Below are 89629 nucleotides of genomic sequence, written 5' to 3' on the forward strand. Positions count from 1 at the left end.
CTGCCGGCGCGCTTCAGTCCCGACGGGACGCCGCAGCCCCGTTATATGCCGAGCGCCGGCAACATCTATCAGAACCTGTACGGTTCGCACGGCACGCCGGCGACACGCTATACGCTTTCACTGTCGACACCTCCTCTGCCTGCCGGGGCGGTGGCTTTCAGTGCTGAAGTGAGAATCCAGTACAAGTCCAAGGCTGCCAAGGTCGCTCCTTCAATCGCCAAGGATGAAACAGCGACGCTGACCTTCGATCGAGCCGATGGACAGAATGAAACGCTGACGGTCCCGGCCTGGCTTGCTCATGCCTTAGAAACCTCGCGTGACGGCGCGGCGACAGCCATTCCGAAGGGTGGCAAGGCCTCCCTGGAGCAGTTCCTCGGCCAACTGGAAAAGAAGGCGAGACCCGACCAGCGCGCGGCGATAGAGCAATTCCGGACGGAATTCGGCCCGTCGATCGTCGATGGCGGCTTCATGCGCCCGAACGTTGCCGACGGCGTGCTGACGTTCCTCTCCTCGCAGGTGGGCAGCCGCCGAAGCGGACCGATCCAGATAAGGGACGAGAACGGGCAGTCCCTGACGGCAACCCGTTACGGACCGCTGCCAAAGAGTCCGGAGAATGTGTATGTGCCGCCGGCTGATGCTCCGACAGCACGGGGCGACGAACCGGAGTTGATGCACAAGTCACATATTCTGTTCCGGGATCGGGAAACCGGAGAGCCCTATGTTCTACCCTGGATACGTGGTACTTCCGACGACCATGTGCCGGGCAGTCCGGGACAGCCGGAGGGAGAAGCCGTGCCTCCGGAGGCAACGCCAGCCAGGAAGGCGATCGAAGCTGCCCCGCCAACCACCTACTCGCTTCAACAGGTCCGCAACATGCGGCAGCCTGAAAAGTGGAAAGCCGGCGAGATCTACACGCGCGAACTCAATGGTTCGACCGGCGAAGCCCATTTCCCAGTCGCTGCCGATCCCACGGGTGTTCACCCCGTCCTTGGCGAAGGTGGGCGATACGTGGATGCGCCGGTGTTCAAGAGCCAGGACGAGATCGAGGCGATTGAGGTCAAGACCTACCATCGCTGGACGACGATCAACGGCGTTGCCCAGATGCGCGAAGTACCGCTCACGTCGAAATTGCAGGAGCAGATCAACAAGGATGTGGCGCTGCGAAATGAAAACCCGGGCTACCAACCGCGCTGGGTTTTCCTCGATGCCCCGCCTTCTGCGGAATTGCAGCGGGCGCTCGACGATGCGGGAATTGTCGGCAACATTTTTGGACACAACAAGCCAGCCACGGCAACACCGCAACCTCAGGCGACATCAAACGAGGTCGCTCCGGGTCGAACCTTGCGTCTCCAGGACAAGAACGGCGAGGTGATCGTCGCAGCAATGCTGGGCACCGAACCGAGGAGTCCGGAACAGGTGTATGTGCCGCCTTCCGACGGACCGCGCGCGCCGGCCGATGCGCCGGAGGTGGCGGACAAGACGCACATACTGGTGTACGACCCCAATACGGGCGAAGCCGTTGTCCTGCCCTGGACTCGCGGTGCTTCCGACGGCCATGCGCCGGGGAGCCTTGGGCAACCGGAGGAAGGCAATCGGCCTGTCGCCGCGGAACCAGGATATGCAGAACCGGTGCGGGCGCCGACGGGGCCGGAGGTCAGGGCGCTTTCAGCCGATCAGATTTCCGAACTGACCGGCACGCAATTGCACGCCATCAAGCCGGAGCACATCGCCAAGCTGGCGCCTGAGCAGGTTGCTGCACTGAGCCCCGAGCAGATCGGGCAGCTGACGTTTGATCAACTTGCGGCGCTTCGGCCGAAGCAGTTGCGGGCGCTTAGTGCCGAACAGCTCCAGGCGGTCAGGCCAAGCAGATTTCAGGCCGTTGCCCCTGGGCGTATCAGCGGCCTGCGACCGGATCAGGTCGCTGCCTTTTCACCCCAGCAGCTCGCTGCCTTGACCGTCGAGCAAGTGCGCAAGCTGACGCCCGACCAGATCACCAAGCTCAGCGATGAGCAGCGCAATGCCCTTACGTCGGAACACGTCGCCGCCATGAGACCTGCCCAATTCGGCCATCTCGATGCGACCCAGTTCGCGGCGTTGAACCCTGATCTCGTCGCAGCACGCGATCCCGTGGCAACGGCAAAGCTGTCGCCGGACCACATCTCGGCGCTTACGCGGGAGCAGCTTGGCGCTCTGACCATTCATCAGATCGAGGCGCTGACGAAGCAACAGATAGCGGCTCTGACACCGAAGCAGCTTGGCGAGTTAAGCCCCGGCCAGTTGCGCAAGTTCACGCCTAAGCAGTTTGCCTGGATGTCGACGGAGCAAACGAACGCGTTTTCCGTGCTGCAACTGACGACCTATCGGGCGACCCATAAAAGGGCGATGACGCCGGATCAGGCCACCAGCGTCGATCTGGCCCTCAGCCATGCCAGGATGCCGGAAAACGCTCAGGCGCTCGCCACCTTTGGCGGCATGTCGACCACCTCCTACATGTTGTGGAGTTCGTTGCCGCCAACCTGGACCGCCACCGCCGGATCGGTGGCATTTGGCGTGCGAGGCATCGTTTTCGGCGCGCAGGCGCTCTTCCCCAACACAACCGCAAATCACAAGCCGTTCGGGCGATTCCTCAACGCGCTCGGCGGAGCCACATTCATTGCCGCAGCGCCAGGTGCCGCGACCGGGATGATCCAGGGCAAGGATCTTATCGTCAACAGCACGTTCACGCTCGGCAACGTCGTCTACGGCACGAAATCGATGCTGCAGTCGTTCACCGGCAGGCCGGTGATCCGAAACCTGGCCGAATATCTGGCTGGACCGGGCTATGTGCTTGGCTGCGCTGTCTATACGGTGCACTCCTGGCCGGCGCTGATCGCCACAGTCGCCGGCACCATGTTCACCTTCGGCTGCGCGGAATTCTGGGCTTCGGCCATAAGGACGGACCGGATGAATCGCCGTTCAGTGCCGCGAACCGATGCCGATATCGCGGCGGCGGAAAAGTCCGACAAGAGATGGGCTGCATGGGATCGGTGGACTCTCGGCATCACCTTCGGCGTTGGAATGCTTCTCTTTTCGCTGGACGCCCTGCTCGGGGAACCTTGGGAGGGCGCGAAGACGCCCCCTCCACCCGATCCGAAAAAACCGGATGGCGATGCCTCGTCCCAGCAACCCGATGATCCTTCGGATGGTCCAGGTGGGCCGCAGATCCCGGGGGAGGATTTCCCGCAACTTGTCGTGGTCGCCGATGACGGCCTGAATTTGCGGATCCAGCCTGACGGGGAGTCGACCGTGGGAACGGTTCTGCAACCCGGCACATTCGTCGAACAGACCGCGAAGCCATCGACCGATCCGTCAGGGGAGACCTGGATACCTGTCGAAGGTTTCGGACCGGATGGCGAAATGCATAGCGGCTGGGTTTCCGGCGACTATGTCGAGGCTCATGCCGAGGGCAGCAGCAATCCTGAGGGCCGCACGAACCCAACGCTGGAGAAAGACGGTTATCAGTGGGTCGAGGTCAGGGATGGCGACAGCATTCGCCTGATAGCCAAGACCCATTCTGCGGATGTGGCGGACACGGTTGTGCTCAACATGGATCATATTCTGAGACCGGACGTGATCTTCTCAGGCGACCGCGTCTATCTGCCGATCACCTCGATCGGCTGAGAAACCGCGGGCCGAGCCTATCGTCCATTGACTCCTGCGCCTTGTCGGTTCTCGCGGCATACGCGTTTGCGACACTGGCGGCGAGTTTTGCCGCCCGCTCAGCTGCCGGATTGGACGGTTCGGAGGAGTAGGAGGCGGTAAACTGCAGATCTGACGGATGCCATTCGCAGTCGACAATGCGCAGTTTACCGCTTGCGGTATAGTCCTGGACGACTTCCTCAGGGAGAGAGGCGATGCCGATACCATTGAGTGTCATTTTGATGGAAGCGGCCAGCGAATTAGCGGGAAAGATACGCGGCGTCTCTTCCAGTTCGCCGGTCAGCTTGCGGTAAAGTTCGCTGTAGGGTCTGGTGGTCCGCGCATAGCTGATGATTGGGAATTGCATCAGATCAGTCAGCGTCAGCTTGCGCCGCGGAGGCAGTTTCAGGTGCGGCGAGCAGACCCACACGAGGGGAAAGGACGGCATCTCGATGTTCTCGATGCTGTGTTCCAGAATTGGGCCCATCAGCACCGCAAGATCGAGTCGGTGCGACATGAGTTCGTTGCGAAGGGTGGTCGTCGCATCAACGACGATATCGGTATCGACAAGCGGATAGTTTGCTTGCAGCTCCCGGAGGAAATCCGGTAGCCAGGTGTGAACGATCGTTTCGGCAACCCCGAGCCTAAGCACCCCTGCCGTCTCGGAAAGCGAGCTGGCCGTCAGTTGCAGCCGTTCCGCTACCCGCACGACCCGTTGAGCAGACGGCAGAAGCCGTTGTCCCTGGGCTGTCAGCCTGACATTGCCGCTCTGCCGCTCGAACAGCTTGGCACCTAGCGCTTCTTCCAGCCCGGCAATTCGGTTGGATACTGCGGGCTGCGTGGTGTTCAGGCGTTCGGCAGCCTTTCGAAAGCTTCCGAAAGTCGCCACCAGTAGAAAGGTTTCGAGCTGCTTGATGTTGAAAGGGATCACAATTCAATGCCGGACAATAATCTGAGCGCCGACCTTTACGCGGTCATACAGGTCAATGACGTCTTCATTGGTCATGCGAATGCAACCAGAGGAGTTGGCTTGTCCGACGGTCCACGGCTGATTGGTGCCGTGGACGCGATAAAGCGTGTTTCCGATATACAGTGCCCGTGCGCCCAAAGGGTTGTTCGGGCCTCCGGCCACGTGCGCAGGCAAGATACGGCCTTTTGATGCTTCTCTGGATCGCATTTCGGCCGGTGGCCGCCAATCTGGCCAGTCCTTCTTTTTCGAAATCGTGTCGCGACCGGACCACTCCAGCCCCTCCTTGCCGACCCCCACCGCGTATCGTAGCGCTTTGCCGCCCCCCAGCATGTAATAGAGACGCCGCTCCGTGGTGTTGATCACAATCGACCCCTTCGGCTGAGCCTCGCTGAATGTCACGACCTGCCTAGGAATCTCTGACTCCTCGGGCGTGAATTCTCCGCCCGCCGTCAGGCCGGAAGCGCTAGGCGAGACCAGTACATTTCTTCCCCGATCGTATGTCCAACTTCTAGGGTCATAACCGCTGTTCGATTGGGCCTGCGCCGACGCGATTGCGGCAATCGACGCCACCGCGACCAGAACCGATGCACTCAATGCCTCGATGAGACGCGTTGCCGCAAACCTCTTGCCTCGAGCAACGCCTGCGGGCACGTCCAACTTCGCGAGCAGGCTGTTGGTTGCCGTCACCGAGACCACTCCTTTCCACATTGAACCAATGACCCCGAACCCGGTGGTAACCGATTCCTACGCCGCACTGTATCGTCTTGCGGTTCCTTCGCAACATTTGGCACAGGTCGTCGATATGCAATCCAATTGGACTTCCCATTTTCGAGTGTCCACGATAGAATGACATCGGCGGACAAGCTATGAAGCAAGCGAGGCGGGGCATTACTCGTGGGTCGCTTTCGATAGGACCAATGTGACGGGACCCAGTATCAACCATGCTGATCGGTTATCTCGAGGCAGAGCTGCCCTTGTGGCCTGCCGGCTTGCCGTCGTCCTGGCGCTCGGCTTTGGCTCCCAGCCTGCGTTTGCTGCCGAACCGCGCTGGCCCCCTGGCCCTTACAAATACATCACGATCGATCAGTCGGTGACAGACGCGCTGGTTGAGCTCGGCCGCAACATGCGGGTGCCGATGCGTGTCAGCAAGCTGGTAAAGGGGCGCCTGAGCGCCGGCATGCCGGTTGAAACAGCCCGCGAGTTCCTCGAAGAGATATGCAATCGATACGGATTGATCTGGCATTTCGACGGCATCGTCATGAACGTCGCGACCGAAGCCGAAGTCCAGACGGAAATGATTCCGCTTGATGCCAATATGGCTGCTGGCGCGGAAGACAGGCTTTCACGGCTGGGCGTCAGTGACCCGCGGTTTCCAATAAAGGTCTCCAAGCAAGACGATGTCATCTCGGTATCGGGTCCGCCATCCTACATCGAGCTCGTCAGGAAAACCCTCGGGGTGCCTGCCACGCCGAGCGCCAAGCAGGAGACCGGCAAAGCTGTGTCGGTTCGCGTTTTCCGCGGAAAGCAGGCGGAGGCGCAGATTGTCCCCTCCGTCAAACCGAACTAGGACAGGAGGGCAGATTCTTGCAAATCGCACCGATCGGAGCCCTAGAGGCTACGCTTGCAAACTTAACTACCAGCATAAGTTCGCAGCAGCAAATCACCGTCGGCGCGTCAGCCCAGCCCGGCAACCGAATGGTGGGCGCCAAGCAAGAAAAGCACGCGAAGGTCAATACACCTGAGCGCAGTGATGTCGCCACGCGGGCAGGTCAGCAGGTGGCGCAGACGCCCGGCGCCAATCCGGCAATAGGCGGCCAGGCTTTCAAGCCGGAGAAGACCGAGCCAATCCTCGAGCACAAACTCTTCGACTACATGGCCGAGACGGAGAAGGCTGCAGGTGGGGTGTTCACGGATCCATCGGCCCTTTTCGGTTCTGCCGTCAAGTCGCTGGAAGGAACCATGCAGCAGGTACAGAAGGCTCTTGGCCAGGCTAACGCCCCCGAAAGTGCTGAAACGGCCGCCGCGCAGGATCGCGCCGACAAGATGGCTCTGTCCGGCAAGGAAGGCGAAGACTCCCGAGCCAAGAATGCAGAGCAACTCCTGGAACGATCGATTTCGGTGATGTGGGCGGCCGCCAATCTCGAGGTGGTTACGAGCAGCGTGACGGCTGTCACGTCGTCCACCAGCACGCTGATCAAGCAACAGTAAGCGCCGCGGAGTGTTCGCGCCCATGCCAACCTCGCTGCGGCGTTTAACGCGATTGGATCGATGCGGCGCCAGGTTTCGCGTTGCGCTCGTTGTCATGGGTATGCTTGTGCTCCAGGGGTGTTCGGTGGAGTTGTATAGCAACCTCAACCAGCGGCAGGCCAACGAGATCGTGGCCACGCTCATGCGTCACGGGATTCCAGCCCAACGCGAGGCAGGCAAGGACGGCAAGATGACGGTTTCCGTACAGAAGGGCCGCTTCGCCGAAGCTATGGCAATTCTCGACGAGAGCGGCTTGCCCAAACAGGAATTCCAGACGCTCGGCGAGGTGTTCAAGCGGGATGGGCTTGTATCCTCGCCGGTGGAAGAGCGGGCAACGATGATCTACGGCTTGAGCCAGGAGCTGTCGCAGACGATCTCGGACATCGACGGCGTGCTTTCGGCTCGCGTTCATCTCGTCCTGCCCGAAAACGATCCACTGAGGCAGCAACTGCTACCGTCGTCTGCCTCCGTGTTCATCCGGCATCGCGCATCCGTTCCGATGAATGAGCTCATCCCGCAGGTCAAGATGCTGGTGGCCAAGGGCATCGCCGGACTGACCTATGACAACGTTTCGGTCACCCTCATTCCGGTTGCAGCGACGGCTCCCAACCAGGAAACCGGCGAGGCCGGTCTCACCACCTTCCTCGGCCTGTGGCTGCATCCAGACAGCGTCGCCGCCGCGATGTCACTGTTTTATGGCATGGCGGCGGCCATATTCGTGCTGGCTGGTCGGTTGGCCTACATGCAGTGGTATCGACGGCCCGGCGTCTACGCGCTCGATGCTGCCGCAATGCCGGTGAAGAAAACATGACCCAGCCCGGCTCGGAGCAAACTGCCAGCCCGGAATGGCAGGCATTCATCTCCAAACCCGCGTCCTATGTGGATGCGGCTTGGCTCGCGGAGTGCCTTGACGGCGCGATCGGCGAGGCTGCCTGCGAGCGCATGCTGCGCTCGCAACGCTTGCAGGAGCGACTGTCGAAGCTTCTGCTCGATCGGCATAGGCTCTCTCCAGTGGTCGAAGAGCCGGCCGATGAGGTGGATCGAGCGATCGCCTTGTCGTCTGGCGAAGAGCTGGAGGAACTTGTACTTCGCTCGGGCGCGATCTACTGGGCTGGGAGTCTGGCCGCTGTCATTGTTGGGCGCGAAGCGGCCGCATTGCAGGCGGCGCTTGGGGCTGATCTGTGCGCTTTCGCCCTCGCCAACCGCGATCTGGCCGGCCCGATTGAGCGATTGGGGCCGCTGGAGGACATTTCCGGTCGCGTCTACGGCGACGGCCTGAGCTGCCTTGGCGCCTGGTGTCAGATCATGCCGGGCGATACGAGCATGCGGGTGCGTCTCAAGCTGGTGCCGCAAGAGCTCATCCACCAGCCGTCAGCCGAACAATTTGCCGAGGTCGGCCCCGCGATTGTTCGACGAGCGATGAGCTAGACGAGATGATCGAATCGGGCAAAGCGTCGGAAGCTCTGAGGCGTCCCTACGCTCGGATCCTGCGGGCCGCCGAGGTACGCGCTCTGCAGGATGGGCATGCGTTTCTCGATGAAGCAAGGCGTGATGCGCAGCAGTTGCGCGACGCCGCTCGGCGAGCCTATGCGGCCGAATATGCGCAGGGCTATGACGACGGCAAGACGCAAGGCGATGCCGAGGCCACGCGGCTAGTCAGCGAGACGGCGGTCAAGGTGGATCGCTATTTTGGTGGGCTGGAATCCGAAGTCGTTGGCCTTGCCATCGATATCGCCACGCGAATTCTGGGAGAATTCGACGTCGGCGCGCTTGTCGCCAAAGCCGCAAGACAGGCGGTGACTGAAATCCACCGCGCCAAGTACCTGAAAGTCCGAGTTCATTCCGCGTCCATCGAAAGGGTTCGTGATGAGCTGGACGCAGTCTTGCGCGAGAGTGATCTGGCGATGACGGTTGAGATCGACGCGGATGACGCGCTGGCTCCGGACGCCTGCATCGTTTCGACCGACTTTGCCGTCGTCGACGCGAGCATCGACGCGCAGCTCAAAGCCATAGCTGCCGCGATTGCGCCGAAGACGGAGGTCCGATGACCGCGCCCGCCGCTGATATCGAAAGCCGTCTGGCCTCCATCATTCCGAATTTGCGTTCGGGCCTGCGCGACGATACCGGCCGGCCCAGGAAGGGGCGTGTACGGCGTGTCGCCGGCACCGTCATTCATGCGACTGTGGAGGAGGCCCGTATCGGCGAGATATGCGAACTCGTCGACCCTAGGACCGGAAGGGTGACCAAGGCGGAAGTCGTCGGCCTCATGGACGAAATGGCGATCCTTGTTCCGCTGGGCGATTTGGCCGGTCTTTCAAACCTGACTGAGGTCGTGGCGACCGGAAGAGACCAGCAGGTGCCCGTCGGCCCCAGCCTTCTTGGTCGCGTGATCAGCGCGCTTGGCGAGCCATTGGACGGCAAGCCGCTTTCGCCGGACGGCATCACCGGCAGCTATCCGGTCAATGCCTATCCGCCATCTCCGCTGGAGCGCGGCTTGATTTCCCAGCCGATCCAACTCGGAATACGCGCGCTCGATGCGCTGCTCACCTGCGCGCGCGGCCAGCGCGTCGGAATCTTTGGCGAACCGGGCGTGGGAAAGTCGATCCTGCTTTCCGATATCGTCAGCGGCACCGATGCCGATGTCGCGGTGGTCGCCCTTGTTGGAGAGCGCGGACGTGAGGTACGCGAATTCCTCGAACAACAGCTCGGGCCCGAGGGCAGGGCGAGGGCCATTGTCGTTGTTGCGACCTCCGACCGTCCCGCCATTGAGCGTGTCAAGGCTGCCTATGTGGCGACCAGCATTGCCGAATATTTTCGCGACCAGGGCAAACATGTGTTGCTTGCAATGGACAACCTAACCCGGTTTGCCCGTGCGCACCGAGAGATTGGCCTGGCCGCGGGCGAGCCGCCGACGCGTCGCGGCTTTCCGTCTTCGCTGTTTGCGGTCTTGCCCCGTCTGCTCGAGCGGTCAGGCACGGGTCGCGTCGGATCCATCACCAGCCTCTACAGCGTTCTTCTTGAAGGCGACGGTACGCTGGACCCTGTCGCCGAGGAAGTTCAGGCCCTCCTTGATGGCCACGTCTTCTTGTCGAGCGAGCTTGCGCAGCGCAACCATTTCCCGGCCATTGATGTCCTGCGCAGCCGAAGCCGCCTCATGGATGCGGTTGTGGCGCCGGAACATCGGTCCGACGCCGGCCACCTGCGTGAACTGCTTGCCCGCTACGCTGACATCGAGCTTCTCCTGCGCGTCGGTGAATACGAAAAAGGCAGCGATCCCGTGGCGGACGAGGCAGTGGCGAAGATCGATGTCATCAACGCCTTTCTGCGTCAGGCGTCCGCCACTCATGAGAGCCTGGAGAGGACACGCCAACTCATGCGGGAGATCGTCGGTGAAAGATCGTGAGATGATCACTCGATTACGCGAGCTCAGACGCCGCCGTGAGGACCGTGCAAGGGAAGAGGTGATCAAACGGCACGCCGCTTTGGACCGGGCCGCGAGGGAGGGTCGGCAGGCGGCCAGTGCGGTCACGGAGCACCTGCAGCGCACGGTCGATGCCGAAGATGCAGCGTTCGGCTCGCTTATTGGGCATCCGATAAAAGCTGCCAGCCTTCACCAGCTACAGGGCCGGTTTGAAATCGCCGCCAGAAAAACCGAGCAATTGCGTGAAAACGAGAAGATGGCCGGCGTCGCCGAGCAGCAACGGCAAGCGGAACTGTCGGCAGCTCGCAATGATCATCGTGAGGCCATGAAAGCTCTGACGAAGCTGGACGGGGTATTGGAGCATCTGATCAACCGCACCGCACGACGTTGCCTGGCGCTTGCCGAGCTTTCCGAGGAGGAAGAGCGCGGTCCAACGCGCCTGCCCACATAGCCCATTTTGTGATCGTGAATATGGATGTGATGCCCCAAGCCTTTGCGTCGGGAAAAACGAGAGCGCAGGTAAAGTCGGCAAAACGCAAGGCCTCACGGTCGAGCGTTGGCGAGCGGCTGGTGCTGAACTCTGTTGCGTCTGTCGACGTTGAGGCATTGAACGCCTTCTACCGCCGGCGCGCGCACGCGGAAATCACGATCGCGGGCAGGACGGTGCCGATTGCCGCCGTCTGGCCGGCGCCGAATCCTGCGGACCAGCGGTGGTACACCATTGCGTTCTCCGTCGGAGACACGATGGGCAAATTGCGCCTGCCGCTTTCCGTGGTCGAAAGAGGCTTCGCCAGGGCAGACGAACTGGTCGACATGAAGCGGCTGGCCCCCGCCCACGCCGCACTGCTGCTGGAATCCGCGTTTGAAGAGGATCTCGAATGGATTGAGGCCAAGCTGGGCGACAGTATCGCGCTCACCTCGGTCACACAAACAGAAGCAGTTTCGGTTTCGGGCGAGACCCCGTTGGCTTTTGTCCTGACCGACAGCCAGGAGACGATTGACTGCGTCTTGAACACGAGTGACGTCAGCCTGGCGGTTCGGATCGGCCGTCTTTTTGACGAGATCGCCAAGGCCAGACCGCCGATCCCGGCCGAATTTCCTTTGCCGATCTGCCTTCGGCGTGGCGCACTCAAAGTAACCCTTGGCGAGCTGAAAAGCCTCCAGGCTGGCGACGTGGTGCTTTTCAGGAATGAGGCGGAAGAACGCAACGCGGCACTCATCATTGCCGAGCACCTTTATGCATCGGTCGCCCTGACTACCGCCGGGCCGCAATTGCTTGCCGCGCCGACCCTCGTCGCCGGATCCAATTGGGAGTGGACCATGAATCAGAACTCGCCGCCGTCAGTTGGCCAGACCTTGGAAGAGTCAACTCTGGACGAGTTGCCGGTTGTACTCGTTTTCGAAATCGGCCGCACGGCAATGCCTCTCGGAGAGGTGAGGCAGCTTGCGCCCGGCGCCATCGTTCCGCTCGCCGATGTAACGGAGGCGATTGTCGACATCATCGCCAGCGGTAAACGAGTTGGCAGTGGCGAGATCGTGCGGATTGGGGGAAGCCTGGGCGTGCGGATCCTTCGTATGTTCGATAATGCTTGAGAATTCGCCCAATCTCCTTGGTATTCTGATCGCCGTCGGCTTCGTCGGGTTGCTGCCTCTGGCGGTGGTCACGATGACGGGGTTCCTGAAGATTTCGGTCGTGCTGTTTCTCATCCGCAATGCACTCGGCGTCCAGCAGATGCCGCCCAATCTGGTGCTGTACGGCATAGCGCTTGTGCTCACCGTCTATGTCACGACACCGTTGCTGAGCGAGATGTCTGGCCGACTTCAGGAAGGGCAAGTTCAGTTCCAGACGACCGATGACCTCGCCAGGGCAGCGCAACTGGTCAGGGAACCACTGCAGCGACACCTTATGAAATTCACTCAGCCGCAGGAGCGGCAGTTTTTTCTCGATGGAACGAGCCGCCTTTGGCCGGAACAGGCGCGGCAGAACCTGAAGGACGACGATCTCTCGATCCTTGTTCCGGCCTTTGTTGCGTCCGAGCTTACCCGAGCCTTCGAGATCGGTTTCCTGCTTTACCTTCCTTTCCTCATCATCGACATCGTTGTCGCCAATATCCTGATGACGCTCGGCATGATCATGGTCTCGCCGGTCCTTATTTCGATTCCCCTGAAACTGTTCCTTTTCGTCGCCATAGATGGCTGGTCGCGCCTGATGCATGGCCTGATCCTGAGTTACGGCTGACGACATGGCGGGTACGCATGAACAATGACTTCATCCTGGCGAAGGTCCAAAGCGCGCTTTTGACGGTGCTGTTCGCGTCCAGCCCAGCGATCATTGCGGCACTGGCGGTCGGCATCCTCGTCGGCCTTGCCCAGGCGCTGACACAGATTCAGGACCAGTCGCTGCCGCAGACGATCAAGCTTGTCGTGATCCTGCTGGTCATCATCGTCTTAGGTCCTGTGCTTGGCCAGCAGATCGCGCAGCAGGCATCGACGGCTCTGGACGAATTCCCCGTCGTCACACGTTGAGGCACGCAGGTGCCGGTCGAACCACTCTTCGCATCTGTCAAAGACCTTCAGGTCTATCTCCTGGCAGGCGCTTTCGCGCTCGCACGCGTGGGTGGTTTCATGCTTCTGATGCCGCTGTTTTCGCGTGTGCCGCTATCAGGGCTTCTGCGCAATGGCGTGGCATTGGCGCTGGCAGTTCCAATCTTTCCAATGGTCGTGAGCAAGCTGACGAACAGCGACATCACGACCACGATGATCGCAGCCTACATTCTCAAGGAGGTTGTGGTCGGTGTAACGCTCGGGCTGTGTATGGGGATACCGTTCTGGGCAGCAGAGGCTGCCGGTGACATCCTCGACCTGCAGCGGGGCTCCACGATGGGGACGCTGATCGACCCTATGATGACGCACGAGACGAGTGCTACCGGCACCTTGCTCGCGGTCATCATGGTCACAATCTACCTGGCTGCCGGCGGCCTGCAGCTTTCCCTGACCAGTCTCTACGAGAGCTACGGCCTGTGGCCGATCGACAGTCTTCTGCCTGTATTCAGCAAGGATGCTGCGGGAATATTCCTGCGTCTGCTGAATCGCATCATGGCGATGGCGCTGACCCTCGTTTTCCCACTCATCATCAGCATGCTCCTGTCCGACATTGTGCTGGCTTTCCTGGCGCGGGCCTCTCCGCACCTGAATGTTTTTGCACTGTCGCTGGTCGTGAAGACGCTGGTGTTCAGTCTCGTCTTTGTACTCTATGCGGCTTTCCTGCTCTTCTACATGAACCGCGATCTTGGTTTCCTGCATGAGGCAAGCCGACAGATAGAAGCGATCGGCTGCCGCGAGTGTCAATGAGAATAAATATGAGCAAAAGCTAATAAAAAGCGCCATCCTTCGCCGGCCAATAAATACGATTTATCAATGAGGAAAGATTCTGATGATTTGACAAGCGGCAGACCCGCCGATGATCTTACGCGCTCTCGACGTGTCGTTGAAACGCGCATCCGTTGGAAGCCATGGCTCGCCCGATCACTTTACCGATCTACGAGGATTTGCGAATGGTCGATGCGGGCAGATTGCGCAGACTCGTCAGGATGGGTGCCTATGAAGGGCATACAGGAGGGCTTGCGCGCGGCAAGCTCCAGGCCAACGTCGTGATTGTACCGCGCAGCTTTGCCGCCGATTTCTATCAGTTTTGTGTCCGCAATCCGAAACCCTGCCCTTTGGTCGGTGTGAGCCGTGCGGGCAGCCCATTTCTGCCTGCGCTGGGCGACATCGATATCCGGACCGATGCACCACAGTACAGCATCTATCACTTCGGCGAGATGATCCGCCAGACCACAGACATCATCGACCTGTGGCGAGATGACTTTGCGGCCTTCGCGCTCGGCAGTTCGCTCACCGTCGAGGCCGCGCTTGACGAACGAGGCGTGAAACTCCGGCGTATCGGCCGTGGAAAAACCGCCCCCAAGTTCCGCACCAAGATCGAGACGTCCCAAGTCGGACCGTTCGGTGGCGAAATGGTCGTCTCCATGCGTCCGATACGGCATAGCGAAATCGACAAGGTTCGCGTGCTCACCGCGCGCTTTCCGCATGCGCACGGGTCTCCCATCCATGTCGGAGAGCCCACGACGGTCGGCATCCGAAATTTGATGGCTCCCGACTGGGGTGATGCCGTCGAAGTCTTGGACGGGGAGATCCCTGTATTCTGGGCGAGCAGCCTGACCGCCCAAGACGCTCTTGCTCGTGCCGAACTCGCGATCTCCATCACAGCCTCGCCGGGCCATATGCTGATCACCGACGTGGATGCACGAGCGCTGTCTTGGCCTAATTTCGAACTTGGCGCGAGCTTGCAATGATCGTGCTCAAGTCGGAGCTTGCCTGATCCAACGGCTCCGAATCACTTCGACTGCAGGGCGGACGCAAGGATAGGCACCCTTTGCCGCCGTTCGGTTTTCTGAGAGCGTGACTCGGGTACGCGCAATCCGGGAGCCGATATTCCATGCCGACAAGAACCGATGCCAGTGAAGCGCGCCGATGGTTTGCCGAAGACCTGCGTGTCGCGTCACCGGTCTTACACAACCCTGCGGTCATCGAGGCCTTCGCAAAGGTTCCGCGCGAACACTACCTTGGCAACGGGCCATGGCGCATCCATTCGAGATTACATCATTGCGTCCGAAATTTCCCCGATCCGGGCGCGCGGATCGCAACCGCGGTCCTGGCCGGCTGCAGCGCAGGCTTTCTCTTGGCTTCGAGAATGCTTGGCTGATGACCGACACATGCTGGATTCGAAAGCCTGGCGATCGATATCAATCTCGCGTGTCGCCGTCGTAGGGTGTGGCACGCATTGAAGGGCGTTCCACGAAGGATCTATACCATTGTGCCAGTCGTGGCCTTCCCTGCAGGAAGTCGGGCACTCCGCGGAATTCCAGCCAGCTTAGACAAGTGGCTAGCGCGATGTGGCCGGGGAGATAGTGATGCAGCACCTCGCCAAGGTTTCGCTTGTCGAACGTCTGGCCACAAACGGGCAGAACTCGAAAAACCCTGCTTCGTCGTTGGCCGGCGACCCGTGGCGCTTGGCCCCGGTGCCGGGTGCGGGGTTGTTGGATCGATCTCGTCTCACGTTGGTCGCCACCGCGCGTAACTTTGATGGGGACGGGCCGACAGCCGATCGGGGTGACCAGTGGGCCGCCGGACCTAACCGGCTGCCAATGGCGCTGCCGGCTACGAGCGAATTATAGCCCGTTTCATGCGTCATTAGTAATTCAATAAAATGATAGTGTTCCGTTCCTCTAGCTCGTCTAGCCGCCAGACCGGGCGCGTTCATTGCCCCTATGATGCGGACTCTGGTGGACAATCTGCCCTAAGGGGGGACGGATGGACACTCGAGGTCAAGTTCGACTTCGTGATCGATGACGCCGATATTCGCATTCTCACTCGCCGCGTTGTCGATTGGACGACGAAGTAGCGACACCTTTCGGGGCCGCCAAGAGACTCAACGTGCAAAGCGCTATCATCGATGGCGAGATCATCGTGCTCAACCAGGCTGGCGCTTATGACGCCTAACTACTGATATCGCTAAAAGAAAACTTGGTAGAGGGAAGGCGCTACCACCTTTCGCCACACTCATCGAACTGCCAATTCAAGCTTCGTTGCTGCGGCCGAGTAAAGTGAGCCCATCAACCTACGAATCTAGTGTCAGGAGTTCTAAAGTAAGGTAGACGACGTCCGAACACGCCTCCGAGTCCGGATGATCGTACCGCCGGCGTCCTTGAAGATGGCTTTATAGACGACCGCATCATCTAGATATAGATGTCAGGGAAGCGTCCCGCTGCGTGTGCCGTTGGGCGACGGGTGTAGCCGAGCTCGAGCTTGCGTTTGTGGCCTTCGTGCGCCAGCCGAGGCCTACATCCTTCACACTCGAGGGCGATTATAGCGATGATTCTGTACCTCGCATCCGTCGCGACCTCGCCCGACTGAAAATACTCATTAGGAGGTCAATGTTGTCGGGCGACCCGTCCTAAATTAGAAGATCTGGTAGCAGGAGCGCGCTGCCGCCTTTGCCATACTCACCGGAGTACCAGTTCCGGCTTCGCTGCTGCGGCTGAACGAACGGAGCCTATTCCGGACCTTCGCGCGCCGATTTTTTACTAGCTTCCCGCCAACGACAACCCACTGGCGCGCTCGCATAGCAGGGCGAGCAATTCGCTGCGCCGCGTTTCCGGCGTGTCGACGGGCAACACGAAACAAAGCGTCTTGTTGATGGCCCCGTTGCCGTCGCGGATGGGCGCGGCCATGCACCAGGTGAAGCGGTCGGCCAGTGCGGCGGTCTCGCTGAAACCTTGCTGGCGCGCCAGAGCGACATCGCCGAAGAACTCGGCTGGCGCAATGACGCGGCCGTCGGGAAGCGTGTAGTCGCCAGGCGGAATGAAGTCCCGTATTTCGTGCTCGCTCATATGGCCGAGCAGCAGCCTTCCGGACGCCGTCCACGGTATCGGCACCTCGACTCCGACATCGCTTGAAATCCGGAACGGGCCAGGCGAGTCCCGGCAATCAAGGACGACATATTTGGTCCCGCGCAGGCCGCACAGTTGGACGGTCTCGCCCGTCTCCGCGCCTAGTCTGTCCAGGGTTTCGATGATGCGCCGGTAATGGGCATTATGATGTGAGTAGGCCCAGCCGAACAGATGCATCGCCTTTCCGAAATAGACATAGCCTTCCGTTCCGACGTTCTCGAGCATTTCGGCTTCCAGCAGGCTGTTGACGATTTCATAAGTGGTTGAACGCGGCGCGCCGATCATCTTGGCGATGTCGCCGACGCGCATCGGCGCGCGGTGCCGCAGAAGGGCCTCGAGTAGCATGATGACGCGGTCGATCCCGCGACGCCGTTCGCCATTGCGCGGCTCGGCGCCGGCTTCCGTTTCAATTAGACCAGTGACGCCATCGCTCATGTAGGCCGCACCCGCGCAAAAATCATTTCGGCCCTCGTCTCAAGACGCTTGAAAGATGTCAAGGCTCAGTCTAGCATCCATTTGTCCGATATACAGGCCTAACGTCTGAAATATCGGACAATAACGAGCCGGGCGCAGAAAGTCCTGACGAGAAAACAGGCGGTTTCCGAGATGCGGCAACCGGCGGGTTTTCTCGTCCCGACCCCGCACGCCCAGGCCATAACCTCAGAAGGGAACAATCATGACGAAATCATCGTTTTTCGCATCCGCCAGTGCCCTTTGCCTCGGCCTTCTCCTCAGCCTCGGCGCCGGTTCGCAAGCCAACGCCGCCGCTAAATGCATCAAGGGCGATCGCAAAGCACCATATACGATCGGCTGGGCCAATATCTATTCAGTGCCGACCTGGATGAAGCAGACACAGGGCACGATAGAAGCCGAAGTCGAGACTTTGAAAAAGCAAGGCTTGGTGGACAAGCTCGTCGTGACCGATGCCCAGGGCGACGCCAACGTCCAGATTCAGCAGATCCAGTCGATGATCGATTCCGATGTCGATGCCATCATCTTGATCGCTGGTTCGTCGACCGCGCCGGCGCGTGTGCTGGCGGACGCCTGCGCCAAGGGCATCGCCATCATCAACTTCGACAGCCTCGTCGATACCGACCAGGTGACCGCCAAGGTCAACACCGATTCCTCACAGTGGGGCGACCAGGCGGCCAAGTTCCTGATCGACGCCATCGGTGGCAAGGGCAAGATCCTCATCCTCAATGGCCCAGCCGGCGTTTCGGTCAGCGACGACCGGCGCAAAGGCGCCGATGCCGAGCTTAAGGCCCATCCCGATGTGAAGGTGCTTGCCGAGACGAACACGCCTTACAATGTCGCGCCCGCCCAAGAGGCCGTGACCAGCCTACTTTTCGCCAACCCCGAAATCGACGGCATCCTGTCGCTGGGCGGCGCGTTGTCGGCGGGCGCCGTGCTCGCGCTCGACAAGCAGGGCCGCGACCAGGTGCCGATCACCGGCGAGAATGCGCGCCAGTTTCTCGAACTGTGGAAGGAAAAGGGCCTGAAGAGCTGGGCGACGATGCAGCCGAACTGGCTCGGCGCCTTCGCCACCTACACCGCCGTCCAGGCACTGGAGGGCGAGGATGTGCCGGCTTTCGTCAAGATCCCGTTGCCGGTGATCGACAATTCCAACATCGACGAATACCTCGCCCGGGCGAAGGATTTCCCGGCTGACGGTTATATCTATTCGCCGTACGATGAGAATCTATTTAAGAAGCTGCTGGCCCAGAAATAAGCCTGAAGGGTTGTAGCATTGACAACCACGGCTCCGCTTCTCGCCGCGCGGGGGGTGTCGAAGTCCTTCTTCGGCAACCCCGTTCTGCGCAACGTTTCCATCGCTCTCCAGCCGGGCCGCGTGCATGCGCTGCTGGGCGAGAACGGCGCAGGTAAGTCGACACTGATCAACCTTTTGTCCGGCGCCTTGCGCCCGGACGGCGGGGCGATCGAGGTCGATGGGCGCCCGGTCTCGCGCATGACCCCCGCTAATGCGCGACAGGCCGGGATCGCTGTTGTCCAGCAGGAACTGAGCCTGACGGCCAGCTTGTCCATTGCCGAAAACATCGGGCTCGGTGCCTATCCCAAACGGTTCGGCTTGATCGACTACAACGAGCTTGCCGTCCGGGCCAAAGCCGCATGCGATCTTGTCGGGCTTTACGAACCGCTGTCTACGCCGGTGGGGCACCTGTCCCTCGGCCGCCGGCAGATGGTGGAGATCGCCAAGGCGCTTTACCGCCGGCCGCGCGTGCTCATTCTCGACGAACCCACCTCATCGCTATCGGCAACTGAGACAAAAATCCTCACCGACCTGCTGGAGAGGCTTCGGGGCGAGGGCATCGCTATTCTCTACATCTCACACCGACTGAACGAGGTGATGACGCTGTGCGAGCATGTCACCGTGCTGAAGGACGGGACCTGCACGGCGGACTGCTCGCTGGAAGGAACCGATGCCGCCGGACTGGTACGGCTGATGGTCGGCCGCGACCCCGGCGATCTCTTTCCACGATGGCGGCCTTCGCCATCGCCGGCCGACGCCATCTCGGTTCGTAAATTTTCGGCCGGCCTGATGCGCGACGTCGATCTCGACATCAGGACGGGCGAGGTGCTTGGCATTGGCGGCCTGGTCGGGCAGGGGCAGGAAGATCTGCTGCTTGGCCTCTACGGCGCAATCCCCGCCAGGACGGTATCCGCGACGGTGAACGGTGTTTCGGGTTTGCCTGGCGGCGTGCCGAACGCCAATGCGCTCGGCCTCGCTTATGTCCCGGCTGACCGCAAACGCGAAGGCCTGCACCTGATCCATCCCATCATCACCAATATGATGCTGCCCGCCTTCGCAAGGCTGCCGGCGCTGAAGCTGCGCAGCCGGCGTGCCGAGCGCGATATGGCAAGGGGTCTCGCCGCCCAGCTTGCCATCAAGGGCGACCTCGACCGCCCGGCGCAGGCACTCTCAGGTGGCAACCAGCAGAAGGTCGCGCTGGCGAAATGGATGCCACACGAGCCGCTTGTGCTTCTCCTCAACGACCCGACGCGCGGCGTCGATGTCGAGACCAAGCGCGAGATCTACATGATGCTTCGCAAACTCGCCGCTGCCGGCAAGGCGATCGTGCTGCTCAGTTCCGACACACCCGAACTGGTGCACCTTTGCGACCGCGTCGGCGTGGTCCGCGAAGGCCGCATCGTGGCCATGCTCGAGCGCGAGGCACTGGGCGAGGAAGCCATCGTTTCCGCCGCAATGGGCGCCGAACAGCAGAAAGTTGCGGCATGAGCGCGGTTGCATCCTCAAGCCAAGCCGGCGCGCTCTACTGGCCGGTTCAGCTGCGCCGCAATGTCGGCGTGCGCAGCCTGTTCGCTGTGGTCCTGGCGTTCGTCATTGCCTACGGTTCCCTGTTTCCCGGCCTCTTGACAGCGTCCGGTTTCGCCAAATTCACCCAGAGCTGGTTTCCGCTGGCGCTGGTCGCCATGGCCCAGGCGATCCTCATGCTCACCGGCGGCATAAGCCTGGCCATCGGCGCCATGGTCAGCCTGGGCGCGGTGATCGCTGCGACGACGATGACTGGGCCGCTGGGCGTAGCCGGCGGTGCCGCTGCGGTGGCGCTGACCGGTCTCGGCATCGGTGCCGTGATCGGGTTCATCGTCGTGAAACTTCGGTTGCCGGCGATCGTGGTGACGCTCGCTGGCTCCTTCATTATCGGCGGCGCTGCGCTGCTCATCCTGCCGAGGCCGGGCGGCGCCATACCCGAGTGGCTGTCGGACCTGCTTGCCGGCAACACGCCGGCGGCATTCGTGCTGCTGGTACTCATCGTGCTTTTGTGGAAACTCTATCTCGCCACGCCGCTTGGTTTGAGCATCTATGCTGCAGGCGAAAATCCCGTCGGCGCCTACCGCTCCAGCGTGCCGGTCGACGGTGCCCGGATCGCCGCCTACGCGATTAGCGGCCTGCTTTGCACAGGCGCCGGCCTGTTCATCGCCGCGCAAACGGGTTCGGGCGATCCAGTCATCGGCACGGCGTTCACGCTGAATTCCATTGCCGCCGCAGTGCTCGGCGGCATCGGTTTCCTCGGCGGCCAGGGTACCATGCGCGGCGCTCTTGCGGGCAGCCTGCTGCTCAGCCTGATGATCAGTGTCATGTTCTTCCTCGGCTTCACGCCGGTCGCCCAATATGTCGCCCAGGGCCTCATCATCATCGGGGCGGTCGCCATCCCGCAATTCCGCAAGGTGCAGCAATGACAGCACGGAAAGACAGCGTGAGCGGCAGGCGCGCCCTGACGATTCTGCACAGCCGGCCCTTCCTTACGATCGCTATAGTTGCGGCGGTATGGATCGCGGCGAGCTTCGCTTCACGTGGCTTCGGCGCTTATGGGCATTTGCGCTATTTGGTTGAATTGGGCGCGGTGATCGGCCTGGTCGCGGCGGGCCAAACTTTCGTGGTGATTGCCGGCGGCATCGACCTTTCCGTCGCGGCGATCGTCACGGTTAGCGCTGTCAGCCTGCCGCTGCTTTCATGGCAGGCGGATCCGACAGGGCTCACCGCCGTTCTTGCAGTTCTCACGTTGACGAGCGCAATCGGTCTGGTGAACGGGCTGGGCGTGGCGCTGTTGCGCGTTCATCCAATGATCATGACACTGGCGATGGCGACATTCCTGCAAGGTCTGCTGATCATCATCGCCGGCGGCAGTGCCGTGACCGCCGAGAACCCGCTGGTCCGCTGGCTCGGCAATGCGCGGCCGGTCGGTATTCCGGCGGGCGTGCTTTTGTGGGTGGTCATTTCAGTGATCGTTCTGACCACGATGCATGCGACATCCCTTGGCGCCCGGATATTCGCGATGGGCGCCAATCCGCTCGCCGCGGCGCTGTCCGGGGTTCCCGTCGCCTCGACCACGCTGGCGGTCTACGGCATCAGCGGCTTCTGTGCGGGACTTGCCGGTGTGTTGGTCCTTGGCATGAACGGACAAGGCTATGTCGGTATCGGCGATCCTTATCTGCTCGCCTCGATTGCCGCCGTGGTGCTTGGCGGCACCTCGATCCTCGGCGGGCTCGGCACCTATGCCGGCACCATCCCCGGCGCCATCCTGCTGGTTACGATCACGGCGCTGATCACCGTGGTCAACGCATCGCCCGGCTGGCGCAGTATCCTGTTCGGGTCGCTGATCCTGGGGCTGCTGCTTCTCTCAGGCAGAGAGCAGGCCCGCCGATGACATATCGTCCAGCCGATAAATGCGCCGTGCATTGCCGTAGAACAGTGCCGTCTGCTCGTCCGCGGAAAGCTCTCCTGCAATGGCCTTGAAGCTGTCATACACCGCATCGAACGATGCATGCAGGCCGGCGACCGGAAAGTCGCTGCCGAACATCGCGCGCCGCGTACCGAAACAGTCGATGCAATGCATGACAACCGACCTTAGGCTGTCGAGCGTCCAATCATGATCGTAGGCGACCAGATCCGATATCTTGATGGCGACGTTCTCGCGCTCCGACAAAAGCCGCAGCCCTTCGCGCCACACCCGCATCCCGTCCGCATCGCGATCGATCGGGCTGCCGCAATGGTTGAGAACAAAGAGCTGGTCCGGAAAGGCCGCTGCGAGGCGCGCCGCGCCGGTGAGCTGGCGCGGAAACACCATCAGGTCGAAAACCAGCCGGCGGCGCCCAAGCAGGGACAGGCCGGCACGCCAGGCCGGATCGTCCATGATGCCGTCGCGGGCGGCAAAACGACGGGCGGGATTCGGATCCCAGCTCAGTATGTCGCGTACGCCGACGACACGGTCGAATGCCGCCTGCGCCTGGACCAGCGCCGGCGCTTGGCGGTTCGCCAGAGGTACGTGAACGACGTAACGGGCGGCCACGCCGCGCGACTTGTCGAGGGTTTCAAGCCACCGCGTTTCACCGACGCAGTCATGCCCGGCCCAACCGGCTTCAACATGGACGGTGGCGACGACACTGTGCTGGCCGGCGTCGCGCAAATAATCTTCAGGAAGGTAGTTTCGCCGCAAGGGGCCAAGCTCGCCCAGACCGCCGCGTTCGCCAGCCGTGGGCGTGAGCCAGGGATGGCGGCCGAGGCCGAGATCCCAAAGGTGATGGTGGGCATCGATGATCGGTCCGCAGTAACGCTTTGGCACGTATCTCTCTCATGGTGTGGCCGGCATCGGAAATCGATCCGGACTTCATCCTGCGAAAGCGAAAGGACTAGCATCGGATGACCGAAAACTCACCCGTACTGTCGCTCGCGACCCGTGAAAATTTCCTGCTCGACGATCGTATCCGCGGCGTGCCGCCTGGCACCCTCAGGCTGGACAGCAGCTTTGTCGCATCTGAGCGCTGGCATCCAGCGCATGGACGTATGTCGTTGCCGGTGTTGACCCTCGACGAGGAGGCCTTCATCGCCAATCGTGACCTGTTCCTGGGGTATGCGCGAGAACAGGGCGCCGTGATCGCCCCGCATGCCAAGACCCCGATGGCGCCTGACCTTGCCCGGTCGCTGATCGAGGCCGGAGCATGGGGCACGACCGTCGCCGACATAAGGCAGGCCACAGTGATGCTCAGAGCCGGGCTCTCTCGGCTGATCATCGCCAATGAGGTCGGCGGACCAGGTGGTGCGAACCGACTTGCTGTCCTTGTCGGCGCCTGGCCAAGCGCCGAGTTCTACGTTTTTGCCGACTCTTTCGACGCAGTGAATGCGCTTGCTGAAGCTTGGCGCGCCAATGCGACGCTGCCGCCATTGCGCGTGCTCGTCGAACTTGGTGTGGGGAGGGCAGGCGCCCGGACCACCGGCGAAGCCGAGGCGATCGCCGACGCGGTTGTAGCAGCCGGAGGGCGGCTGCTGATCGCCGGCGTCGCAGCCTACGAAGGTGCCGCGGCGCAAGCCGATCCTGGCCGCACCGATGAGGCGATATCCGCCCTGTTGGCAATGACAGCCGATATGTTCCTGCGGCTCCGCGCCCGCCTCGGCGGCGACACCGCGCTGATCGTCACCGCCGGCGGCTCGGTGTACTTCGACAAGGTGGTCGCAGCGCTTTCGCCCCTCGTCTCCAGGGACGGCAATGCCACGTTGGTGCTGCGCAGCGGCGCCATCTTCTTTCACGACCATGGCGCCTACGACAGGTCGCTCGGCGCACTCGATGCCCGCGACGGTTTTGCGATCGGCGGCGTCAGTGCTTCCGCACGAAATTCCTTCCATCCGGCTTTGCGCCTGTGGGCCGAGGTACTGTCGCGGCCGGAGCCCGGCCTTGCTATCTGCGGTATGGGCATGCGCGACGTGTCGTTCGACCAGGGCTTTCCGAAGGTCGTGACCATCTTTCGTGCCGGCAAGCAGCTGCCGAAAGCGCGTGCCGAGGTGTTCAAGCTCAACGACCAGCACGCCTTCCTGACAATTGCGTCGGGCGACGATATTGCCGTTGGTGACGTCGTTGAATTCGGCATCTCGCACCCCTGCACCTGCCTCGATCGCTATCGCGTGATCTTCGGCGCCGACGCGGCCGGGTATGTCCGCCACGCCTTTCCTACCTATTTCGGCTGACCAGATATCGCGGCCACTTCCAAAAAAAGAGAACCTCGAAAGGATCTGATATGATCAAGTACTTCCAGTCCGGCTCCCGCATGTCCCAGGCGGTCGTCTATGGCGGCCTCGTGCACATCGCAGGCCAGGTGGCAGACGACCGCAAGGCCGGCATCGAGGGTCAGACGAGCGACGTGCTCTCCAAGGTCGAGGCGCTCCTCGTCGAGGCCGGCAGCAGCAAGTCGAGGCTAGTGGCGATCAACATCTTCCTGCCGCAGATCGCCGACTTCGATGCCATGAACAGCATCTACGATGCCTGGGTGGATCCTGCGCGCCTGCCGGCGCGCGCCTGTGTCGAGGCGCGTCTCGCCGATCCCGACCTCCGCATAGAGGTCACTGCGATCGCAGCTGTCTGAGCCGCCGCCATGCACACCGGCCTCAGCCATACGCTCGACTTCGACCGGGACGGCAAGACACTCGGCCATCTCAGCATTCCGTTTTCGATCGACCGTTCGCCCTATTTCCAGGTCAAGGTCCCGATCTGCCTTGTCCGCAACGGCGAGGGCCCGTCGGTGCTTCTGATGGCCGGCAATCACGGCGACGAATATGAAGGCGAGCTGTCGCTGGCAAAGCTGGTGCGCCGGCTCGATCCCAAGCGGATCAAGGGTCGCGTCACCATCCTGCCGATGGCGAACGTGCCGGCGGTGATCGCCGCAAAGCGCTGCTCGCCACTCGACGGCGGCAATCTCAACCGCGCCTTTCCGGGCGACCCGTCAGGCACGCCAACAAGCCGGCTTGCCAATTTCCTGGAGATGGAACTGTTTCCCCGCCACGACGTCATCTTCGACATTCATTCTGGCGGCACCTCGATGGAGCATCTGCCGACCGCGCTTGTCGAGCACAATACCGATCCCGACCGGCACCGGCGCGGTGTAGAGCTAATGCGGACGCTCAGCATGCCATATGGGTTCGTGGCCGACAACGGCCAGGCCTCACCGACCTCCATGGGTGCGGCGCGCCGGGCCGGCGCCATCGGCGTCAGCGGAGAGTTCGGCGGCGGTGGCACTGTCACGGTCGATACGATGGAGATTACCGCCCGCGCACTCGACGCCCTGATGGCCGCCTTGGGAGTGGTTGAGGCGCCGGTTCTTGCACCGGCAACCGGGCCTTCGGCGCCGACGCGGCTCCTTTCGTTGTCTCGGCACAGTCAGGGCCTTTATGCCACAAGCCGTGGTTGGTTCGAGCCGGCAGTCAGGCTGGGCGACAGCGTGACTTCAGGCCAACTGGCGGGCTGGTACCACGACCTCGAACGGCTCGACCTCGCCGAGCAAGCCCTGCACTTTGTCGAAAGCGGCATTGTGCTTTCGCGGCGGCTGCACACGATGTGCGAGGCGGGAGACTGCCTCATGCAGGTCGCCGAGCCGGTCGACTGATAAGAAGCCCTCCCGACCTTACGCCCATATCGGGATCAAGACTGAGGATAACCGGATGCAACTGTCCATGTGGACCTATCCTTGGGATGTCCAGGATCTGGGCTTGGAGACGGTCGAGCGCGATCTTGTCGAGCGTGCCGGGCTCAACATGATCAGTCTGGCGACTTCCTATCACGCTGGCCGGTTCCTGCAGCCGCGCAGCCCGCGCCGGAAAGCCTATTTTCCGGAAGACGGAACCATCTATTTTAAGCCAGATGCGGCACACTGGGCCGACCTTGCCATCCAGCCCAAGGTGGCGGACGTGATCATGGAAGGCGGCGATGTGCTTGGCGACCTTGTCCGCCGGCGCGAGGTGGGCGGGCTCGGCGTTTCGTGCTGGACGGTCTGCTTGCACAACACCCGGCTCGGCATGCTTCATCCGCAGGCCGTAACCCGCAACGCCTTCGGCGATGCCAACTACTACAATCTCTGCCCATCACATCCGGAAGCGCGCGCTTATGTCCGCGCGCTGATCGCCGATATCTCGCACAGCTACAGGCCGGACCGGATCGAGCTTGAAAGCCCGTCCTTCATGGGCTTCGCCCACGAATACCATCATGAGAAAGATGGTGTCGGGCTGACGCCGGAAGACGATTTTCTGTTCTCGATCTGTTTCTGTCCGTCCTGCCTTGCGCGCGCGGCCGAGGCCGGCGTTGACGGCGAAGTAGCGCGCAAGCTCGTCGGGCAATGGATCGTCGAGACCTGCGAGCGCGCCGTGCCCGAACGACGCTTTCCAGACTTTCCGAGGAGCGGCCCCGACACTTTTTTGCCATGGCCGGAACTCCATGGCTACCTGCTGTGGCGGTTCGAACCGGTGACCAGCCTGGTCGCCGAACTGCGCGATGTGGCCAATCCGGCGACCCGCGTTGTAATCATCGATTTGAAAGACGGTTGGCTTGGCGGCTGCGATCTCGCGGCGCTCGGCAAGGTCTGTGACGGGGCGATCCTGTGTGCCTACGACATGCAGCCCGGCGATGTCGCCAGCCTGATGGCGGCCGGACGCGCAGCCCTTGGCGTGGAAAAGTTCCTCGGCGCCGGCTACCGGCTGTTCTATCCGGAAATGGCAAGCCCCGACATCCTCACCGCCAAGGTGAAAGCTGCGACGGCGCCGGATGTCGACGGCATCAATTTTTACAATTATGGCCTTGTCCCTGCCGCACGACTCGATTGGGTGAGTGCCGCAACATCCGTTTGAAAAACCGATCCGTTGCCGCAGTCTGCTAGGACTGACCTCACTTTGCCTTGGAGCTTTATGAGCATGCCGACTATTCGCTTCGGTCACATTGGCCGGCGGCGGCCGGACAAGCTGAAAGCATGGCCATGACGGTCCATGCGGATCGAAGATCATACGCCCGACCATATTTGCTGCTTATACGCTTCCGAGTATACAGAGTTTGATACGGAAAAGCGTATATTGAAATTTATCTGCGCGAGCGTATAATTCCATGGCCAGAGAGGTACGCTGTGGACCAAATCGCCCGAACACCCAAGCAAATTGGAGATGCCGTCCGCCGGCAGCGTCGCAAGCTCCGCCTGAACCAGACCAATGTCGGGGACCAAACGATGCTGCGTCAGGCGACCATCTCGGCCGTCGAGAGTGGCGCGCCTGGGACCCAGCTCGGAACGCTTTGCGACATTCTCGCAGCGCTCGACCTCGAATTCGTCGTCCGCCCTCGGACCAAGGCAAAGCCGGCCGAGATCGAGGACATCTTCTGATGGCTCGTCCGCGGCGGCACATCCCGCTAAATATCTTCTTGAACAGCCGTCTCGTCGGGCGGCTGAATAGACAATCCAGCGGCGCGATCGATTTTCAGTACGATCCGTCTTGGCTTGCTTGGGAGCACGCGCTGCCCGTCTCGCTATCACTGCCTCTGCGTGAAGATCGTTATATCGGTGCGCCCGTCATCGCCGTCTTCGACAATCTCCTGCCCGACAACGTCCCCATTCGCCGCCGTATGGCGGAGCGTGTTCATGCTCAAGGAATAGACGCCTACGACCTGCTTGCCGCTGTCGGACGCGATTGTGTCGGCGCATTGCAATTCCTGCCGGATGGTGTCGAGCCAGGCCCCGCCGGTATTGTCAACGGCAAACCCGTTGACGATACCGAGATTGCTCATCTTCTCCGCGATCTGGCATCGGCTCCCCTTGGGCTTGGCGAGGACGAGGACTTCCGGATCTCGATCGCTGGCGCTCAGGAAAAGACTGCGCTCTTGTTCTGGAAAGGACGTTGGTACAAGCCGCTGGCGACGACTGCCACGACGCACATCCTCAAACCACAGATTGGACGGTTGCCAAATGGCATCGACCTTTCCTTCAGTGTCGAGAACGAATTTTTCTGCCTCAAGCTGACAAGCGCCCTAGGACTCCCGAGCGCCGTCGTCGCAATCGAGGAGTTCGAAGGCAATCGCGTGCTCGCGGTCGAGCGGTTCGATCGCCGATGGACCAGTGACAATCGTCTCCTGCGTTTGCCCCAGGAAGACTGCTGCCAGGCCCTTTCTGTGCCGCCGTCACTGAAATACGAATCCGACGGCGGGCCTGGCGTTCCGGCTATCCTCAATTTGATGAAGGGAAGCGACCAACCGGAGGTAGACCAAACTGCGGTTTTAAAAGCCGTGGTTGCCTTTTGGCTTCTCGGCGCCACAGATGGGCACGCCAAGAATTTTAGCGTCTTTCTTTCTCCCGGCGGCCGGTTCCGCATAACGCCGCTCTATGATGTGATTTCAGCGCAGCCCAGCCTTGATGCGGGACAGATCAAGCGCAACAAAATGAAACTGGCGATGGCTATTGGTGACACACGCCACTACCTCGTCGACAGCGTCATGCCACGCCATTTTATCCAGACCGCCGCCAAAGCAGGGATCGGTCCGAAACCCGTCAAGGCGATCTTTGATGAGCTGCGCCAACAGGCGCTAGCGGCGGTCGAACTGGTTTCTGCATCGCTCCCAAAGGATTTTCCTGCGGAAGTCGCTGATGCCATCGGCAATGGGGTCAGGGCTCGTGTACGCAGACTGGAAGAGGCGTGATGCTGAAAATCGAGACGCAACCAGACTGATGTCGCCATTGCGACAACGTTCAAATGGTCTTCTTCAGCAGCAGCAGCATCCCGGCGGCCACGGCCGCCGCTGCGTCGTCCAGCATGATGCCGAACCCACCCCTTACCTTCTCATGCGCGATAGGATGGGCCAAGGTTTGACCACGTCAAAAAAACCGGAAAGCAAGGAATCTGCCGATTACCAGAGCGGCTCGAGCGGCAGCATGGAAAGTGTGACGCGGCGGTACCCGATCCTAGCCAGTGGCTTTCCGGGATACGATCAACTCACGGATTTGCCAGCCTGTAACTTTCTGACCAGGCCGACCAGCTGATCCAGATCCGCGCGTGTAAGCGCAAGCATCTCGGCAGGGGGCTTGTGATATTCCCTTGTCAATTCCTCAATGGTTGCAGCCCCCTTGGCCGTAAGCTTGACAAGTTTGACACGGCGATCGCTTGGCGACGGAACACGTGCGGCGAGCCCCGCCTGCTCCAACCGATCGGTCAGCCAGGTTGCCGTCGAAGGGTCGCAGTGCCATTGAGCGGCCAATGCGCCGATCGGCTTGCCCGCACAGCGCGCCAATTCCGCCGAGGCCGCGCGTTTCTTGTGGGGGATGCCGCACATGTGATGCCCCCAACAGGCGCTTTCGGTGGCAATTCAGGTATCCACGACGCCCATAACCTTGCCTGGAAGCTTGCGATGGTAGCACGCGGGCATGCCGATCCCTCGTTGCTGGATAGCTATGACATGGAGCGCGGGCCGGTCATCGAGGCTACGTTGGCGCAAGCGCTCGCCCGCCTACAGAAATGGTTCGACGATCCGTCGAAGCGGTTGCCTCCTCCTGTTGCGATCGTCGAGGATTACGACGTGGTATTTGGCCAACGCTACACTGCAGGCATCGTGGCTCGGGAATCCACACCGGACGATCACCCGTTCCAAAAATCCGCCGAGCTGTCGGGTCGCCCTGGCACGCGTTTACCGCATTTCGCGGTCGGGCGCGCCGGCCAGCGGATTTCGAGTCTCGATTTGTGCGATCGCGATCTTCTTCTCCTCTGCGCCGACGAAGCATGGTGTCAGGCCGCTGACGCCGTAAGCCAACGCCTCCGTATGCCGCTGACCTGCCACGCCTTGGGTGCCAATGGGGATCTGATTGACTTGGACCATCGGTGGCCTTCCGCGCTCGGGGTTGAAAGCGGCGGTGCTGTCTTGGTCAGGCCGGACGGCTTTGTCGCGTGGCGGTCATCGCACGGTGTGCCTGATCGCGTACAGGTGCTGATCGAAACACTTGACGGGTTTGGTTTCCGTACGCAAGCACACGAACACCATCGGTGAGCGGTGCGGATGCCTCCTGCGTTCTGGCACGCCGATGTCGTCGCCGGGAATGCGGGCGATGCCAGGGCGCAGACGGCCAGCGCACGAAGCCCGGCCGCTACGACTTCCTTGCCGATCCCATCGCCTGGAATGGCCGCGATCCTGTGGCTTCGCATCGGTCCGGTCTCCCCTTGTGGCGCTAAACTCCGATGGACCACCGTGGCCTTGGCAGACCGAATGTCGCCGTTACCGCAAATGGTCAATCAAACCGTTCAGCAGGAGCAGCAACGCCCCAGCGACGACAGCCGCGGCCGCGTCGTCCAGCATAATGCCGGCCCCACCCCTTACCTTGTCATGCATGATACGGATGGGCCAAGGCTTGACGACGTCGAAAAACCGGAAAGCAAGGAAGCCTGCTGCCCACCAGAGTGGGTCGATCGGAAGCATGGAAAGTGTCGCGGCGGCGCCGAAGGTCTCATCGATGACGACGATCTGCGGATCCTCCGTCCCGGTACGGGAGATAACATGCGATGACGCCCATACGCCAACGGCGAATAGGGCCGCATAGGCAAGCACGGTCAGCCAAGGCGATGCAGGTATCAGAGCTGCGGCAACAGCCACTCCAACCATTGCGCCGGCCGTGCCCGGCCATATTGGAGATAATCCCGCGCCGACAGAGGTCGCGAGCAGGTAGGCAAACTTGGGTGGAAATTCATGCATCGATTCTCGGCCGGCTTCCCACGGATCGCAAGCGATCATAATCACATCGTTCGGGTGCTGCCGCCAGACTGCCGTTCGATTCACACAACCGTCACAAGGGCATCGCCCAAACCGTGAAAATGCTGTCGGGCAGCTGTCGCTGCGACCGGAAGTTCTGTTTCGCCGTCAGCTTGGCGAGCACCTTAATTCGCCGGCCGCATTCGCCAAACGAGATCGTTTTTGCGGCAAATTGAGAACGTTGCTGAGCCCGGTCTCGGCCCGCATTGGCCAACCGAAACGGTGGCGACGGTGGAACAAACCCGCAAATTGCTGGTAAAGCTCCGTCAACCGACATCATCAGAGGAGCCGCCATGATCGCCGGTCTCATGAAAAGTCGCATCGACCCACTATGGGAGCAGGCCGCCTCTCCGCTGATCGGGATCGGCATGACGCCGAACCAGGTTACGGCCAGCGGGCTGGTGCTCGTCGCTTTGTCCTCGGCGGCCTACGTCTATCACCATTCAAGCCTTGCCTTTGGCCTTTGCCTGGCGTTTGCCTTCAGCTTCGATGCGCTGGACGGTGCGGTCGCCCGCCGGACAAATATGAGCACCAAGGCCGGTGGCTATTTCGACGCCGTCGTCGACCGTTATCAAGAATTGGCCGTCTTTGCGGCTATCGGCTGGGTCGCCGATCTGTGGGCGATCGCAATGTTCGCATTTGCGGGCGGGATCCTGACCAGTTACGCCAAGGCGCGGACGGCGCTGGAAATCCCTGTGGAAAACTATGGTTGGCCGGATTTCTTCGAGCGGATGGAACGTCTGGTTTTCATTTGTGTGCTGCTCGCCACGGACGGAGTCGCGACGGCCATGGGCGCGGCTTCGCCCTGGATTCTGGCCGGTGGGTTCGCGCTGTACGCAGTGCTGGCCAACGCCACAGCGCTGCAACGGATCAGTCGCGCATTTGCGATGCTGGAGCGAGCCGACGGGAAGCAGCCGTGAGACGGCAAGAACGCTTGCATTCAGCCTCATGTGAGGCTATATACTGCTTCATATGAATGGGAAGCAGAGATGTTAGCATTTGGAAATATAGCCGACGTGCTGGGGCTGTCGCCCAAGGAAACGGCTGCACGGTCGCCATTCGGGCTGATGGCTCGAATTGAAGGCGGATTGCCCATCGGCGCGCTCGAACGCGTCTCACAATTGCTGGCACCGGCCGATGCCCAATTCAAATACCGCCTCGTTCCAAAGGCAACCTATGAACGTCGCAAGAGGGGCGCTCTTCGACTGTCTTCGGAGGAGGGCATGCGGGTGGCACGGGTGGCTCGTGCATGGGACTTGGCCCTCGACGTCTGGAAGATCGAAGATGAGGCTCGTGACTTTCTATTTCGACCTCATCCCATGCTGGAAGACCGACGCCCGATCGAAATGGTCATCCAAAACGAGATCGGCGCCGAGCTGGTGATCGATATCCTTGCAGGCCTGAAATACGGCACTGCCGCTTGACGGCGCAGATACTCGATCGGACGCTGCCGTGCTTCAGGATCGGCGATCCTGCCGGCATCTATCCGATCTTTGACGCGACGGGCTCGACGATCGCGCCCGGCCGCTGGAACACGCCTGGCAGCCCAGTGATTTACACCAGCGAGCACTATTCGACAGCGTTGCTGGAAAAGCTGGTGCACGGCAGCGGCAGACTGCCGCCCAACCAGCACTACGTCCAGATCATGGTTCCGCGCGGGCTAAGCTACGAGATATTTTCGCAGCCGTCGCTGCCGGGGTGGGATATGATGCCGGCAAAGGTGAGCAAGGAATTCGGCGAGACGTGGTATGTCAAGCGCCGCAGCGCGATCTTGATCGTGCCAAGCGTCGTGGCTCGCCTCGACAACAACGTGTTGATCAATCCGACCCATCCGGAGTTTGCCTTGATCACAGCCAGCCTGCATCAACCCGTATATTGGGACAGTCGCCTGTTCGGCTCCTGAGCAGGTCAGGAGGGGCAGGTTCCTGCCTGCGGCGTCGATTGTTCAAACTCGTCAGTGCCAGCCCAAGCCAGGGGCGACATGGGTCAGGATCGCCTCGATGACATGGGCATTGTAGTCGACGCCGAGCTGGTTGGGGACGGTAAGCAGCAGCGTATCGGCCTCCGCGATGGCTTCGTCGCCCTTTAACTGCTCGATGAGGATGTCCGGCTCGGCGGCATAGGAGCGGCCGAACACCGCGCGTCTGTCTGCCTCGATGTTACCGAAATGATCTCCGCTCTGGTTGCCGCCGAAATAGGCCCGGTCGCGATCGTCGACCAGCGCAAAAACGCTCCGGCTCACCGACACCCGCGGCTCGCGCGTGTGTCCGGCCGTCTTCCAGGCCTCACGAAAAGCCCGGATCTGTTCGGCCTGCTGGATGTGAAACGGCTTTCCGCCTTCATCGAATTTGAGCGTGGAGCTTTGCAGGTTCATCCCCAGTTTCGCCGCCCATTCGGCGGTGGCGTTTGTGGCGGCGCCCCACCAGATGCGCTCGCGCAGGCCCTCCGAGTGCGGCTCGACGCGAAGCAGGCCGGGCGGGTTGGGAAACATCGGCCGCGGGTTGGGCTGCGCAAAGCCTTTGCCCAGCAACACTTCGAGCAGCACTCCGGTGTGTCTGCGTGCCATGTCGGCATCGCTCTCGCCCTCTTGCGGGGCGTAGCCGAAGTAGCGCCATCCCTCGATCACCTGCTCCGGCGAGCCGCGGCTGATGCCCAGCTGCAGACGCCCTCCGGCGATTAGGTCGGCGGCGCCGGCGTTCTCGGCCATGTAGAGCGGGTTCTCATAGCGCATGTCGATCACCGCCGTGCCGATCTCGATTCGGCTGGTCTTCGCCCCAACCGCTGCCAGCAGCGGGAAGGGCGAGGCGAGCTGGCGCGCGAAGTGATGCACGCGGAAATACGCGCCGTCCGCACCCAGCTCCTCGGCCGCGACGGCCAGGTCGACGGACTGCAAAAGCGCGTCGGATGCCGTCCGCGTCTGCGATTGCGGCGAGGGCGTCCAATGCCCGAACGAGAGGAAACCAATCTTCTTCATGAGAACCAGCCTAAAGGGGAGCCAGGTGCAGACTATGCTGCGGCGCGCAGCAAAGCATCGCAAAATCGGTGCCGATGATCGCCTGCCTTGACGCGCAAAGCTTGAATCGGCGGTTGTTGATCAACGATGCCGACCGTGCCGAGCTGCCGTCGGACGCGAGTCTAGGAAGGTGCCGCGAACGCGAGCAATATCGCGATGAGGATCAACAGCGGTCCCATCCATTTGAAGCGAGTCCCAAAGTTGGTCCACCATGCTTGCTGCTGGCCGGGGCGAGCTTGGAACGGGTCCGCGAGAAATCCGAAGCCGACGCCAGCCATCCACAACCCGGCGCAGAACATGATGAACTCGTCGATGTATTCCGCGACCATGCTTCGAAGCTTTCGAATTTATGCCGCCGCTACATGCGCCGAATTCGAGCCGATATAGTTACGGATCGTTTCGATGATCCGGTCCTGGTCAGCCTCGCTCAGATAGGGATGCATCGGCAGGCACAGGATGCGCTTCGGCAGCTCTTCCGAAACGGCAAGGCCGGTCGGCGTGCGCGGATAATCGCGATAGGCAATCTGGCTGTGCAGCGGTTTCACATAGTAGATGACCGACGGAATGCCCTTTTCACCGAGATGTGCCTTGAGCCCGTCGCGTTTCGGCGTTTCGATGGCGTATTGCGCCCAGGCCGAGCGGCCGCCGCCCAGATTGCGCGCGGCCTTGACGATATCGCCGAGACCTTCGGCATAGCGATTGGCGACCGCTTGCCGCGCCACCATCTCGTCCTCGAGGATGGCCAGCTTCTCTATCAGGATCGCCGCCTGAAGGGTGTCGAGCCGTGAATTGATGCCGACGCGGACATTGTCGTATTGCGTTTCGCCCTTTCCGTGAAAGGCGAACGAGCGCAGCTGTTCGGCCAGCGCATCGTCATTGGTGAACATCGCACCGCCGTCGCCATAGCAGCCGAGCGGCTTTGCCGGATAGAAGCTGGTCGAGCCGACGGTGCCGAACGAGCCGCACATCTTGCCGTGAGCCGAGCCGCCGGTCGCCTGCGCCGCATCCTCGATGACCATCAGGCCTTCCCGATCGGCGATGGCCATGATCGCCTCGTAATCGGCGGCGAGGCCGAACAGGTCGACGGGAATGATCGCCTTCGGCCTCAGCCGGCCCTCCGCCTTGATCATGGCGATTGCCGCCTCGAGGCTGGCGATGTCGATATTGTAGCTGTCGGCATCGACATCGACGAACACCGGTTCGGCCTTGGTCAGCGCCACCACTTCGGCCGTGGCGGCGAAGGTGAAGCTCGGCACGAACACCGCGTCGCCCGGGCTGATGCCGGCGGCAAACAGCGGCAGCAGCAGCGCATCGGTGCCGTTGGCGCAAGCGACCACATGCTTGGTGCCGATATAGGCGGCGAGCTTGTTTTCGAATTCGGTGACCTGAGGTCCGAGAATATAGCGGCCTTCGTCGACAACCCGGTCGATTGCCGCTTTCAGCCTGTCGCGGATGCGTTCGCGCTGCGCGCCAAGATCGATGAACTGCATGTCGGCCTCAAACGGTTTTAGCCAGATAACCGGCCGCTGGTAGCAGACTTGGCACGGCCGAGAAAGCCGCAGGGCAAAACCCTGAATTGCTCAAGTGTCGCAGCCTGTTACCTCTGGTTTCCGATCTGCCCTCTTAAACGCGAGGAAATCCGGGCTTCGGCATGCTTGATGTGGCCTTTGCATCCCGCCCCACTGGCTGGGCGAAACATAAAGTGATCGCCGGCAAGCGGTCCGCGAGGCTGTTGCCAGCCGGTCAGGCGATTTCATGCCGCCATGGCGGGTTGGCGCCGGCCCGCGATACCGTCACCGCCGCGGCTTTGGCGCCGAGCGTCAGCGCCTTGTGGATGGCTTCTTCCGGCAAGCTGGCGATTGCCGTCTTCGACAGCAGGCCCTGCTCGTGCAAGGAGGCGAGGATGCCGGCATTGAACGTGTCGCCGGCGCCGACCGTATCGACCACCTCGACCTTATCCGGCACGACGGTGACCCGGTGCTGGCTGCTGTAACCGACCGCGCCCTCGCTGCCGTGGGTGACGACGATCAGCTTCGGGCCGCGATCCAGCCAGTTGCGGACGACGTCCTCATGCGAGCCGGCTTCGCCGAACCAGTTCAGATCCTCGTCCGACAATTTGACGATGTCGGCCATCGCCATCATGCCGCGGATGCGCCTGAGGTGCTTGGCTTTGTCGGGAATGAAGTTTGGCCGGATGTTGGGGTCGAGCATCATCACGCGGCGCTCATGCTCGCGCCGCATGAACTCCTCATAGGCCGATCCGGCCGGCTCCGAGATCAGGCTGATGGCGCCGAACAGCATGGCCTCGATCTCGCTGCCGAGTTCCGGCAGGTCCTCGATGGTCAGCATGCGTCCGGCGGTGTTCTCGTCATAGAATGTATAGGTCGCTTGGCCGTTGGTGAGCCGCACGAAGGCGAGCGTGGTCGGGCGCGGCGAGGTATGCGCATAGGTGGAACTGACCTTGCTGGCCCCCAGCGCCTCCCTGAACTGCCCGCCGAACAGATCCGAGGACAGGCCGGAGAAAAAGGCAGCGGGCGCGCCGAGCCGGCCAAGCGCAATTGCCGAGTTGAAGACGGCACCGCCGACATAGGGCGCAAAGGCCGGTTCGCCCTCCGTCGTGGTGCGCGGCAGCATATCGATCAGGGCTTCGCCACAGCAGAGGATCATGAAATCTTGCTTTCCGGCGGATAGATCACGCCCTTGCGAATGATGATGTTGGCATAAAGCCGCGGCTCGCTCGTCGCGACGATCGCGTGCGCGGCCTTGACCCGTGCATAGAAGTCGGCACCGGCAAGCGCAACCACCTTGCGGCCCGGCGCACGCCTGGCGCAGATCGCTTCCATCTCATGGTGAACCGGATCGGCGAGCAGGGGATCGCCTTTGGCCGAGGCGCGAAACAGCGCCTGCGGCACGGCGTCGTCGACAGGCAATACGCTCAATACCGCATCGAGCACCGGGACGAGATGATGACCATCGGCGCGGATCAGCCGCTGTGCCTGCTGTTCGGCCGGGTAGTTGCCGTCGACCAGCGCGATCTCGTCGCCATGTCCCATGGCGCGCAACATCGCCAGAAGCTCGGGGCCGAGCAGCGCCGGGATGCCTATCAACATGCTCAGAAGCTCCGGGAAATCGTGGTCGAGCCGATGAGGAAGCGCTCCGACAGCGGCAGGCTGGCGCCACCCAGCGCCCGCGCATGGATGCCGACGGTTCCCTCGCGAACGGCCGGCAGCCTCAGGCCTTCGCCGTCGATCCGGCTGATGGCTTGGATAACGGCATCGACAAGCCGCCTGCGCACGGCAAGCGGCATCCATCCGTCGATCACCGCGGCTTCGAAGTCAATGACGGAGGAGGCCGAAACGATGGCATAGGCAAGCGCCTGCGAGGCGCTGGCGATCCAGTCGTCAAGCTCGGCGCCGATCTCGCCCCAGTCCCCCGGTGATGTCCACAGATGCGAGGCCTCGATGCCGCGCGCGTTGAGCGCCTTTTCCAGCATGGCGATCGACGCCACGTCGATCAACTGCGTCGGCTTGCCGTCCGGCCCTGGCACCGGCATCGAGCCCAGCGCGCCGGCATTGCCGGTTGGGCCGCCAAACAACCGGCCGTTCAGCACGATGCCGCCGCCGGCAAAGGCGCCGATATAGAAATAGACGAAATCGCGTGCCGCACCCGCCGCCTGGCCGAACACGAGCTCGGCGCCGCAGGCCGAGGTGGCGTCGTTCTGCAGATAGACTGGAAATTCGCATTGCGCCTGGATATCGGCGCGGATGTCGCGATGGCGCCATTCGTCCATGATTTCACGCGGCGCGCCGGCGGTGTCGGCCCAGTTCCACAATTCGAACGGCATGGCGATGCCAAGCCCGGCGATGCGTTTGTCCTGCGCCGGGGTGAGTTCGCTGCGCATCTTCTTCATGCCGCTCGTGACGAATTCCACCGTCTCGCGCGGCGCCGGATAGCGGTATGAATGCTGCAGCATCGAGCGTACGTTGCCGAGGAAATCGATCAGCACCAGCTCGGCGCTGCGGCGGCCGATCTTCAGGCCGATGAAATAGGCGCCGTCGGGATTGAGCGCCATGGGTATCGAGGGCTGGCCGATCTTGCCGCGCAACGGCGCCTGGCGGACGAGCAGGTCGTCCTCCTCCAGCTCGCGCATGATAACGGACACTGTCTGCGCCGAAAGGCCCGTCATGCGCGCAATATCGGATTTGGCCAGGCTGCCGTGCTGACGCACCAGCGACAGCACCAGCCGCTCATTGTGGTCCCGCATGCCGCTTTGATTGGTGCCGCGGTGCAGGCGGCTTTCGGCCGCATCGGGCGAACCGTGCCTCGTAACGCCGGTCTCCACCCCTGTTCCTCCCGTCGTTTCCCCTCAATGCTTTTGGTCTAGAGTGGGTGAACAATCCTGCGATGTCAATAATAAATAAGAGTGATTTAATTATTGACAGTGCTGGCGGACTGGTGTCTCTTGAGAACGGCGTCGACACTGGGAGATTTCGTCGGACGCGCTGCAGATGCCGGTTGGCCGGCATCCTAAATGGTTCCATGGGAGGAAAATCGTGACCACGTCAAAACTGTTGAAATCCACCGTGTTTGCCGCGGCCGGACTGAGCTTGATGGCGTTTGCATCGACGGCATCGGCCGCCGGGGTCGGCGCCTGCTTGATCACCAAGACCGACACCAATCCCTTCTTCGTCAAGATGAAGGAAGGTGCCGCCGCGAAAGCCAAGGAAATTGGTGTCGATCTGAAGGCCTACGCCGGCAAGGCGGAAGGCGACAATGAGGGCCAGGTTGCGGCGATCGAATCCTGCATCGCCGACGGCGCCAAGGGCATTTTGATCACCGCCACCGACACTGCGGCCATCGTGCCGGCGGTGAAGAAGGCGCGTGATGCAGGGGTGCTGGTGATCGCTCTGGACACCCAGCTCGAGCCTGCCGACGCCGCGGATGCGACGTTTGCGACCGACAATTTCAAGGCCGGCGAGCTTATCGGCTCCTGGGCAAAGGCCACCTTGGGCGACAAGGCCAAGGACGCGCACATCGCCTACATGGATCTTATCGCCAGCCAGCCCTCCGTCGACGTGCAGCGTGATCAGGGCTTCATGAAGGGCTTCGGCATCGACCTCGGCGATCCCAACAAGATCGGCGACGAAACCGACGCACGCAATGTCTGTCACGATCTGTCGAGTGGCAATGAGGATGGCGGGCACACTGCCATGGAGAATTGCCTGCAGAAGGATCCGGATATCAACGTCGTCTACACCATCAACGAACCCGCGGCCGCGGGCGCCTACCAGGCGCTTAAGGCCGTCGGCAAGGAGAAGGACGTCCTGATTGTCTCGGTCGATGGCGGCTGCCCGGGTGTCAAGAACGTTGCCGAGGGCGTGATCGGCGCCACTTCACAGCAATATCCACTGCTCATGGCCTCGCTCGGTATCGAGGCGATCAAGACCTTTGCCGACAGCGGCAAGAAGCCTGAGCCGTCGCCCGGTCTGAACTTCTACAACACCGGCGTGACGCTGATCACCGACAAGCCTGCCGCCGGCATCGAATCCATTGACACGAAGCAAGGCCTCAGCAAGTGCTGGGGTTGATTTGATCCCCTGATCGGCTCAACTTCAAAAGTAATAGAGAATGTGGAGCGGTTTCGGCCGCTCCACATCACAGGCGGGGAGGCCGACTTGAGCGTCGAAACAACCAGGAGCAAGGGACCGCAGGAATTCGAGACGGTCCTGGCCACTAGCGACACCAGCGTCGCTTCATTCGAGACGCATTCCCGCTCGACGCTCGAGAGCATCCAGCACCGCTTGCACAAGAGCCCTGCCATGGTGCCGCTGATCATCCTGATCATCTCGGTGGGTCTGTTCGCAGTGGTCGTCGGCGGACGCTTCTTTTCTCCTTTCACCCTCACCCTGATCCTCCAGCAGGTGGCGATAACCGGCATGGTCGGCATCGCGCAGACACTGGTGGTGCTCACCGCCGGCATCGACCTGTCCGTCGGTGCCATCATGGTGCTGAGCTCGGTCGTCATGGGCCAGTTTGCCATGCACTACGGTGTCCCAGCGCCGGTGGCCGTTGCCGTCGGGCTGCTTGTCGGCGCGATTTGCGGCTTGATCAACGGCATTCTCATCGCCTGGGTGAAACTGCCGCCCTTCATCGTGACGCTCGGCACCTGGTCGATCTACGCTGCCATCAACTTCATCTATTCCGGTAACGAGACCATCCGCAGCCAGGATCTCGAGACGACGGCGCCGCTGCTGCAGTTTTTCGGCGGATCGTTCAGGATCGGGGGCGCCGTCTTCACCTATGGCGTGCTGTTGGTGCTGATCATGGCGGCAATTGCCTGGTACGTGCTCAATCACACCGCGTGGGGCCGGCACGTCTATGCGGTGGGCGACGACCCGGAGGCCGCGGAACTGTCGGGAGTGCGCGTCAGCCGGATGCTGGTCGCGGTCTACACGCTGACTGGTATCATTTGCGCCATCGCCGGCTGGGCCCTGATCGGACGCATCGGATCGGTCTCGCCGCAGGCCGGGCAGTTCGAGAACATCAATTCGATTACCGCCGTGGTGATCGGCGGCACTTCGCTGTTCGGCGGCCGCGGCTCCATCCTCGGGACCATCTTCGGTGCGCTGATCGTCGGCGTGTTCGCGCTCGGTCTCAGGCTTTGGGGGACAGATCCGCAATGGACGCAATTGTCCGTCGGCGCCCTTATCATCATCGCTGTTGGTATCGACCAGTGGATCAGGAAGATCTCGGCATGAACCAGACTCACGAACCGATCCTTACCGCGCGCAGCCTGGTCAAGCGCTACGGCCGCGTCACCGCTCTCGACAGCGCAGACTTCGACCTCTATCCGGGCGAAATCCTTGCTGTCATTGGCGACAACGGCGCCGGCAAGTCGTCGCTTATCAAAGCCATTTCCGGAGCGGTCACCCCGGACGAAGGTGAGATACGGCTTGAAGGCAAGCCTATTGCCTTCAAATCGCCGATGGAGGCGCGCGAGGCCGGCATCGAGACCGTCTACCAGAACCTGGCTCTGTCGCCGGCGCTGTCTATCGCCGACAACATGTTCCTCGGCCGCGAGATCCGCAAGCCCGGGTTCCTCGGCGAATGGCTGCGCATGCTCGACCGTCCGGCGATGGAAAAGCGTGCCCGCGACAAGCTCACCGAACTTGGCCTGATGACGATCCAGAACATCAGCCAGGCGGTGGAAACGCTCTCCGGCGGCCAGCGCCAAGGCGTGGCGGTGGCCCGCGCCGCCGCCTTCGGCTCGAAGATGGTCATCATGGATGAGCCGACGGCCGCGCTCGGCGTCAAGGAGAGCCGCCGCGTGCTCGAACTCATACTCGACGTCAAACGCCGAGGCCTGCCGATCGTGTTGATTTCACACAATATGCCGCATGTCTTCGAGGTGGCCGACCGCATCCACATTCATCGGCTCGGCCGTCGCCTGTGTGTCATCGATCCGAAGCAGTATACGATGTCCGACGCCGTCGCCTTCATGACTGGCGCCAAGGTGCCGCCGGAAGCGGCGCTGGCGGCTTGAGCAAGAACTTGAGGCCCATCGCCGAGGGGCCCAAACGCGATGTTTCCAAATGCCAAATTGCCGCAGGGCAACCCGGCTTGCGATCACCCGAATCGATTGAACATCCGGTGGGATGCACTAGCATTGGCAGAGATGGTGAAAGCCGCATGATCCTGGCAACGTCACGAGAGGCAGCATGACGCGCGCGATGACAACCGAAGCTCCTCTGCCCACGCTCAAAAACCCGGATCCCAAGACGCTCGCCGAGGAAGTCTTGCAAGCCCTCAAATACAGGGTCGGCAAGGGCACCAACGTTGCAACCCAGTACGATTGGCTCACCGCCTCGATCAAGGTTGTACGCGACCGCATAGTCGATCACTGGATGCAGGCGACCCAAGAGGCCTACGCCCAGCAGGAAAAGCGCGTCTACTACCTGTCACTGGAATTCCTCATCGGCCGCCTGATGCGCGATGCCTTCTCCAATCTCGGCCTGATGGACAATATGCGCGAGGCGCTGTCGTCGCTTGGCGTCGACCTCGACATCATTGCTGCGCTCGAACCGGACGCTGCCCTTGGCAATGGCGGTCTTGGCCGGCTCGCCGCCTGCTTCATGGAAAGCATGGCGACCGTCAATATCCCCGCGCATGGCTACGGCATCCGCTACGCCAACGGGATGTTTCGGCAGGAGATCCATGACGGCTGGCAGGTGGAGCTGCCCGAGACGTGGCTCGATCACGGCAATCCCTGGGAGTTCGAGCGCCGCGAACGCTCCTTCGAGGTCGGCTTCGGCGGCTCGGTAGAATCGGTCACGTCGAAGGACGGCCGGCTCGAGCGCCACGTCTGGAAGCCGACCGAACATGTTCTGGCAGTCGCCTATGATACGCCGGTTGTCGGCTGGCGGGCCAACCGCGTCAACACGCTGCGTCTGTGGTCCGGCATGCCGGTCGACCCGATCCTGCTCGACAAGTTCAACGCCGGCGATCACATCGGCGCGCTCGCCGAAAGCAACAAGGCCGATGCGTTGTCGCGCGTCCTTTACCCGGCCGATTCCCACAAGGCGGGCCAGGAGTTGCGGCTCAGGCAGGAGTATTTCTTCTCCACCGCCTCGCTGCAGGACATCGTCCAGCGTCATCTCAGCCAGTATGGCGACCTGCAATCGCTGCCCGACAAGGCGGCGATCCATCTCAACGACACCCATCCGGCGATCGCCGTAGCCGAGCTGATGCGCCTGTTGATGGATGTCCACGGCATGGATTTCGACCAGGCCTGGAGCATCACCAAGCGCACCTTCGGCTACACCAACCACACGCTCCTTCCCGAAGCGCTGGAAAGCTGGCCCGTGCCGCTGTTCGAGCGGCTGTTGCCGCGCCACATGCAGATCGTCTACGCCATCAACGCCGAGGTGCTGCTCGAGGCGCGCGCCTCCGACCAGTTCTCGGACGAGCAGATCAGCCGCATCTCGCTGATCCAGGAAAATGGCGATCGCCGCGTGCGTATGGGCAATCTGGCCTTTGTCGGCTCGCACTCGATCAACGGCGTGTCGGCACTGCATACAGAATTGATGAAGGAGACGGTGTTTGCCGACCTCCACAGGCTCTACCCGGATCGCATCAACAACAAGACCAACGGGATCACACCGCGGCGCTGGCTGATACAGTGCAATCCCGGCCTCACTGCACTCACCCGAGAGGCGATTGGCGACGGCTTCCTCGACGACATCGACGAGATAAAGCGGCTTGATCCTTTCGCTGAGGACGCAGCCTTCCGCGACAAGTTCGCCGCCGTCAAACGGGCGAACAAGACGAGGCTTGCCAAGCTCGTTGCCGACCGGCTCGGCATCAAGGTCGACCCATCGGCGCTGTTCGACATCCAGGTCAAGCGCATCCACGAATACAAGCGCCAGCTCTTGAACATTCTCGAAGCGGTCGCGCTTTACGACCAGATCCGCTCGCATCCGGAGCGCGACTGGATGCCTCGCGTCAAATTCTTCGGCGGCAAGGCGGCGCCCAGCTATCACAACGCCAAGCTGATCATCAAACTTGCCAATGACGTCGCCCGGGTCATCAACCGCGACCCGGCGGTGCGCGGCTTGCTGAAAGTGGTATTCGTGCCGAACTACAATGTCAGCCTGGCCGAGATCATGATGCCGGCCGCCGATCTTTCGGAGCAGATATCGACCGCCGGCATGGAAGCGTCCGGCACCGGCAACATGAAGTTCGCACTGAACGGCGCGCTGACCATCGGCACGCTCGACGGCGCCAATGTCGAGATCAAGGAATGCGTGGGCGACGACAATATCTTCATCTTCGGCCTGACCACCGATGAGGTCGCCGAGCGACGCAACAATGGTTACGATCCGCGCGCTGTGATCGAGGGATCGCCTGAATTGGCGCAGGCGCTGGCCGCGGTTTCATCCGGAGTCTTTTCACCTGACGATCCGGACCGTTATCGCGACCTGATCAACGGTCTTTACCAGAGCGACTGGTTCATGGTCGCCGCGGATTTCGATGCCTACGCCGCCACCCAGCGCGACGTCGATGCCGTCTGGCGCAACAGCCCGGACTGGTACGCCAGAGCCATCCGCAATGTCGCGCGCGTCGGCTGGTTCTCGTCCGATCGAACGATCCGCCAATATGCGAAAGACATATGGCACGTGCCCGCCTGATATGATTGCATGTGGCCACGAACAATGTGGTCCTAGTGGAGTGGATTTGACCCTCGCATCCCTTGGAGGGTAAGGCGGCATGCGAATGTCGAATTCAAAACTCCACTAGAAACATACACTTGGTGCCCGGGGAGGGTCACTGCCTGATGAGCAAGCCGCGCGCGACCGTTGCGACAAGCGGGCCGGACGGACTGGCGCCAGCCGGCGATGTCGCGGCGATTGTCGCCGGCACGCACGGCGATCCGTTTGCCGTGCTTGGCGTGCATGAGGCGGGAAAGGGCTTTGTCGCCCGCTGCTTCGTCCCTCATGCCGAGTTCGTCACCGCCTATACGCTGACCGGCAAGAAGGCCGGCGAGCTGTCGAGACGCGACGACCGCGGTTTCTTCGAAGGCAAACTGTCGCTGCGCAAACGCCAGCCGCTGCGCTATCACGCCAGGAATTCCGGCGGTGACTGGTGGCTGACCGATCCATATTCCTTCGGTCCCGTGCTCGGCCCGATGGACGATTATTACATCGCCGAAGGGTCGCATCTCAGGCTGTTCGACAAGCTCGGCGCCCATCTCATCGACCATGAAGGTGCATCGGGTGTGCATTTTGCGGTGTGGGCGCCCAATGCAAGGCGCGTCTCGGTGGTCGGCGACTTCAACGAGTGGGACGGCCGCAGGCATACCATGCGCGTCCGCCGCGACACCGGCATCTGGGAGCTGTTCATTCCCGACATCGGCGCTGGCCGCCCGTATAAGTATGAAATCATCGGGCCGGATGGCGTGAGATTGCCGCTCAAAGCCGATCCGTTCGCCTTCAAGTCCGAACTGCGCCCGGCCACCGCCTCGGTGACGGCACTGCCGCCGGCGCATGAATGGGGTGACGAGGCGCACCGGAACTACTGGCGCAATGCCGACCACAGGCGCGAAGCCGTATCGATCTACGAGGTTCATGCCGGGTCATGGCGGCTTCACGACGACGGCACCTTCCTGTCGTGGGATGAGCTCGCCGACAGGCTGATCCCTTACGTGGTCGAGACCGGTTTTACCCACATCGAATTCATGCCGATCTCCGAACACCCTTATGACCCGTCCTGGGGCTACCAGACGACGGGTCTTTATGCGCCGACTGCCCGCTTTGGCGATCCGGACGGTTTTGCCCGCTTCGTCGACGGCGCCCACCGTGCAGGCATCGGCGTCATCCTCGACTGGGTGCCGGCGCATTTCCCGGTTGACGAACACGGTCTGGCAAAGTTCGATGGTACCGCGCTCTACGAACATGCCGATCCGCGCAAGGGCTTCCATCCCGACTGGAACACCGCGATCTATAATTTTGGGCGCCGCGAAGTGATTTCGTTCCTGGTCAACAATGCGCTGTTCTGGGCCGAGAAATATCACGTCGACGGACTGCGCGTCGATGCGGTCGCCTCGATGCTTTATCTCGATTATTCGCGCAAGGCCGGTGAATGGATTCCCAACGAGAAGGGCGGGCGGGAGAACCTCGAAGCGGTCAGCTTCCTGCAGCGTATGAACAAGGAGGTCTACGGCCACCATCCAGGTGTGATGACCATCGCCGAGGAATCGACCTCGTGGCCGAAAGTCTCGCAGCCGGTGCATGAAGGCGGACTGGGCTTCGGTTTTAAATGGAACATGGGCTTCATGCATGACACTTTGGAGTATTTCTCCAAGGAGCCGATCTTCCGCAAGCATCACCACAACGACATCACCTTCGGTCTGGTCTACGCCTTCAGCGAGAATTTCGTGCTGCCGCTGTCCCATGACGAAGTGGTGCACGGCAAGGGCACGCTGCTCAACAAGATGGCCGGCGACGACTGGCAGAAATTCGCGACGCTGCGCGCCTATTACGCGTTCATGTGGGGTTATCCCGGCAAGAAGCTGTTGTTCATGGGCCAGGAGTTCGCACAGCGCCGCGAGTGGAGCGAGGGGCGCGCGCTCGACTGGAACCTGCTCGATTTCCGGCTCCACCGCGGCGTCTGGCAGACGGTGCGCGATCTCAACTATCTCTACCGCTCGCGCCCCGCGCTGCATGCCCGCGACTGCGAGCCGGAGGGCTTTTCCTGGCTGATCGTCGACGACAGCGCGAACTCAGTATTTGCTTGGCTGCGCAGCGCGCCGGGCGGCAACCCGGTCGCCGTCATTTCCAACTTCACGCCGGTCCCGCGCGACAATTACCGCGTGCCGTTGCCGCACGCCGGAAAATGGCGCGAGATCATCAACACCGATGCCACGGATTATGGCGGTTCCGGCAAGGGCAATAGCGGCGTCGTCGAGGCTCGGTCGGAAGGAGGAGGCATTTCGGCGACGATGCTTTTGCCGCCGCTGTCAACGATCATGCTCGAATTCGTCCCGGACTGAGCTATGTCTGGAGCATCTAACCTGGGAGGATAGGAATGGCTGAAACAAAACGAACACAGCCGCTGGCACGCGACGCCATGGCTTATGTGCTGGCCGGCGGCCGTGGCAGCCGGCTCAAGGAACTGACCGACCGCCGCGCCAAACCGGCGGTCTATTTCGGCGGCAAGACCCGCATCATCGATTTCGCGCTCTCCAATGCGCTCAATTCCGGTATCCGCCGCCTCGGCGTCGCCACCCAGTACAAGGCGCATTCGCTGATCCGCCATCTGCAGCGCGGCTGGAACTTCCTGCGGCCCGAGCGCAACGAGAGTTTCGACATTTTGCCGGCCAGCCAGCGTGTGTCGGAAACGCAATGGTATGAGGGCACCGCCGACGCCGTGTACCAGAACATCGACATCATCGAGGCCTACGGGCCGGAATACATGGTCATCCTGGCCGGCGACCACATCTACAAGATGGACTACGAAATGATGCTGCGCCAGCATGTCGAGGCCGGCGCCGATGTCACCGTCGGCTGCCTCGAAGTGCCGCGCATGGAAGCCACCGGCTTCGGCGTCATGCATGTCGATCCCAAGGACACCATCATCTCCTTCATCGAAAAGCCCGCCGATCCGCCCGGCATTCCCGACAAACCGGATTACGCGCTGGCCTCGATGGGCATCTATGTGTTCAAGACCAAGTTCCTGATGGAGCAATTGCGTCGCGATGCGGCGGAGCCCGGCTCGAGCCGCGACTTCGGCAAGGACATCATCCCCTACATCGTCGAGCACGGAAAGGCGATCGCCCATCGCTTCGCCAAATCCTGCGTGCGCTCGACCGCCGAGAACGAGGCCTATTGGCGCGACGTCGGAACGGTCGACGCCTATTGGGAGGCCAATATCGACCTGACCGACATCACGCCGGAACTCGACCTTTACGACCGCGACTGGCCGATCTGGACTTATGCCGAGTTGAAGCCGCCGGCAAAGTTCGTGCATGACGAGGATGGCCGCCGCGGGTCGGCCGTGTCGTCTCTCGTGTCGGGCGATTGCATCGTTTCGGGCGCTTCGCTGAAGCGAAGCCTGATCTTCACCGGCGCGCGCATCAATTCCTATTCGACGCTGGAGGAGGTCGTCATGCTGCCGGACGTCCATGTCGGCCGCAACGCCAGGCTGAAGCGCGTGGTCATCGATCACGGCGTCAGGATCCCGGAGGGGCTGGTGGTCGGCGAGGATCCTGTCCTCGACGCCAAGCGTTTCCGCGTTTCGGAAAAAGGCATCTGCCTCGTCACGCAGGACATGATCAACAGGCTGGGATCGTAGTGCATGCAGGTTCTGTCGGTGGCGCCCGAGATCTTTCCGCTGGTCAAGACCGGCGGGCTCGCCGACGTAACCGGCGCCTTGCCCGTGGCATTGGCCGGCAAGGGCGTCACCATGCGCACGCTCGTCCCCGGCTATCCCCAGGTGATGGGAGCCTTCAGGAAAAAAAAGCCGGTTCAGCAATATCCGTTGCTGCAGGGCGGCAAGGCCTCGGTGCATGCCGTCCAGATCGCCGGGCTCGACCTGTTCGTGCTTGACGCGCCGCATCTTTTCGACCGTCCCGGCGGCCCATACGGCAACGCGACAGGCGCCGACTGGCCGGACAATTGGCGGCGGTTCGCGGCCTTGAGCCAGGTAGGCGGTGATATTGCCGGCGGCGCGATATCGGGCTACCTGCCCGATATCGTCCATGCCCATGACTGGCAGTCGGCAATGACGCTTGCCTACATGCGCTACGGCAAGGCGGTCGGCACGCCGTCGATGATCACCGTGCACAACCTCGCCTTCCAGGGCCAGTTCGGCGCCGGCATCTTTGGCGAGCTTGGCCTGCCGGCGGCGGCGATGGCGCTCGACGGCATCGAATATTACGGCGGCGTCGGCTTCCTCAAGGCCGGCCTGCAGGCCGCCTGGGCGATCACCACGGTCAGCCCGACCTATGCGCAGGAAATCCGCTTGCCCGAATACGGCATGGGCCTCGACGGCCTGATCAACATGCGCTCCGTCGATCTCCATGGCATCGTCAACGGCATCGATACCGAGATCTGGAACCCGGAAACCGACAAGCATCTAGCCTCCAACTACACCGCAAAGACGCTCAAGGCGCGAATGCCCAACAAGGCCGCGGTCGAGGACCGTTTCAGCCTCGATCGCGATGACAGCCCGATCGTCTGCGTCGTCAGCCGGCTGACCTGGCAAAAGGGCATGGACATACTGGCTGCGGCCGTCGACGGCATCGTCGCGGCAGGTGCACGGCTGGCAATCCTTGGGTCTGGCGACGCTGGGCTGGAAGGCGCGTTGCTTGCCGCCGCAGCCCGCCATCGCGGCCGCATCGGCGTTGTCGTCGGCTATGACGAGGGACTCTCCCACACCATGCAGGGCGGCTGCGACGCAATCATTATCCCATCGCGCTTCGAACCTTGCGGGCTGACACAGCTTTACGGCCTGCGCTATGGCTGCGTGCCGGTGGTCGCGCGCACCGGCGGCCTTGCCGACACGATCATCGATGCCAACGAGGCCGCCATCTCTGCCGGCGTGGCGACCGGTTTCCAGTTTGCGCCCGCCAATGCCGGCGCCTTGCTGCACGCCGTCCGCCGCCTTGTCGAGGCGCATGCCAATCCCGCAGTGTGGACGTCGATGCAGCGGCAAGGCATGAAGGCCGACGTTTCGTGGGACAAAAGCGCCGAAAAATATGTCCAACACTATCGCTTGCTGCTTTCGAAAAGGGCTGCCTGACTGATGATCCGCACCGTCGCCACCAAACCCTATCCCGACCAGAAACCCGGCACCTCCGGGCTGCGCAAGAAAGTCCCGGTGTTCCAGCAGGAGCACTATGCCGAGAACTTTATCCAGTCGATCTTCGATGCGCTGGACGGGTTCGAGGGCAAAACCCTGGTGATCGGCGGCGACGGCCGCTTCTACAACCGCGAGGTCATCCAGAAGGCCATCGCCATGGCCGCGGCAAACGGCTTCGGCAAGGTGATGGTCGGGCAGGGCGGCATCTTGTCGACGCCGGCCGCTTCGCATGTCATCCGCAAATACAAGACCTTTGGCGGCATCATCCTGTCGGCCAGCCACAATCCGGGTGGTCCGCATGAGGATTTCGGCATCAAGTACAATGCCGGCAATGGCGGCCCGGCGCCGGAAAAGCTGACCGACGCGATCTTCGAAAAAACCAAGGCGATTTCAAGCTTCAAGATCGCCGATATCGGGCAGGTCGACATCGACACGATCGGCACGGTCAAGACGGGGGACATGACCGTCGAAATCATCGATCCTGTCGCCGACTATGCCGAACTGATGGAAAGCCTGTTCGATTTCGACGCATTGCGGGCGCTGTTCAAGTCGGGCTTCCGCATGCGCTTCGACGCCATGCATGCGGTGACCGGCCCCTACGCCAAGGAGATCCTCGAAAACCGGCTCGGCGCGCCCAACGGCACCGCCCGCAATTTCATTCCGCTGCCGGATTTCGGCGGCCATCATCCCGATCCCAATCTGGTGCACGCAAAACACCTCTGCGACGAGATGATGGGGCCGGATGCGCCAGACTTTGGCGCCGCCTCGGATGGCGACGGCGACCGCAACCTGATTATCGGCAAGGGAATTTTCATCACCCCGTCTGATTCGGTGGCGATGCTCGCCGCCAACGCCCATCTGGCGCCGGGCTACAAGGCCGGGCTGAAAGGCATCGCCCGCTCGATGCCGACCAGCGGTGCTGCCGACCGGGTCGCCGAAAAGCTCGGCATCGGCATCTACGAGACGCCGACCGGCTGGAAATTTTTCGGCAATCTGCTCGATGCCGGCATGGCAACGATCTGCGGCGAGGAGAGTGCGGGGACCGGCTCCAACCATGTCCGCGAAAAGGACGGCCTGTGGGCTGTGCTTTTATGGCTCAACATCCTTGCCGTGCGCGGCGAAAGCGCCAAGCAGATCGTCACCCGGCATTGGGCGGCATATGGCCGTAATTACTATTCGCGCCACGACTACGAGGAGGTCGAGACCGACCGTGCCAACGCGCTTGTCGACGAGCTGCGGGCCAAGCTCGGCTCGCTGCCTGGCACCAGCGTGCGCGGCATGACGATCGCCAGCGCCGATGATTTCGCCTATCACGATCCGGTCGACGGCTCGGTCAGCAAGAACCAGGGCATCAGGGTGTTGTTCGAAGGCGGCTCACGCGTCGTCTTCCGCCTGTCCGGCACCGGCACCTCGGGCGCGACGCTGCGGCTTTATGTCGAGCGCTACGAGCCGGACAAGAACCGCCACGATCTCGACACCCAGGAGGCGCTTGCCGATCTGATCGCGGCGGCCGACGACATTGCCGGGATTCGCAGCCATACCGGCCGCGCCAAGCCGAGCGTCATCACCTGATGTCGTCGGGACTATCCGCCGGCTATCGTCCGCGATTTGGCGGGCTTGCCGGGGAGGGCGGCATCCGCTTCGCCGCATGGTCCTCGTCGGCTCGGCGCATCTGGGTCTCGATCTTCGACGCGCGCGGCAACCGCGAAATCGACCGGCTGGAACTCCAGTCGGAAGGCGAGGGCGTCCACGCACTTTTTGTTGCCGGTCTCGCCGCCGGCACCCGATACGGGTTCCGTGCCGATGGCGACTACGCGCCGGAACACGGTTTCTGGTTCGATCCCGACAAGCTGCTGGCCGATCCCTATGCCGTCGAGATCGACAGGCCCTATGCCTATGACGGCCGGCTAGCCGCGCGCCGGGGCGAGGGGGCCGACACGGCGCCGCTGATGCCGAAAGCCATCGCCGGCGCCTTGCCGGAACCCTTGCCTGCCTTGCCGCCTCTGTTTCGGTCCGGCGGCCTCATCTACGAGGTGCCGGTACGCGCGTTCACAAAGCTGCATAAGGACATTCCCGAGAAGCAACGCGGCACCATTGGAGCGCTCGCTCACCCCCTCGTTGTCGAGCATCTGCAAAAACTCGGCGTGGCAGCCATTGAGTTGATGCCGGTGACTGCATCGATCGACGAACGGCATTTACCGCCGCTCGGTCTGCGCAACGCCTGGGGTTATAATCCCGTGACCTTCATGGCGCTCGATCCGCGACTGGCGCCCGGCGGTCTGGCCGAGTTGCGCGGAACGGTCGCCGCGCTGCGCGAGGCCGGCATCGGCACCATTCTCGACCTGGTGTTCAACCACACCGGCGAAAGCGACCGGCTCGGCCCGACATTGTCGCTGCGCGGCCTCGACAGCCGCGCCTATTATCGGCACGAGCCGGACGGCGCTCTGGTAAATGACACCGGAACCGGCAATACGGTTGCGTGCGATCATCCGGTCGTCCGGGAAATGGTCCTCGACGCGCTTCGCCACTTTGTCCAGCGCGCCGGTGTCGACGGTTTCCGCTTCGACCTGGCGCCGATCCTCGGCCGCGTCGACGGCGTTTTCGACGCCGATGCGCCGCTGCTGAACGCCATTCGCAAAGATCCTGTTCTTGGCGACCGGGTGCTGATCGCCGAGCCTTGGGATATCGGACCGGATGGCTATCAGCTCGGCAATTTTCCGCCGCCCTTCCTCGAATGGAACGACAAATGCCGTGACGATATCCGCCGTTTCTGGCGCGGCGAGGGCGGCATTATCGGTGCCTTGGCGACGCGGCTTGCCGGTTCGTCCGATGTCTTTGCCAAACCAGGCCAGACAACGAGCCGCAGCATCAACTTCATCGCCGCGCATGACGGCATGACGCTGGCCGATATCGTTGCCTATGAGCACAAGCACAACGAGGCCAATGGCGAACAGAACCGCGATGGCCACGACGACAACCTGTCCTGGAACAATGGCCTCGAGGGCGAGACCGGCGACCGTTCAATCGTTACGGCCCGTTTCGATGACCAGTGCGCGCTGCTGGCGACGCTCTTTGCCTCGCGCGGCACGACCATGCTGACGGCCGGCGACGAGTTCGGCCGCACGCAGCGCGGCAACAACAACGCCTACGCGCAGGACAATGACATCACCTGGCTCGACTGGGCCGGGCGCGACCTGGCGCTCGAGCACCATACGGCTCTGCTCGCCAAGATGCGTCGTGCCGTGCCGGCGCTCTTGGACACAACATTCCTGACCGGAGAACAGCCTGCGGGCTCGGAAATACCAGACGTAGCCTGGCTGACGGAAACCGGCATGCCGTTCGACGAGGCAGCCTGGCACGATGCCAGGCGGCGCCGGCTGGTCATGGTTCTCGGTAGCGGTGAGAACAGTCGCCTTGCGGTGGTCATCAATGGCGACCGCCGGGCCTGCATGTTCACGCTGCCGGAACGGGCCGGTTTTCATTGGCGCCCTGCCATCGAAACGGATACTGGCGACATCTCACGGCCGGTGCCTGGGCGAACGGTCATGTTCATGATCGAACGCAGGGCCGCGCGGGCGGGCGCAGGGGAGAGCCAGGATGGCTGACAATGCCGAATGGTGGCGCGGCTGCGTCATCTACCAGATCTACCCGCGCTCCTTCCAGGACACGACAGGCGACGGCAGCGGCGATCTCAGCGGCGTCACCTCGAGGCTGGCCCATGTCGCATCGCTGGGTGTCGACGCCGTCTGGCTGTCGCCTTTCTTCAAGTCGCCAATGGCCGATATGGGTTACGACGTTTCGGATTACTGCGCCGTCGATCCGATGTTCGGCACATCAGAGGATTTCGACGCACTGATTGCCGAGGCACACCGGCTCGGCCTGAAGGTGATCATCGATCAGGTCTTGTCGCATTCGTCGGATCGGCACGAATGGTTCGTCGAAAGCCGCACGAGCCGCGACAACCCCAAGGCCGACTGGTACGTCTGGGCCGATGCGAAGCCCGACGGCACCGCCCCCAACAACTGGCTGTCGCTTTTCGGCGGCCCGGCCTGGGAATGGGACGCAACGCGCAGGCAATATTACCTGCACAATTTCCTCGCCTCGCAGCCGGACCTGAATTTCCACAACCCGCAGGAGCAGGACGCCTTGCTGGAAACGGTGCGGTTCTGGCTCGAGCGCGGCGTCGACGGTTTCCGGCTGGATACGGTCAACTATTACGTCCACGACCGCTGGCTGCGCAGCAACCCGCCTTTGGCGGAAAGCGTGGCCGACACCAATGCGGCAACCAGCCCCTATCTCTATCAGGAGCATCTGTTCGACAAGAGCCAGCCGGAAAACCTTGCTTTCCTCAGGCGCTTCCGGGCCTTGCTTGACGAATATGAAGGCCGCGCCGCTGTGGGCGAGATTGGCGACGAAACGCGTTCCTTGCAAACACTCGCCGCCTATACCGGCGGTGGCGACAAGCTCCAAATGTCCTACACGTTCGACCTGCTCGGCCCGCAATTCTCGGCGTCGCATGTGCGTGGCTGTGTCGAGGCCTTCGAGAGTAAGGTGTTCGACGGCTGGGTTTGCTGGGCGTTCTCCAACCACGATGTCGTGCGCCATGTCAGTCGATGGACAAGGCCGGGCGGCGATCCGGACAGGGTGGCGAAATTCTCGATCGTGCTGCTTTCCTGCCTGCGCGGATCGATCTGCCTCTACCAGGGCGAAGAACTCGGGCTGGAGGAGGCCGAACTGGCGTTCGAGGATTTGCGCGATCCTTTCGGCATCCGCTTCTGGCCGGGGATCAAGGGGCGGGATGGGTGCCGAACGCCGATGGTCTGGGAGGCTGGCGCCGACAATGCCGGCTTTTCGACGGGCAAGTCGTGGCTTCCGGTCCCGGCAAGCCATCGCGACCGGGCGGTCGACGTCCAGGACGGCGAGCAAACGTCCGTCCTGGCGAGCTACCGGGCGATGCTGGCCTTGCGCAAGCAGCATCCGGCGCTGGTTCGAGGCTCGATCCGGTTCCTCGATGCCGAAGGCGACGTCCTTGCTTTCATTCGCGAAGGCGGTGACGAAAAGCTGCTGTGTGTCTTCAATTTCGCCGACGAGCCGGCCGGCTGGCAATTGCCACCGGATCTGGAAGCGATAGAGCTGATAGACCTTGGCGGTGCTGCCGGCGTCTTGCAGGAAAGAACTCTGTCGCTGCCGCCGCTGGGCTGCTTCCTCGGCCGGATCGGCTGAGCTCTATTTCATCATCTCATTGAACAAGCACGGAGCGCCCGCAAGTCGCGCCGACAACCCGCACATCGGCCTCGCCGACATGCACGCCGACAGCTGCAAGCACGTTATAGACCAGTTCGTCGACCGGCGCAGTCACGCCGTTCAGAACCGTTACCACTGCCGGCTTAACCGTTCCGAGCAGGGCCGTCACGTCCAGCCCGAGGCCCAGTGCATTGACCGAGAGCGAGAGGCCGCTGACCAGCGATGTCGTGAGTGATTGCGTCAGGTTTTTTGTGGCGACAGTTTTTATCGTCTTGCTGGCGATATCGGTGCTGTCGAACGTCAATGTGGTCGGATCGTTGTTGGTGATGGCAAGTGATGACGAACCCTTCACATCGAGCAGATTGAGGGTGAGCAGCAGAAGCTTTACGCTTACCTGTGCAATCGTGGCATCGGAGAACGATTGCGGATTGCTGAAATCGGCGAAGGCCGATGGGTTGTTGTCGGCGTCGCTGGTGGCAAGGTGCAGCGAGGCCACGCCTGGCTGCGCGGCGATCGAGACCTTGATGCTATCCGGCCGGCCCGTCGGGCAGCTGATGTCGGTCAGCTTGGCTTCCGCATAGGCGACGTCGACATGCAGAGGCAGGTTGACCGACAGCAGACTGATGCCGCCGCCCAGATTGGAATTGCCGATGCCCACTGTGGTGACCAGCTTGATTCGTGTCTGCGCGGTGCGCACCACGGTGCCTTTTTCCCCGACGGCCAGCCAGGGTGAATATTGCATTGGCTCACCGATGGCGATGGCGAGCGTGGTGGAGGTAAGTCCCGGAATAGTGGCGCCGAGATCGACCTGGACTTGGTTTGAGCCATTGGCCAGCGAGGCGGCGGCACCCAGCATGCCCATCGCGCTTGCGTCGACGGAAAAGCCGGGAGACTTTTGTCCGAGGCCGAGCCTACCGATCGAGCCAAGGTCGATAAGATGACTGAGGGGTATCTTGACCGTGTTGGTGGCCCTCGACGCGATCGTCTGCAGCACAAGTTTGCTGGCGCTGCCCGACCCGGACGCATTGGCCATGGCGGTCGCGATCTGGCCTACCGTCGCTTTTGAAGCCAGAACGTCGGAATAGCTGACACCTGTCAGTTGCAACTGTACGGCAAGGGCATCGACGAACGAAAGCACGTTGACATCGGCCGAGATCAGCGCGTTGTAGTCCATGACGCTGAGCGAAATGTTGGCGCCCAGCAACTTGCTGAGAAGCGCGTTGAGGATGCCGCCATTGACGCTGAGGAGCCTGGACCCGACCGAGAACATCGCTTGTGGGGTCACGCTGGCAATGGCTTCCGTGCCGACGACCGGAGTAGGGATGAGCGAACTGGCAAAATACCGGGCGGGGATTTTTTGCAGAGTGACGCGAACGGCGTTGTAAGGCGCTTTACCGGCTTCGAAGCGCTTGTCGACGCCAATGGAGGACGCCGCTGAGTATCGGCCGCCGGTCACCGACACGACGGTTTTGCCAACCGTGGGAACGATTGTCTGACCTGGCTTTTGAACAATGATGCCGGGCATTCGGTTGTCACTGAGCGTGGTTACCGCCGCGGCTTCCATATCTTTGATGTTCGACGCCGCGGTGATCGCCGCCAGGTCGGTCATCGCCTGGGCCTCCCTGCGCTCCGTGTAGATCGAACCTTCGTCGACAGCGAAGGCCGCCAGCCCCAGCGCGAATGGCGCTATCAGCGCCGTCATGACGGCAAAGTTCGCCTTCTTGTCGCCAACCATCGAGCGAGCGATCCGCCCGATGCTCCTCAGCAAGAACTGCGACATTTCAAATGCCTCCAATCCTGATGGTAGATCTGCGCGAGATCGTGGTTTGCGGCATCGCAAGGCTTGGTAACAGGTTCCAGATCGGCAGGTTGCTGGCATCGTACTGGATTGACACGACAAACTGATTTCCGTCGGCCGTGCTGTCCGTCGCCTGGTAGGTCAGCTTGCCGGAATCGACGAACGGGTATCCAGTGGCATTGTTTTTGACGAAACTCGCCACCAGCGCCTGGCGCTCGGTTTGATTCAATCCGGCAATCGCAGTTCGCGCGGCATCGGCGGCGATTTGCTGCAAGGAGTTGCTTGCACCAAAATAGATACCATATGCAACCATTCCGAGCACGAGCAGGATAAAGATCGGCGAAAGCAGGGCAAATTCGACCGCGGAAGTTCCGGACTCATCTCCAATTTTGCGTAGATTCGCCCGTATTTGGCGCAATATTTTACGCTTTAATGCGACAGTGTTACTGTCTATCTTGTTCATTGCCCTTGCCCGTTGGAACTCAAGGTCGATGTGCCGATCCCATTGAAATTTGTAACCCTTGGTTGCCTAAGAACCAATTAATACATTCCGGTAAACTGAAATGATCGGCCAGATTATTTCTCAGATCGGCGTTCTGGCCAGGAAACCCAGTCAAACTCATGGCTTTGACCATTGATTGGCCGCTCGCAAGGCGACTGTCCCGGCCCCTTACTTTGCGTGACCCCGAGAGTCTGTTGAAATAAAAAATCTCCACGTTACTGTTTGGCCACCAGCTGCCGGAAAGGGAACCGGCTGCGCGCTCGAAAGGAACCAACCAATCGGTTTCGGGGGCGTCAACACTTAGAGACGTGGCCGAAGGGCGACGTCATTAGGGAGAACTCCATGCTGAAACATGTGCTGAAGGCGACGGTACTCGCCACGACCATGGTCTTGGCCGCCGGTACGTTCTACACGCCGGCTTTCGCCGAGACCGTCTACAACCGCGGAGCCGCCGCCGAAGCGGAGACGCTCGACCCGCACAAGACCTCGACGGTCTACGAAGCCGATATCATACGCGACCTGTTCCAGGGCCTCGTCATGCATGACCAGAAGACGAATCTCATTCCGGGCGCCGCCGAAAGCTGGACGGTGTCCGACGACGGCACTGTCTACACCTTCAAGCTGCGCAAGGACGGCCTCTGGTCGGATGGCAGCCCGGTGACGGCGGACGACTTCGTTTATTCGTTCCGTCGGCTGGAAGATCCGGCCACCGCTGCCGAATACGCTTCCATGCTCTATCCAGTGAAGGGTGCCGAGGAAGTCAACACCAAGAAGGGCAAGCCGGAGGATATGGGGGTCAAGGCGATTGACGCAAATACCCTGGAAGTCACGCTCAAGGCGCCAACGCCTTACTTCCTGGAGATGCTGACCCATCAGGCGACCTATCCGGTTAACAAGGCGTCGATCGAAAAGCTTGGCGCCGACTGGATCAAGGCAGGCAAGCTGGTCTCCAACGGGGCCTTTACAGCGGCAGAGTGGGTTCCCAACGACCATCTGAAGCTGGTCAAGAATCCGAAATTCTGGGATGCCGCGAGCGTCAAGTTCGACGTGGTCAACTACATCCCGACCGAGGATCGTTCGTCGGCGATGAAGCGCTTCGAGGCTGGCGAACTCGACAGCTACGGTGACCTGCCGACGGAACAGCTCGGCGACCTCAAGGCCAAATTCGGCGACCAGGTCCGTGTCGGGCCATATCTCGGCACCTACTATTATGCGATCAAGACCGATAAGGCGCCGTGGGACAATGTCGAACTGCGCAACGCCATCTCGATGGCGATCGATCGCGACTTCCTTGCCGAAAAAGTCTGGCAGAATTCGATGCTGCCCGGCTATTCGATGGTGCCTCCGGGGATCGAGGGCTACACGCCGGCACTGGCCAAATACGCCGACATGCCGCAGATCGACCGGGAGGATGAAGCCAAGAAAATACTGGAGAAGCTCGGCTATACGCCCGAGCATCCGTTGAAGATGGAAATCCGCTACAACACCTCGGAAAACCACAAAAACACCGCTGTCGCCATCCAGGAACAGCTGAAGCCGCTTGGCGTCGAGATCACGTTGCTCAACACCGATACCAAGACCCACTACTCTTTCCTCGAGCAGAAGGGCGACTATGACGTCGCGCGTGCCGCCTGGATTGCGGATTACAAGGATCCGGAAACTTTCCTTGGCATCTCCCGCAAGGCTAGTGGCAATAATTACTCGAACTACAACAGCCCGAAATACGAAGAGGCCATGGACAAGGCCGCCGCCGCCGGCGGCAAGCCCGAAGAGCGCATGAAGGAGCTCGCCAAGGCCGAACGCATCCTCGTCGATGAGGTCGGCAACATTCCGATCCTCTACTATAGCTACCACGACATCGTTTCCTCGAAGCTGCATGGCTTCGACGACAATGTGATGGACATCCATCCGTCCCGCTTCATCAGCAAGGACTGATCCCTTAGCCAGGCCGCCGCGCAACTCAATGCGCGGCGGCGCTGGTTTGCCATCGCATCGGCCCGGGAACCGGATTCGATTTTCGACAATGTCGGTGCGAAGATTTGAAGGCTAGAGCGCAATCGTCCAGCCGGACGCGCTGCTCTGGATCAAGCGGGGCATCGATGCTGCGTTACGTATTCCGGCGGCTACTGACCGCCATCCCGACGCTGTTCGTCATCGTGACCATGGCGTTCTTCCTGATACGCGTCGCACCGGGCGGACCGTTCAACCAGGAGCGGGGCCTGAGCCCCGAGATCAGAGCCAATCTCGAAGCCCAGTTCGGCCTCAACGACCCGCTCTGGCTGCAGTACCTCCATTATCTAGGCAATCTTCTGCGCGGCAATTTCGGTCCCAGCTACAACATGCCGGATTTCACCGTCGGCGAGCTGTTCAGGGAAGGCCTGCCGATCTCGATCCAACTCGGCGCTTCGGCGCTCGTTCTGGCGCTGCTCCTGGGCACCGTGCTCGGCACTGTTGCCGCGCTCAACCAGAACAAGCTTGCCGACTATTCGGTGATCGCGCTGGCGACCGCCGGCAGCACCATACCGACCTTTGTCATCGCCCCGGTAATCCAGCTTGTATTCGGATTGACCTGGAAGCTGCTGCCGATCGGTGGCTGGGGCGATGGAGCCCTCATCAACAAGGTCGGCCCGGTGCTGACGCTCGCTCTGCCGCAGATCGCCATCGTTGCCCGCCTGATGCGCGGCTCGATGATCGAATCGCTGCACTCGCATCACATCCGCACCGCGCGCGCCCTCGGCCTGTCCGACTGGTCAGTCGTCGTCAAGCATGCACTGCGCGGCGCCATCCTGCCGATCGTCTCCTTCACCGGTCCGGCAGCTGCAGCCCTTCTCACCGGCTCGATCATCGTCGAGACCATCTTCTCTATCCCGGGCATCGGCCGCCATTTTGTCGTTGCCGCGCTCAACCGCGACTACACACTGGTGATGGGGACGGTGGTGGTCATCGCGCTCTTCACCATTGTCTTCAACCTGATCGTCGACGTCCTCTATGGGGTCGTCGATCCGAGGGTGCGCTATGACTGATATCGCAGTTGCCGCACCGGTCGTCGGCCGGTCCCTGTGGGGTGACGCCTGGGCGCGCCTCAAGGCCAATCGCGCGGCCATGTTCAGCCTCTATTATCTTGCCTTCATCGCCGTCATCAGCGTGTTTGGGCCCTATTTCGTGCCGCACCAATACACCACCATCTATGCCGACTATGTCCGTACGCCGCCGAGCTTCTCCGCCTATCCGAAGGCCGACATGATCGAAGGCGCTCTCGATGAGGCGATCAGGCGTATGCGCGTCGACATCAAGGAGTGGCGGCAGGAGGGCAGCCGTGTGTTCGTTACCGTCAAATCGTCCAAGCCGATCGACGACCGCAACATCCGCTACCTTGATCGTTCCGATACCTTTGATGACACAAAGATCGAGAGCAAATCGCCGGACGGTCTCGAAATGGTGATGAGTGCCTCGATCAAGCAGCAATATTTCCTGTTCGGCACCGACAATACCGGCCGCGATCTCCTGTCCCGAACGCTGATGGCCGGGCGCATATCGCTGGCCATCGGTCTGCTTGCCGGCATTGTGGCCGTGGTCATCGGCGTGCTCTACGGCGCCACCGCCGGCCTTGCCGGCGGCAGGGTCGACGAGGTGATGATGCGTGTCGTCGACGTGCTTTATTCTTTGCCATTCATCTTCTTCGTCATCATGCTGGTGGTGTTCTTCGGCAGGAACTTCGTGCTGATGTTCCTGGCGGTCGGCGCGGTGCTGTGGCTCGACATGGCGCGCATCGTGCGCGGACAAGCGCTGTCGATCCGCCGGCAGGAATATGTCCAGGCGGCGGAGGCGATGGGCGTCGGCCAGCGCGGCATTCTGCTGCGCCATGTGATCCCCAATTTGCTCGGGCCGGTGGTGATCTACATGACGCTGCTGGTGCCGCAGGTCATTATCCTGGAGAGTTTTTTGTCGTTCCTCGGGCTCGGCGTCCAGGAGCCGATGACCAGCTGGGGCGTGCTGATCTCGGTTGGCGCCCAGAACATCGGCTCGGCCAACTGGCTGCTTCTGTTCCCGGCCTTCTTTCTCGTCTCCACGCTGTTCGCGCTGAATTTCGTCGGCGATGGGCTGCGCGACGCGCTCGACCCGAAGGATCGTTGAGATGGCCGCTTCCGAAACCATCCTCAGCGTCAAGGACCTTCGGGTCCGCTTCCGCACCCTCGACGGTGTGGTGGAGGCGGTGAAGGGCATCAATATCCACGTCAAATCAGGCGAGACCGTCGCCGTCGTCGGCGAATCCGGTTCCGGCAAGAGCCAGACGATGATGGCGGCGATGAGCCTGCTCGCCTCGAACGGCGAAGCCACCGGCACGGTCGATTATCGTGGCCGCAATCTTTTGACCTTGAGCAAGCCCGAGCTCAACAAGGTCCGCGGCCGCAAGATCAGCATGATCTTCCAGGAGCCGATGACTTCGCTAGACCCGCTCTATTCGATCGGCAACCAGCTGATCGAGCCGATCCGCAAGCATCGCGGACTTGGCGCCGCCGCGGCGCGCGAGGAGGCGCTCAAGCTGCTGCGGCTGGTCCATATTCCCGATCCGGAGCGGCGGATGAAATCCTATCCGCACGAGTTGTCGGGCGGTCAGCGCCAGCGCGTCATGATCGCCATGGCGCTGGCCAACGACCCCGACATACTGATCGCCGACGAGCCGACGACCGCGCTCGACGTCACCATCCAGGCGCAGATTCTCATGCTGCTCGCCGAATTGCAGCGCAAGCTCGGCATGGCGATCGTCTTCATCACCCACGATCTCGGCATCGTCCGGCGCTTTGCCGATCGGGTCTATGTGATGCGCTATGGCGAGGTGGTCGAGGAGGGCGAGGCGGAAGCGATCTTCGCCAACCCGCAGCACGGCTACACCAAGATGCTACTTGCCGCCGAACCGACCGGCACCAAGGCGCCGCCGCCTCCGAATGCCCCTGTCCTGCTTGAAGGCAGGAACGTCGAGGTGACCTTCAAGATCGGCGGCGGATTTCTTGGCGGCGAGCCGCTGCTGCTGCGCGCCGTCGATCGCATTTCGATACGGCTGAAGCGCAACCAGACGATCGGCATCGTCGGCGAATCCGGATCGGGAAAATCGACGCTCGGCCGCGCCTTGCTGCGGCTCCTGCCCAGCGATGGCATCATCCGGCTTGGCGACCGCGACATTTCCCACGCTGACCGCCAGGCGATGCGGCCGCTGCGGCGCGAATTACAGCTGGTCTTCCAGGATCCATTCGGCTCGCTGTCGCCACGCATGACCGTCGGCCAGATAATCACCGAGGGGCTTCTGGTCCACGAGCCCAATCTGTCGGGCAGGCAGCGCGATCTCCGCGCGGTCGATGCCTTGCTCGAAGTCGGGCTCGATCCGAACACGCGCAACCGCTATCCGCACGAATTCTCCGGCGGCCAGCGGCAGCGCATCGCCATTGCGCGCGCCATGATCCTCAAGCCGAAAGTGGTGGTGCTGGACGAGCCGACCTCGGCGCTGGACCGCTCGGTGCAGAAGCAGATCGTCGAATTGCTGCGCAAGCTGCAGGCCGACCACGAACTGTCCTATCTGTTCATCAGCCACGATCTCGCCGTTGTGCGCGCCATGGCCGACTACATCATCGTCATGAAGCAGGGCAAGATCGTCGAGGAGGGGCCGGCCGAGGCGATCTTCAGCAATCCGCAGGCAACCTACACACAGACACTGATGGCCGCGGCCATCGATGTCACGCGATTTCGCCTGAGCGCATAGCCTTGCTGGCGATCCGCCACATGTCGACGTCGCACAGCACAGGCCACATGGCGCGGGTGTAGCGAAGCACATTCGGGGTGACATCGTCGCCGAGCCCGGCTTCCACGCGGCAGGTGCGGAACGCCTTCTCGATGCGCTTTGTCGGTTCGCCCAGGCTGTCATGGACGACCGGCCCGCAGTCGCAATCGATACGCTTCCAGCGGCGCATATGGGCGATCAGCCGTGACGGCAGTCGCGCCGGCGGACGCCATTTCTTGCTTTTTTTCGCGTGCTGATCTTTGCAATAGAGCACGCCGCGGCCTAGGTCCGGCCAAGCTTGTGCGGCCTCGCCATCCCAATTGAGTTGCAGGATTGAACGATGTCTGCAGCCAGTGTAGAGCCCCACAATGATAAAGCGGCAGAGATGAGCGTACTGACCGTGCTTCCGGCGCAGCCGCAATGCCGCGCGCAGCAGTCCCGCTGCTTCCTCGCGCGTCAGCCAGCGCTCGCGCGCTGCTGGTTTGTCTGGCAAGGTGACGGACGGCTTCGGATCGAGACCGTATTCCTTGGCCCAAAAGTTGATCGCCGAGCGGAGGTCCTCAAGATCGCGACGCGGGCCTGATGTAAAGTCCTTGTCTCGCCACGCCGGGAGTAACGCACGGCGGGTCTCCATCGCCGCAGCGTTGAGCTTGGCGATTCGCTCACGCTCTACCCGATTGCGCTCGCGCGAACGGTGCTCGACATAGGCGCGGCAGCGATCTCCATTGATGTTGGCGACCGGCTCGGTGCCGAAGAATTCGTTCAGAAAACGCATCCTGGCGAGAAATTCCTTGCGACCGGCAATCTTGGCCTGGCGTCCTTCGGTATAGGCGGCGAGGATGTCACCGACAGTCAGGCGGCGGGCATCTGCCCTGGAGATCGGGGGCTGATATTTGCCGACGGCGGCAGGCCCGAGTTGAGGGCGCAGCATACCTGAAGCGCTAGACACCGCTCCCGTGCGGGCATGATGATGGGTCGTCACAATGGTCCCCTTTTTTGCTCCGAAGTTGTTCGTCCTGCGGACGGGGATCACTAGAAGAGGCAACAAGACCGGCTTTGCAACAAGCAAAATGGGCGATAGTGCCGTGAGATGCAAAGACTTGCGAAAGGCGGCGCAGAATCGCGCCGGCTTGGCTTTCCCGCCGGACGACGAGTCTTGGTGCATTCCCGGAGGGTAGCTGACAGCCGCATCAAAATGGTGGCTCGGGCTATCCCATGTTCCGGTTGCAACTGAGGTGTAAATCTCACGCCGGCCTTCACGGGACGATTTGGCGTTTCGAAGCGGGGGAGGTTTCCGGTGCCTTGGAAATCTCGCTTTTTCGGTGACGAACATGCGTTGGCAATAGCCGCGATCCGACGCCACTGCGGGCACCGCGTAGCCTCTCCTCGGCCAAACCTCTTTTTGTCGAATGTACAGGCGCAACTTGGAAGAGCCCCTACGAGCCCTGAGCCATTGCCTCCCGGGTTGGACAATGTTTTTTCTGGTCGGAGTGGCAGGATTTGAACCTGCGACCCCATCGTCCCGAACGATGTGCGCTACCAGGCTGCGCTACACTCCGTGACCAGACCGCGGGCTTATAGCCGCCGCGTTTGGTTACTGCAAGCGCCAATGGCAGCGCTTCTGTCGCATTTCTTTCTCTTTAGCCGCCACGTCATACAGGTTTCAGTTTCCTGTCGCACAAACACGGCTTAAAGGGCTTCTGGGTAACCGTCCACTTGCCTCGAAGCACCTGATTCCGCCGCCTGGAGTAAGCAGCCTTGTCGATGAAGATCGTTAGCGATGTCAGACCAAACACTTTTGAGTTTGAAACCTCGGCGCTGATCAAACCCTCCGGGTTTCGCGAATATGATGCGCGCTGGTGGTTCGGCCATCCCGGCTCGAACGAAACGCCGGAACTCAATCTGATCGGCGTCCAGGCGCTCGGCATGGGGCTCGGCACGCTAATCCGTCGCCTGGGTGCCGGACCTGACATCGTCACCGGTCACGATTTCCGCTCCTATTCGCTTGCCATAAAGCTCGCGCTGGTTTCCGGGCTGATGGCGGTCGGCGCACGGGTCAAGGATGTCGGGCTGGCCCTGTCGCCGATGGCTTATTTCGCCCAGTTCGCGCTCGACACGCCCTCCGTCGCCATGGTCACTGCCTCGCACAACGAGAATGGCTGGACCGGCGTCAAGATGGGCGCGGCGCGCCCGCTGACTTTTGGTCCGGAGGAGATGAGTGCGTTGAAGGCGATTGTGCTGTCCGGCGATTTCGATCTTGTCGGTGGCGGCTCCTATGACTTCGTTGCGGACTTCCGCGAAACCTACCTTGACGATCTGACAGCGGGAAAGCGTATCTCGAGGAAGCTCAAGGTGGTGGCCGCCTGCGGCAACGGCACCGCCGGGGCTTTCGCTCCCGAGGCACTGGAAAGGATCGGCTGCGAGGTGATCCCGCTCGACGTCGAGCTCGATCATACGTTCCCCAATTACAACCCCAACCCCGAAGACATGCAGATGCTGCACGCCATTCGCGACAAGGTGCTGGAAACGGGCGCCGATGTCGGGCTAGGCTTCGACGGCGACGGCGATCGCTGCGGCGTTGTCGACAATGAAGGCAACGAGATCTTCGCCGACAAGGTCGGCGTCATGCTGGCGCGCGACATTTCGCACCTCTATCCCGGCTCGACTTTCGTCGTCGACGTCAAGTCGACCGGATTGTTCATGACTGACAAGGTGTTGCGGGAAAATGGCGCGGTCACCGACTATTGGAAAACCGGTCACTCGTATATCAAACGGCGCGTCGCCGAACTCGGCGCCGCCGCCGGTTTCGAAAAATCGGGCCATTTCTTCTTCAATCCGCCGATCGGCCGCGGCTATGACGATGGCCTGGTCACGGCTATCGCCATATGCCAGATGCTGGATCGCAGCCCGCAAAGCAGTATGGCCGACCTGTATCGCGATCTGCCGCTGACCTTCGGCACGCCGACTATGTCGCCACATTGTGCCGACGAGCTCAAATACGGCGTCGTCGAGCGCGTTGTGGGCGACTTTCGCAAGATGAAGGACGAGGGTACGGTCTTCGCCGGCCAGAAGATCGCCGAACTGATCACCGTCAACGGCGTCAGGGTCGTGGCGGAGGATGGTACCTGGGGGTTGGTGCGCGCATCATCGAACAAGCCGGAGCTTGTGGTGGTGGTGGAGAGCCCGGTATCGTCCGAACGGCGCCGGCAGATGTTCGAAGCCGTCGATGCGGTGCTGCGCCGCAGCCCCGAAGTCGGCGCCTACAATCAGACCTTTTGAGCACGAGGCTTGTTTTCATGACCGAACGGATCGTCAGTTTTGTGATGAGCGGCGGCGTCGGCTCGCGGCTGTGGCCGTTGTCGCGCGAGGACAATCCCAAGCAGTTCCATGATTTCTCCGGCGACGGCTCAATGCTGGCCAAGACGCTGCGCCGGTTGACCGCGCGGCCGGAAGGCGAAACGCCGGTTTTCCTGATTGCCTCGGAAAGGCATGCCGACCGCGTTCATGCCGACATTGCCGGTCACGAGCTTTCCGGCGGCGGCCCGCTGTTCGAGCCGACCGGACGCAACACCGCCGCGGCCGTCGCCTTGGCAAGCCTGCGCACGCTGTCGGAATTCGGCGATAGCCTGGTGCTGGTGGTGCCGTCCGATCATGAGATCGCGACGCCACAGCAATTCTGGCGGAGCATCGAGGCCGGCACGGCGGCCGCGCGCCAGGGCAGGCTGGTGGTGTTCGGCATCAAGCCCGCCCAACCCGAGACCGGTTACGGCTACATCGAGGTGGCCGGCGAGCGCGATGGCATCTGCGATGTCTCGCGTTTCGTCGAAAAACCCGATCTCGCCACGGCGCAGAGCTATCTCGAGGCCGACAATTTCTACTGGAACACCGGCATCTTCCTGTTTCGCGCCAGTGCCATGCGCGACGCGTTCATGGCCTTCCAGCCCGACATCTGGAGCGCCACAGAGGCTGCCTACCAGGCTGCGACATCGGATCTTTCCGGCCTCTACATGCCTCTGGAGCTCTATGCCGCCATCCCATCGACATCGATCGACTATGCGATCATGGAGCGCGCCAGCGGCATCGCCATGGTGCCGGCCGGCTTTCGCTGGAACGATCTCGGCTCCTGGCAATCGCTGCTCGACGTCGGCCCCTCCGACACGCAGGGCAATGTCATCGTCGGCGACGTGGTCGCCATCGATTGCGAGAACTCCTATATCCGCAGCGATGGTCGCCTGCTGTCGGCCATTGGCCTGAAGGACGTCGCCATCGTGTCGACCGCCGACGCCACTTTCGTCGCGCCGGTCAGCCACAGCCAGAATGTCAAGAAGATCGTCGAGCAGCTCGAAAAGAGCGGTCGCCTTGAGACCAGGTTCACGCCCGCCGACGACCGCGTCATCGAAAGCGGCGCCTGGCAGCGCCGCGTGCACCATTGGCTGTTCGAGGAGACGGTGCCGTTGTGGTCGACGGTCGGCGTCGATGAGCGCCACGGCGGGTTCCACGAGGCGCTCGGCTTCGATGCCGCCCCGCTGATGAAACCCAAGCGCATGCGCACGCAGGCCAGGCAGATCTACGCCTTCGCCGTCGCCAAGGCGCGCGGCTGGAACGGCCCGGCCGATCGGCTGATCAGCCACGGCCTCGAATTCATGGCCAGGCACGGACGTACCGACAATGGCGGCTGGGTACGCACGCTCAACGTCGACGGCACCGTCGCCGACGCCGCCGAGGATGCCTATGACCATTCCTGCGTGCTCCTGGCGCTGGCGCATGCCCATATGTGCGGCAATCCCGATGCGTTGCGGCTTGGCCAGGAGACCTTTGCGTTCATCGACGCGCATCTCGAGGACGAACGCCTGACCGGCTTCCGCGAGACCTCGAGCGGCGAGGGCGAGCGCCGCTCCAACCCGCACATGCATCTGCTCGAGGCATTCCTGGCCTGGCATCAGGCGACCGGCGAGCGCGCCTATCTTCGTCGCGCCGCGCGCATCGTCGATCTATTTCGCAGCCATTTCTTCGACCCGGAAAGCTGGACGCTGGGTGAGTATTTCGACCATGAATGGCGGCCGGCCCCTGGCGGGAAGGGCACGTGGACCGAACCCGGCCATCATTTCGAATGGGCCTCGCTGCTGGTCGACTTCGCCGGCCGCAGCGGCCAGAGCGGCTTGACCGGCCTTGCCCGGAAGCTTTACGCGTCGGCGATTGCCAATGGCCTGAACCGCGCCACGGGCCTCGCCTACGGCGCCGTCTCGCGGCAAGGACTGCCGCTCGACCGCGTCTCGCGCAGCTGGCCGCAGGCCGAAGCGATCAAGGCGGCGATCGCGCTGGACGGTTCGGGCGGTCCCGACCTGAAGCCGGAAATCGAGGCGCGTGTCGGCCGGCTGTTCCGCTGGCACATCAATCCGGCACCGCTCGGCCTGTGGATCGACCGCATCGACGAGCGTGGCCGCTCCTTGGCGAGCGAGGTGCCGGCCAGCATCTTCTATCATCTCGTCTGCGCGCTGACGCAGTATCTGGACGGCACGGCGCCCAAGGATCAGTACGGGCTGGCGACATCCCCGGTCTCGACATAGACCGACTTCAGCTGCGAATAGAGCGCCAGTGCCGCGAGCGAATTCTCGCGGCCGATGCCGGACTGCTTGAAGCCGCCGAAGGGGATTTCGACCGGCGTCAGATTGTAGGCGTTGATCCAGCAGATGCCGGCCTGCAGTTCGGCGATGACACGATGGGCGCGCGCCAGGTCGCGCGTGAACACGCCGGCGGCGAGGCCGAATTCGGTATCGTTGGCGCGCTCGATCACCTCGTCCTCGCTGTCGAATTTCAGCACGCTCATGACCGGCCCGAAAATCTCCTCGCGGGCGATGCGCATCGTGTCGACGACACCGGTGAACACCGTCGGCTCGACGAAGAAGCCGCCCTGAAAACCCTGCAGCGAAGGCACGTTGCCGCCGCAGGCGAGCACCGCGCCATCCTGCTTGCCGGCCTCGATGTAAGAGACCACCTTGTCGTGCTGCGCCTTCGAGACGAGCGGCCCCATCTGCGTGTCCGGATCGAGCGGATCGCCGATGCGGATTTTCTTCGTCCGTTCGGTCAGCCTCTCGACGAAACGGTCATGGATGCTACTCTGCACGAAGACCCGCGTGCCGTTGGAGCAGATCTGGCCGGTCGAATAGAAATTGCCGAGCATCGCGCCGCCGATGGCGTTTTCGAGGTCGGCGTCTTCGAAGACGATCAGCGGCGACTTGCCGCCGAGCTCCATCGTTGCGTGCTTCATCTTTGAGCCGGCGAGCGACAGCACTTTGCGGCCGGTTGGCACCGAGCCGGTCACCGAGACCTTGGCGACGACATCGTGGCCGACAAGGCCGGCGCCGACATCGCCAAAACCCTGCACCACGTTGAACAGCCCGTCGGGCAGCCCGGCCTCGGTGTAGATTTCGGCGAGCGCCAGCGCTGATAGCGGCGTGTTTTCCGATGGTTTGAAAACCATCGCATTGCCCATGGCGAGGGCGGGTGCGGATTTCCAGCCGGCGATCTGGATCGGATAGTTCCAGGCGCCGATGCCGACGCAAACGCCGAGCGCCTCGCGCCTGGTATAGGCAAAGGGTCCGCCGAGATCCACGGCCTCGCCATTAAAGGCGGCGACGGCGCCGCCGAAATATTCCAGGCAGTCGGCCGCCGACGGGGCGTCCGCAACAAGCGTCTCCTGGATCGGCTTACCGGTATCCAGCGTCTCGATGCGCGCCAGATCGGCATTGCGCGCGCGCAAAATGTCGGCGGCGCGGCGCAGGATGCGGCCGCGTTCGACCGCCTTCAGCCGCGCCCAGGCCGGTTGTGCTGCACGCGCCGCCTCGATCGCGAGCTCCAGCACGTTCGGCGTCGCCGAGCGCAGCATGGCGATGGTCTCGCCGGTTGCCGGATAGATAACCGGCAGCGCTGCGCCGCGCTCGTCGTCGATATAGCGGCCGTTGACATAATGCGATGCCGTTGGCTGGGCGCGCATGACTGTTCTCCAAATCGTCTTGTCGCGGCATGCGGAATATGCGTCCGCCGGATCATGGCCTATCTGTCCGACACCTGCCAGCGCGGATTGATCCATGGTTCCTGGTTGGAAGGTGGCAGCGGCGTACGCCCGAGAATGTGGTCGGCGGCCTTCTCGCCGGTCATGATCGACGGAGCGTTGAGATTGCCATTGGTGACGCGCGGGAAGATCGAGGAATCGGCGACCCGAAGCCCTTCGACGCCAATGACGCGGCATTCCGGATCGACGACGCTCATCGCATCATCGGCACGGCCCAACTTGCAGGTGCCGCAAGGGTGGTAGGCGCTTTCGGCGTGGTCGCGAATGAAGGCGTCGAGCTCTTCATCCGATTGTACATGCGAGCCCGGCGACAGTTCCTTGCCTCGGTACGGATCGAAGGCCGCTTGCCCGAAGATCTCGCGGGTCAGCCGGATGCAGTGGCGGAACTCCGTCCAGTCGTCCGGATGCGACATGTAGTTGAAGCGGATCACCGGGTTCGATTTGGGATCGGGCGAGCGCAGCGTGACCGAACCGCGCGACTTCGACCGCATCGGCCCGACATGCGCCTGGAAGCCGTGCGCCTTGGCCGCCGCCTTGCCGTCATAGCGGACCGCGGCCGGGATGAAGTGATACTGGATATCGGGATAGTCGACGCCGGCGCGCGAGCGCACGAAGGCGGCCGCCTCGAAATGATTGGTGGCGCCGAGGCCGGACTTGAAGAACAGCCATTGTGCCCCGATCAGCGCCTTCGAGAACGGGTTCAGCACCGAGTTCAGCGTGATCGGCTTTGTCGATTCCTGCTGGATGTAGAGTTCCATATGGTCCTGCAGATTGCGACCGACTCCGGGCCGGTCGACAATCACCGGGATGCCGTTCTCCCTAAGGTGCTGGCCGGGGCCGATGCCGGATAGCATGAGGATCTTGGGCGAGTTGATCGAGGACGCCGCAACGATCACCTCGCGCCGCGCTCTGACCACCTGAATCCGTTTGCGCATTTCGATCTCGACGCCGGTGGCGCGTTGATTCTCGATGATTACCCGCCGGGCGAAACCCTTGACCAGGCTGACATTTTTCCGCCTGAGTGCCGGCCTGAGATAGGCGCTCGCCGCCGACCAGCGGCGACCGCCGCGAATGGTCTGCTCCATCGGCCCAAAGCCTTCCTGCTTCGCGCCGTTGTAGTCGTCGGTCAGCTCGAAACCGGCCTGGCGGCCCGCCTCGACGAAGGCGCCGTAGAGTGGGTTCGTCCTCGAGCCGCGCTGCACAGTCAGCGGGCCGCCGTGGCCGCGCCAGCCATTCTCGCCGCCATTGCTGTCCTCCATGCGCTTGAAATAGGGGAGTACGTCGGCAAAGCCCCAGCCGGCCGCGCCCTGTTCGGCCCAGTGGTCGAAGTCGCGGGCATGGCCGCGCACATAGACCATGCCGTTGATCGAGGATGAGCCGCCGATGACCTTGCCGCGCGGCGTCGCCAGCACGCGGCCGCCGAGATGCGGCTCCGGCTCGCTGGCGAAGCCCCAGTCGTAAAGGCTCATATTGAGCGGGATCGACAGCGCCGACGGCATCTGGATCAGCGGCCCGATATCGCTGCCGCCATATTCGATGACGATCACCGAATGCTTGCCGTCCTCCGACAGCCGGTAGGCCATGGCCGAGCCGGCCGAGCCGGAGCCGATTATGACGAAATCCGCTTCAAGCATGGTTCATATGCGCCCATGGTTCATATGCGCAATGAAATCGGCGAGCGAGACGTTGCCGCCGGTTGCCATCACCAGAACGGTCCTGCCGGTTATGTCGATCTTGCCGCCGAGCAACGCCGCCAGCGAGGCAGCGCCGGATGGCTCAAGCACCAGCTTCAGCCGCTCGAAGGCGATGCGCATGGCGCGCCGCACCGACGCATCATCGACAGTGACGCCGCGAACGCCGGCGGCCTTCACCGCTGCGAACGGCGCGTCGCCGGGCCGCCGCGACATCAGCCCGTCGCAGATCGATTTCGGCCCGATCGGCATGGTTTCGATGGCACCATGCGCCAGCGACGAGCCCATGCCGTCAAAACCTTCCGGCTCGACGCCGATGATCTCCGTGGCGGGCGACAGATAGTGGAAGGCCAGTGAAACGCCACCTATCAGCCCGCCACCGCCGACCGAACAGAACAAGAGATCGGCCTCCACTTGCCTGGCGGCGAACTGGTCGAGTGCCTCCAGTCCGGCGCCGGCCTGGCCGGCGACGATCTCCGGATCGTCGAACGGGTGCAGCAGCGCCAGGCCATCGCTCGCGGCGATCTCACGCGCTCTGGCGGCGGCGACTTCCTCACGCGCGCGTTCGCCATGGTCGGTCAGCACGACACGCGCGCCATACCCCGACGTGGCATCGCGTTTGGCGGCCGGCGCGTCGATCGGCATGACGATGGTGACGGGAATGCCAAGCGCTTGGCCAGCCGCCGCTAGCCCCTGCGCAAAATTGCCGGAGGAGTAGGCGACGACGCCCTTTTTGGTTTCGTCAGGCGAGAGCTTCTTCAGCCGCCAGTAGGCGCCGCGCACCTTGAACGATCCTGCCCATTGCAGCGATTCGGCCTTGACGAAGACGCGGGCGGCGCCGGTCTCGCGGGCAAGTGCCGCCGATTCCAGGAGCGGCGTGATCTGCGTCGCCTTGGAGGTGACGGCATAGGCCTGCCTGAGATGGTCGAGCGAGGGGACGAGACGGTCTGCCATCATTTGCCTCGCGGAAAGCGCTTCTGCTCTTCGAGCAGGTCGAGGTTCATATGGTTTCGCATGTAGCGCTCCGATGCCTTCTGCAGCGGCTGGAATTCCCAGGGATAATGGGTGCCGTTGCGCAGCGCCGGGTAGACCACCCAGCGGCGTGCCTGGCTGGCACGCACCGCCGCGTCGAAGGCCGCCATGTCCCAGCGCGCCCGCACCTTGTCGGTGAAAGCGGCCACCAATGCCGCATTGGCCGGATCGGCGGCGAGATTGGTCAATTCCTGCGAATCCGATTCAAGATCAAACAGTTGCGGCGGATCGATCTCGCAATGGATGAATTTGTAGCGGCCCTCGCGCATCGCCACCATCGGCGCGTTGGAGCCTTCGGCGGCATATTCCATCAGCACCGGCGCGGAGCGTTTCTTTCCGTTTAGCAGCGGCAGCAGCGACTGGCCGTCAGTCCACGGCGCAATCGCGCTGATGTCGATGCCGGCGAGGTCGCAAAGCGTCGGCGTCACGTCGAGATTGGAGACCGGCGTGTCGATCAGGCCGGCGGCGATGCCCTCGCCGGCGATCATCAGCGGCACCCGCGCCGAACCTTCGAAAAAGCACATCTTGAACCACAGGCCGCGCTCGCCAAGCATGTCGCCATGGTCCGAGCAGAACAGAATGATCGTGTCGTCGAGCATGCGCGTGCGCTCGAGCACCGACAGCAGCTCGCCGAGCTTGTCGTCGAGATAAGAGATGTTGGCGAAATAGCCGCGCCGTGCGCGGCGTATCTGCTCAGCGGTGATGTCGAACCTGTCATAGTCGCTGGCGCGGTAGAGCCGCTGCGAATGCGGGTCCTGCCTGTCGTAAGGAATGAAGCCGACCTCAGGCTCGAGCGCCGGGCAATCCTCGTAGAGGTCCCAGTATTGCCGCCGTGCGACGTAAGGATCGTGCGGATGGGTGAAGGAAACCGTCAAGCACCAGGGCCGATGTGCGGCATCGTCGGAGACGCGGGCAAAATCATAAAGCTTCTGCACCGCATGGAAGGCGACCTCGTCGTCATATTCCAGCTGGTTGGTGATCTCGGCAGTACCGGCGCCGCTGACGGAGCCGAGATTGTGATACCACCAGTCGATGCGCTCGCCGGGTTTGCGATAGTCGGGTGTCCAGCCGAAATCGGCCGGATAGATGTCGGTGGTCAGCCGCTCCTCGAAACCGTGCAACTGGTCCGGCCCGACGAAATGCATCTTGCCGGAGAGGCAGGTGTGATAACCTGCGGCGCGCAGATGATGGGCAAAGGTCGGGATCGAAGACGCGAATTCGGCGGCGTTGTCATAGACTCCGGTGCGTGACGGCAACTGGCCGCTCATGAATGCGGCGCGGCCCGGCGCGCAGAGCGGCGAGGCCGTGTAATTGTTGCAAAAACGCGCCGAACGCGCGGCGAGCGCCTTCAGATGCGGCGCGTGCAGGAAGTCCGCCGGCCCATCCGGAAACAGCGTTCCGTTGAGCTGATCGACCATGACGATCAGGATGTTGGGTCGCTTGGATGTCACTGCTTCTGCCGTCCGCTGAGCTTCGTTTCGAGATAGTCCTCGACCAGTGCAATCGCGGTCGCGGCATCAGGAACACCGTCCTTCAGCGCGCGCCTGATATAGAGCCCGTCGATCAGCGCCGCGGTCGCTTCGGCGACCCGGTCGGCCTCGCTTCTCGGCAGGATGCCGGCCAGCCCGCTGAGCAGATTGGAATGCAGCCGGCGCGCATAGACCTTGAGCAGCCGGCGGAGTGCTGCCGATTTCTGCGCCTCGACATAGAAGGCGAGCCAGGCGGCGATCGTTTCGGGCTGGAACTGGATGTCGGAGAAATTGACCGCGACCACCGCCGAGACGCGCTGGCGCGCCGTGCCGGCCGCGCGAAGTGCACGGCGCGTATCGGCGGTGAGCTCGCTCAGGATGTGCCGCATCGTCGCCAACAGCAATTCGTCCTTGACGCCGAAATAATGGTGGGCAAGCGCCGAGGACACGCCGGCGCGGCCGGCGATTTCCGACATCGTCACATCAAGCGAACCGCGCTCGCCGATCGCCGAGATCGTTGCGTCGATGAGCGCCCTGCGGCGCAACGGCTCCATTCCGAGTTTCGGCATTCCTGCTCCGGCCTGTTGCGACAAGATTATTTTTTATTGACGCATCAATCAACAAAAATCCGGCCTGATTTGCTGGCAAAAGCCAGGCACTATGACCAGATGATCAAGATCAAGCGATTGTGCGGTTCTGGCCCCTTCACGAGGCCGGCGAAACGGTTCATGCTTGAACAATGCTGATGCGCGTGCAGTATCGCGTAGCCCGGGTCCACAGGATGGAGATCGCCATGACAGCATGCATCGTCGGTTGGGCGCATTCGCGCTTCGGCAAGCTCGAAGGCGAGACGCTGGAGGGCCTGATCACCAAGGTGGCAGTCGAGGCGCTCGATCATGCCGGCATCGGTCCAGATGACGTCGACGAGATCGTGCTCGGCCACTTCAACGCCGGGTTTTCCGCCCAGGATTTCACCGCGAGCCTAGTCCTCCAGGCCGACGACCGGCTGCGCTTCAAGCCGGCGACCCGCGTCGAGAACGCCTGCGCCACCGGCTCGGCGGCGGTCAGGCAAGGCATCCGCGCCATCGACGCCAATGCCGCCCGTATCGTGTTGGTGGTCGGCGCCGAGCAGATGACGACGACGCCCGGTCCCGAGATCGGCAAGAACCTGCTCAAGGCCTCGTATCTGCCGGAGGACGGTGACACGCCGGCAGGCTTCGCCGGCGTCTTCGGCAAGATCGCCCAAGCCTATTTCCAGCGCTACGGCGACCAGTCGGATGCGCTGGCGATGATCGCCGCCAAGAACCACAAGAACGGCGTCGACAATCCCTACGCGCAGATGCGCAAGGATTTCGGCTACGAGTTCTGCAGGCAGGAAAGCGAAAAAAACCCCTTCGTCGCCGGTCCGCTGAAGCGCACAGACTGCTCGCTGGTGTCGGACGGTGCCGCCGCGCTTGTCCTTGCCGACACGGCCACGGCGCTGAAGATGCGCCGCGCCGTCGCCTTCCGCGCCAATGAGCATGTTCAGGATTTCCTGCCGATGTCGAAGCGCGACATTCTCGCCTTCGAAGGCTGCGAGCAGGCCTGGAACCAGGCGCTGAAGCAGGCGGGCGTGACGCTCGGCGACCTGTCCTTCGTCGAGACGCATGACTGTTTCACCATCGCCGAACTGATCGAGTATGAGGCGATGGGCTTGGCCAAGCCGGGCGAGGGCGCCAAGCTGGCCCTGGATGGTGAGACGGCGAAAGATGGAAGGCTGCCGGTCAATCCGTCTGGCGGGCTGAAGGCCAAGGGCCACCCGATCGGTGCCACCGGTGTATCGATGCATGTGCTGAGCGCCATGCAGCTCGTCGGCGAGGCGGGCGGCATCCAGGTGCCGGGAGCAAAACTCGGCGGCATCTTCAACATGGGTGGTGCCGCGGTCGCCAACTACGTTTCCATTCTCGACCGGATCAGATAAACCCGCCCGCATTTGCGGGAGGTGACATGACAAATCCGGTTCTGGTCGAAGTCTTGCGCGGCGCTATCGTCGAGAGCGCCCATCGCGGCGCCGTTGCCGTCTTCGACGCCGACGGCAAGCCCGTCTGGGAGATCGGCGACACGGCACAGCCGGTGTTCCCGCGCTCGGCGGTCAAGGCGATCCAGGCGCTGCCGCTGGTCGAGAGCGGCGCTGCCGATGCCTACGGCTTCGGTGACCGGGAGCTGGCGCTGGCCTGCGCCTCGCATTCCGGCGAGCCGCCACATGTCGAGCTCGCGCGCGCCATGCTGGCGAAGGCCGGCCTGGACGAGACGGCACTCGAATGCGGCGCGCATTGGCCGTCGAGCCATGGAGCGACGCTGGCACTTGCCCGCGCCGGCCGTGCGCCGAACACCTTGCACAACAATTGTTCCGGCAAGCACTCAGGCTTCCTATGCACCTGCGTTCACAGCGGCATCGCCCATCGTGGTTACGTCAAGGCTGGCCATGCTTCGCAGGAGATGGTGCGCGAAGCGATGCAGGCGGTGACCGGTGCTGCCCATGACGCCGATCACCGCGGCACCGACGGCTGCTCGATTCCGACCTATGCCGTGCCGTTGCGCAGCTTTGCCCTTGGCTTTGCCCGCATGGCGACAGGTGCCGGCTTCGAGCCGGTGCGCGCCCGGGCGGCGAAGCGGCTGCTTTCTGCCTGCATGGCCGAGCCGTTTTTCGTCGCCGGCACGGGCAGGTCCGATGTCGCGATGATGGAGGCCGCGCCGGGCCGGATTTTCGTCAAGGGAGGCGCCGAAGGTGTTTTTTGCGCCGCCGTTCCGGAGCTCTGCCTTGGCATCGCGCTGAAATGCGACGATGGCGCCGGCCGCGCCGCTGAAGTGATGGTCGCGGCCGTGCTGGCAAAGCTGCTGCACGCCGACCACGCGCTCGCTGCGAAACTGACCGAACAAGCAAATCCGCCTATCGAGAGCCGGATCGGCGCCAAAGTCGGCGCGCTCCGACCGACGGCCACCCTCAACTGACGTGGTTGCGCTCGACGGTCAAATGCGCATAGCCGGCATTGCCTGATGCGGCGAGGTCGCCGGTCACTCGCTCGGCCCAGCGTTGGCCGACGATCGCGCCGTTCTGGACTCCGTCGATGACATTGTCGGAGATGATTGCCGTTCCGGCACCTTCAACCACGCTGACGACGATGCCGGTCCCCGCCTTGCGGATGACGTTTCCCGTGGCGACCACATTGCGCATGAACGGTCCCCAGCCGATCTGCATGCCGTAGAGCGGTGCATTCTCGACGACATTGCCGGAAACGGTGGTGTCTGCCTCGACGCTGATGCCGACGCCGAAGCCGGGCGCATCGGCAGGGTAGGGGCCGCTGGTCGACAGGTTGCGGACTACGTTGCCGGAGCAGACGCCCATGCGCCCGCCTTCGTTGAAATTGACGATCGAAATACCATTCGCAGCACCATCGACGATGTTGTTGCCGATGATCGCCCCTTCGAAGGAGAATTCGGAATACACGGCCGTTTCGCCCGCGCGCGAGCAGGTATTGCCGGTGACCTGCAAATTGCTGGCACTGTTGGCGCGGATCGCCGAAAACGCGCAGTCCGAAACAATATTGCCGGAGATGATGACGTTGCCGGCGCGGAAGGCATTGATGCCATTGCCGTTCTGGCCGGTTCCGCCGCTGCGCGCCTGGATGCGTTCGATGCGGTTGCCGCTGACGATGGTGCCGTCTTCCGCTGCCTGCCAGCGGTGCACGAGGATGCCGCCATTGGCGCAGTCGGAGACGCTATTGCCTGATATTTCCAGGCCATCGGCCTCGACCGAATAGATGCCGGCATCGGCCGCACCGGATATCTCCGAGCGCTGGATGCGGCCCGAGGCGTGTTCGAGCGCCAGACCGTTCTTGCCGCTGCCGGTCATCTGGCAGTTGTCGACGACCAGATGGGCGATGCGGCGCAGATCGAGCAGGCCTTGCGTGTATTCGCCCATCCAGCGGTTGCTGCCATCGAACACCAGCCCGCTGAGTTCGATACGCTCGGCCCGTTCGGCCATGATGAGATGGCCATTGCCGCCATAGACGATCCGCGATGCGCCCGGCACGCCGGACAGGCGCACCCGGCCGGGCAGTGACAGGTTGGAAACGATATAGATCCCCGGCGGCAGGAACACCGGCATGTCGCGGTCGTGCGCGTCGCGCAGCAGCTTGGTGAAAGCCTTGCTCTGATCGTCTAGCGCGCCGGGCCGGACGCCGAGCTCGGTCGCGTTGATCGCGCCACGCATCGCGGCTTTCTCGATGCCGGGAAGGTTTTTCGCCGCTGCCTTGCCGAGCGAAAGCCCCATGACGGCAAAGCCGGCGGTCTGCGCAAGCAGCGTTCGTCTGTTCAACATCGGCACAGATTCCTTGCGTTCAACGGTCGCGCCGCAGGATTCGTGCCAGACTAGCCCGGTCGAACTCGTGGTGAAAATCTGACGCTTGGCCCCTATTCGATCCTCGTTGGCTCAGCGATCACCGCATTTACCCCGTTGAAGGCAAGTTGCAGGAATATCTGGTCGATCTCCGCGGGAGACAGCTTCGTATCCCTCTCAAGCCACCAGTGCATCACTTCAAAGAACGCGCCAACGATGAAGCGTGTGGCGATCTCAAGTCTGACTCCGCCTTCATCACCTCGGATATTCGCCAACTCATGGCGAACCTGCCTGCTTATCCAGCCGCGGATCTCTTCTGGCATTTCGCGCTTTTTCCCGCCCATCAGCGCACGGTGCATCTCCCGCGTGGCAAGAGCATGCTCGAACACCGGACCGCTGAAGGAAAAGCCCTTGGCATTTCTCTGCGAATGGCGTTCGGCACCACGTGCCTGCAAGCCCTTCATATGCTCGTCGATCGTTGCTTTCCTCAAGCAGTCCTTGTCGGGATAGTGCGTGTAGAAAGTCGAGCGGCCGACATCGGCTTCCCTGCAGATATCCTCGACCGTGATCGCCGTATACCCCTTCTCGGCGGTCAGTCTGAAAAGCGCCTGCTGCAGTCGGCTGCGGGTCCTGGCGACCCGACGATCGATCGATCCGGCTGGCATCGGCAACGTCCTTTTCCGGTCATAGGACACCAAATCGTCCAGTATTGGGCGCGTCGGTGCTATGTGGCCAGTAAAACCGATACTGGACACACTGTCCAGTATCATATGCTCTTGCGGAAGGCCCAGCGCGATGCACGGCTGGCCGGAGATAAAGCAATGCACCAACGTATTTTCGGAATAATAGTCGGAGGGCATGCGCTAGTCGCGCTCGTCAAAGTGGCCGTGGTGCTCGCGGCATTTTTCTCGTTGGGACAGGCAAATGCGGTCTTTTCCTTGGGAGTTCCCGTCCTCCTGCTTCATGCTGGTGCACTCGTCGTAGTCGCGAGCTTATTGATATGGCAAAGCGCTCACGGGCGGCTGTCCGCCAAGGACCGCAGACCGGCCGCCGGCGAGGAGAAGGCGCCGCATGTCGGCATCACGCTTCATTCCGCCGCCCTGTACGATATGCTGGCGTGGCTTCTGACCTTCGGTCGCGAACGTGCTTTTCGCGAAAGGATATTAAGCTTTGCGGAGCTGAAACCGGGAGAAGTGGTCCTGGATGTCGGGTGCGGCACCGGCACCACCGCGCTCCTTGCCAGACAAAAAGTGGCGCCGGAGGGGCGCGTGCACGGGGTCGACGCCTCCGCCGAAATGGTTGCGCGCGCGACGGCAAAGGCCCGGCGAGCCGGGCTACAAGTCGGGTTCTCGACCGCCACCGCTCAGGAACTGCCTTTCAAGGATGGGGAATTTGATGTCGTCCTCAGCACGCTGATGTTCCACCATCTTCCAAAGAAGGGCCGCGAGGAATTCGGCAGAGAGGCCTTCCGCGTCCTGAGGCCGGGCGGTCGTGTGCTTATCGTCGATTTTGCGAAACCGCCGCGCCGGAAGAGCACCTTTCGGCTCCACCGGCATGGTTACGTCGATTTGGACAAAGTTGCAGCGGATCTCGGCCGGCACGGCTTCAATATCGTTGAGCAAGGCGACGTCGGAACCAAGGGGCTCCGCTACCTAGTTGCGCAACCGGACCCCAAGCGGCTGTTAAACGTCGGGTATTGAACCCAGATTTCCGTCACCATCCTCTTCTTCAGCAATGGCTTGTGGAGTCGTCGCGCCGGGCCTAAGTTCGTCGGATGAGCAGGGCCTTCACCCGCGAGGAAGACAGCGAAAACGCCATTGCCGGCATCGGCGAGCGGCCGATCAGCCATCACCGCAATCTGGTCACGGAACGCGGCATGGCGCTGATCGATGCCGAGGTGGCCGCTCTGCGTGACGAACTGGGCAGAGCCGAGAAGAGGGCCGACCGCGAGCGCATCGCGCTGGTCTCGCGCGATCTCCGCTATTGGACGGCACGGCGGGAAAGCGCCGAGCTTTCGGTGCCGGAACCGGGCAGCGACCTGGTTCGTTTCGGCATGGGTGTCACCCTGGAAAGCGACGACGGCAAGAAGGTGCACTGGAAGATCGTCGGCGAGGACGAAGCCAATCCGGGCAAAGGGACAATTTCCCATATGTCGCCGATGGCGATGGCGCTGTTCGGCAAGAAGATCGGCGAAATTGCCGTGGTCAACGGCAAGGAATGGGAGATCGTCAAGCTCTCCGACAGTTAGTCTTCGAGCTTGACGACATGATCGCGGAAGAACGCCGCGGCACCAGCTTCGTCGATTTCGCCGGCGGCGACGCCCATGACGAATTCGTAAAGCATGCCGTTATTGGCCGTCAGGGCATAACCATTCACAATCAGAAATGCGCCGGCAGCGACAATGGCCGTGCGTTTGTTGCCGTCGACAAAGGCATGATTTCTGGCAATGCGGAAGACATAGGCGGCTGCGAGTTCCTCAACCGACGGGTCTCCGTAGTTGGCCTTGTTTTCGGCGCGAGCGAGCGCCGATTCGAGGGCATTTTCATCCCTCAAGCCTTGTGCTCCGCCGTGTCGGCGCAACTGCTCCGCGTGCATAGCTTCGACTGCACGCCGCGTCAGAAACTCCCAGCTCATTCGGCGAGCTTCTGAAGCGCGACCTTGTATTTGTCCATCACCTCGCGGGCAGCTTTCATTTGCCGCTCGAAGCTGTCGTCCACCGGCTTCAGCACAAGACCGTCACCTGTTTCAACGATTTGAAGCTGGTCGCCGGCCTTCAGGTTCAGACGATCGAGAAGCTCCCTCGGCAGGATCACGCCTTCGGAATTGCCGATCTTGCGAATGGTCGTGTTCATGGTGAGGCATCCTGTTGCAACGCTGATTATAACTCAGTGTGTTTCTTGTTACAACAGACATTATAACAAAGCGTCAGCCGACCTGCAGCAGCCGGTCCATCAGCCGCTCCGCCGCTTCCGGGATAACCGTGCCGGGCGGGAAGATTTCAGTGGCGCCTGCCTGCCGGACTGCGTCGTAATCCTGCGGCGGGATGACGCCGCCGGCGACGATCAGCATGTCGTCGCGGCCCAACTTCTTCAGTGCAAGCCTGAGTTCGGGAATGAGCGTCAAATGGCCTGCTGCCAGCGACGAGGCGCCGACGATGTGCACGTCATGCTCGACGGCCAGCCTGGCGATCTCGTCCGGAGTCTGGAACATCGGCCCGACGGTGACGTCGAAGCCTAGGTCGGCAAAGGCGGTGGCGATCACTTTCTGGCCGCGATCATGGCCGTCTTGCCCCATCTTGGCGACCAGAATGCGCGGCTTGCCGCCGGACTTCTCCTCGAACGCGACGATCTTGTCCTGCAGCCGGTCGACCACCGGATTGTCGCCGAGCGCGTTGCGATAGACGCCGGAGATCGTCTGCACCGAGGCGACATGGCGGCCGAAAACCTTTTCCAGCGCCAGCGAAATCTCGCCGACGGTGGCGTTGGCGCGTGCGGCCCGGATGGCGAATTCCAGCAGGTTTGCGTTACTCCCGGCAGCACGGGTAAGCGCATCGAGCGCGCTCTCGACGGCGGCGACGTCACGCGTGCCTTTCAGCCGCTGCAGCTTCGACAATTGCCGCGCCCTGACTTCGGCATTGTCGATCCTCAGCACGTCGACTTCGATGTCCGTGCCGGGACGGTGAGCATTGACACCGACCACGATCTGTTCGCCGGAATCGATGCGCGCCTGGGTGCGCGCGGCAGCCTCTTCGATGCGCAGCTTCGGTAGGCCCTTTTCGATCGCCGCGGCCATGCCGCCGAGGCTCTCGACCTCCTCGATATGCGCAAGCGCACGCGCCGCCAGATCATGCGTCAGCCGTTCGACATAGGCGGAGCCGCCCCACGGGTCGATGATGCGCGTCGTGCCGGATTCCTTCTGCAGGATGAGCTGTGTGTTGCGGGCGATGCGGGCCGAATGGTCGGTCGGCAGCGCCATTGCCTCGTCGAAGGAATTGGTGTGCAGCGACTGCGTATGGCCTTGAGTCGCCGCCATCGCCTCGATCATGGTGCGGATGATGTTGTTGTAGGGGTCCTGCGCCGTCAGCGACCAGCCCGAAGTCTGGCAGTGGGTGCGCAGCGACAGCGAGCGGTCGTCCTTCGGCGAAAAATTCTTCAGCATCAGGCTGGCCCACAAAAGGCGCGCTGCTCTCAGCTTCGCGACTTCCATGAAGAAATTCATGCCGATCGCCCAGAAGAACGAAAGGCGCGGCGCGAAACGGTCGATGTCGAGGCCGGCCGCGACGCCGGCGCGGGCATATTCGATACCGTCTGCAATCGTGTAGGCGAGCTCGAGGTCCGCCGTCGCTCCCGCCTCCTGCATGTGGTAGCCGGAGATCGAGATCGAATTGAACTTCGGCATGTGCTTCGACGTGTAGGAAAAAATGTCCGACACGATCCGCATCGAAGGTTTTGGCGGATAGATGTAGGTGTTGCGCACCATGAACTCTTTCAGGATGTCGTTCTGAATGGTCCCGGCGAGGTCCTTCTGCGCGACGCCCTGTTCCTCCGCCGCGACAATATAGAGCGCCATGATCGGCAGCACGGCGCCGTTCATCGTCATCGATACCGTCATCTCGTTAAGCGGGATGCCGTCGAACAACTGGCGCATGTCGAGAATGGAATCGATGGCGACGCCGGCCATGCCGACATCGCCGGCGACGCGCGGATGGTCGCTGTCGTAGCCGCGATGCGTGGCGAGATCGAAGGCGACCGACAGGCCCTTCTGGCCGGCGGCAAGGTTGCGACGGTAGAAGGCGTTGGACTCTTCGGCAGTCGAGAAGCCGGCATATTGCCGGATCGTCCAGGGTTGCTGGACATACATCGTCGGATAGGGGCCGCGCACGAAAGGCGGCAGGCCTGGATAGGTATCGAGATGTGGCAAGCCCTTGAGATCGCCCTGGTTGTAGAGATGCTTGACGGCAATGCCTTCCGGCGTCATCCGCTGGCCTTTGACCTCGACCGGCACCCGCCGTGGCGGCGACCAGCCGATCTGGCTGAAATCCGGGATCATGGTACGGCTCCGATCGACTGATCGATGCGGATCGGAAATAGCGGCTCGCACACCGCAACGCCTTCGGTGAAGGCAGGCCGCCGCTCCGCCGCCAGCGTCTCGACCGGACGCTCGGTCTTCGACGGGTGCAGCGTCGTGCCGACGATCGCCCGTTCGCCCGCCTGGTAGGCTGTGTTGCGGCGGGCGGAAGCTGCCTGGACGCGCCTCTGGATGTGGCCTTGCTCAAGGCTGGTCAGCACGCCGCCTTCCGCCTCGATCTGCTGGAACTCCTGCCAGGCCGCCGCGCAGAGCTCCGCAGTCAGCGCTTCGACGGCGCCCGAACCGCAAACCGGATCGGCGACGTGGTCGATGTGGCTTTCATTGGCCATGATCAGTTGCGCGTTGCGGGCAACGCGGCGAGCAAAACCCGCGGGTAGGCCGTGCGCGATCGTGTGCGGCAGGATGGCGATCGAATCCGCGCCGCCGGCGGCAGCCGCGAAAGCGGCGATGGTGGTGCGCAGGATGTTGGTTTCCGGGTCGGCCGCCGTCATCATCCGGAAGGAGGTTTCGGCATGGATGCTGGCGGTGGAGGGCGGTATCGAGCAGGCCTCCTGGACACGCGCCCACAGCCTGCGCAACGCCCTGACCTTGGCCGTCGAAACGAACTGGTCCTGGTCGACGCTGAGCGCAAAACCGATATGCGGCGCCGCGTAGACGAGCGGCTGGCGCGCCTTCTCGAACAGCCTCAAATAGGAGACGGCCGAGGCGAGCATGGTGCCAAGCTCCTGCGCCTCGGTGGCGCCGGCATTGTGGAATACCCGCCCGTCGGCCTCCAGCAGCACGCCGGGCACACCCATCGAAAAGAAATGCGCCAGCGATTGCGGCATCGAAGCCTGTAAAGCCTCGATCGACATGCGCAGCCTGCCGGTCCCGGCAAAGATCGCCGCCGGATCGATGCCGAAGGAGAGGTTGAGCTTTGCCGGGTCGGAGCGGCGCTTGGTCACAAACGCCACCAGCCACTCGGCCACGGCACGGCTCCAGGGATGGGCGTCGATGCGGATCTGGATGCGGTTGAGCGGCACGCCGTCGAGCACGCCCTCCAGCGCCTCCGCCGTCCTCGGCAAGCCATAGCCGAAGGCGTTCGGCGCACCCTCGAAGACAAGCGACAGTCCGGTGGCACCCTGCGCGACGTCTTCCAGCGCCTGCGCACTGGCGCGGCCTATGTCCGGATCGTCGATGCGCTGGCTGACGATCCACGGTGATCCCGGGTTGGCGCGCACGACAGGCTCGGCGGTTACCGAACGGTCGTAGAGCGGCTCGATGCGGATGGCGTCGTCCGTATGCGAGACGAGCTTTTCCTCGAAGGACCCGCCGGCCAGCGCCTTCTCCGCCAGCGCCAGCCATCGTTGCCGGTCGACGTTCGGAAGTTCGGCATCCTGGGTCAAGGCACCGGCGCCCATCGGTTCTCCTCGTTCTAGCGGCCGCAGCGGCCGACTATGTCAGTCTACGGTCCCCGGTCCCATATCACAATGCAGCACACATGCCGTGCAACACGCCTTCCGTGACGTTGACCGTCAACCGATTGCCAAACATGGGCAGGTTCCGCAAGCTCCAAAAGCCATTTTCGACGGTGCCCATTGTCGCTGCGCAACGGCCTCACTATACCTGCGGCAGGGCTCCCTTTTCTTCAAGGGATCAGGGCATTCAACCCTATAGGTTTGCGGAGACCGGACACATGGCCGACGATACCAGGATCTTCATAGGGGCCAGCCGCAAGCCGGACGACAGCTATCAGCGGCCCGAACAGCTTTTGCTGCAATATGGCAATCGTCACGGCCTGGTCACCGGCGCGACCGGCACCGGCAAGACGGTGACCCTGCAGATATTGGCCGAGGGTTTCTCCAATGCCGGCGTGCCGGTATTCTGCGCCGACATCAAGGGCGACCTGTCGGGTATCGCCATGATGGGCACAGCGCAGGATTTCCTGATCAAGCGGGCCGAGCAGGTCAAGCTCGATCCTTACGAATTCCAGGAATTCCCGGTCATCTTCTGGGATCTGTTCGGCGAGCAGGGCCACCCGATCCGCGCCACCATCTCGGAGATGGGCCCACTGCTTCTGTCGCGGTTGATGAACCTTTCCGAGGCGCAGGAAGGCATCATGAACATCGCCTTCCGCATCGCAGACGAGGAAGGCCTTCTGCTGCTCGATTTGAAGGACCTGCAGTCACTGCTGGCCAATATCGCCGACCGCGCCGAAGAGATCGGCGCCCGCTACGGCAATGTGACGAAACCTTCGGTCGGCGCCATCCAGCGCACGCTGCTGGTCCTGGAGCAGCAGGGCGCTGCCAACTTCTTCGGCGAGCCGGCATTGCGGATCGCCGACATCATGCGCACCACGCGCGATGGACGCGGCGCCATCAGCGTGCTCGCCGCCGACAAGCTGATGATGAATCCGCGGCTCTATGCGACGTTCCTTCTGTGGCTGATGTCGGAACTGTTCGAGGAACTGCCGGAAGTCGGCGACCCGGACAAGCCGAAGCTGGTCTTCTTCTTCGACGAGGCGCACCTTCTGTTCGACGATGCGCCGAAGGTGCTGATCGACCGCGTCGAGCAGGTGGTCCGGCTGATCCGTTCGAAAGGCGTCGGCGTTTATTTCGTCACGCAAAATCCGCTGGATATCCCTGAAACGGTGCTGGCCCAGCTCGGCAACCGCGTGCAGCACGCACTGCGTGCCTATACGCCGCGCGAACAGAAGGCCGTCAGGACGGCGGCCGAGACGTTCAGGCCCAATCCCGATTTCGACTGCGCAACCGTTATCACGCAGCTCGGCACCGGCGAGGCGCTTGTCTCGACGCTGGAAGCCAAGGGCGTGCCGTCCATGGTGCAGCGGACGCTGATCCGCCCGCCGTCCTCGCGCCTTGGCCCGATCACGCCCGACGAGCGCCGCAAGCTGATCACCGAGAGCCCGGTTGCCGGACAGTACGACCAGACCGTCGACCGCGAATCGGCTTTCGAGATCCTGCAGAAAAAGGCCAAGGACGCCCAGGAGGCGCAGGCGCAGCAGCAGGAGGCCGGCCGCTCACGCTGGACCATTCCAGGCTTCGGCAATGACGATCCCCAGCCGACCGGCGGCCGGCGCGCGCCGCGGCCCTCCAACCGTCAGACGGTGGCGGAGGCGGCGATCAAATCAGTCGTGCGCTCGGTCGGCTCGTCGGTCGGACGAGCGATCGTCCGCGGGATTTTGGGGAGCTTGTCCAGGGGGCGGTGAGGGGCATCGCACCGAAGGGCGGGCATCTGTGTTGGCAAATTCTGTCCTGGCATCAAGCGCCAGTAGCCAGAATCTGGAGGACAGCGGACGGCGGCTATGCGCCATCTGCGGAAGTTCGAGGCATCGCCGATGAACGGCAGCCGTCGGGCCCGTTCCAGAAGTTGGGGTGCGAGCGCACTATGGCGCAAGTCGGCCCCATTGCCGACTTTCCCGCACCCAATATTCCTTGCGAAGGATGATCCTGCTTTGAGGGCAACCAGCGCCCACAACACACAACACAAAGGCTTCAACGGTTTTTTTGCGGCCAATTGGCTTCTGCCGGGCCGCATACGGTCGGCCGTCACTCCGGCAAGCCCGCGAACCGCATGTGTTCGATCCAGCGGTCGAGGCTTCCGGGGGCGGTCCATAGCTTCTCCCATTCCCTGCGTTCTTTGCGGATAGATTCGCCGGGCGAGTCTTTGAGGACAACCGCGAGCGCTTCCTTTGCCTCCCGCTCGTTTCCCAGACAGGCGTGGATCCCCGCAAGCATTCGGTGTGCGCCGCTCGGGATTCTGGACATTTTCCGCATCTCCGCCAGCGCGGCCCTGCAATCGCTCTTTTCCCAGAGCGCCCAGCCCATCTGCCAGTGGAACCAGTCGGGGTAAAAGGGATCGATGCCTTTGGCCTGCTCGATCCGATCGATCGCTTCGTCCGTACGGCCCACATAGAGCAGCAGATCCGTACTGTGGACGAGGATATCCGAATTGCTGGGATTCAGGGTTATCGCCTGATCGAACCGTGCAAGGGCCTGCTCGATCTCGCCGGCTTCGGTATGGATTTGGGCGCGGACATTATGCGCCTCGGCGTCGTCCGGAGCGAGCAGGATGGCCTTGTCGGCGTATTCGGCGGCGCGCTTTAACGCCTCGTCATGGTTATGTTCCTGCTCGTGCCACCCGAATACCGCGTCATTGCGATAGGACCAGGCCAGCCCGATATAGCCGAACTGGGAGTTCGGATCCGCTTCGATCGCCTTAAGGTCCAGCTGCCGAAACAGCTGGTTCCTCGCGGCAGAGAAATCCTCTTGGATCTCGGCAATTGCCATCAGGTGATAGTGGAGCGCGCTGACCCGGGCGGCGTCGCTCGTTGGCAGGGGGCGTTCGATCCTATGCCCGACCCGATCCGCAAGCGTGCGGATGATCACCTCCTGGACGACGAAAAGATCGCCAATCTCCCGGTCGTAGCTGTTGGCCCAGAGATTCGATCCGTCATGCGCATTCAGCAACTGGGCGGTCACTTTCAGCCGGTCTCCGATCTTCTGCTGGCTGCCTTCGAGCAGGTAGTCGACGCCGAGTTCATCTCCAATCTGTCTGGCGTCGACCGGCTGGTCCCGGTACCTGAAGCTCGAGTTCCGGGCGATGACGGCATAAGTCTTGCTCCACGATAGCTCGGTGATGATCCCCTCGGCGACGGCATCGCTGAGATATCCCTTGTCCTCACCGGTACTGAAGTCGTCGAAGGGAAGGATCGCAATCCTCGGCATGTCGCCCGAAGGAACTGGAGCGGCTCGCCATATTTCCGCGCCGTAGTATGCGCCGATCGCTGCCGCGACGAGAACGATTGCAGCAAGAACGAAACTGCGTCGCGGGGATCGCGCCTGCGAAGGTTCCGTGCCGGCTGCGGCGTTTGGGTCCGCCGCGTCCGATGGATCGGCATTCAGCCGGTAGCCTCGCTTGGGGAAGGTTTCCACGATCACGTGCGCGTCGTCCCTCAACGCGCGGCGCATATCGGCAATGCATTGAGTGAGGCTGTCGTCGGTCACGAAGGTATCGGGCCAAACCGCCCGCATCAGCGCATCCTTGGACACGATCTCGCCCGGTCGCGCCGCGAGCGCGGAGAGCACCTCGGCGGACTGGCTGCGAAGATTGACCGCTTTGCCTTCGACGGTTCGGAGTTCTTTGCTTTTCGTCAGGAAGGCAAAACCGCGAAACGTGATCGTTTCAGCAGATTTCAGGTCAATTTCAGGGGCCGTTCGGGACATTTCACCTTCCTGGCGCGCTTCCTAGTTTAGCCCATTCGGCCTTCGCCTCCAAGCGATCCCAGCAGCACCGGATGAAACGGAGGACGACATGAATCGCACCAAGCTCATCATCGCTCTCGCTCTTCTTTTGGCAGCGCAAACGGCTGCAAAAGCGGATTCCCGCATCGCGAGATTCTGTGGCCCTGACCATGTCAACGAGGTTGCCTCAGACGACGTCCGTCCCAACCCCGGCGGTTATTGTGTCGCCAGCCTTAAGTCGATGGATAACCGGGCCATGTTCACCGCCATCGCTGTCACAATCCTTCTGACCAACCAGGGGGAGCTAATCAGGCTCCCCGACGTGAAACCCATGACCTCCATGGCCGAGTGCAGAGCTTGGACCCATCAACAGGAGTTCATGCGCGTACTCCCCGGCTATCTCGCCACCTTCCATTACTGCGACTACGCATCAGAACCATGATTTTGCAAGGTCTGGCTGTTCACGCTCGGACCGAAGGATGGCACCACTCCTGCCGGGACCAAGGTCGTCGAGATCGGGCCCGTTCCGCCGATCAGTGCGAGCGAGTATTTGCTGCGCGTCAACCGTGCCGGTGGAGCGACCGGTGCCAAGACGCCGATCCATACACATCCGGGACCGGAGGCCTTCTATGTGCTGGGGCGGCAAGCTCGGCCAAAGAACGCCCCACGGGGTGAGCTATGCCGAAGCCGGCACGACCATGGTCGGACACGGGGTCGACATGCCGATGGAGGTGTTCAGCGCCGGCACAACCGCTCTTGATGAGCTGGCCATCTTCGTGGTGGACGCCAATCGGCCGTTCTGGTCGCCGGCCAGCCTCGACTGAGGCGACGTTTCGCGGGGTGGCGCGCATGTTTGGTACGAACTGAGGCGGCACCCCAGCGAAGATCCGCAAGATTCCGGAAATTTGGATTTTCGCTTACACGCATCATCGAATGTCAGATTTGGTCCTCTAGCCTGCCAAAGATGACAATTCCTGGTACTTCCGCTTCCCTGAAGGTTTTTCGATGCGGGCCGCAGCGCGACGTTTGCCGCTGGCATTGGCGGCCCGCGTTGACAAACCTTGGAAGGAGGAAG

At 62.2% G+C, this 89629-nt stretch carries 78 protein-coding genes and 1 tRNA gene (1 of these 79 running past the window's edge); 50 read left to right on the top strand and 29 right to left on the bottom strand.

Features of this window, described 5'->3' with window-relative positions:
* Positions 1–3660: the 3' portion of a LysM peptidoglycan-binding domain-containing protein gene (locus tag NKK47_RS11520; protein ID WP_352576806.1), read on the top strand. The gene continues 6249 nt to the left of window position 1, outside the view; the window shows 3660 of its 9909 coding nt (coding positions 6250–9909); its start codon lies off the left edge, out of view; its stop codon occupies positions 3658–3660.
* Here the strand turns inward: NKK47_RS11520 and NKK47_RS11525 are convergent.
* The gene (locus NKK47_RS11525; protein ID WP_352454236.1) at positions 3644–4609 is read right to left on the bottom strand and encodes a LysR family transcriptional regulator; all 966 of its coding nucleotides are present in this window, start codon (positions 4607–4609) and stop codon (positions 3644–3646) included. The genes NKK47_RS11520 and NKK47_RS11525 overlap by 17 nt on opposite strands.
* 3 nt (positions 4610–4612) lie before the next feature.
* Entirely contained in the window at positions 4613–5335 is a 723-nt protein-coding gene (locus tag NKK47_RS11530) for a L,D-transpeptidase (protein WP_352454237.1), read from the bottom strand.
* Between the two features lie 436 nt (positions 5336–5771).
* Between NKK47_RS11530 and NKK47_RS11535 the strand changes: the two genes are divergently transcribed.
* From NKK47_RS11535 to NKK47_RS11590, 12 genes are all read left to right on the top strand, one after another.
* On the top strand, positions 5772–6215 hold the full coding sequence (locus NKK47_RS11535) for a type III secretion protein (protein ID WP_352454238.1): 444 nt from the start codon (positions 5772–5774) through the stop codon (positions 6213–6215).
* Positions 6216–6232: 17 nt separating this feature from the next.
* The gene (locus NKK47_RS11540) at positions 6233–6856 is read left to right on the top strand and encodes a hypothetical protein (protein ID WP_352576808.1); all 624 of its coding nucleotides are present in this window, start codon (positions 6233–6235) and stop codon (positions 6854–6856) included.
* 22 nt (positions 6857–6878) lie between these two features.
* Positions 6879–7706: a type III secretion system inner membrane ring lipoprotein SctJ gene (sctJ, locus tag NKK47_RS11545; RefSeq protein ID WP_352454240.1), complete on the top strand. Its 828-nt coding sequence runs from the start codon at positions 6879–6881 to the stop codon at positions 7704–7706.
* Positions 7703–8323, top strand: coding sequence for a SctK family type III secretion system sorting platform protein (locus NKK47_RS11550; RefSeq protein ID WP_352576810.1), 621 nt, complete (start codon positions 7703–7705; stop codon positions 8321–8323). Before sctJ ends, NKK47_RS11550 begins: the two co-directional genes overlap by 4 nt.
* 5 nt (positions 8324–8328) lie before the next feature.
* Entirely contained in the window at positions 8329–8943 is a 615-nt protein-coding gene (gene sctL / locus NKK47_RS11555) for a type III secretion system stator protein SctL (protein ID WP_352576812.1), read from the top strand.
* A complete protein-coding gene (locus NKK47_RS11560) occupies positions 8940–10298 on the top strand; it encodes a FliI/YscN family ATPase (protein WP_352576814.1) in 1359 nt (452 codons plus the stop codon). The genes sctL and NKK47_RS11560 overlap by 4 nt, the downstream gene beginning before the upstream one ends.
* Positions 10285–10767 (top strand): hypothetical protein, encoded by a 483-nt coding sequence (locus tag NKK47_RS11565; protein WP_352576816.1) that lies wholly within the window; start codon positions 10285–10287, stop codon positions 10765–10767. The genes NKK47_RS11560 and NKK47_RS11565 overlap by 14 nt, the downstream gene beginning before the upstream one ends.
* Before the next feature lie 20 nt (positions 10768–10787).
* Positions 10788–11909, top strand: coding sequence for a type III secretion system cytoplasmic ring protein SctQ (gene sctQ, locus NKK47_RS11570; RefSeq protein WP_352576818.1), 1122 nt, complete (start codon positions 10788–10790; stop codon positions 11907–11909).
* On the top strand, positions 11902–12555 hold the full coding sequence (gene sctR / locus NKK47_RS11575; protein WP_352454246.1) for a type III secretion system export apparatus subunit SctR: 654 nt from the start codon (positions 11902–11904) through the stop codon (positions 12553–12555). Before sctQ ends, sctR begins: the two co-directional genes overlap by 8 nt.
* A gap of 17 nt (positions 12556–12572) precedes the next feature.
* Positions 12573–12842 carry an EscS/YscS/HrcS family type III secretion system export apparatus protein gene (locus tag NKK47_RS11580; RefSeq protein WP_352454247.1) on the top strand — a complete coding sequence of 90 codons (270 nt, stop codon included), beginning with the start codon at positions 12573–12575 and terminating at the stop codon, positions 12840–12842.
* A 9-nt stretch (positions 12843–12851) separates the two neighbouring features.
* Positions 12852–13667: a type III secretion system export apparatus subunit SctT gene (gene sctT / locus NKK47_RS11585; protein ID WP_352454248.1), complete on the top strand. Its 816-nt coding sequence runs from the start codon at positions 12852–12854 to the stop codon at positions 13665–13667.
* Between the two features lie 161 nt (positions 13668–13828).
* Positions 13829–14671 carry a D-glutamate cyclase family protein gene (locus NKK47_RS11590; protein WP_352576820.1) on the top strand — a complete coding sequence of 281 codons (843 nt, stop codon included), beginning with the start codon at positions 13829–13831 and terminating at the stop codon, positions 14669–14671.
* A gap of 1791 nt (positions 14672–16462) precedes the next feature.
* Here NKK47_RS11590 and NKK47_RS11595 read toward each other — a convergent pair.
* Positions 16463–17263, bottom strand: coding sequence for an IclR family transcriptional regulator (locus NKK47_RS11595; RefSeq protein ID WP_352576822.1), 801 nt, complete (start codon positions 17261–17263; stop codon positions 16463–16465).
* A gap of 241 nt (positions 17264–17504) precedes the next feature.
* Here NKK47_RS11595 and NKK47_RS11600 point away from each other — a divergent pair, with 241 nt between their 5' ends.
* From NKK47_RS11600 to NKK47_RS11615, 4 genes are read left to right on the top strand one after another with little or no spacing between them, the layout of a single operon-like run.
* Entirely contained in the window at positions 17505–18557 is a 1053-nt protein-coding gene (locus NKK47_RS11600) for an ABC transporter substrate-binding protein (RefSeq protein ID WP_352454251.1), read from the top strand.
* A gap of 18 nt (positions 18558–18575) precedes the next feature.
* Positions 18576–20084, top strand: a complete 1509-nt coding sequence (locus tag NKK47_RS11605) for a sugar ABC transporter ATP-binding protein (protein ID WP_352576824.1) — start codon at positions 18576–18578, stop codon at positions 20082–20084.
* On the top strand, positions 20081–21046 hold the full coding sequence (locus tag NKK47_RS11610) for an ABC transporter permease (protein WP_352576826.1): 966 nt from the start codon (positions 20081–20083) through the stop codon (positions 21044–21046). Before NKK47_RS11605 ends, NKK47_RS11610 begins: the two co-directional genes overlap by 4 nt.
* The gene (locus NKK47_RS11615; RefSeq protein WP_352576828.1) at positions 21043–22014 is read left to right on the top strand and encodes an ABC transporter permease; all 972 of its coding nucleotides are present in this window, start codon (positions 21043–21045) and stop codon (positions 22012–22014) included. Before NKK47_RS11610 ends, NKK47_RS11615 begins: the two co-directional genes overlap by 4 nt.
* Here NKK47_RS11615 and NKK47_RS11620 read toward each other — a convergent pair.
* On the bottom strand, positions 21988–22929 hold the full coding sequence (locus NKK47_RS11620; RefSeq protein ID WP_352576831.1) for an amidohydrolase family protein: 942 nt from the start codon (positions 22927–22929) through the stop codon (positions 21988–21990). The genes NKK47_RS11615 and NKK47_RS11620 overlap by 27 nt on opposite strands.
* Positions 22930–23006: 77 nt before the next feature.
* Between NKK47_RS11620 and NKK47_RS11625 the strand changes: the two genes are divergently transcribed.
* The 6 genes from NKK47_RS11625 to NKK47_RS11650 all read left to right on the top strand — a co-directional run bounded on the left by NKK47_RS11625 (position 23007) and on the right by NKK47_RS11650 (position 28800).
* Positions 23007–24326 (top strand): alanine racemase, encoded by a 1320-nt coding sequence (locus NKK47_RS11625; protein ID WP_352576833.1) that lies wholly within the window; start codon positions 23007–23009, stop codon positions 24324–24326.
* A 50-nt stretch (positions 24327–24376) separates the two neighbouring features.
* Positions 24377–24721: a RidA family protein gene (locus tag NKK47_RS11630; protein WP_352454257.1), complete on the top strand. Its 345-nt coding sequence runs from the start codon at positions 24377–24379 to the stop codon at positions 24719–24721.
* Positions 24722–24730: 9 nt separating this feature from the next.
* Entirely contained in the window at positions 24731–25738 is a 1008-nt protein-coding gene (locus NKK47_RS11635) for a succinylglutamate desuccinylase/aspartoacylase family protein (RefSeq protein WP_352576835.1), read from the top strand.
* Positions 25739–25793: 55 nt separating this feature from the next.
* Positions 25794–26972 (top strand): hypothetical protein, encoded by a 1179-nt coding sequence (locus NKK47_RS11640; RefSeq protein WP_352454259.1) that lies wholly within the window; start codon positions 25794–25796, stop codon positions 26970–26972.
* A 368-nt stretch (positions 26973–27340) separates the two neighbouring features.
* Positions 27341–27493, top strand: coding sequence for a helix-turn-helix domain-containing protein (locus NKK47_RS35190; RefSeq protein ID WP_502896956.1), 153 nt, complete (start codon positions 27341–27343; stop codon positions 27491–27493).
* Positions 27493–28800: a type II toxin-antitoxin system HipA family toxin gene (locus tag NKK47_RS11650; protein ID WP_352576837.1), complete on the top strand. Its 1308-nt coding sequence runs from the start codon at positions 27493–27495 to the stop codon at positions 28798–28800. Before NKK47_RS35190 ends, NKK47_RS11650 begins: the two co-directional genes overlap by 1 nt.
* 288 nt (positions 28801–29088) lie before the next feature.
* Here the strand turns inward: NKK47_RS11650 and NKK47_RS11655 are convergent, their stop codons facing one another.
* A complete protein-coding gene (locus NKK47_RS11655) occupies positions 29089–29430 on the bottom strand; it encodes a MarR family winged helix-turn-helix transcriptional regulator (protein ID WP_352576839.1) in 342 nt (113 codons plus the stop codon).
* Between NKK47_RS11655 and NKK47_RS11660 the strand changes: the two genes are divergently transcribed.
* Entirely contained in the window at positions 29413–30138 is a 726-nt protein-coding gene (locus NKK47_RS11660; RefSeq protein WP_352576841.1) for an FAD-dependent monooxygenase, read from the top strand. The genes NKK47_RS11655 and NKK47_RS11660 overlap by 18 nt on opposite strands.
* Positions 30139–30363: 225 nt before the next feature.
* Here NKK47_RS11660 and NKK47_RS11665 read toward each other — a convergent pair whose 3' ends face one another.
* Positions 30364–30837, bottom strand: a complete 474-nt coding sequence (locus NKK47_RS11665; RefSeq protein ID WP_352576843.1) for a phosphatidylglycerophosphatase A family protein — start codon at positions 30835–30837, stop codon at positions 30364–30366.
* Between the two features lie 91 nt (positions 30838–30928).
* On the bottom strand, positions 30929–31189 hold the full coding sequence (locus tag NKK47_RS11670; RefSeq protein ID WP_352576845.1) for a hypothetical protein: 261 nt from the start codon (positions 31187–31189) through the stop codon (positions 30929–30931).
* On the opposite strand from NKK47_RS11670, the gene NKK47_RS11675 reads away from it, so the two are divergent.
* The 3 genes from NKK47_RS11675 to NKK47_RS11685 all read left to right on the top strand — a co-directional run bounded on the left by NKK47_RS11675 (position 31188) and on the right by NKK47_RS11685 (position 32797).
* Complete coding sequence (locus NKK47_RS11675; protein ID WP_352576847.1) at positions 31188–31814, top strand: CDP-alcohol phosphatidyltransferase family protein; 627 nt, start codon at positions 31188–31190, stop codon at positions 31812–31814. The two genes, NKK47_RS11670 and NKK47_RS11675, sit on opposite strands and share 2 nt — an antisense overlap.
* Positions 31815–31883: 69 nt before the next feature.
* Complete coding sequence (locus NKK47_RS11680; RefSeq protein ID WP_352576915.1) at positions 31884–32318, top strand: antitoxin Xre-like helix-turn-helix domain-containing protein; 435 nt, start codon at positions 31884–31886, stop codon at positions 32316–32318.
* On the top strand, positions 32315–32797 hold the full coding sequence (locus NKK47_RS11685) for an RES family NAD+ phosphorylase (RefSeq protein WP_352576849.1): 483 nt from the start codon (positions 32315–32317) through the stop codon (positions 32795–32797). The genes NKK47_RS11680 and NKK47_RS11685 overlap by 4 nt, the downstream gene beginning before the upstream one ends.
* Before the next feature lie 51 nt (positions 32798–32848).
* On the opposite strand, the gene NKK47_RS11690 is transcribed toward NKK47_RS11685, so the two are convergent.
* From NKK47_RS11690 to NKK47_RS11715, 6 genes are all read right to left on the bottom strand, one after another.
* Complete coding sequence (locus NKK47_RS11690; protein WP_352576851.1) at positions 32849–33868, bottom strand: LLM class flavin-dependent oxidoreductase; 1020 nt, start codon at positions 33866–33868, stop codon at positions 32849–32851.
* A 161-nt stretch (positions 33869–34029) separates the two neighbouring features.
* Entirely contained in the window at positions 34030–34236 is a 207-nt protein-coding gene (locus NKK47_RS11695) for a hypothetical protein (RefSeq protein ID WP_352576853.1), read from the bottom strand.
* 18 nt (positions 34237–34254) lie between these two features.
* A complete protein-coding gene (locus NKK47_RS11700; RefSeq protein WP_352576855.1) occupies positions 34255–35397 on the bottom strand; it encodes a DegT/DnrJ/EryC1/StrS family aminotransferase in 1143 nt (380 codons plus the stop codon).
* Positions 35398–35650: 253 nt separating this feature from the next.
* A complete protein-coding gene (locus NKK47_RS11705) occupies positions 35651–36574 on the bottom strand; it encodes a carbohydrate kinase family protein (protein ID WP_352576857.1) in 924 nt (307 codons plus the stop codon).
* The gene (locus NKK47_RS11710) at positions 36571–37017 is read right to left on the bottom strand and encodes an RbsD/FucU family protein (protein WP_352576859.1); all 447 of its coding nucleotides are present in this window, start codon (positions 37015–37017) and stop codon (positions 36571–36573) included. Before NKK47_RS11710 ends, NKK47_RS11705 begins: the two co-directional genes overlap by 4 nt.
* Before the next feature lie 2 nt (positions 37018–37019).
* The gene (locus NKK47_RS11715) at positions 37020–38249 is read right to left on the bottom strand and encodes an ROK family transcriptional regulator (RefSeq protein WP_352576861.1); all 1230 of its coding nucleotides are present in this window, start codon (positions 38247–38249) and stop codon (positions 37020–37022) included.
* Positions 38250–38478: 229 nt separating this feature from the next.
* Here NKK47_RS11715 and NKK47_RS11720 point away from each other — a divergent pair, with 229 nt between their 5' ends.
* From NKK47_RS11720 to bglA, 10 genes are all read left to right on the top strand, one after another.
* Entirely contained in the window at positions 38479–39495 is a 1017-nt protein-coding gene (locus NKK47_RS11720; protein WP_352449223.1) for a sugar ABC transporter substrate-binding protein, read from the top strand.
* Positions 39496–39582: 87 nt separating this feature from the next.
* Positions 39583–40665, top strand: coding sequence for an ABC transporter permease (locus NKK47_RS11725; RefSeq protein ID WP_352449101.1), 1083 nt, complete (start codon positions 39583–39585; stop codon positions 40663–40665).
* Positions 40662–41450: an ATP-binding cassette domain-containing protein gene (locus tag NKK47_RS11730; RefSeq protein WP_023679303.1), complete on the top strand. Its 789-nt coding sequence runs from the start codon at positions 40662–40664 to the stop codon at positions 41448–41450. Before NKK47_RS11725 ends, NKK47_RS11730 begins: the two co-directional genes overlap by 4 nt.
* Positions 41451–41625: 175 nt before the next feature.
* On the top strand, positions 41626–44094 hold the full coding sequence (locus tag NKK47_RS11735) for a glycogen/starch/alpha-glucan phosphorylase (protein ID WP_023679304.1): 2469 nt from the start codon (positions 41626–41628) through the stop codon (positions 44092–44094).
* Between the two features lie 146 nt (positions 44095–44240).
* A complete protein-coding gene (gene glgB, locus NKK47_RS11740; protein ID WP_352576863.1) occupies positions 44241–46454 on the top strand; it encodes a 1,4-alpha-glucan branching protein GlgB in 2214 nt (737 codons plus the stop codon).
* A gap of 35 nt (positions 46455–46489) precedes the next feature.
* The gene (gene glgC, locus NKK47_RS11745) at positions 46490–47755 is read left to right on the top strand and encodes a glucose-1-phosphate adenylyltransferase (protein WP_352576865.1); all 1266 of its coding nucleotides are present in this window, start codon (positions 46490–46492) and stop codon (positions 47753–47755) included.
* 3 nt (positions 47756–47758) lie between these two features.
* Positions 47759–49204 carry a glycogen synthase GlgA gene (gene glgA, locus NKK47_RS11750; protein WP_352576867.1) on the top strand — a complete coding sequence of 482 codons (1446 nt, stop codon included), beginning with the start codon at positions 47759–47761 and terminating at the stop codon, positions 49202–49204.
* A 3-nt stretch (positions 49205–49207) separates the two neighbouring features.
* A complete protein-coding gene (locus tag NKK47_RS11755) occupies positions 49208–50836 on the top strand; it encodes an alpha-D-glucose phosphate-specific phosphoglucomutase (RefSeq protein ID WP_352576869.1) in 1629 nt (542 codons plus the stop codon).
* Positions 50836–52869 (top strand): glycogen debranching protein GlgX, encoded by a 2034-nt coding sequence (glgX, locus tag NKK47_RS11760; RefSeq protein WP_352576871.1) that lies wholly within the window; start codon positions 50836–50838, stop codon positions 52867–52869. The genes NKK47_RS11755 and glgX overlap by 1 nt, the downstream gene beginning before the upstream one ends.
* The gene (gene bglA / locus NKK47_RS11765) at positions 52862–54487 is read left to right on the top strand and encodes a beta-galactosidase BglA (protein WP_352576873.1); all 1626 of its coding nucleotides are present in this window, start codon (positions 52862–52864) and stop codon (positions 54485–54487) included. The genes glgX and bglA overlap by 8 nt, the downstream gene beginning before the upstream one ends.
* A gap of 16 nt (positions 54488–54503) precedes the next feature.
* Here bglA and NKK47_RS11770 read toward each other — a convergent pair whose 3' ends face one another.
* Both NKK47_RS11770 and NKK47_RS11775 read right to left on the bottom strand, forming a co-directional pair.
* A complete protein-coding gene (locus NKK47_RS11770) occupies positions 54504–56243 on the bottom strand; it encodes a pilus assembly protein TadG-related protein (RefSeq protein WP_352576917.1) in 1740 nt (579 codons plus the stop codon).
* Between the two features lie 46 nt (positions 56244–56289).
* Positions 56290–56769: a TadE/TadG family type IV pilus assembly protein gene (locus NKK47_RS11775; protein ID WP_352454277.1), complete on the bottom strand. Its 480-nt coding sequence runs from the start codon at positions 56767–56769 to the stop codon at positions 56290–56292.
* 381 nt (positions 56770–57150) lie between these two features.
* Here NKK47_RS11775 and NKK47_RS11780 point away from each other — a divergent pair, with 381 nt between their 5' ends.
* From NKK47_RS11780 to NKK47_RS11795, 4 genes are all read left to right on the top strand, one after another.
* The gene (locus NKK47_RS11780; RefSeq protein WP_352454278.1) at positions 57151–58743 is read left to right on the top strand and encodes a peptide ABC transporter substrate-binding protein; all 1593 of its coding nucleotides are present in this window, start codon (positions 57151–57153) and stop codon (positions 58741–58743) included.
* A 164-nt stretch (positions 58744–58907) separates the two neighbouring features.
* Positions 58908–59831 carry an ABC transporter permease subunit gene (locus tag NKK47_RS11785; RefSeq protein WP_352454279.1) on the top strand — a complete coding sequence of 308 codons (924 nt, stop codon included), beginning with the start codon at positions 58908–58910 and terminating at the stop codon, positions 59829–59831.
* The gene (locus tag NKK47_RS11790) at positions 59824–60942 is read left to right on the top strand and encodes an ABC transporter permease (protein ID WP_352454280.1); all 1119 of its coding nucleotides are present in this window, start codon (positions 59824–59826) and stop codon (positions 60940–60942) included. The genes NKK47_RS11785 and NKK47_RS11790 overlap by 8 nt, the downstream gene beginning before the upstream one ends.
* Position 60943: 1 nt before the next feature.
* Positions 60944–62563: an ABC transporter ATP-binding protein gene (locus tag NKK47_RS11795; RefSeq protein WP_352576875.1), complete on the top strand. Its 1620-nt coding sequence runs from the start codon at positions 60944–60946 to the stop codon at positions 62561–62563.
* Here NKK47_RS11795 and NKK47_RS11800 read toward each other — a convergent pair.
* Positions 62538–63914: a site-specific integrase gene (locus NKK47_RS11800; protein WP_352576877.1), complete on the bottom strand. Its 1377-nt coding sequence runs from the start codon at positions 63912–63914 to the stop codon at positions 62538–62540. The two genes, NKK47_RS11795 and NKK47_RS11800, sit on opposite strands and share 26 nt — an antisense overlap.
* Before the next feature lie 149 nt (positions 63915–64063).
* A tRNA-Pro gene (locus NKK47_RS11805) sits at positions 64064–64140 on the bottom strand.
* Between the two features lie 205 nt (positions 64141–64345).
* Between NKK47_RS11805 and NKK47_RS11810 the strand changes: the two genes are divergently transcribed.
* A complete protein-coding gene (locus tag NKK47_RS11810; protein WP_502904989.1) occupies positions 64346–65860 on the top strand; it encodes a phosphomannomutase/phosphoglucomutase in 1515 nt (504 codons plus the stop codon).
* 17 nt (positions 65861–65877) lie between these two features.
* On the top strand, positions 65878–68148 hold the full coding sequence (locus tag NKK47_RS11815; protein WP_352454283.1) for an AGE family epimerase/isomerase: 2271 nt from the start codon (positions 65878–65880) through the stop codon (positions 68146–68148).
* On the opposite strand, the gene betB is transcribed toward NKK47_RS11815, so the two are convergent.
* The 5 genes from betB to betI are packed head-to-tail and all read right to left on the bottom strand — an operon-like array spanning position 68112 to position 74414.
* Entirely contained in the window at positions 68112–69575 is a 1464-nt protein-coding gene (gene betB, locus NKK47_RS11820) for a betaine-aldehyde dehydrogenase (RefSeq protein ID WP_352576881.1), read from the bottom strand. The genes NKK47_RS11815 and betB overlap by 37 nt on opposite strands.
* Positions 69576–69634: 59 nt before the next feature.
* Positions 69635–71287 (bottom strand): choline dehydrogenase, encoded by a 1653-nt coding sequence (gene betA, locus NKK47_RS11825; protein ID WP_352576883.1) that lies wholly within the window; start codon positions 71285–71287, stop codon positions 69635–69637.
* Between the two features lie 3 nt (positions 71288–71290).
* Positions 71291–72298, bottom strand: a complete 1008-nt coding sequence (locus NKK47_RS11830; RefSeq protein WP_502904990.1) for a pyridoxal-phosphate dependent enzyme — start codon at positions 72296–72298, stop codon at positions 71291–71293.
* A complete protein-coding gene (gene betC / locus NKK47_RS11835; RefSeq protein WP_352576887.1) occupies positions 72298–73827 on the bottom strand; it encodes a choline-sulfatase in 1530 nt (509 codons plus the stop codon). Before betC ends, NKK47_RS11830 begins: the two co-directional genes overlap by 1 nt.
* On the bottom strand, positions 73824–74414 hold the full coding sequence (betI, locus tag NKK47_RS11840) for a transcriptional regulator BetI (RefSeq protein WP_352454288.1): 591 nt from the start codon (positions 74412–74414) through the stop codon (positions 73824–73826). The genes betC and betI overlap by 4 nt, the downstream gene beginning before the upstream one ends.
* 224 nt (positions 74415–74638) lie before the next feature.
* Here betI and NKK47_RS11845 point away from each other — a divergent pair, with 224 nt between their 5' ends.
* Together NKK47_RS11845 and NKK47_RS11850 are read left to right on the top strand one after the other, a co-directional pair.
* A complete protein-coding gene (locus NKK47_RS11845; protein ID WP_352454289.1) occupies positions 74639–75805 on the top strand; it encodes an acetyl-CoA acetyltransferase in 1167 nt (388 codons plus the stop codon).
* A gap of 26 nt (positions 75806–75831) precedes the next feature.
* Positions 75832–76836 (top strand): asparaginase, encoded by a 1005-nt coding sequence (locus NKK47_RS11850; RefSeq protein WP_352576889.1) that lies wholly within the window; start codon positions 75832–75834, stop codon positions 76834–76836.
* Here the strand turns inward: NKK47_RS11850 and NKK47_RS11855 are convergent.
* Together NKK47_RS11855 and NKK47_RS11860 are read right to left on the bottom strand one after the other, a co-directional pair.
* Positions 76829–78205, bottom strand: coding sequence for a TIGR03808 family TAT-translocated repetitive protein (locus NKK47_RS11855; protein ID WP_352576891.1), 1377 nt, complete (start codon positions 78203–78205; stop codon positions 76829–76831). The genes NKK47_RS11850 and NKK47_RS11855 overlap by 8 nt on opposite strands.
* Before the next feature lie 92 nt (positions 78206–78297).
* Positions 78298–79083: a TetR/AcrR family transcriptional regulator gene (locus tag NKK47_RS11860; RefSeq protein ID WP_352576893.1), complete on the bottom strand. Its 786-nt coding sequence runs from the start codon at positions 79081–79083 to the stop codon at positions 78298–78300.
* Between NKK47_RS11860 and NKK47_RS11865 the strand changes: the two genes are divergently transcribed.
* Both NKK47_RS11865 and NKK47_RS11870 read left to right on the top strand, forming a co-directional pair.
* Positions 79045–79923, top strand: coding sequence for a class I SAM-dependent methyltransferase (locus NKK47_RS11865; RefSeq protein WP_352576895.1), 879 nt, complete (start codon positions 79045–79047; stop codon positions 79921–79923). The genes NKK47_RS11860 and NKK47_RS11865 overlap by 39 nt on opposite strands.
* A gap of 74 nt (positions 79924–79997) precedes the next feature.
* A complete protein-coding gene (locus NKK47_RS11870; RefSeq protein WP_352449075.1) occupies positions 79998–80471 on the top strand; it encodes a GreA/GreB family elongation factor in 474 nt (157 codons plus the stop codon).
* On the opposite strand, the gene NKK47_RS11875 is transcribed toward NKK47_RS11870, so the two are convergent.
* The 4 genes from NKK47_RS11875 to NKK47_RS11890 form a co-directional block, all read right to left on the bottom strand.
* The gene (locus NKK47_RS11875; protein WP_352576897.1) at positions 80468–80857 is read right to left on the bottom strand and encodes a type II toxin-antitoxin system death-on-curing family toxin; all 390 of its coding nucleotides are present in this window, start codon (positions 80855–80857) and stop codon (positions 80468–80470) included. The two genes, NKK47_RS11870 and NKK47_RS11875, sit on opposite strands and share 4 nt — an antisense overlap.
* Complete coding sequence (locus NKK47_RS11880) at positions 80854–81075, bottom strand: AbrB/MazE/SpoVT family DNA-binding domain-containing protein (RefSeq protein ID WP_352576899.1); 222 nt, start codon at positions 81073–81075, stop codon at positions 80854–80856. Before NKK47_RS11880 ends, NKK47_RS11875 begins: the two co-directional genes overlap by 4 nt.
* Before the next feature lie 73 nt (positions 81076–81148).
* Positions 81149–83272 (bottom strand): methylmalonyl-CoA mutase, encoded by a 2124-nt coding sequence (gene scpA / locus NKK47_RS11885; protein WP_352576901.1) that lies wholly within the window; start codon positions 83270–83272, stop codon positions 81149–81151.
* A complete protein-coding gene (locus NKK47_RS11890; protein ID WP_352576903.1) occupies positions 83269–84711 on the bottom strand; it encodes a methylmalonyl-CoA mutase subunit beta in 1443 nt (480 codons plus the stop codon). Before NKK47_RS11890 ends, scpA begins: the two co-directional genes overlap by 4 nt.
* Positions 84712–84986: 275 nt before the next feature.
* Here NKK47_RS11890 and NKK47_RS11895 point away from each other — a divergent pair, with 275 nt between their 5' ends.
* Positions 84987–86519 (top strand): helicase HerA-like C-terminal domain-containing protein, encoded by a 1533-nt coding sequence (locus NKK47_RS11895; protein WP_352576905.1) that lies wholly within the window; start codon positions 84987–84989, stop codon positions 86517–86519.
* Between the two features lie 340 nt (positions 86520–86859).
* Here the strand turns inward: NKK47_RS11895 and NKK47_RS11900 are convergent, their stop codons facing one another.
* Entirely contained in the window at positions 86860–88536 is a 1677-nt protein-coding gene (locus NKK47_RS11900; protein WP_352576907.1) for a winged helix-turn-helix domain-containing tetratricopeptide repeat protein, read from the bottom strand.
* Between the two features lie 88 nt (positions 88537–88624).
* On the opposite strand from NKK47_RS11900, the gene NKK47_RS11905 reads away from it, so the two are divergent.
* Complete coding sequence (locus tag NKK47_RS11905; protein WP_352576909.1) at positions 88625–88996, top strand: hypothetical protein; 372 nt, start codon at positions 88625–88627, stop codon at positions 88994–88996.
* Between the two features lie 187 nt (positions 88997–89183).
* A complete protein-coding gene (locus NKK47_RS11910; protein ID WP_352576911.1) occupies positions 89184–89378 on the top strand; it encodes a hypothetical protein in 195 nt (64 codons plus the stop codon).
* Positions 89379–89629 lie beyond the last annotated feature (251 nt).

The sequence above is a fragment of the Mesorhizobium sp. M0019 genome (assembly GCF_040323975.1).
Taxonomy (GTDB): domain Bacteria; phylum Pseudomonadota; class Alphaproteobacteria; order Rhizobiales; family Rhizobiaceae; genus Mesorhizobium.

Excerpts from the sequence above, each read along its gene's own strand:
- NKK47_RS11535 (WP_352454238.1), top strand. The coding sequence starts at position 5,772 with ATGCGGGTGCCGATGCGTGTCAGCAAGCTGGTAAAGGGGCGCCTGAGC.
- sctJ (WP_352454240.1), top strand. The coding sequence starts at position 6,879 with ATGCCAACCTCGCTGCGGCGTTTAACGCGATTGGATCGATGCGGCGCC.
- NKK47_RS11550 (WP_352576810.1), top strand. The coding sequence starts at position 7,703 with ATGACCCAGCCCGGCTCGGAGCAAACTGCCAGCCCGGAATGGCAGGCA.
- sctL (WP_352576812.1), top strand. The coding sequence starts at position 8,329 with ATGATCGAATCGGGCAAAGCGTCGGAAGCTCTGAGGCGTCCCTACGCT.
- NKK47_RS11560 (WP_352576814.1), top strand. The coding sequence starts at position 8,940 with ATGACCGCGCCCGCCGCTGATATCGAAAGCCGTCTGGCCTCCATCATT.
- sctQ (WP_352576818.1), top strand. The coding sequence starts at position 10,788 with ATGGATGTGATGCCCCAAGCCTTTGCGTCGGGAAAAACGAGAGCGCAG.
- sctR (WP_352454246.1), top strand. The coding sequence starts at position 11,902 with ATGCTTGAGAATTCGCCCAATCTCCTTGGTATTCTGATCGCCGTCGGC.
- NKK47_RS11580 (WP_352454247.1), top strand. The coding sequence starts at position 12,573 with ATGAACAATGACTTCATCCTGGCGAAGGTCCAAAGCGCGCTTTTGACG.
- NKK47_RS11590 (WP_352576820.1), top strand. The coding sequence starts at position 13,829 with ATGGCTCGCCCGATCACTTTACCGATCTACGAGGATTTGCGAATGGTC.
- NKK47_RS11595 (WP_352576822.1), bottom strand. The coding sequence starts at position 17,263 with ATGAGCGATGGCGTCACTGGTCTAATTGAAACGGAAGCCGGCGCCGAG.
- NKK47_RS11600 (WP_352454251.1), top strand. The coding sequence starts at position 17,505 with ATGACGAAATCATCGTTTTTCGCATCCGCCAGTGCCCTTTGCCTCGGC.
- NKK47_RS11610 (WP_352576826.1), top strand. The coding sequence starts at position 20,081 with ATGAGCGCGGTTGCATCCTCAAGCCAAGCCGGCGCGCTCTACTGGCCG.
- NKK47_RS11615 (WP_352576828.1), top strand. The coding sequence starts at position 21,043 with ATGACAGCACGGAAAGACAGCGTGAGCGGCAGGCGCGCCCTGACGATT.
- NKK47_RS11625 (WP_352576833.1), top strand. The coding sequence starts at position 23,007 with ATGACCGAAAACTCACCCGTACTGTCGCTCGCGACCCGTGAAAATTTC.
- NKK47_RS11630 (WP_352454257.1), top strand. The coding sequence starts at position 24,377 with ATGATCAAGTACTTCCAGTCCGGCTCCCGCATGTCCCAGGCGGTCGTC.
- NKK47_RS11635 (WP_352576835.1), top strand. The coding sequence starts at position 24,731 with ATGCACACCGGCCTCAGCCATACGCTCGACTTCGACCGGGACGGCAAG.
- NKK47_RS11640 (WP_352454259.1), top strand. The coding sequence starts at position 25,794 with ATGCAACTGTCCATGTGGACCTATCCTTGGGATGTCCAGGATCTGGGC.
- NKK47_RS35190 (WP_502896956.1), top strand. The coding sequence starts at position 27,341 with ATGCTGCGTCAGGCGACCATCTCGGCCGTCGAGAGTGGCGCGCCTGGG.
- NKK47_RS11650 (WP_352576837.1), top strand. The coding sequence starts at position 27,493 with ATGGCTCGTCCGCGGCGGCACATCCCGCTAAATATCTTCTTGAACAGC.
- NKK47_RS11655 (WP_352576839.1), bottom strand. The coding sequence starts at position 29,430 with ATGTGCGGCATCCCCCACAAGAAACGCGCGGCCTCGGCGGAATTGGCG.
- NKK47_RS11665 (WP_352576843.1), bottom strand. The coding sequence starts at position 30,837 with ATGCATGAATTTCCACCCAAGTTTGCCTACCTGCTCGCGACCTCTGTC.
- NKK47_RS11675 (WP_352576847.1), top strand. The coding sequence starts at position 31,188 with ATGATCGCCGGTCTCATGAAAAGTCGCATCGACCCACTATGGGAGCAG.
- NKK47_RS11670 (WP_352576845.1), bottom strand. The coding sequence starts at position 31,189 with ATGGCGGCTCCTCTGATGATGTCGGTTGACGGAGCTTTACCAGCAATT.
- NKK47_RS11680 (WP_352576915.1), top strand. The coding sequence starts at position 31,884 with ATGTTAGCATTTGGAAATATAGCCGACGTGCTGGGGCTGTCGCCCAAG.
- NKK47_RS11690 (WP_352576851.1), bottom strand. The coding sequence starts at position 33,868 with ATGAAGAAGATTGGTTTCCTCTCGTTCGGGCATTGGACGCCCTCGCCG.
- NKK47_RS11695 (WP_352576853.1), bottom strand. The coding sequence starts at position 34,236 with ATGGTCGCGGAATACATCGACGAGTTCATCATGTTCTGCGCCGGGTTG.
- NKK47_RS11700 (WP_352576855.1), bottom strand. The coding sequence starts at position 35,397 with ATGCAGTTCATCGATCTTGGCGCGCAGCGCGAACGCATCCGCGACAGG.
- NKK47_RS11705 (WP_352576857.1), bottom strand. The coding sequence starts at position 36,574 with ATGATCCTCTGCTGTGGCGAAGCCCTGATCGATATGCTGCCGCGCACC.
- NKK47_RS11710 (WP_352576859.1), bottom strand. The coding sequence starts at position 37,017 with ATGTTGATAGGCATCCCGGCGCTGCTCGGCCCCGAGCTTCTGGCGATG.
- NKK47_RS11730 (WP_023679303.1), top strand. The coding sequence starts at position 40,662 with ATGAACCAGACTCACGAACCGATCCTTACCGCGCGCAGCCTGGTCAAG.
- NKK47_RS11735 (WP_023679304.1), top strand. The coding sequence starts at position 41,626 with ATGACGCGCGCGATGACAACCGAAGCTCCTCTGCCCACGCTCAAAAAC.
- glgB (WP_352576863.1), top strand. The coding sequence starts at position 44,241 with ATGAGCAAGCCGCGCGCGACCGTTGCGACAAGCGGGCCGGACGGACTG.
- glgC (WP_352576865.1), top strand. The coding sequence starts at position 46,490 with ATGGCTGAAACAAAACGAACACAGCCGCTGGCACGCGACGCCATGGCT.
- glgA (WP_352576867.1), top strand. The coding sequence starts at position 47,759 with ATGCAGGTTCTGTCGGTGGCGCCCGAGATCTTTCCGCTGGTCAAGACC.
- NKK47_RS11755 (WP_352576869.1), top strand. The coding sequence starts at position 49,208 with ATGATCCGCACCGTCGCCACCAAACCCTATCCCGACCAGAAACCCGGC.
- glgX (WP_352576871.1), top strand. The coding sequence starts at position 50,836 with ATGTCGTCGGGACTATCCGCCGGCTATCGTCCGCGATTTGGCGGGCTT.
- bglA (WP_352576873.1), top strand. The coding sequence starts at position 52,862 with ATGGCTGACAATGCCGAATGGTGGCGCGGCTGCGTCATCTACCAGATC.
- NKK47_RS11770 (WP_352576917.1), bottom strand. The coding sequence starts at position 56,243 with ATGGTTGGCGACAAGAAGGCGAACTTTGCCGTCATGACGGCGCTGATA.
- NKK47_RS11775 (WP_352454277.1), bottom strand. The coding sequence starts at position 56,769 with ATGAACAAGATAGACAGTAACACTGTCGCATTAAAGCGTAAAATATTG.
- NKK47_RS11780 (WP_352454278.1), top strand. The coding sequence starts at position 57,151 with ATGCTGAAACATGTGCTGAAGGCGACGGTACTCGCCACGACCATGGTC.
- NKK47_RS11785 (WP_352454279.1), top strand. The coding sequence starts at position 58,908 with ATGCTGCGTTACGTATTCCGGCGGCTACTGACCGCCATCCCGACGCTG.
- NKK47_RS11790 (WP_352454280.1), top strand. The coding sequence starts at position 59,824 with ATGACTGATATCGCAGTTGCCGCACCGGTCGTCGGCCGGTCCCTGTGG.
- NKK47_RS11795 (WP_352576875.1), top strand. The coding sequence starts at position 60,944 with ATGGCCGCTTCCGAAACCATCCTCAGCGTCAAGGACCTTCGGGTCCGC.
- NKK47_RS11800 (WP_352576877.1), bottom strand. The coding sequence starts at position 63,914 with ATGTTCGTCACCGAAAAAGCGAGATTTCCAAGGCACCGGAAACCTCCC.
- NKK47_RS11810 (WP_502904989.1), top strand. The coding sequence starts at position 64,346 with ATGAAGATCGTTAGCGATGTCAGACCAAACACTTTTGAGTTTGAAACC.
- NKK47_RS11815 (WP_352454283.1), top strand. The coding sequence starts at position 65,878 with ATGACCGAACGGATCGTCAGTTTTGTGATGAGCGGCGGCGTCGGCTCG.
- betB (WP_352576881.1), bottom strand. The coding sequence starts at position 69,575 with ATGCGCGCCCAGCCAACGGCATCGCATTATGTCAACGGCCGCTATATC.
- betA (WP_352576883.1), bottom strand. The coding sequence starts at position 71,287 with ATGCTTGAAGCGGATTTCGTCATAATCGGCTCCGGCTCGGCCGGCTCG.
- NKK47_RS11830 (WP_502904990.1), bottom strand. The coding sequence starts at position 72,298 with ATGGCAGACCGTCTCGTCCCCTCGCTCGACCATCTCAGGCAGGCCTAT.
- betI (WP_352454288.1), bottom strand. The coding sequence starts at position 74,414 with ATGCCGAAACTCGGAATGGAGCCGTTGCGCCGCAGGGCGCTCATCGAC.
- NKK47_RS11845 (WP_352454289.1), top strand. The coding sequence starts at position 74,639 with ATGACAGCATGCATCGTCGGTTGGGCGCATTCGCGCTTCGGCAAGCTC.
- NKK47_RS11850 (WP_352576889.1), top strand. The coding sequence starts at position 75,832 with ATGACAAATCCGGTTCTGGTCGAAGTCTTGCGCGGCGCTATCGTCGAG.
- NKK47_RS11855 (WP_352576891.1), bottom strand. The coding sequence starts at position 78,205 with ATGTTGAACAGACGAACGCTGCTTGCGCAGACCGCCGGCTTTGCCGTC.
- NKK47_RS11865 (WP_352576895.1), top strand. The coding sequence starts at position 79,045 with ATGCACCAACGTATTTTCGGAATAATAGTCGGAGGGCATGCGCTAGTC.
- NKK47_RS11860 (WP_352576893.1), bottom strand. The coding sequence starts at position 79,083 with ATGCCCTCCGACTATTATTCCGAAAATACGTTGGTGCATTGCTTTATC.
- NKK47_RS11870 (WP_352449075.1), top strand. The coding sequence starts at position 79,998 with ATGAGCAGGGCCTTCACCCGCGAGGAAGACAGCGAAAACGCCATTGCC.
- NKK47_RS11875 (WP_352576897.1), bottom strand. The coding sequence starts at position 80,857 with ATGAGCTGGGAGTTTCTGACGCGGCGTGCAGTCGAAGCTATGCACGCG.
- NKK47_RS11880 (WP_352576899.1), bottom strand. The coding sequence starts at position 81,075 with ATGAACACGACCATTCGCAAGATCGGCAATTCCGAAGGCGTGATCCTG.
- scpA (WP_352576901.1), bottom strand. The coding sequence starts at position 83,272 with ATGATCCCGGATTTCAGCCAGATCGGCTGGTCGCCGCCACGGCGGGTG.
- NKK47_RS11890 (WP_352576903.1), bottom strand. The coding sequence starts at position 84,711 with ATGGGCGCCGGTGCCTTGACCCAGGATGCCGAACTTCCGAACGTCGAC.
- NKK47_RS11895 (WP_352576905.1), top strand. The coding sequence starts at position 84,987 with ATGGCCGACGATACCAGGATCTTCATAGGGGCCAGCCGCAAGCCGGAC.
- NKK47_RS11900 (WP_352576907.1), bottom strand. The coding sequence starts at position 88,536 with ATGTCCCGAACGGCCCCTGAAATTGACCTGAAATCTGCTGAAACGATC.
- NKK47_RS11905 (WP_352576909.1), top strand. The coding sequence starts at position 88,625 with ATGAATCGCACCAAGCTCATCATCGCTCTCGCTCTTCTTTTGGCAGCG.
- NKK47_RS11910 (WP_352576911.1), top strand. The coding sequence starts at position 89,184 with ATGTGCTGGGGCGGCAAGCTCGGCCAAAGAACGCCCCACGGGGTGAGC.